The organism is Pantoea sp. PNA 14-12 (genome assembly GCF_004364735.1).
In the GTDB taxonomy this organism is placed as follows: Bacteria; Pseudomonadota; Gammaproteobacteria; order Enterobacterales; family Enterobacteriaceae; genus Pantoea; species Pantoea stewartii.
Window position 1 is genome coordinate 1 of the sequence record NZ_SOAJ01000004.1, and the last position, 115,343, is coordinate 115,343.

Here is a 115,343-nt window from a genome sequence, read left to right on the forward strand (position 1 = left end):
CCTGACCCCATGCCGAACTCAGAAGTGAAACGCCGTAGCGCCGATGGTAGTGTGGGGTCTCCCCATGCGAGAGTAGGGAACTGCCAGGCATCAATAAAGTAAAAAAGCCCCGTACGAAAGTACGGGGCTTTTTTACGTCGGTTATCCGCCTGAAACCGAAAGGGACGAGCCGATCACCTCAGCGGAAGCCGCGCTACCGCCGGCCCCACAGTCTGGAAACTCGCCTCATTGGTGGGCTGGCTGACTTCCGCAACGTCGATTTCTACCTGTCGCCAGCAGGCTCGTCCACATAAAGTACATGACGGGCCAGCTCAGGCAGACGCGTATCAGGGTTAAAGCGGAAAGATCTGTGGATCACCCTATAAGCCGTCAGCAAACCTGCCTGAATCACCCATATCCGATCAATGCACAGCGAGCACTGGCTGGGCCAGCTCACCCTCGCTGGATACAAGCACGATTCAGGCATGCACCGTCGACGACAGCGTATCCTCAGTTGCTAAAAGCGGAGTTTTATAAAGGATGACGGAGGATTTACAACGTGGTGCATCATCCGGACAGGAAAGGTCAGAACCGTACCTCTGTCAGAGACGGAGGTACGGTCAGAAACGAGAGCGTTTAGTGAATAACCTGGGACAGGAAAGCGCGGGTACGTTCTGACTTCGGATTTGCAAAAAACTCCTGCGGTGGCGCAACCTCCACGATCTCGCCGCGATCCATAAAGATCACCCGATCGGCAACGGTACGTGCAAAGCCCATCTCATGCGTGACACACAGCATCGTCATGCCATCTTCTGCAAGCCCAATCATGGTATCCAGCACCTCTTTCACCATTTCCGGATCCAGGGCAGAGGTGGGCTCATCAAACAGCATAATTTTAGGTTTCATGCACAATGAACGCGCAATCGCGACACGCTGCTGTTGGCCGCCTGAAAGCTGACCAGGAAACTTATGCGCGTGTTCAGCAATGCGTACGCGCTGCAGATAGTGCATCGCAAGCTCCTCCGCTTCTTTTTTGGCAATCTTACGCACCCACATCGGCGCTAGCGTACAGTTCTGCAAAACCGTAAGGTGAGGAAAAAGATTAAAGTGCTGAAAGACCATGCCGACTTCAGTACGAACGCGCTCTATATTCCGTACGTCATCATTCAGATGAATACCATCGACCACAATCCGCCCCTTCTGATGTTCCTCCAGATGGTTGATACAACGAATCGTCGTCGACTTTCCTGACCCTGACGGACCGCATAGCACGATACGTTCGCGCGGTTTCACCTGCAGATTAATGTCTTTCAGCACATGAAACTGGCCATACCATTTGTTCACATTTTCAAGCGAAATCATCGCATTGGTTGAATCAGTTATTATTTGTGTCATAGAAACCTCAGTGCGATTTACGCCCGGTGTGAAAACGTTTTTCCAGATACTGGCTGTAACGTGACATGCTAAAACAGAAAATCCAGTAGACCAGCGCCGCAAAGACATAGCCCTCTGTGGACATGCCCAGCCAGGCCGGATCGACCGTAGCCTGTTGAACGCTGCTAAACAGATCGAACAAACCGATGATGATAACCAGGCTGGTATCTTTGAATAACGCAATAATGGTATTCACCAGGCCCGGAATGGTGAGTTTTAACGCCTGAGGGAGGATCACCAGCATCTGGGTCTTCCAGTATCCCAGGGCAAGGGATTCAGCGGCTTCATACTGTCCTTTTGGTAATGCCTGCAGCCCACCGCGAACTACCTCGGCCACATACGCCGACTGGAACAGAATCACGCCGACTAAGGCACGTACCAGTTTGTCGATAGTGGTTCCCTCTGCCATAAACAGCGGCAGCATGACCGATGACATGAACAGCACGGTGATCAGCGGAACGCCACGCCAGAACTCAATAAAGATGACAGAAAGCGTACGGACAACAGGCATTTTAGAGCGGCGCCCTAACGCCAGCAAAATGCCTAAAGGTAAGGCGCCCGCAATGCCCACCGAGGCGATGATCAGGGTCAGCGTTAAGCCGCCCCACTGGCGCGTTTCCACGCGATCCAGTCCCAAAAATCCACCGTACAGTAAAAACCAGACGATCAGCGGATAGCATACCGCCCAGACGGCGATATAGCGTCCACGAAAGGGCAACCGTTTCAGGAACATGGGCACAATCGACACTAAGCCAATCACCAGCGCAAGATTAATGCGCCAGCGCAGCTCATGAGGATAGAGCCCATACATAAACTGACCAAAACGGGCATGAATGAAGACCCAGCATGCGCCTTCTTTTGTGCAGTCTGCGCGCGTAGTGCCAAACCAGTTGGCATCAAAGATCAGCCAGTTCAGCGCCGGGGGGATCAGGTGCCAGATCAGCCAGATACATAACAACGTCAGTAAGGTGTTAAACCATCCTGAAAACAGGTTTTTGCGGGCCCATAGCCAGCCCCGGCTCAGCGGCGAGGAGGCTACGGGCGTCGTTTCATGTGCAGTGACAGACATAGTCATCCCGTGTTCTTAACGCTCAACCAGCGCGATTTTGCGGTTATAAAGATTCATCAACAGTGAAATCAGCAGGCTGATAATCAGGTAGACGCTCATCGTAATCGCAATGGTTTCAATAGCCTGACCGGTCTGATTCAGCACCGTACCGGCAAACAGCGACACCATGTCCGGGTAACCTATCGCGGCAGCCAGAGAGGAGTTTTTGACGATATTGAGATACTGGCTGGTCAGGGGCGGAATAATCACTCGCATGGCCTGAGGAATGATGACCTGACGCAGCGTGACGGGATTCGGTAACCCCAGTGAACGCGCCGCTTCATGCTGTCCGTAAGGCACAGCCTGAATACCTGAGCGAATCACCTCGGCAATGAAAGATGACGTATAGATCGACAGGGCCAGCGTGAGCGCTGCCAGCTCAGGTATCATGACGAAGCCGCCCCGGAAGTTAAACCCACGCAACTCCGGGATATCCCAGTGCATGGCGGCACCAAAAACTGCATGCGCAACCAGCGGGAACAGGATCAGCATCGCAACAGCTGCGGGCCAGGAGCGACGTAACTGACCGGTTTTAAGCTGATGCTGTCGGTTAAAACGGTATAAACCGTAGCTCGCCACCACAGCCAGTGCTAGAGCGATAACGAAAGGCCAGGTACCAGGCGCATAGGTCGGCCAGGGAATATACAGGCCACGATTACTCACGAAGGCGAGATCAAAGGCATTCAGCGCCTGACGCGGGCCGGGCAGGTTACGCAACACCGCGAAATACCAAAAGAAAATCTGCAATAACGGCGGGATATTGCGGAAGATTTCAATGTAGATATTCGCGATTTTACGTAATAACCAGTTCTCTGAGAGACGCGCCAGACCAATAAAGAAGCCCAGTATGGAAGCAAATACAATACAAAGTGCGGAAACCAGCAGGGTATTTGTCAGGCCAACCAGAAATACCCGCGCGTAGGTATCCCCTTCGGAATAATCAATAAGATGCTGAACGATGCCGAAACCCGCATTACGTTCTAAAAAACCAAACCCGGAAGTGATACCGCGATTAGCGAGATTGATGACGGTGTTGTGGACGAGATAACCCACCACAGACAGTACGATAACGATCGCCACGATCTGGTAAAGCCAGGCGCGAACCGTGGGATTACCGAACGAAAAATCCCTTTTCACGGTTGGGCGTTGTGACATGTTGAAACCTCAATAACGAAAGCCTTGCTGGGGCACCGCAGAAAACGGTGCCCGACGGGGAGGTAGACTTAACGAACCGGTGGTGCGTACTGAATACCACCCTGGTTCCAGAGCGCATTCTGGCCACGAGCGATTTTCAGCGGGCTGTCTTTACCGACGTTGCGATCAAAACTTTCCTGATAGTTACCGACCTGCTTGATGATGTTGTACGCCCATTTGTTATCGAGCTTCAGATCTTTGCCATAGTCACCCTCGGCACCTAACAGGTGAGCCATATCGGGCGTCGCTGGCTTCGCGGCTTTCTCATCCACGTTTTTAGAGGTGATGCCCATTTCTTCGGCGTTCAGCATGGCAAACAGTGACCATTTCACGATGGTGAACCAGTCATCATCACCACGACGAACAACAGGACCCAACGGTTCTTTAGAGATGACTTCCGGCAGAACAATAAAGTCGTCTGGTTTACCTAATTTGATACGCAGTGCATAAAGTTGTGACTGATCGGAAGCCAGCGTATCGCAACGGCCGCTATCCAGTGCTTTTGCCGATTCGTCGGAGCGGTCAAATGTCACCGGGGTGTACTGCATCTTGTTCGCTTTGAAATAATCCGCAACGTTCAGTTCAGTGTCAGTACCGGCCTGAATACAGACGGTGGCACCATCCAGCTCTTTCGCACTTTTCAGGCCCGCTTTTTTGTGGGTCAGGAAACCAATGCCGTCATAGTAGTTAACACCGGTAAACATGAAGCCCATGCCGCCATCACGTGATGAGGTCCAGGTAGTGTTACGAGAAAGCACGTCTACTTCGCCAGACTGTAATGCGGTGAAGCGCTCTTTTGCGGTCAGCGGGGTATATTTTACTTTTGTTGCATCACCAAATACGGCTGCTGCCGCGGCACGACAGATATCCACATCAAGACCGGTAAATTTACCGCTGGCGTCTGCATAAGAGAAACCTGGCAGGCCATCGCTGATACCACATTGAACGAATCCTTTCTTTTTAATCGCATCCAGCGTGGCGCCTGCGTGGGCTTGCTGAGCAACGGCGAGCAGCGAAGCCGCAGCAACCAGAGTAGAGAGCATCATCTTTTTCATAAAGCATCCTGTGTGGCATGTCGTGTTGTGTTGTTATGTAGTGCGCACTTTGGTGTGCGTTTCCTGTCTGTGGCGATCAGCCATCCACGACTTTGCAAAGCCAGTGCCAGGTTTGCAGAATTCTGAATTCACCTGAAATATCGGGTAATAATCTGAATTATCCGGAAGGCTGCAATAATATGACGCACCAAAAGGATGCATTTCGAGTCGGGTAGATCACATTTAGTGCAATTTGTTTCACTATTTAGCAACAGTGTGAGCCTGTTTGCATGTGGCTCATGTAAGCAGACATGAGATTGCTTAAAAAGGTAGCCGTGCTCACAAAAGGCCGACAGGGCTGGGCTGAAGGGCATGGTGGTACAAAAGACAAAGGCCGCGAAGAAGAGAAAATGTGAAAGGTAAGTCTGTTAAAGTCACGCTGGCGACTGCAACTACAGTTACCATATGTGATGCAACTGTTTCAGCGTTTTTAAAAAAATTTGCGTAGTAACGCACAAATAAAAACGCCAGCCCGAAGGCTGGCGAGATTAACGGTGTGAACCTGAATCAGTTCATGCCGTATTTTTTCAGTTTCTTACGCAGCGTACCGCGGTTGATACCCATCATCAGGGCAGCACGGGTCTGGTTGCCACGGGTATACTGCATCACCATGTCCAACAGAGGCTGCTCGACTTCAGCCAAAACCAGCTCATACAGGTCACTCACATCCTGACCATTCAGTTGAGCAAAATAGTTCTTCAGTGCCTGTTTAACCGAATCACGCAAAGGTTTTTGAGTTACCTGATCCTGTGAGTTAACGGTAGAAACGGTCAGTACGTCAGAATTTACGCGTTGTTCGAACATAGTTCTTTCAGCTCTTTATTTCGTTACGCAAGATTTTCGAAGTATGCCTCCAACGCCTCCAGCTGTTCGCTGGCATCCTCAATGGCGTTGAATGTGCGCCGAAACTGGTCATTTGGGGCATGTTCCTGGAGATACCAGGACACGTGCTTCCGCGCTATACGGTATCCCTTGCCTGGACCGTAAAAGTCGTGCAGCTCACGTATATGCGAAACAAGCAAACGCTTGACCTCTGCCAGTGGCAGCGGGGCAAGCAGCTCCCCAGTGTCCAGATAATGCTGGATTTCCCGGAAGATCCACGGTCTTCCCTGAGCAGCACGTCCTATCATCAAAGCGTCGGCTCCGGTGTAGTCGAGCACTGCTCTGGCTTTATGCGGGTCAGTTATGTCTCCGTTCGCGATAATCGGAATAGAGACACTCTGCTTAACTGTCCGAATGCTGTCGTATTCAGCGTCTCCGTTGAACAGGCAGGCACGAGTGCGGCCATGTATCGTCAAAGCCTGAATGCCACAACGCTCAGCCAATTGGGCAATCGCGACACAGTTTCTGTTTTCTGGATCCCAACCGGTACGGATTTTCAATGTGACCGGTACATCAACCGCATTTACCACGGCAGAGAGAATAGACTCGACCACGGCAGGATATTGCAGTAAGGCCGACCCCGCCATTTTGCGGTTCACCTTTTTGGCTGGGCAACCCATATTAATATCAATCACCTGTGCACCAGCGTCGACATTAATACGTGCAGCCTGAGCCATCTCACTGGGATCACAGCCTGCAATCTGGACGGCACGAATGCCGGGTTCATCACTGTGCACCATGCGTAAACGAGATTTGTCACTGGCCCACACTTCGGGATTGGATGACAACATCTCAGAAACCGCCATTCCTGCACCCATCTCATGACAAAGCGTTCTGAAAGGCCTGTCTGTAATACCGGCCATCGGTGCCGCAATCAGTCGATTTCTCAGCTGGAGGTTTCCAATGCGCATGAAGTCGTAATGCCATACTGTGTCTGCAAGGCGGCGTATATTACGCATTTTTTTCTTAAGATGAAAGGCCAAACTTTGAACAATTCGCAAGAAAACTGCTTTTAGTCTGCTCTGACAAGGGTGTTATGGATAAATGACATTAAAAATCATGGTGTTATCCAGTTATGTTTATTTTGTGAACAAAGGTTTTTCCGACGAAGATTCGGCATTCGCCAGATAAAAAACGTCACATACCGTGATTAACGACACAACACGCCGTACAGACGGTTGACAAAAGCATAGCGATTGAGCGTGAAAGGCAGCGACGACCAGACAGGTTCGCTTTCATCTGTATGAGGAGAAGGTATACAGCCCTGCGACGTTCGCAGGGCAGAGTCTGACGCTCGCATCGTTTACGACGCTAAGCGTTTTTTACACCCGTAATCCGGCACCATTCTTCCTTAACGGCGACAGGGTCCAGCGCAAAGTGCATGGCATAAGCTTCACAGACACTCTCGGCCTGGCTTTCCAGCACGCCTGATAACCCCAGATGCCCGCCTGGTTTAGGCAGCACCCGGATAAGTGGCGCTAACTCACGCAGCGGTCCGGCAAGAATGTTTGCCACCACCACATCAGCCTGCAGGTTTTCCGGTTGCTGATGCGGCAGATAAAGAGACAGACGGTCCGCCACCCCATTGCGCTCGGCATTGTCGCGGCTGGCCTGAATCGCCTGAGGATCGATATCAATGCCAATGGCCTGCGCTGCACCCAGCTTTAAGGCGGCGATCGCCAGGATCCCAGAGCCGCAGCCAAAATCGATCACCGTTTTACCGTTCAGATCCAGACCGTCGAGCCACGTCAGACAGAGCGATGTGGTGGGATGTGTGCCGGTTCCGAAAGCCAGCCCGGGATCCAGCATGACATTGACGGCATTCGGATCGGGCACATCGCGCCAGCTCGGGCAGATCCACAAGCGTTCGCCAAAGCGCATAGGATGGAAATTCTCCATCCACTCGCGTTCCCAGTCTTTGTCTTCGATCTGCTCGATCTTGTGGCGAAAATTCTCTCCCAGCAGTGGATGCTGTGAAAGTTCGGCAATGACGCCTTCCATGTCGCTTTCGGCATCGAACAACCCGATAACATCGGTATCGCCCCATAAACGGGTTTCCCCGGGCAGAGGTTCGTAAACGGGCGTGTCATGGGTATCCTGAAAGGTCACTGACACGGCACCGGTTTCCATCAGTGCATCGCTCAGCGCCTCTGCGTTGGCGCCAGAACTGTTAATTTTGATTTGAATCCACGGCATAACATCTCTCTTAATTCAGTGTTGTGGTGCGTTAACCACGGCGGGTAAACGCCCAAACAGATTGCCGACCAGGAACGCCAGCAGACTTAACAATAAGGAAGGCACGATGGGATGAAATCCCCACAGTTGCAGGCCCAGGGTTGCCAGAATGGCATAACAGCCTCCGCCCACCACCATCCCGCTGAGCGCGCCTGCGGCATTGGCGCGTTCCCAATATAACCCCAGAACCAGCGGCCACAGGAATACTGCCTCCAGCCCACCAAACGCCAGCAGGTTAAGCCAGATAATCATGTCGGGCGGATGCCAGGCCACGAACAGCAAAACGACACCCAGGGCAAATGTCACCGTGCCCGATAACATCCGCAGTCGTGGCTCATTGTCCAGTTGCTGAGGTGCGAGGCGTAAATACAGATCTTTTACCAGCGTAGCGGAAGCCTGCAACAGCTGCGCATTGATGGTCGACATGATCGCCGCCATCGGCGCCGCTAAAAACAGCCCAGCGGCCAGCGGCGGCAGGACGGTAATCATCAGCGTCGGGATAACCCGATCCGGCACGGTCAGATCGGGCAATATGGCGCGGCCCAGCGCGCCTGCCAGATGCATTCCCAGCATCAGTACCACGACCACGATGGTGCCGAGAACAATCGCCCGGTGAACGGCTTTACTGTCCTTGTAGGAAATACAGCGGACAGCGGTATGGGGCAGACCAATAACGCCAAAACAGACCAGAACGATAAACGAGCTCAGGAACGTCGGCGTAATGATATCGCCCGGCCCCTCAGGAGACAGCAGTTTGGGATCAATCGCATGCAGTTTTTCTACAGCAGTGTGGATCCCTCCTGCATGGTGAATAATCGCAAACAGCAGCAAAAAGGTGCCAATCAGCATCACAATGCCCTGCATGGCATCGTTAAGCACGCTGGCCCGGAAGCCGCCAAATGCCGTATAAAGCGCGATAGTCCCACCGAAGATCAGTAATCCCGTGTCGTAGGGGATACCGGCTGCGGTTTCCAGCAGGCGTGCGCCACCGATAAACTGCACGGCCATCGCGCCCACAAAGGCAACGAGTAAACTCAGGCTGGCCAGGACCACCAATAGTGTGCTGCCATAGCGCGCATAGAGCATATCGTTAAGCGTGACCGCATTATGCTTACGCGCCAGAATGGCAAATTTCTTCCCCAGTACACCCAGTGAAAGCCAGACAGCAGGAACCTGAACCATGGCCAGCAGCACCCAGCCCAGACCATATTTATACGCTGCGCCTGGGCCACCGATAAAGGAGCTGGCGCTGATATAGGTGGTGGTGATGGTCATAGCCAGCACAAATCCGCCCATCGAACGGCTACCCAGAAAATACTCGGTCAGGAAATTTCCTTTGCGCTGTTTACGCATCGCAAAGACGGACAGACCGGCAATAACGACCAGATAAGCCAACAGTGGCAGGATGATTTCAGTGTTCATCTTCCTCCTCAAGAGACATCTCACGGAAGCGTGTACGGACCATTAGCCAGCACAGAAAAATGAACAGCAGAGGCGCAAAAATGCAGGAGAGCTCAAACCAGCGTGGCAAACCGGTTATGCCAACCGCATCGCCGCCCGACCAGGCGGAAATGCCCCAGACAGCCAGCCAGGCCAGCGTGAGACAGAGCGACCAGCGAGCCTCTTTGTGAGCCTGTAAAAAACGCGCGTCCATGATGTGACCTTAACGCCAGCGGGAAAAGAAAAAGGCCGGAATATCCGGCCTCAGACTAACTCAGCATTGCGATTACTTCTCGTGCAGGCCGAGTTTTTTCTCCAGATAGTGGATATTGGTGCCACCGTGCTGGAAGTTTTCATCGGACATGATTTTCATCTGCAGTTCGATGTTGGTTTTGATGCCGTCGATAATCAGCTCCGCCAGCGCGTTTTTCATACGGGCAATGGCGATATCACGGGTTTCACCGTAGGTGATGAGCTTTCCGATCATGGAATCATAATACGGCGGCACGCTGTAACCCGCATAAATATGGGATTCCCAACGCACACCAAAACCACCCGGTGCATGGAAACGGGTAATCTTACCAGGGCTTGGCAGGAAGGTGACCGGATCCTCGGCGTTGATACGGCATTCAACCGCATGACCACGAATAATCACATCTTCTTGCTTGATTGACAGCGGCTGGCCAGCAGCAATACGCAGCTGCTCTTTAATCAGGTCGACGCCGGTGATCATTTCGGTGACCGGATGTTCAACCTGAATACGGGTGTTCATTTCAATGAAATAGAACTCGCCATTCTCGTACAGGAACTCAAACGTCCCTGCGCCGCGATAGCCGATATCGATACAGGCTTTAGTACAACGCTCACCGATGAATGAACGCAGCTCTGGCGTAATGCCCGGTGCTGGCGCTTCTTCCACGACTTTCTGGTGGCGGCGCTGCATAGAACAGTCACGCTCGCCCAGATAGATGGCGTTGCCCTGGCCATCAGCCAGAACCTGGATTTCGATGTGACGTGGATTTTCCAGATACTTCTCCATGTACACCATGTCGTTGTTGAAAGCCGCTTTGGCTTCCGCTTTCGTCATGTTGATGGATTGTTCCAGATCTTTGTCACTGCGCACAACGCGCATACCACGACCGCCGCCGCCGCCGGAGGCTTTAATAATGACCGGATAGCCGATGCGCTTGGCGAAGGCACGGTTTTTTTCCATGTCATCGGTCAGTGAGCCATCGGAGCCAGGTACGGTCGGCACGCCAGCTTTCTTCATCGCCGTGATGGCCGACACTTTATCGCCCATCAGGCGGATGGTGTCAGCTTTTGGACCCACAAAGATAAAGCCAGAGCGCTCAACCTGCTCAGCAAAATCCGCGTTCTCAGACAGGAAGCCGTAGCCAGGGTGAATCGCCACCGCGCCGGTGATTTCTGCAGCAGAGATCAACGCCGGGATGTTGAGATAACTTTTGACCGACTGTGCCGGGCCGATGCAAACCGTTTCGTCTGCCAGCAGCACGTGTTTCAGGTCACGGTCCGCGCTTGAGTGAACAGCGACAGTCTTAATGCCCAGTTCTTTACAGGCACGCAGAATGCGCAGTGCAATCTCACCGCGGTTAGCAATAACAATTTTATCCAGCATGGTTCGCCCCGTTATTCGATGACAACAAGTGGCTCGTCAAATTCTACCGGTTGACCACTTTCGACCAGAATGGCTTTAACAACGCCAGATTTGTCGGCTTCGATCTGGTTCATCATTTTCATGGCTTCAACGATGCACAGCGTGTCACCGGCATTGACTTTCTGGCCCACTTCCACAAACGCTTTCGCATCCGGGCTTGGTGTGCGGTAGAAGGTACCGACCATCGGTGAACGTACGATGTGACCACTGATTTCTGCTGGTGCAGCTTCTGCGACAGCGGCAACAGGTGCCACGGCGCTCGCCAGCGCCGGTTGCTGAGCAACAGGCGCAGCATAAGCCTGCTGCATCATCGGATAACCAGTGTTTGCAGGTGCACGACTGATACGAACAGACTCTTCACCTTCGGAAATCTCCAGCTCAGAAATGCCAGATTCTTCAACCAGTTCGATCAGTTTTTTAATTTTACGAATATCCATGAATGGGGTTCCGTACTCAGTTTGATTAATTAGTATGAGACAGGCGCTTTACTGCCGTTTGTAATGCCCACGAGTAGCCATCGGCGCCAAGCCCACAAATAACGCCCGCAGAGACATCAGAAAAATAGGAATGTTGGCGGAAGGGCTCGCGGCTGTGCACATTTGACAGATGAACTTCGATAAAGGGAATGTCCACTGCTAACAGCGCATCACGAAGTGCGACGCTGGTGTGCGTAAACGCGGCAGGATTGATGATGATATAATCCACGTTGCCTTTTGCCTCATGAATGCGATCAATGAGCTGATATTCAGCATTGGACTGCAAATGGCTTAACGCTACATTCAACTGGTCTGCCTGCTGCACCAGACGAGAAACGATCTGATCCAGCGTGACGTCCCCGTATTTTTCAGGCTCGCGCGTTCCCAACAGATTAAGGTTGGGACCGTTCAAAAGCAGAATATGTAATTTATCGGCCATCTTGCTGCCATCTCCCGCAATCATTGAGGCATCGCGTAAAATACCTTGCCGCTTTCCATTTGTCACCCGTCACGGTGAAAAAGAAGCGTCAAATCGCAATAAAGCCGGCCATTATATCCGTTTCGTGGCATTTCGCAGCAAAATACTGGTCTTATCTGCGAAGTTGATCGGATGCGGTCCGGAGACCGCATTTTTGCAGACGATAGCGGGGAAAAGAGCGGTTAACGCGGCCACCACTTAATGAACTTTTTGTAGCGCCAGGCTAACAGGACCAGAGCTAAAAGCGCATAAATAATGGGTTGCGGCGAAAGGATTTTGACTGACCAGAGATAATGGACAGGTGCCAGGATCGCGACCAGATAGATCAGGTTATGCAATGTTTGCCACCGTTTGCCGAGTTTACGCTGCATGCGCTGGAAAGACGTGACGGCCAGCGCCAACAAGATAAACCAGGAGAGGATCCCCAGCGTCAGATAGGGCCGGGAAATCAGCTCACTGCCCAGCAGGCCGATGTTATTTATTCCCAGCTCCAACAGGTAGTAGCTGGTCAAATGCAAACTGGCCCAGAAAAATGTCCAGATCCCCAGCAGGCGTCGGGTCCGAATAAGCAGGGGTTGTTTTATCAGGCGCGTTAAGGGCGACACCAGCAACGTAGCCAGCAGCAGTTTCAATGCCATTCGGCCGGTAAAATGCTGGATATCCTTTGCCGGATCGGCGCTCAGTCCACCGTGCATCGCGGCCATGATCAAATAAACCAACGGCAGGAACGCAGCCAGATGCAACAGGACTTTAAGCCAGCCGATCTGCTTTATTGTCAGGCGCACTCAATAATTCTCCCGCAAATCCATGCCGCGATAGAGCGAGGCAACCTGATCGGCATAACCGTTGAAGAGTAACGTGGGCTGACGATCCACATTAAAGCTACTGCCCGGACCAATAAAACGTTCGGTCGCCTGTGACCAGCGTGGATGGTTCACATGGGGATTCACGTTGGCATAGAAACCATACTCATTGTCGGCAATCTGATTCCATGTCGTTGGCGGTTGATCGTGAGTGAGCGTAATTTTCACAATGGACTTGATGCCCTTAAAGCCATATTTCCACGGAACCGTCAGGCGAATCGGCGCACCATTCTGCGGCGGCAGCGCTTTACCGTATACGCCCGTTGTCAGAATCGTAAGCGGATGCATCGCTTCATCCAGGCGCAAACCTTCTACATAAGGGTAATTGAGCCCGCCGCCAATAAACCGGTCTTTTTGCCCTGGCATCTGATCGGGCGCGTACAGCGTCTGGAAGGCGACGAAGCGGGCTTTGCTGGTGGGTTCTGCCAGCTTCAGCAGTTTATTCAGTTCAAATCCGATCCAGGGAACGACCATCGACCAGGCTTCAACACAGCGCATGCGATAGATTCGTTGCTCCATCGCGAAGCGCTTAAAAATATCATCCATGTCCAGCGTCACGGGCTTAGCCACTTCGCCCTCAATCGTCAGTTTCCAGGGATCGGTTTTTAGGGTACCGGCGTTCGCCGCAGGATCGGCTTTATCCAGACCAAATTCGTAGAAATTGTTGTATCCGGAAACTTTATCGGCGGGCGTTAAGGGCAGGTTAGCCTGGTACTGGGCGGGTTTGGTAAAGTCAAGCGGACGGCCTGCGGGGGCAGCAGGGCGGTCGTTGCCTTTGAACCAGCTCAGGATATCAGCATTCGCCATGCCGGGAAGGCCCATGGCCGCGGCACCCAGCCCCAGCGTCTGAAGCACCCGACGACGGTTCATATTAAAGATGCTTTCTGGCGTTACATCTGCTTCGGTCAGGCTTTTAGTCGGCTTCATCGTTTTTCTCCAGGCGCGATAGTCTCAACCAGCATGATGACTATTACTTATGCTGGCGAATTTCGCTGCAAAAATGTGAAATTTCCTGGCTTCGCTCTCAAATGGGAATCCACTGAAAAATGTAGAATCAGGCGCTGTGAGATCTTCTCAGCGGTATACTTCGCCTTCACGCACAACGCCACTGTTGCCAGACGACATTTGTGTTATTTTGCTCAAATTTCTTCCGGCTGCCGTGCAGCGCCAGCGTGATCCGGCGACAACCGAAGTGAAACAGGCACAGGGATGCGATTAACGACCAAACTTTCTGCATTTATTACACTGATTAGCGTACTGGCAATGGTTTTAATGCTGGTGGGTTGTGCTTTTAGTGTTTTCTGGCTCACGCATCAGCGCGTCGAAAGTCGCGTACAGGTGCTGGCGACCGAAGTTGATAACGTCTTGCTGAGCCAGCCTCCCGATGCGCTCAAGGCCTGGCTGGCCCCGATGTTGCCTGTTATCAACGCGGAGCAACTTTCTCTCTATAATGGTCGCCAACCTGTTTTTACGCTGTCCCGCCATGAAAATCAGATGCTCGAGCACGAAAAAAACCGCTATATCCATTTTGACATTGCGCTAATGCACCAACCGGGAATGCGGCTCCAGTTGACGATTCTCGATCCTGCACAAACCTGGCTACGCTCGATTCCTGCGACTTATACCCTTGTCGCCCTCGTGCTGGTTGTACTGATTATGGCGGTGATGCTGTCCATCATCCATCGCTGGCTGGTGCGTCAATGGCGCGGGATGGAACACCTGGAAAGTCGTTCGGCATCGATTCTTGCTGGCGAGCGTACCTTCTTCCGCCAAAAGCAGCGTGATGAGTGGCCACCCAAAGCCAGTCGGGCGATCGATCAGCTTCTGTCAGATTTACAGGAAGCCGGCGAGCAGCGCGTTCGCATTGATACGTTAATTCGTACCTTTGCTGCGCAGGATGGCCGAACCGGGCTGAATAACCGGCTTTTCTTCGATAATCAGTTGGCCACCTTGCTGGAGGACCAGGAAGATGTCGGGACACACGGCGTGGTCATGATGATCCGCTTTCCTGAGCTCGACACGCACGATCACTCACTTGGACCGGTGCTGGTTGAAGAGTACCTGTTTAACGTCGTCAATATGCTGTCCACTTTTGTCATGCGTTATCCCGGCGCGCTTCTTGCGCGTTATTTTCGCAGTGATTTTGCGGTATTGCTGCCGCACCGCAGCCTGAAAGAGGCCAACAGCATCGCTGACCAGTTAATTAATGCCGTTGATGCGTTACCTCCTATGCGCATGGTGAACCGTGACGACTTTATTCACATTGGTATCAGCGCCTGGCACAGTGGCCAGACGGTGCCGCAGGTAATGGAAAATGTGGAGATGGCGACGCGACGGGCAACGCTGTCCGGTGGCAATAACTGGTCAAACGGCGCGGGCAATCCGCAGGATGCCGGGCGCGGCAGTGTTCGCTGGCGCACTTTGCTGGAAAATACACTCAGTCGCGGTGGGCCGCGGCTCTATCAAAAACCTGCCGTGGACCGTGAGGGCAAGGTTCGTCATCGTGTCATACTCAGCCGCATCTTTGATGGTGATAAAGAAGTGCTGTCGGCTGAATACATGCCACTGGTGCAGCAGCTTGGGATGGTAGAGAGCTGGGACCGGCAGATGGTGTTGCGCATTGCCGCTTTGTCAGAGCTGTGGCCTGAAGAAACACTGGTTATCCCGGTCAGTATCGACTCTCTGTTAAAGCGTCCCTTTGTCGTCTGGTTGCAGCGAATGTTGCTGGCCTGCCCAAAAAGTCAGCGAAAACGATTTTTATTTGAACTTGCGGAAGGGGATGTTTGTCAACACATCAGCCGTTTGATTCCGGTGTTGCATTCGCTCCAGGCATTTGGCTGCCGGATTGCCATCAGTCAGGCAGGACTGACGGTAGTCAGTAGCGCCTATATCAGGCAACTGCCGGTCGCGTTAATCAAGCTGGATGCCGGCCTGGTGCGCAACATTGAGCGCCGTACTGAAAATCAGCTGTTTGTGCGGAGCCTGCTGGACGTCTGCAAGCCGACCGGTACCCGGCTTTATGCGGCAGGCGTTCGCACAAAAGCGGAGTGGCAAACTCTGGTCGAATTAGGGGTTGAAGGCGGGCAGGGCGACCTGTTTTCACCTTCTCAGCCGGTCAACAGTAATGTGAAAAAGTACTCGCAACGTTACCAGATTTAATCGTTTGCCTGAATTCGCCGGTTTTACGCCAGCTTTTAGTGAATACAGGACAACAAACAGGCAGAATAGAGCGCCTGAAATGTTAGATTTTATGTCGGAGTAAAGTTAAGAAAATTCTTTAACAAGCTGCTCTGATAGCGTGATATCGCTGTTCCGCTCGTGTGCGAAACAGCTGTAAATGATTTAATGCGAATGTCGCCTAATTTTTCACCGAAGCAGAACGTTTTTGCGCCTTGTGGCAGCTTCGTGTGGTTGGTAAAGTAAGCGGATTTTATTTTCCGCCTCCAGCTTGCAGGATTATCCCTTAGTATGTTTAAAAAATTTCGTGGCATGTTTTCCAATGACTTGTCCATTGACCTGGGTACCGCGAACACCCTGATTTATGTAAAAGGACAAGGCATCGTGCTGAACGAGCCTTCCGTAGTGGCTATTCGCCAGGATCGTGCCGGCTCACCTAAAAGTGTAGCGGCCGTTGGTCATGACGCCAAACAGATGCTAGGCCGTACACCGGGCAATATTGCAGCCATTCGTCCTATGAAAGATGGCGTTATCGCCGACTTCTTCGTGACCGAGAAAATGCTGCAGCACTTCATTAAGCAGGTTCACAGCAACAGCTTTATGCGTCCAAGTCCGCGCGTGCTGGTATGTGTGCCTGTCGGTGCCACGCAGGTTGAGCGCCGCGCAATCCGCGAATCTGCCCAGGGGGCGGGTGCACGTGAAGTGTTCCTGATTGAAGAACCTATGGCGGCCGCCATTGGCGCTGGCTTACCGGTTTCTGAAGCGACCGGGTCAATGGTAGTCGATATTGGTGGCGGTACCACTGAAGTTGCCGTCATTTCTTTGAACGGCGTGGTTTACTCTTCTTCCGTGCGTATCGGTGGTGACCGCTTCGATGAAGCCATCATTAATTATGTGCGCCGTAATTACGGTTCACTGATTGGTGAAGCCACAGCGGAACGTATCAAGCATGAAATCGGTTCTGCTTACCCGGGTGACGAAGTGCGTGAGATCGAAGTGCGTGGTCGTAACCTGGCAGAAGGTGTGCCACGCGGCTTTACCCTTAACTCAAATGAAATCCTTGAAGCCCTGCAAGAGCCGCTTACCGGAATTGTGAGTGCAGTAATGGTCGCGCTGGAACAGTGTCCGCCAGAACTCGCCTCTGACATTTCCGAGCGTGGCATGGTCCTGACGGGCGGTGGTGCGCTGCTGAGAAATCTGGATCGTCTGCTGATGGAAGAAACAGGCATTCCTGTTGTCGTCGCGGAAGATCCGCTGACCTGCGTTGCGCGCGGCGGCGGTAAAGCCCTGGAAATGATCGACATGCATGGCGGCGATTTATTCAGCGAAGAATAATGGCCTCAACCGGCTGAGACCGTCGTAACAGTGCGCAGGGAGTAGCGTGTAAACCGGCGCTGCGTGCATCGGTATGATGTGTCCAGCCCAGGAAAGTGCGGTACGTCCGTACTTTCTTACCTTGTAGTCGAGGAACACGCAGATTATATGAAGCCGATTTTTAGCAGAGGCCCTTCTCTGCAATTGCGTCTCTTTCTGGCGGTGATTGTGGCGATTGCCATCATCATCGCAGATAGTCGCGTGAGTTCATTTACGCAAATACGCAACTATCTGGACACATCGGTCAGTCCGTTTTACTTCCTGGCCAACGGCCCGCGTCAACTTCTGGATGGCGTGTCAGATACGCTGGCTTCACGCCAGCAGCTTGAGCTGGAAAATAAAGCGTTACGTCGGGAGCTGTTTCTGAAAAACAGCGACCTGCTCATGCTGGGGCAATACAAGCAGGAGAATGCACGCCTGCGCGAATTGCTGGGTTCACCTCTGCGTCAGGACGAGCATAAGATGGTGACCCAGGTGATCTCCACCGGTACCGATCCCTATACCGATCAGGTCGTTATTGATAAAGGCAGCGCCAATGGCGTGTATGAAGGTCAGCCGGTCATCAGTGATAAAGGGGTTGTGGGCCAGGTCATCGCTGTCGGTCAGTTTACCAGTCGCGTTCTGCTCATTTGTGATGCATCACATGCGCTGCCCATTCAGGTGCTGCGTAATGATATTCGTGTCATTGCGGCGGGCAATGGCTGTACGGAAGATTTACAACTGGAACATCTGCCAGGCAATACCGATATTCGCGTGGGCGATGTGTTAGTCACCTCAGGCTTAGGTGGCCGCTTCCCTGAAGGCTATCCTGTCGGTGTCGTGTCCTCGGTAAAAGTGGATACGCAACGCGCTTATACCGTGATTCAGGCACATCCTACTGCGGGTCTGCAACGTCTGCGCTATCTGCTGCTGCTTTGGGGAGCCGATCATAATGGTGATATGCCTATGGCGCCTGATGAAGTGCATCGGGTCGCGAACGAGCGCCTGATGCAAATGATGCCGCAGGTGCTGCCGCCTGCCGGCGAAATGGGGCCGCCTGCGCCCACCACACAGACTACCACACCCGCTTCGGGCAGCAGCGAAAGTCGTTCGCAGGATGCCGCTTCCCGCTCACGCGGAGGCCAGAATTGAGTCGATATCGCAGCCAGGGACGATGGGTGATCTGGCTGTCCTTTCTGATGGCGTTTATTCTGCAAATCATGCCATGGCCGGAACAGATCTATATGTTCCGGCCATCGTGGCTATTGTTGATTCTGGTGTATTGGGTGCTGGCGCTGCCGCATCGCGTGAATGTGGGCAGCGGTTTTCTGCTGGGGGCGATTATGGATTTAATCGCCGGTTCGACGTTGGGCGTTCGCGCACTGGCGCTCAGCATTATCGCCTATCTGGTTGCGTTTAAATTCCAGTTATTCCGTAACTTAGCATTGTGGCAGCAGGCGTTAATGGTTATGGTGCTGTCATTAGCAATGGATGTGATCGTCTTCTGGGCAGAGTTTCTGGTGATCAACGTCTCATTCCGCCCTGAAATTTTCTGGAGCAGTGTTGTCGACGGGATTCTCTGGCCGTGGCTATTCTTATTGATGAGAAAGATCCGCCGTCAGTTCGCTGTTCAATAAGGAAATTTATGGTAACCCTGTATCTGGCCTCCGCGTCTCCCCGCCGACGTGAACTGCTGAGCCAGCTTGGCATCACCTTCGAGCGTCTTGTCACTGATGTTGAAGAGCAACGTCAGCCCGGTGAAACGGCAGAGGGCTATGTTCGACGCCTGGCGCATGACAAAGCTAAAGCGGGCGTCACGCTTGCCCGGCAAGACTTACCGGTGCTGGGTGCCGACACCATCGTGGTGCTCAATGGCGAGGTGCTGGAAAAGCCCCACGATGCCGACCATGCCAGCGCGATGCTCAGTAAACTCTCGGGAAAAACGCATCAGGTCATGACGGCTATCGCGCTGGCCGATCGTCAGCAGGTGCTGGACTGTCTGGTGGTCACCGAGGTGACGTTTCGTAACTTAACCGCACACGACATCAATGAGTACATCGCCACAGGTGAACCTATGGATAAAGCAGGCGCTTACGGTATTCAGGGAAAGGGCGGAAACTTTGTTCGTAAAATCAATGGAAGTTATCACGCAGTCGTCGGATTACCGTTGGTTGAGACCGCGGAACTGATCGACCAGTTCCAGTCACTGCGTGCCGTAAGGGGTTAACATGACGGCAGAACTACTGGTTAACGTTACGCCTGCTGAAACGCGCGTCGCCTACATTGATGGCGGTATCCTGCAGGAAATTCACATTGAGCGCGAAGCCCGGCGGGGCATCGTCGGTAATATTTACAAAGGGCGCGTCAGCCGGGTTTTGCCTGGCATGCAGGCGGCATTTGTGGATATCGGGCTTGATAAAGCGGCCTTCCTGCATGCGTCCGACATCATGCCGCATACAGAATGCGTTGCGGGCGACGAAAAGAAAAATTTCGTGGTACGTGATATCGCGGAGCTGGTGCGTCAGGGACAGGATCTCGTGGTGCAGGTGGTGAAAGATCCCCTTGGCACTAAAGGCGCGAGGCTGACCACAGATATCACGTTGCCCTCGCGCTACCTGGTGTTTATGCCCGGCGCTTCACACGTTGGCGTTTCACAACGCATTGCCAGTGAAAAAGAGCGTGAACGGCTTAAAGCCGTCGTGGCCGACTACTGTGACGACCTGGGCGGTTTCATCATCCGCACCGCAGCGGAAGGCATTGGCGAAGAAGAGCTGGCGCAGGATGCTGCGTTTCTGAAACGGCTCTGGACCAAAGTCAGCGAGCGGAAAAAGCGCAATCAAACCCGTTGTTTACTCTATGGTGAGCTGGCGCTGGCGCAGCGTATTCTGCGCGATTTTGCGGGCGCAGCGCTGGATCGCATTCGTGTCGATTCGCGCCTGACCTGCGATCTCCTCAAGGAATTCACCAGCGAATACATCCCGGAGATGTCCAGCAAGCTCGAGCTTTACAATGGCAAACAGCCCATCTTTGATCTGTTTGATGTTGAGAACGAGATTCAGCGCTCACTGGAACGTAAAGTTGAACTGAAATCTGGCGGATACCTCATCATCGACCAAACTGAAGCGATGACGACAATCGACATCAACACCGGTGCCTTTGTCGGACACCGAAACCTTGATGAAACTATTTTTAACACCAATGTGGAAGCGACACAGGCGATCGCCCGCCAACTGAGGCTACGTAACCTTGGCGGCATCATCATTATCGACTTCATTGATATGAGTAATGAAGATCATCGCCGTCGCGTGCTGCATTCGCTGGAAACCGCACTCAGTAAAGACAGAGTGAAGACGGGCATCAGCGGGTTTTCCGCCTTAGGGCTGGTGGAAATGACGCGCAAGCGTACGCGCGAAAGTATCGAACACGTGCTGTGTGAGGATTGCCCGGTGTGTAAAGGGCGCGGCACACTGAAGACCGTCGAAACGGTGTGCTACGAAATTATGCGTGAAATTGTTCGTGTTCATCATGCTTATGATTCTGACCGTTTCCTGGTCTACGTGTCGCCGACGGTGGGCGAAGCGTTGAAAACGGATGAGTCCCATGCGCTGGCGGAAGTGGAGCTGTTTGTCGGCAAGCAGGTAAAGGTGCATGTTGAAGCGCTCTATACTCAGGAACAGTTCGATGTGGTCATGATGTAGTGCTGGCCGGTCAGGCTCACGATGTCTGGCCGCACATTTTAGGGTAAAATGTGGCCCCATACCGCTTATGTCATAAGACGCCGGGTATGAGCAGCAACCATCCGTCGTTAACGGTAGACAAGGAGAGGTGTGAGTGAGGCAGTTGCCAAGAGTGATGTTACTGCTGCTCGCGACAGTCATTGTGATTGTGGCGCTGCTGGTCAGTGCGCTGCGTCTGGCGATGCCGCACCTCGATAACTATCGTAGTCAGGTCTTAGAGTTTGTTTCTGACGTCAGCGGTGCCAATGTTAACGCCAGCCAGCTGAAGGGCAAGTGGGAAAATTTTGGGCCCACGCTGCAAATCCGTGACCTGAACGTGGACATGAAACAAACGGGGACGCTCTCGATCGCGCGTATTACCGTTGCGCTGGACGTCTGGCAGTCATTGCTCCACTGGCGCTGGCAGTTCCGCGATCTGACATTCTGGCAGTTGCACTTTAACAGCACTCAGCCTCTCCTGACCAGTGACAACGAGAAGCACAGCTTCAGGCTCACCCAGATCAACGATCTGTTTTTACGCCAGTTCGATCACTTCGATCTGCGCGACAGCACGATTGGCTTTATCACGCCATCCGGTCAGCATGCTGAACTGGCTATCCCTAAACTCACCTGGCTGAACGAACATACCCGACATCGCGCAGAAGGTGAGGTCAGCCTGTCGAGTTTTACCGGACAGCACGGTGTTGTGCAGGTCCGTCTCGACCTGAACGATAACGAAGGCTTACTCAACGACGGTCGCATCTGGATGCAGGCTGATGACGTGGATATGCGCCCCTGGCTGGGCCGCTGGGTGCGGGATAACACCCGTCTGGACAGCGCCCGGTTTAGCCTGGCAGCCTGGGTCACTCTGCGTGATGGTGATATCTACGCTGGCGACCTGCTGTTAAGTCAAGGCGGCGCAAGCTGGCAGGGCGAGAGCGGCCCCCATACTCTCAACGTTGATGGTCTGACGGCGCACCTTTCGCGTTATAAAAATGGCTGGGTGGTAACGGTGCCGCAAACCAAACTCAGCACAGACGGCAATGCGTGGCCTGCTGGTCATTTTTCGCTGTTCTGGCAACCGCAGGACGAGCAGATGCTGGGCAGCAACAGCGAGGCCGAAGTCCGCGTTCGTGCGACGCAGTTAGCATTAGATCGCATCGCGCCGCTGGTGCCGCTTTTTGCGCCTCTCTCACCTGCGCTGTTTGATAACTGGCGTGCATTGCGGCCGCGGGGCACGATTGATGGGCTTGCGTTAGATATTCCCTTAGCACAACCCGAGCAGACCCGCTTTCAGGTAAAGTGGCGTGATTTTAGCTGGCAGTACTGGAAGCTGGTTCCCGGCATCAGCCATCTTAATGGTGAGGCGACAGGCAGCCTGAACGATGGGCAAGCCGCAATTGCGATGGGGCAGGCTACGGTGCCTTATGGTGATATGTTCCAGGCACCGCTGGAGATCAAACAGATCACCGGCAACCTTAACTGGACGCAGGATAAGCAGGGGCTGACGCTGGCGGGTCACGACCTTGACATTCAGGCCCGTTCCCTTTGGGCGCACGGCGATTTCCGCTATCAGCAAAACAGTGATGCGCAACCTCAACTGAATATTCTGGCCGGCATTAACGTCACGAACGCTGGTGATGCGTGGCGCTATTTTCCGACACCGATAATGGGCCACTCGCTGACACACTATTTAAGCGGTGCGATTAAAGGCGGCAAGGTCAGTAATGCCACGCTGCTGTTTAACGGTAATCCAGCGCTTTTTCCCTTCCAGCACAACGACGGGATGTTCCAGGTTTGGGTGCCGTTACGCCAGGCAACCTATGCGTTCCAGCCGGGCTGGCCCGATCTCAGCAATCTTGATATCGATCTTAACTTCCTGAATGACGGCCTGTGGATGAATGCGCCACTGGCGAAACTGGGTGAAGTCGATGCCCGCAATGTCAGCGCTGTCATCCCGGATTACCTGAAGGAAAAGCTGATTATTAATGGCGATATCAGCGGTGACGGGCAGCAAATCGGTGAGTACTTCCAGCACACGCCGCTCAAATCGTCGCTGGGAGCGGCACTGGAACAGCTCCAGGTCAAAGGCCTGACCAAAGGTCATCTCAAGCTGGATATTCCATTGAATGGCAAAGATGTTCACGCCAGCGGGGATGTGCAGATGAATAACAACAGCCTGCATATCAAACCCCTGAATACCACAATGACCCATTTGACGGGGCAGTTCCGCTATAACAACGGCAATCTCGAAAGCGATACGCTGCAGGCCAACTGGTTTGGACAGCCGATCGATGTCAGCTTCACGACGCAGGAGAATCCTGACGATTTTGGCGTGAACGTCAAATTACAGGCGGACTGGCAACTGGCAAAAATCACTGACATACCCCGACAGATTAGCAGCCAACTGGCCGGTCATCTTCCGTGGCAAGGTGAGGTAAACGTCACCTTGCCTCACAAGGGCGGTGCGCATTATGCCGTGCAACTCAAAGGAGACGGTAAGGAAGTAAGTAGTCGCTTACCTCCACCACTCGACAAAAAGGCTGGCGAGAGCCTGCCGGTTACCGTTAATGCAGACGGCGACTTAACGCATTTCGATCTGAGCGGCAGCGTTGACGAGCGGCACCGGTTTAACAGCCGCTGGCTGCTGGAGCCCACGCTGCGCGTTGAGCGAGGCATCTGGCTTAACGACACCAAAACCACACCGGCGCTGCCGGATCGTTCAGGCATGGTGCTGAATTTGCCTGCGCTCGATGGCGAAGCCTGGGCGGCACTCCTGATGGCGGGCGAAGGCGGAGCGGCCAGCCCGTCGGGTGAGCATAAGGTGGGCGGGGCAACGTTGCCAGGCAATATTATCTTACGTAGCCCCGCTGTCAGTCTGGCAGGGCAAGAGTGGCATGACGTGGATACCACCGTCACCCAGGAAATGGGCGGTAAAACCCAGGTGAAGGTTAATGCCAAAGAGTTACGTGGCCAGCTTACGACCTCGCCGTCAGCAGCGTGGCAGGTTGCTCTGGATTATCTTTATTACAATCCCGACTGGCAGGGCGCTGACGGAAAAAATACCGCGGCTTCGCCACTGGGGCAAAAAAGCGATCAGATTGACTTTAGCAAGTGGCCTGCGGTGCAGTTTCAGTGTGCAGAATGCTGGCTGATGGGACAAAAATACGGGCGCGTTTCCGCCGGGCTGCAACCTAAAGGAAGTACGTTAGCACTTACTAATGGCTTGGTGGATACAGGCAGTTCGCGTCTGAATATTCAGGGCGAATGGGTTAACCGGCCCAACGACCAGCGTACCTCGCTGAAAGGCACCTTGCAGGGCAGCAACATCAATAACGCAACCAACTGGTTCGGCGTAAATACGCCATTACGCGATGCACCTTTCAAAATTAACTATGACCTGCACTGGCGCGCTGCACCCTGGCAGCCATCAGCGGAAACGCTGAGCGGCACACTGAAAACACACTTTGGTAAAGGCCAGATAACGGATGTGGATACCGGTGCGGCGGGGCAGATTTTGCGCCTGCTCAGTTTTGATGCACTGCTACGTAAACTGCGTTTCGACTTCAGTGATACTTTTAAACAGGGTTTCTATTTCGATTCAATCAATGGTACCGCCTGGATTGAAGATGGCGTCATCCGTACTGATAACCTGTCAGTCGATGGGCTGGAGGCGGATATCGCCATGCAGGGCAATATGGATCTTGTGAAGCGACGGATTGATATGGAAGCCATAGTTACCCCGGAAATTTCCGCCTCCGTTGGTGTCGCCACCGCGTTCGCGATTAACCCGGTCGTCGGGGCCGCGGTATTCGCGGCCAGTAAGGTTCTGGGGCCGCTCTGGAGTAAAATTTCTGTGCTGCGCTATCACATCAGCGGCCCGCTCGATAAGCCCAAAATTGACGAGGTTATGCGTAAGCCACGCGAAACCTATAACAAGTGATATTTGACGGCGTAACATAATTGCCTCAGGCTATGAATATCCGAGCACATATTGAGTGAGAAACGATGACTCTGAATCTGGTAAGTGAGCAGTTGCTAACTGCTAACAACATTAATCAGCAGGACCTTTTTTCCCTGTTAGGGCAGCTTTCAGAACGTCGTCTGGACTATGCCGATCTTTATTTTCAGTCCAGCTTCCACGAATCCTGGGTTCTGGAAGATAAAATCATTAAAGATGGTTCCTACCATATCGATCAGGGCGTGGGTGTCCGCGCCGTCAGCGGCGAAAAAACCGGCTTCGCCTATGCCGATCAGATCACAATGAATGCCCTGCGTCTGTCATCAGAAGCGGCCCGCAGCATCGTACGCGAGCAGGGGAATGGCAAGGCGCACACGCTGTCAGCCGTCGTCAACCGCGCGCTCTATGCGCCTGTCGATCCGCTTGGCAGCCTCAGCCGTGAAGACAAAATCGCCCTGTTACATCGTGTTGACCAGGTTGCGCGGGCTGCTGACCCACGGGTTCAGGAAGTGAATGCCAGCCTGACCGGCGTATATGAGCAGGTCCTGGTGGCGGCAACCGATGGTACCCTGGCCGCCGATGTGCGTCCGCTGGTGCGTCTGTCCATCAGCGTTCAGGTGGAAGATCAGGGCAAACGCGAACGGGGTACCAGCGGTGGCGGTGCGCGTACTGGTTACGCGTTTTTCCTCGCTGATGAAAATGGCGATGTGCGCGCTGATGCCTGGGCACGCGAAGCGGTACGCATGGCACTGGTCAATCTTTCCGCAGTGGCTGCGCCTGCAGGCGCTTTACCGGTGGTGCTGGGGGCGGGCTGGCCAGGCGTGCTGCTGCATGAAGCGGTAGGTCATGGTCTGGAAGGCGACTTCAATCGCCGTGGAACCTCCGTTTTTAGCGGTAAGATGGGCCAACTGGTGGCGTCTGACCTCTGTACGGTGGTTGATGATGGCACGATCGAGGGATTACGCGGTTCACTGGCTATTGACGATGAAGGCGTACCCGGACAGTACAACGTACTGATTGAAAATGGCGTATTGAAAGGCTACATGCAGGACAAGCTGAATGCCCGGCTGATGGGCGTGAATCCTACCGGAAACGGTCGTCGCGAATCTTATGCGCACCTGCCAATGCCTCGTATGACCAACACCTACATGCTGGCGGGTAAATCGACGCCGCAGGACATTATTGAAAGTGTGGAATACGGGTTGTATGCGCCTAATTTTGGTGGCGGCCAGGTCGATATTACGTCGGGTAAATTTGTGTTCTCCACGTCCGAAGCCTATCTGATTGAGAAAGGCAAAGTCACCAAACCGGTAAAAGGGGCGACATTGATCGGCTCCGGTATTGAGGCAATGCAGCAAATCTCTATGGTTGGCAACGATCTGGCGCTCGATAAAGGCGTTGGCGTGTGCGGTAAAGAAGGCCAGAGTCTGCCGGTTGGCGTGGGCCAGCCTACGCTCAAGCTGGACAAGCTGACTATCGGCGGCACCGCCTGATTAGCCTGACAAACCCGCCTGCTGGCGGGTTTTTTTAGTGCGCTACTATTACATCCTGAAGGCGCCACATTCAGTAAACGCTGGCGCGATTTTCCTGTCTCTGCAGTAAATGAGGCCTGTTTAAAGTCCTGCTCCGCACCTTTGTGATGCCCTGTTCTGCACCTTGCTAAAGGCGACGCGCTATGTCTTGCGGTGCTGCTTGTACTGCTCGGCAACCTGTTCAAAGTAGTGCGTCAGGTAGTCGATACAGACCTGAACTTTCAGCGGCAGCTTGTCTTTTTCGGTGTATAACGCATAAACCGGACGCGGGTCGGATTGATAGTGTGGGAATAAAATATCGATCTCTCCGCTCTTGATCTCATCTGCCACCCACATCATCGGGACATAGGCGATGCCGTTGCCTGCCTTAAGCCAGCGAATTAACGTCTGGGAGTCATTGGTGACGAAACGCCCCTGAGGTGACAAACGAGTCACAAGGCCTTCGGGTGCAATCAATTCAAAATTGTTGTCGGGGCGAACGCTGTATTCCAGCCAGGCGAATTTTGTAATGTCTGCCGGTTTTTCGGGTGTTCCATGCTGCGCCAGGTAGGATTTAGCGGCACACACCACCATGGGCATTGCCCCCAGCCTGCGTGAAAACAGACTGGAATCTTTCAATGCGCCCACCCGAATAACCACGTCCAGGCCATCGGCGATTAAATCGGGGGCAGGAATGCCGGTGACAAGATTGACACTCAGGCCGGGGTAGTCACGCAACATATCACTGGTCATGCCGGCCAGGACGTTCTGCGCCATCGTGGAGGAACTGCCAATCCGTAACACCCCGACAGGCGTATTATTAAACGCATATAACTGCTCATGTACCTGGCTGGCTTCAGCCAGCATGCGGCGGCAACCCTGATAGTAAATTTTCCCCGCTTCGGTCAGGCCGATGCTGCGTGTGCTGCGATTGAGTAACTTAACCTGAAGGGCATCTTCCAGCCTGGCGATTATCTGGCTGATGGATGACACGCTGAGATGAAGCTGTCGTGCGGCCGCCGTGAAAGAACCTAATTCAACCACTTTGGCAAATATCGACATACCTTTAAGTCGTTCCATTGTTTACTCTGGCTAAAAAGTGATTTAGATCACATTCAGTAGAAAACGTATAGTTAAGCGCGTTACTATAAGCGTACCGGGGTATCACCTGGCGACGCTTCATTACCTGAAAACACCCGATGATACGCTATTATTAAGCCAGCCGTAGTTCAGATGTGGCTTAGGGCGCAGGCTTTTGCGTCGATCAAGGCGGTGGACTATCCCGGCCGTGTCGAACTAAGGATTTTTAATGAGTGTACTTCCGGTCTTTGTCATGTTTGGGCTCTCTTTTCCGCCCATTTTTATCGAACTCATCGTTTCACTTATGCTGTTTTGGCTGGTGAAACGCGTGCTGACGCCCAGTGGTATTTACGATCTTGTCTGGCACCCGGCACTCTTCAATACAGCTCTCTACTGCTGTGTATTTTATTTAGTATCCCGTTTATTCGTTTGAGGTTTACGTGAACACGCTTATAAGAAAAATCGCGCGTTACGCGATCACCATCCTGCTGGTCATCATCGCCGTTATCATCATATTCCGTGCCTGGGTGTTCTACACCGAATCGCCCTGGACGCGTGACGCCAGATTTGCAGCCGACGTGGTGGCCATTTCTCCTGATGTCACGGGGTTAATTACGGATGTGCCGGTTCATGACAACCAGCTCGTTAAAAAAGGCGATACGCTGTTTGTTGTCGATCGTCCCCGCTATCAAAAGGCGCTGGATGAAGCCCAGGCGGACGTAGAATATTACCAGGCGCTGGTGAATGAAAAACGCCGTGAGGCCGGACGTCGTAACCAACTCGGCACCTCTGCGATGTCGCGTGAAGCCATCGAGCAATCCAATAACGATTTGCAAACCACAGAACACCAGCTGGCGAAATCTGTTGCGACCCGCGATCTGGCGAAAATTGATCTGGAACGGACCACGATTAAGGCACCGTCAGACGGCTGGGTGACGAACCTGAATGTTTACCAGGGTGAATTCATTACGCGCGGCTCGGTTGCGGTCGCCCTGGTGCAGCAGCACTCCTTTTATGTGCTGGCCTATCTGGAAGAGACCAAACTGCACGGCGTCAGACCGGGCTTTCGGGCAGAGATCACGCCATTGGGCAGCAACATCACCTTACGTGGCACCGTGGACAGCATTGCGGCAGGCGTAACCAACAGCAGTAGCAGTGTTGACAGCAAGGGGATGGCAACCGTTCAGTCTAATCTGGAATGGGTTCGCCTGGCTCAGCGCGTACCGGTCCGCATCCGACTTGATCAGCAGCCCGGTAATCAGTTCCCTGCCGGCACGACGGCGACCGTGGTGATTACTGGCGCGGAGGATCGTCCGCACCAGGCGGTTTCACCCATGATGTCCTTCTTTAACCGCCTGCGTGAGTTTGGTTAAGAGGGCGATATGATCGAATTTCTGCGTTTCCCGATAAAGCTGACCTTTGCGCTGGTGGCAGCGTTGATGATCGGCTTTCATCTCAACCTTGAAACACCGCGCTGGGCCGTGATGACCGCCGGGATTGTTGCAGGGGGAACGGCGTTTGCGGCAGGAGGCGATCCCTACTCTGGCGCATTACGCTATCGCGGTCTTCTGCGTATTATCGGTACTTTAATTGGCTGTGTTGCCGCTCTGGTTATCATGATTGCCACTGTGCGAGCGCCAGTGGTCATGCTGTTGCTGTGCTGTATCTGGGCCGGTTTTTGCGTATGGCTTTCGTCACTGATTAAAGTCGAAAATTCCTATGCGCTCGGTCTCGCGGGCTATACCGCATTAATTATCGTGGTCACGGCAAACGCCAGCGGCGGCCTTACGCTGGTTCCGCAATATGCGGTGGAACGCTGTAGCGAAATTATCCTGGGCATCCTTTGCGCCATTCTGGCAGACATGATTTTTTCCCCGCGCTCCATTAAAAAAGTGATTGATGCCGAGGTGACGTCGCTGCTGGTGGCCCATTACCGGTTGCTGCAACTGTGTGTGGCGCATCAGGACAAAGAGGAAGTCGATAAAGCGTGGAGTGCGCTGGTACGACGCACAACCGCGCTGAGCAGTATGCGTAGCCAGTTAATGATGGAATCGTCACGCTGGCAAAATACCAGCCGCCGTCTGCAGATGCTAAACACGCTATCGCTGACGCTGATTACACAGGCGGCGGAAACGTTTTTGATTCAGAACTCACGTCCTGAGTACATTCCCACGCAGTATCGCGTGCTGACGGAAAAAGAGGCCACGACGCCAGAAGATGTGCATAAACGTCTGAAAACGATGCGGCGACTCATGGCTGCCAGCAGTAAAACCGTGCCGGAAACGTTGGGGAGTTGGATGAGTGCCGCAACGGAATACCAGCTGTTGATTCATGGTGTGAAGAGTAATAGTCGTATTACCGATCTGGAAGCGCGCATTCTCCAGCGAGAAGTCGTGATTCAGGCGCGTTCGGCAGAAACCCACCATGCGATGATAAATGGTATTCGTACGTTTGTGGCGACGGCACTGGGCTCATTATTCTGGCTCTATACCGGCTGGACTTCAGGTAGTGGCTGTATGGTCATGCTTGGCGTGATTACAGCCCTGGCGATGCGCATGCCTAATCCGCTCATGATGGCGAAAGACTTCGTTTATGGCATGACGGTCGCGATACCGCTGGGGGCGCTTTATTTTATGTACATCTTGCCCAATACGCAGCAAAGCGCTCTGCTGCTGTGCATTGCCATCGGTTTACTGGGCTTTATTTCAGGCATTCTCATTCAACGCCGCCAGATTGGTACGCTGGGCGCGATGGCCGGTACGATTAACGTCCTGGTGCTGGATAATCCGATGCAGTTCAACTTTACGGTTTTTATCGATAACGCACTGGGGCAGTGGATCGGGAGTTTTCTTGCCTTAATGGTGATTCTGCTGATCCGTGATAAATCGAAAGCGCGAACAGGACGTAAATTGCTTAACCGCTTTATGTATGCTGCGGTGTCGGCAATGACCACCAATAAGGCGCGCCGGCGTGAAAACCATTTGCCAGCATTGTACCAGCAGCTCTTCTTATTGCTTAACCTGTTTCCCGGCGACATCGACAAATACCGCATCGCCCTGACGTTAATCATTGGACATCAACGATTGCGTGCGGCAGACGTGCCGATTAATGCGGAGCTTTCCGCCTTCCACCGCCAGTTACGGCACACGGCCGATCGTATCATTGCCGTCCGTAGTGATGAGAAGCGCCGTTATTATTTCCAACGCTTGCTGCGCGAGCTGGATGTCTATCAGGAAAAGCTGGCCCTTTATGATGCACCGGACAGTGTTACCGAGCCGGTGAAACGGCTGTCTGAGATGCTTTCAAAGTATCAAAATACGCTCGTCCAAATCTGAATTTGGGCCGTCAGCCATGCTGGCGGCCCTTTCACTTTCCTTCCTTCCCCGACCTGTCATTTTTGCCATCTATACTTTCCTGAAGTAAAAACAAACTGACAGGAGTAACGCAGATGCCTTCTTCACTGCAAGACAGCGAACTGTTCCAGACCGGCTATTTAGTCAACGGGCAGTGGCTGAGGACGACGTCGACTTTTGACGTAACCAATCCTGCAACGGGGGACGTTGTTGCTCAGGTGGCGAAAGCCGGTAAAAAGGAAACCGAAGACGCGATTAAGGCTGCACAAGACGCCTTTCCCGCCTGGCGGGCGCAGACGGCTAAAGCGCGTTCAGCGCTGCTTTACCGCTGGTATACGTTAATCATTGAAAACAAACGCTGGCTTGCTGAGCTCATGACAACGGAGCAGGGCAAACCGCTTAAAGAAGCGGAAGGCGAGGTTGAGTACGCCGCCAGTTTCATCCAGTGGTTTGCCGAGCAGGCCAAACGAGCCAATGGTGAAATCATTCCGCCTGCTAAAGCGGGATCACGTATCCTGGCCACGCGGGAACCCGTTGGTGTTGTAGCGGCGATCACCCCGTGGAACTTCCCGATGGCCATGTTGACCCGTAAGTTAGGTCCGGCGTTGGCAGCTGGATGTACAGGGATCATCAAGCCTGCCAACAATACGCCGCTTTCTGCGTTTGCCTTGCTGGCTTTGGCAAAGAAAGCCGGTATCCCGGACGGCGTGCTTAACGGCGTGGCAGGGGATACGCATGCTATCAGCGATGCGATTATGGCGAGCAACGCCGTACGTAAAATCTCGTTCACCGGTTCGACGGCGGTGGGCAAAACGTTGATGCGCAATGCGGCCGAGACCATGAAAAAAGTGTCGATGGAGTTGGGGGGCAACGCGCCCTATATCGTGTTTGAGGATGCGGATATCGATGCTGCCGTTCAGGGCGCTATCGCCAATAAATTCCGTAACGCGGGCCAGGTGTGCGTCAGCGTAAACCGTTTTTTTGTTCACAATGCGATCTATGAGCGTTTCACAACCCAACTGGCAGATGAGGTCAATAAACTCAAAGTGGGTAACGGTATGGAAAGCGGCGTCATTGTCGGACCGTTAATTGAGCGTTCGGCGTTAGAAAAAGTGGAAGAACATGTTAACGATGCGGTTGCCCAGGGTGGCAAGGTGCTCGCGGGCGGTAAGCGACATGCGCTGGGCGGCAATTTCTGGCAGCCTACGGTCATCGTCGATGCGCATGAAGGCATGAAGCTGGCTCAGGAAGAAACATTTGGCCCGGTTGCGGCGTGCTTCCGGTTTGATGATGAAGACGAGGTTATTCGTCGGGCGAACCAAACCGAATACGGGCTGGCGGCGTATTTCTATACGCAGAATCTGCAACGCGTCTTCCGCGTTTCCTCGGCGCTGGAAAGTGGGATGATAGGCATCAATGAGTGTGCCGTCTCGACAGAGCTGGCCCCCTTCGGCGGAGTGAAAGCGTCGGGACTGGGCCGGGAAGGATCGGTGCTGGGAATGGAAGAGTACCTTGAGGTCAAAGCGCTGCACCTTGGCGGTTTAAGTTAAACGGCTATCTGGGCGGCACCGGGCCGCCCAGCGACGAATAACAGGAGTCACCTGTATGAGAGTCGAGCGTTTTGATTTTAATGAGATTGTCGATCAGGCCCATTTCTTCCGGCAGTTCTGTGAACGCTTTTCCCTGAAAGCGCGCTATATCTGCGATTTGGATGGATTGTGGGATGTGATTGTCTGCAGAGGGCTACCTTTGCCCATCAAAATAGAGTTTGTGAACCTGGGGCAGGGACAGAAGCGGCGCTACGGTGCCTTGATTCTGCTGTTCGACGAGGCGGAGGAGGAACTGGAAGGGCAACTGCAGTTTAACGTGCTCTCATCTTCAACACGCTAAGGTCGGCTGTGATCATCAGGCTTAATGCCTTGTCCGCGTAAGTAAACATTATTTCTCGAGCATCCTCGCAACGTTAACGCTTACTGACGCCTCGCTTTTTCTGGTCGTGATACTCTGCCCGCCAATCATCAGGACAGGTCACATGAAAAGTAAAAGAGGTACGCCCACGCCACATGATGCGACTTTCCGGCAATTTTTGTCCCAGCCTACGATTGCCCGTGATTTTATGGAACTGCACCTTCCCGCAGCGCTGCTCGCCCTGTGCGATCTGAATACATTAAAACTGGAATCGGGTGCTTTTGTGGAGGAGGATCTGCGGCAATATTTCAGCGATGTGCTGTATAGCATGAAAACTACAAGCAGAGAGGATGGCTACATCCATGTCTTAATCGAACACCAGTCATCACCGGATAAGCATATGGCGTTCAGACTGATGCGCTATGCCATTGCGGCAATGCAGCGGCATCTTGACGCAGGGAACAAACGGCTACCGTTAGTCATCCCGGTTCTGTTCTATAGCGGCAAACGTAGCCCGTATCCTTACAGTACCCGCTGGCTTGATGAGTTTGCAATGCCCGTGCTCGCCAGTGAACTGTATGGCAACGCTTTTCCGCTGGTGGACGTGACGGTTATTCCGGATGAGGACATTATCGGTCACCGCAGCATGGCGGCTTTAACATTGCTGCAAAAGCATATACATCAAAGAGAGTTGACAGAACTCATCGATAAGCTGGCCCCCGTCTTACTGGCTGGATATCTCTCTTCATCGCAAGTGATATCGTTGGTACACTATCTCTTGCAGGCAGGCGAAACAGCCGACGCCGACATTTTCGTCAGGACGCTGGCACAGCGAGTACCGCAACATGAGGATGCATTGATGACTATTGCACAGCAGCTTGAGCAGAAAGGCATTGAAAAGGGCATTCAGCTCGGTGAGCAACGTGGTCTGGAGAAAGGACGCAGCGAGGGAGAGCGTGCGGCCGCGCTGAAGATCGCACGCACGATGCTGCAAAATGGTTTGCATCCCCGTGTTGTCGCCGAGATGACAGCACTCTCCGATGACTTAGCGCAACTCTGTCATTAAATACGTCACCCATTTCGCGTCAGAGCACCTCATGCGCAAGCCAGTTCCTTTCTTTTAACGCGCCTGAGTGTTGTGCCGCTGGCGCGATCGTTAGCCGATGTCCGTTTTCCTGCGCCTTACGGCTGTCAGGTTCTGCCTCGCCGTTTCAGACAGAAAAAAGCCCCGGCGACCGGGGCTAAAGGGTTCGTCATGAACAGACGAGGAACTATTTATAAAGCTGTGCGGTGAGGTGATAGCTGTCACCGGTATTTGCTTCAATGATTTTGTACGCGCTTGCGCCTTGCTCATCAGCTTTTTGAGACAGCTGAGCCCGATAATCAATCGGAGAGCCTGCTACACCGCTGATGCTTACGGTTCCGGCAGGTTGTAAGTTCTGTGCTTGTTCGGCGGTCACCAGCTGTGCAGCGGAAGCGCCGAATGTCATAGCAGAAAGAAGACTTACTGTTGCGATGGTTGCTTTGATGTTCATGTTTATTTCCTCATAACTGTCAACAACCTACGGAGTCAAAACACAGAGCGGGTTGTCGATTAATTTCAGATGCGGCACGATTGCCGTCGATGTATTACTTATAAAGTTCAGCGGTAACGTGGAACGTATCGTCGCGATTATTTTCAATGACGCGATAGTGACCCGCACCCTGGGCATCTGCCTTTTGAGACAGAACCTGGCGAACATTCGTCTGATCGCCGTCGATGCCGCTGACGGTGATGGTTTGATTCAGGGGCTGCAGGTTCATTTCCTGCGCCTGTTGATTTGTTACCGGGCTGGCGGCATGGGCACCAAAGGACAGGAGCGAAGCCAAACTCAGGGCGGCAAAGGTTAATGTGGTTTTCATTACTCTTCTCCAGCAATGTTAATTAACCAGTGAGCATGTGGTCTCATCTGGTTACCTGTCAGTTCAAACGCTTTTATTTGTACAACTCAGCGGTGGCGTGATAGTTGCCATCGTTGTAAGCCTCGATAACACGAAAAGCTTTAGCGCCGTGTTGATCCGCTTTCTCACTCAGTTGCTGTCTGATATCTGATGGCGCACCGGCGACACCACTAACGCTCACAGTGCCGACAGAGTGCAGATTCTGAGCACCCGCAGCAGAAACATATTCAGCTGCAGATGCACCAAATGACAGGGCAGAGAGAATGCTTAAAGCAGCTATGGTAGTTTTAATTTTCATGAAAGACGTCCTCGTCGTGGCTGTTCTTCTTTTTTATTAGTGTGATTCACATCACGAAAGTAAGTATAGGACTAATAACGGCAGAAATTAATATCTGCCTAATAATGTTTTGTAGTCATACTTTAACCTTATGGGATTTTTTTATAACTAAACGTTATTAAAAGCGGTTAAAAAACGGCCTTTGGCAGGTAATTACTTATAAAAACAGTAAGATGCGCAACTTTAACTTTTGGTGCGGAAATTTATGGTCGATCAGGCTGCTTGTGAACATAACCTCAAAGGATAGCACCATCGATGCGGTGCAGAGCAGTGTAAAATAGCGTGGAAAAGTAGTCAGGATAAAGGGTATGACCAATAGTACAAGGTAAATAGCGGCAATGAGATAGGCTCAACTCGTTGATAATAGAGCGTTTAAACAGAAGAGAACACAAGGAGGGACGCGCTGCAGATCAACCGGCAGATGCGCTGCCGGTCAGAGATAAAGGCTAAAGTTCTTGTTCAAACAATACCAGAATAGCATCGTGCAGCTGCCTGACAGTAAAGGCGCGTGCTGGCGTGATAAAAATGGTGTCGTCTCCCGCAATCGTGCCCAGGATGCCTTCGGACTTACCTAATGAGTCAAGTAAACGTGCAATTAACTGTGCGGCACCCGGGCTGGTATGAATCACGACCAGAGCATCGTTATAGTCAATATCAAGCACCAGATTCTTCAGGGGACTGGTGGTGGTCGGCACGCCCAGTTCCGCAGGTAAACAGTAAACCATTTCCATTTTGGCATTGCGGGTGCGCACCGCGCCAAATTTCGTCAGCATACGAGAAACTTTTGACTGATTAATGTTCTCGAAGCCGTCTTCCTGAAGCGCCTGAACAATCTCGCCCTGAGAGCTGAATTTTTCTTCTTTTAATAATGCCTTGAAGGCTTTAATCAGATCGTCTTGTTTCGATGGGTTTCGCATAATTTACCAGTATACGTAAGACAAACCGCGAACCAGGCCGCAGCAAAGACATTATTATGCATATAAATGAATTTTTATGCAATCGGTTGTTAATTGTACTGCGAGGTCATCATCGCGGGCGGCGATAATAGCAAAGAATCTCCTCAGACCAAAACCCAGCTCACAGCCTGAAAAGGCAAAGGTTGCAAAGGTGTTATATTATTGATGAGGTAAGAAAATAAAAATGTACATTGCCGATCTCTTTCTGCGGATAATACGGTTGCCAGTTCACGGGTATAATGTTTACAGCCTGTTAGTGAGAATGATGCCTTCATCATTTGTTACTAAAGTAAGCCTGAACCGGGAATTGCCTGACTCGCGTGAGTAACCTGGCGAGTAAGGGACAGGAAGATGATGTGTCATTTTTTATCCGGCGCTTCTGTATTGAAGCAGGTAGAGCAGGCACCGGACAAACGTCATCCACTGAGCCGTTGGTTACGCTCTGATACAGATGGAATATCGGATCTTCTCTGCCCCACCTTAATAAGGAGTTATGAATGAAAGTTGCCGTTCTCGGTGCCGCGGGTGGCATAGGCCAGGCGCTCGCACTTCTACTCAAAACCCAGCTTCCAGCAGGTTCAGAACTGTCTCTTTACGATATCGCGCCTGTCACGCCGGGCGTGGCAGTAGATCTCAGCCATATTCCCACCGCAGTAAAGGTGCAGGGGTTCAGCGGTGAGGATGCGAAACCAGCCCTGAAAGGGGCCGACGTTGTGCTTATTTCCGCGGGTGTGGCACGCAAACCGGGCATGGATCGTGCGGATCTCTTTAATGTTAACGCCGGCATCGTCAGCAACCTGATCGAGCAGGTGGCGACTACCGCCCCTAAGGCGCTGATTGGTGTCATTACCAACCCTGTTAATACGACCGTGGCGATTGCGGCGGAAGTGCTCAAAAAACACGGCGTCTACGATAAGAATCGTCTGTTCGGTGTCACTACGCTGGACATCATCCGTGCAAACACCTTCGTTGCGGAGCTTAAAGGTAAACAACCTGGCGAAGTTGAAGTGCCTGTCGTCGGTGGGCATTCCGGTGTGACCATCCTGCCACTGTTGTCTCAGGTGCCGGGCGTCAGCTTCAGTGAGCAGGAAGTGGCTGACCTGACCAAACGTATCCAGAATGCGGGTACTGAGGTCGTTGAGGCCAAGGCCGGTGGCGGCTCTGCTACATTGTCTATGGGCCAGGCAGCTGCCCGTTTTGGATTATCGCTGGTGCGTGCATTGAATGGCGAAGCGAACGTAGTGGAATGTGCTTATGTTGAAGGTGAAGGAAAGTATGCCCGCTTCTTCTCTCAACCGCTGCTGCTGGGCAAGAATGGGGTTGCTGAGCGCAAGCCCATCGGCGCATTAAGTCCGTTTGAACAGCAGGCACTGGAAGGCATGCTTGAAACGCTGAAAAAAGATATCGCGCAGGGCGAAGCCTTTGTGAAGCAATAAAGCGTTTCAGACAACATAACGCCCGGTTCGACCGGGCGTTTTTTATTGCGTTCTGATAACCAACCTGAACAAGATTACGCGCTGTCTCGCTGCGCACCAATCCGCTCTTAACCGGCCCGTTACGGCAATTTTTATTCTCAGAGCCCACCTGAGCGGAACGTTCGGGTGGTCGATGCGCTATTACCTGTCGGCGTTTTTCGGCTCAGCGCTTCTACGCGCATCTGGAACGGCGGGAACGGCATTTCAATGCCATGCTCTGCAAAGCCATGTAAAATAAGCTGATGCAGTTCATGGCGAAGCGGCATTCGATGGCCCATTTCCGCCGCATGCACGCGCAGTTCAAACAACTGAATTCCCTGCTGTAAATCCACCAGGAACACTTCAGGTGGCGGTGTATCCAGCACATAGCTGCAGCGCTCTGCCGCCTGTTTAAGCAGGGTAGTGACTTCTTCACTGCTAACGGTAGCGGGGGCAGGGATGGTCAGCACCACACGCGTGACGGAATCGGAAAGCGACCAGTTAACAAACTGCTCAGTAATGAACGCCTTATTGGGCACGATAATCTCTTTGCGATCCCAGTCAGTGATCGTAGTTGCGCGGGTATTGATGCGCGTAATGCTGCCGGTAAGGTCGCGGATGGTCACGGTATCACCGATACGAATCGGTTTTTCAAACAGGATAATCAGGCCGGAAATAAAGTTCGCGAAAATCTCCTGCAGACCAAATCCCAGCCCGACGCCCAGACCGGTAACCAGCCATTGTAGTTTTGACCACTCAATGCCGATGAGTGAGAAGCCCAGCAAGCCACCGATCAGCAACAGCACATATTTTGTCAGCGTGGTGATGGCATAACCGGTGCCCGGTGACAAATCAAGATGCTGCAGTAACGCAAGCTCAAGCAGAGCCGGCATATTGCGCACCAGTTGTGTGGTAATCACGAATACCAGAATGGCAATCAGGACGGCACCCAGCGTAATAGGTTGAATGCTTTCGACGCCCTGAACGGAGGTATTCACGTCCCACAGACGAATATTTTCAAGGAAACCAAATGCAGAGTGAATTTCTGACCACAGGACGATGACCGATACCAGCGCGATAAGTGTCAAAATGGAGCGTACCAGACGCAGCGACTGGGCACTGATGGCGTCCAGGTCGATAACAGGCTCTTCAATTTCAATTACGTCAGTATTTTGTGCGGCCTGATCTTTCTCCTCTTCGTTGCGCGCACGGTTGGCGAGCATATCGGCACGGCGTTGGCGTGCGCGATCAAAGCCTAGTCTGCGTCGCTGAATCAGCATCCAGCGGCGAATGATGTGGTAAATCACCAGCAGGAAAAACCAGATCGCCACAGAGGTTTCCAGACGGGCGAGCAGCGCCTGCGCGGTTTCAAGATAGCCCGTCATTGACGCAAGGGCGGCTACCAGTGGAATAGCAATCATTAGATTCCACAGCAGGCGGTTAATCATATTCTCGCCGCTGCCCTCTTTATCGAGATAAAGCGGTATGCCCGCACGCTTCAGGCTTACCGTCACAATACTGAGCGCGCCACAGATCAAAATAAAGCACAGCCGCCCCAGGGTGGCGGAGAACAGGCGATCGTCAAGGTTATCGAAGGTAATCAGCAACATGATCAGCGGCACGATCAGGCCAATACTCAACGAGTAATAGCGCATCGCGCGTGCAACACGCACCTGAGGCCAGCGAAAATGCACGATGAACAGGCCGTTCGGGCGCGCAAACTGTGCGCTGACCATAAAGATCCACAGCAAAGGTAAGGTGGCGGTGATGCCGTCGCCTATCGCCACGGCGACAGGATAGGGCCAGGCATTTTGCAGGCCGTATCCCAGCGTAGCCCAGAGTACCGGCAGCGGCAGCGCCACCAGAATCGACCAGAACACGGTACGGATTGTGAGGCGAAAACGATCCTGCGTCACCTTACCGACTTTGCTGGCTGAGCGTTCAAGGAAAGCATTGAAGTGACGGCGGGTACTGAGACTGAAGCCGACCAGCAGCACCGCACCGAGAATAGGTAATACCGTGCTGCGGCTGGTAAACATCATGGCCAGCGCTTTACCGAGCTGCCCCAGTGTGTCCAGCGTCAGCAGGTGAGACAGGCCATTAGCCACATCGAGGGGATAACTCAACGAAATCGGGCTGACATCGGCCGTCCAGAACAGGTAGCGGTGCGTCGCGTCTTTAACTTCAGTTAGCGCATCCTGTAGCTGCGTGTTCGCCACTTTCAGCTTGGTGATTTCCAGAATCAGCGTATCGCAGCCCGAAATCAACGAGTTAAGCAGTTCGCGTTGCGTTTTAAGCTGCGCATCCAGAATCCGCTTTTGTTCGCTGGTAAAAGGCTGTCCGTCGGGCTGATGGGCCTTACGCAATACGTTTTGCTGTTCGAGCAAATCCTCATAATGCAGTCGCTGAACACGGAGCTGAGCCATCTCATTGTCGATCTGCTGAGACTTCGGCATGTCAGGTAATCGTGCGACCTGCGCGCGAAGGGCATCACCGAGAAGACTGGATGCACCCAGCCATTGAGATTGTTCCCGTAACGTGGACAGTGCCTGGCGGACCTGAATGATTTGATTGGTAGCGAGGCGTTGTTGTGAGGCCACCAGGTCCATTCGCTGCGCCTGCTGATTCAGTGCGCCAGATAACTCGCGGTTAACGTGAAATTGTTTACTGATCGCTGGCGGCAGATCACCGCTGTTTTCCGCCAGCTGTTCTGTCCGCGCCAGTGCAGTTTCTGCCTCGCGCTGACGTTGCTCATTAAGTTGATTACGCAGCGCCTGAAGATAATTATCGAGCTGGGTGACCTTACGCTGGTGGACTTCGGCGCGCATGCGCGCCAGTTCCTGACGGTTATTTGCCGACAGCTGCGCCAGCTCAAACTCATCCACCCGGGCCTTATTCGCGGCATTTTCTGCCTGACGGGCCATCAGCTGTGCCTGGCCGGCTGGCGTGGCAGGGCTGCCCGCGCTCTGCAGACGTCTCTCGCTCTCCGTCAGCGCCCGACGTGCTTCCGTTTGCTGCTGCGGCAGTTGTGACAGGGAATCGCTGATCTCGCGGGCCCGATCCTGCTCCTGTTGAGCCTGGCGTCCTTCCTCAATCAGCTGACTGCTGATTTGCAGAATCTCTTGTTCCAGCTCGGCACTGCTCATTGTGCTGCGTACCGTCTTCACACTGTCGTTGAGTGAGGCGATTTGCTGTCTCAGCTCGCGTGCCAGACGCGGAAAATCATCAATGACCTGTTGATACTGCTGCGCGCGCTCAACGGCATCATCACGTTCAGAAAGGGCCGCCAGTGCAGCTTCAAGCGACTGAATCTGATCGGTTTGCGAAGTGGCGTTTTTAGCGGACTTGACTTCTTCCAGCTGTTGTCTGAGCTGGCTGGCATCTGGCAGGCTGGCGGCAAACGTAGTACTGCTGAGCCCCAGGCTCAGCAGCAAACAGAGGAACGCGCGTACGAACACAGGGCTTACTCTTATTCGACAGCGTCAGACGGTGCGGTGGCCAGAGGCAGTGCGACCGCCATAGGTTGTCCCATCCGGACTTTGCTTTCGGCCTCAAGGCTTTCTGCCAGCCTGACACGGCCAGGCGCAAACAGGTTAATCACGGTCGAGCCCAGCTTGAAGCGGCCCATTTCCTGGCCTTTAAGCAGAACAACGGCACCGTCGTGGTCGGCGGCCGGATAGTGCCAGCGTTTGATAATGCCTTCGCGTGGTGGCGTGACCGTGCCAGCCCAAACGGTTTCAATGCTCCCGACGATAGTCGCGCCCACCAGGATCTGTACCATCGGTCCCATATCGGTCTCGAAGTAACAAATGACCCGTTCGTTACGGGCAAACAGGTTAGGGATGTTGCGTGCGGTCAGAGGATTCACTGAGTAAAGATCGCCTGGCACGTAAATCATTTCACGCAGGATGCCGTTGCACGGCATATGGACGCGGTGATAATCACGCGGTGCCAGATACGTCGTGATAAATTCACCCTCACGAAACAACGCGGCCAGTTGCTCGTTCCCTGCCAGCAGCGCGTCGATCGTATAGTAGTGGCCTTTTGCCTGGAAAATCTGGTCGCCTTCGATATGCCCAAGTTGACTGATGGCACCGTCCGCAGGCAGCGCAATCAGGCTCGCATCCGGATCCACAGGGCGCGCCTCATCCTTTAACGGGCGGACGAAGAAATCGTTGAAGGTGCGGTAACTGGCGGTATCCGGTTTACGTGCTTCAGTCATATCGACTTTATAAAACCAGACGAAGCCGTCAATCACCAGCTTAGTCAGCCAGCCGCCGCGACGGCTTGCGCCCCAGCCAGCAAGTTCAGTCAGCCATTTTTTGGGGAGAATGTGGTTCAAGCCAAGTTTAAAACGATCAAACACCCTAGCCTCCTGGCTATCTTTTATAACATTGACAAAATGGGGGCGGATTGTAGCAGCGCCCCGGTCAGATGGCGACTACGCTGTTACTGGCCTTAATCTTCACTCTCAGCAAAGTTTTTCCGGACTTTCACCTGCGCCATACTGTCCAGAATGCGGTGATAGTTGTCAAAGCGGGATGCGTCGATTTTTCCTTGCTCAACGGCTTCACGGATGGCACAGCCAGGGTCCGAGCCATGTTTGCAGTCACGGAACTTGCATTCGCCTAAAAACTCACGGAATTCGACAAATCCCCGGGTGATTTGTTCCGGCTCCAGATGCCATAAACCGAACTCACGAACGCCGGGCGAATCGATCACATCGCCGCCGTCGGGGAAATGATAAAGCCGGGATGCTGTCGTCGTATGCTGACCCAGACCCGACACGTCGGACACGTCATTGGTCAGAATGGCCGTATCTTCCTGTTGATCAAAACCGAGCAGGGCATTCAACAGGCTCGACTTGCCGACGCCGGACTGTCCCGCAAAGATACTTATCCGGTCAATCAATGCCGCCTGCAATTCACTCAGACCGGCTTTCTCATGGCTGGAGACCATTAAGACCCGATAACCAATCTTGCGATAGATCGCCATTTGCTCATCGACAAACGCGCGGGCTTTATCATCCAGCAGGTCGATTTTATTGAGCACCAGCAGCGGCTCGATATCCAGCGTTTCACTGGCGACCAGATAGCGGTCAATTATGTTCAGGGAGAGCTCGGGCAAAATGGCCGACACGATAATAATCTGATCGATGTTCGCGGCAATAGGTTTAACGCCGTCGTAAAAATCAGGACGTGTCAGTACGCTGGTGCGCTCATGCACCGCTTCAACAATGCCTTTGCCGCCGTTGAGGGCAGGGCGCCAGACCACACGATCGCCCGTCACCAGTGAACGAATCGTCCTGCGAATATTGCAGCGATGCGTAATGCCCGCACTGTCTTCGACATCGGCATGCATGCCAAATCGGCTGACCACAATGCCCTCAGCATCTTCACCAAATAAATTATCGTCCGCTTCCGGGCGCGTTTTGCGCTGATTTAAACGACGATCGTGGTTAGCGCTTACGCGGCGTTGTTGACCTTTCGACAGTTTATTTTTACTCACTCACCCTCACCGGTTTAGCTGGATTTCGCCACAGGGGCAAAACGTCTATGATACACCTTATTGATGACGAATGACGACTCAGCAACCACAGGTAATAGCATGGCCACTGGAAACGAAAATAATTTAATCTGGATTGATTTGGAAATGACCGGGCTCGATCCGGAACGCGATCGTATCATTGAGATTGCCACTCTGGTGACTGATGCCGATCTGAATATTCTGGCGGAGGGGCCGGTGATGGCGGTTCATCAGTCTGATGAACAACTGAGCCTGATGGATGACTGGAACGTCCGTACTCATACTAACAGTGGACTGGTTGCGCGCGTTAAGGCCAGCCAGACAGATGACCGTGCTGCTGAAAAGGCAACGATCGAATTTCTGAAACAGTGGGTGCCAGCCAATACCTCGCCGATCTGCGGCAACAGTATCGGTCAGGATCGCCGTTTTTTGTTTAAGTACATGCCGGAGCTGGAAGCCTACTTCCATTATCGCTATCTGGATGTCAGCACACTGAAAGAACTGGCTCGCCGCTGGAAGCCAGACATCCTGCCAGGCTTCAAAAAGACGGGTTCGCACCAGGCACTGGACGATATTCGTGAGTCTGTCGCCGAGCTTGCTTATTACCGTCAACACTTTTTGCAGCTTTAACCAGCAAAGGGTGCACAGGAAATCGCCATGTTGCTGCAATAATCAGCAAACGCGTTAAAAGCGCAAAATTTTGTTGTCAGCATCTTGCAGCAGCAGCGATTTCTCGTATAATGCGCACCCCGTACCGGTGAAGAATTTATGACGGTACAAGGCGCGGGAATAGCTCAGTTGGTAGAGCACGACCTTGCCAAGGTCGGGGTCGCGAGTTCGAGTCTCGTTTCCCGCTCCAAATGATGTTTAGCAGTATCCTACTATGCGGGAATAGCTCAGTTGGTAGAGCACGACCTTGCCAAGGTCGGGGTCGCGAGTTCGAGTCTCGTTTCCCGCTCCAAAATGTGTTTTGCAGTGCCCTTCTATGCGGGAATAGCTCAGTTGGTAGAGCACGACCTTGCCAAGGTCGGGGTCGCGAGTTCGAGTCTCGTTTCCCGCTCCAGATTTATCGTCACGTTTTTGTTAACAGCCTGTCAGGCTGGCAGCAGTATCAACGACAATTCAGTCCAGTTATCCACAGCCGTTATCGCGTTGTCTGTGCCGTTTTCGCCCTTCTGAAATTTTGTTTTAAACAGAGTTATCCACAGGTTTGTGAATTAAGCCAGACGGTAGACGCATTTGCAAAATAACACAAATTTTATTTAAATTGCTGATTTTTAATGAAATAATAATATTTCATTATGTTATTCTTTTCTGCCAGTTGTGTTATTACGATTGAATGACAACGCGTTTTTATTTTTATTCACAGGATGTGGAAATCCGCGCCTTCTGGACAGTTGCGCAATCAGGCATCACGTGGTAATCCCTTTTCAATGACTCTCACCAGCCGTTTTTGCTGCGCGGGTTGAACATCGATCGCCAGCGCTTTTCGCTTATGTAACTGTTGCGTGATAGCCCACTCAATATGTTCGTCCAGCAGATCGCTTTCGCCACGTCGTTGCTCAAGGACGCTAAGGATCTCTGTATGCCAGGGTGCATTGCCCAGCGCGACGGCAATATTACGGGACCAGCGCTGATAACCAATGCGCCGAATAGGGGACCCTTCAGTAATGCGCAGGAATTTAGCTTCATCCCACTGAAACAGCGCGGTTAACTCTGGGGCATGCAGCGCGGCGCGGGGCGAAAAATCGGCTTCGTCAGTCAACTGCCCATAGCGATTCCAGGGGCAAATCAACTGACAGTCGTCACAGCCATAAATCCGGTTTCCCATGAGCGGCCGAAACTCCTCCGGTATAGCTCCTTCGAGTTCGATCGTCAGGTAGGAAATGCAACGTCGCGCATCGACGGTATAGGGCTCAACAATCGCGCCCGTCGGGCAAATGGTCATGCAGGCAACGCAGCGCCCACACTGTTCTTCCTGCGGCGTATCGATGGGAAGGGGCAGATCGATCAGCAGTTCACCCAGAAAAAACCACGAACCGGCTTCACGATTCAGGATCAGCGAATGTTTACCGGTCCAGCCCAGTCCGGCTTTCGCCGCCAGCGGGCGTTCAAGCAGCGGCGCAGAATCCACAAACGGGCGAAACTGGCTTTCGCCACAGTGCGTCTGGATCATTTCTCCAAGCTTTTTCAGGCGATTGCGCAATACTTTGTGGTAATCGCGGCCCAGCGCGTAACGGCTGACATAACCCAACTGTGGGTTTTTCAGCGTGCTGGCAAACGCGGCTTTCGCGGGCAAGTAGTTCATGCGAACGCTGATCACCCTCAGCGTGCCGGGTAGCAGTTCATGCGGACGTGCGCGCATCATTCCATGGCGGGCCATCCATTCCATTTCGCCATGGTACTGCTTATCCAGCCAGGCTTGCAGGCGCGGTTCTTCTGCGCTGAGATCGGTATCGGTAATACCGACCTGCTGAAAGCCCAGATCGCGTCCCCACTGCTTAATGTGTTGAGCGAGTTGATCAAGATCCAGAGGGTATGACATGACTAACCAGAATCCGAAGAGAAACCGCGGCAGTTTACCACACTCTGTCTGGCCTGCGCAGGCGCTGAAACAACTTGAGCGCGAGGGGGCAGATGCGCTGGGCATTACGCTCTACGAGCTGATGTTACGTGCAGGTCAGGCGGTATATGAACATATTATGGCGCACTGGCCAGAAGCTCAGCACTGGTTGGTGTTGTGCGGTCACGGCAACAACGGAGGCGATGGCTATGTTGTCGCCCGGTTGGCTCAGGCTGCAGGTAAACAGGTGACGTTGCTGGCGTGCGATGGCAGTAAACCTTTACCCGACGAAGCGCGTACTGCGCGAGACGGATGGCTTGAATCGGGCGGCGAAATTCACGCGCCCGACGCCGCCTGGCCTGAAAACGTCGACGTGATCGTAGACGCGTTGTTAGGCACTGGCGTTTCACGGGCGCCGGTTGAGCCTTTATCCACCCTGATTGCACAGATCAATGAGCATAGCGCGCCGGTCGTGGCCATCGATATGCCATCCGGCCTGTCGGCAGAAAACGGCACGACGCCGAGTGAGGCGACAGAAGCCACGCATACGGTGAGCGTGATCGCGTTAAAACCCGGACAGCTCACCGGTAAAGCACGGGATTGTGTCGGACAACTTTATTTCGCCGGTCTGGGTTTACACGACTTTCTGGCAGCACAGCAGCCCCCCATGGCCCGATACGATGCACACAGTTTACGCCAGTGGCTTAAGCCGCGTAAGGCGACCTCCCATAAAGGCGATCAGGGCCGCCTGCTGATTATTGGTGGGGACAGTGGAACCGCGGGCGCTATTCGGATGTCTGCGGAAGCAGCGCTACGCACCGGTAGCGGCTTGGTGCGAGTACTTACTCACAAGGATAATATTGCACCCATTCTTACCGCGCGCCCGGAAGTGATGGTGGACGAGCTGACGGATACGCGCCTGGATGACGGCATCGCCTGGGCGGATGTCATTGCGATTGGACCGGGGCTGGGACAGCGTGAATGGGGCCAGAATGCACTGGAGAAGGTTAAAAGCGCTGAAAAGCCGATGCTTTGGGATGCTGATGCGCTTAACTTGCTGGCAATAAAGGCAGAGAAACGTCAGAATCGCATTATAACGCCGCATCCAGGCGAAGCGGCTCGCTTGCTGGGTGTTAAAACCAGCGAAATTGAAAGTGACCGCTTACATGCTGCACAGGAACTGGTGAAACGCTATGGTGGTGTCGTGGTCTTAAAAGGCGCCGGCACCATTATTGCCAGTGAAAGTGGTCAGATGGCTTTTGCCGATGTGGGTAATGCAGGAATGGCATCGGGTGGTATGGGTGATGTGCTCACCGGTATTATTGCCTCGTTGATGGGACAAAAATTGGCGCTGTTTGATGCTGCCTGCGCAGGTTGTGTCGCTCACGGTGCTGCCGCTGATAAGCGAGCGGCACTATGGGGCACGCGCGGTATGCTGGCATCAGACTTATTTGATCTGCTGTGGCAGTTTGTTAATCCAGAGATGAATCAAGAAGCATGAAGAGCTGTGTTATACCTTTGCCCACTGAGGCGGCAACACTCGACCTGGGTGCTCAACTGGCGCATGCCTGTGGCAAGGCGGCGGTTATCTATCTTTACGGCGACCTCGGTGCGGGAAAAACCACATTCAGCCGCGGTTTCTTACAGGCATCCGGCCACGTGGGCAATGTGAAAAGTCCGACCTATACGCTGGTTGAGCCGTATGTTCTGGACGGGCGTGCTGTCTATCATTTTGATCTTTATCGCCTTGCCGATCCGGAAGAACTCGAGTTCATGGGGATTCGTGATTACTTCACCAATGACGCGATTTGTCTGGTGGAGTGGCCGCAACAGGGTGCCGGTATTTTGCCTTCCCCGGATATCGCCTTAACGCTGCGTTATGTCAATGAGGCACGCGAGGCCGAACTGGTGGCACATTCCGAGCAGGGACAGCGCTGGGTGACGCAGATCGAACAAGGCAGGGCACCGGCATGATGTCATGGATGAAAACAGTTATCGTGGCAGGATTGCTACTGGTTGCGGGTCCGCTGTTTGCCGCTAATTTATCGGACATTCAGGTATCAAATGGCGGGAATCAGGCGACAGTAACGCTCAGTTTTTCTGGCCAGCCGGTTTATGCCTATTTTCCCCTACATAATCCCGACCGCGTTGTTCTGGATATCCGTCAAAGTGGCGTGATTAAAGGGCTACCCTTAACGTTTAGCGGCGATAACATCGTAAAGCGCATTCGTACCAGCACGCCAAAAGATAAACAAAGTATCCGGCTGGTTTTTGAGCTAACGCAGTCGGGAAAAACCCGCGCAGTGACACAGCGCAATGGCAGCAATTACAGCGTTGTCTTTACTATTCAGGGTAAGCATCCCGCCGTTACGCGCAGCGCACCTGCTGCCGTGGCAGAATCCCAGCCCACCCGAACGCGACAACGCAATGCCAGCAATCCGTTCAATGCGAATCCGGTCACTACGGTAACCAATACCAATAGCACGGCCGTACCGGGTGGCACGTCCAGCCGCAACGATACGGTGATTGTCGCCATTGATGCGGGACATGGCGGTCAGGATCCCGGCGCAATTGGGCAGCACGGCCTGAAAGAGAAAAACGTCACTATTGCGATTGCGCGTAAATTGAAAGTGCTTTTAAACAATGATCCGATGTTTAAAGGTGTATTGACGCGTGATGGCGACTACTTTATTTCAGTGATGGGCCGGTCAGACGTGGCGCGTAAAGCGAATGCCAACGTGCTGGTCTCTATCCATGCGGATGCTGCCCCCAGCCATGCGGCCACAGGTGCCTCGGTCTGGGTCTTGTCTAACCGTCGTGCAAACAGTGAGATGGCGAACTGGCTGGAGCAAAAAGAGAAACAGTCTGAACTCCTGGGCGGGGCTGGCGATTTACTGGCCAACAGCCAGGCCGATCCTTATCTGAGCCAGGCGGTGCTTGATCTCCAGTTTGGTCACTCGCAGCGCGTCGGATATGACATTGCGGTGAAAGTCATCCAACAGTTGCGCGGTGTGACGTCGTTACACAAACGTTTACCGGAGCATGCCAGCCTTGGCGTGTTGCGTTCGCCGGATATTCCGTCGCTTCTGGTGGAAACCGGATTTATCAGTAATGCCTCGGAGGAGCGACTGCTCGGCAGTAGCGCACACCAGGATAAGATTGCACAGTCAATATATAAAGGACTGCGCGCTTATTTCCTGGCGCACCCGCTACAATCGGTCCCAAAGGAGGAAAACCGGCCGCTGGGCTCGTCGCCAGCGGTCAGCGTAGCCAGTAATCCGGCTACCGGTGAGACGCAGTATACGGGCGCTGTGCAGCGGCATACCGTGACACGTGGAGAGACGCTGTCCGGTATTGCAGCAAAATATGGCGTAAGTATGGCAACGTTACGGCAGATGAATACCCTGAAGCGCGATGTCGTCTGGGTGGGACAGCGACTGAAAGTGCCTGCCAGCGCGGTAGCCAGCAGGACAACGCCAGCTGCAACGACTCCCCGTCGCCCGATCCGACATAAGGTGGTTCGTGGTGATTCACTGAGCAGCATCGCCGCCCATTACGGTGTCAGCCCGAAATCGATTCTTCAGGCGAATAACCTGAAATCAACCAACGTGATGTTGGGTCAAAACCTGAAAATCCCTGCATCCTGATTGTGGGCCCGGCCAGCAGGCCGGGCAACCAGCTACAAGGATATCCCGCATGCCAATACAAATTTTACCGCCGCAACTCGCTAACCAGATTGCCGCCGGAGAAGTGGTTGAGCGCCCCGCATCGGTTGTGAAGGAACTGGTGGAAAACAGCCTTGATGCGGGGGCAACGCGAATAGATGTGGATATCGAAAAGGGCGGTGCAAAACTCATCCGCATCCGCGATAACGGTTGTGGTATCGCAAAAGATGAACTCGCGATGGCGCTGGCTCGCCATGCAACCAGCAAAATTGCATCGCTGGACGATCTGGAAGCCATTATGAGCCTGGGGTTCCGCGGGGAAGCGCTGGCCAGTATCAGCTCGGTTTCCCGCCTGACGCTGACGTCGCGCACGGCCGAACAAAGCGAAGCCTGGCAGGCGTACGCGGAAGGTCGTGATATGCAGGTGACCCTCAAGCCTGCCGCGCATCCCTGTGGATCGACGCTGGAAGTCCTTGACCTTTTTTACAATACGCCAGCGCGCCGCAAGTTTATGCGTACTGAGAAAACCGAGTTTGGTCATATTGATGAAGTCATCCGTCGCATTGCGCTGGCGCGGTTTGACGTGGCGATTTCTCTGAACCATAACGGCAAGCTGATGCGTCAGTACCGGGCGGTTAACGATGAGCGCCAGCGTGAACGTCGCCTTGGCGCGATTTGTGGCACGACCTTCATGCAGCACGCACTGCGGATTGACTGGCAGCATGACGATTTAGCTCTGCGCGGCTGGGTTGCCGATCCCGCCGGTTCTCGTCAGATCAGCGACATCCAGTACTGTTATGTTAATGGCCGCATGATGCGTGACAAGCTCATCAACCATGCCATCCGGCAGGCGTTTCAGAGCCAGTTGCAGGACGATCAACAGCCCGCCTATGTGCTTTATCTGACGATCGATCCTCACCAGGTCGACGTCAACGTCCACCCGGCAAAACATGAGGTGCGTTTTCATCAGTCACGTCTGGTGCATGATTTTATCTACCAGGGCGTCATGAGCGTCTTGCAGGAAAGCGCGGCACCCGTTCTGCCAGCCGTACACGCGGAGGAGCCTGCACCACGCTGGCAACAGGAAAACCGCCAGGCCGCAGGCGGCAATCATTTCAGCCAGCCTGCGGCAACGCCGCGTAACAGTGGTGGCACAACCGGTGGGGCGGGTTGGCAAAGTAAAGAGCCGGGTTATCGCCCGCGTGAAGGCAAGGTTTATCAGCAGTTGCTGGATACCGCAGCCCCTCCTGCCACTGCGGCAAAAGCGCCGGTCTCGCCGCCACGTGAGGCGACGATCACGCCAGCGCCTGTGAAAGCGCATCTGCACAGTTTTGGTCGCGTACTGACGGTGCTGGCAGATCAGTATGCCGTGCTGGAGCAGGACCAGACTTTACTGTTATTAGCCCTGCCCGTGGCGGCGCGGTGGTTAAAACAGGCCCAGTTAGAGCCGCAGGAAGGTGGATTAAAAGCACAACCGCTTTTGATTCCTGTGCGGTTAAAAATCGCCTCGGCAGAGCGCAAGGCGGCACAGGACAATCTCAGTCTGCTTAACCAGATGGGCATTGATTTGCATCCGGAGGGCGACCACATTATCTTGCGCGCCGTGCCTTTACCGTTACGAACACAAAATTTACAAATCTTGATTCCTGAACTGTTAGGCTATCTCGCCCGACAGCAAGAGAACTCTGCGATGCAGCTGGCCCAGTGGCTGGCGCGACGAGAGGATGCAGAGCCTCAGAACTGGAATCACTCCCAGGCGATTACGCTGTTGACGGAGCTGGAAAGGCTTTGTCCACAGCTGCTGAAATCGCCACCTTCAGGCTTGTTGCAAGCCATCGAGATTGAGAGCGCGATAAACGCGTTGAAGCATGAGTGAATTAAACCAGGCTGGCCGGCCAAAGGCGATTTTTTTGATGGGGCCGACAGCGTCAGGCAAAACCGCATTAGCGATTGAGCTGCGTAAACAGTTGCCGGTGGAACTGATCAGCGTAGATTCTGCTCTGATTTATCGAGAGATGAACATCGGTACGGCGAAGCCTTCTGCAGAGGAACTGGCGCTGGCACCCCATCGTTTGCTGGACATTCGCGATCCTGCTGAGGCCTATTCGGCAGCGGAGTTTCGGCGAGACGCGTTAGCAGAAATGGCGGATATCGTTCAGCATGGACGAATTCCGTTGCTTGTTGGTGGAACTATGCTCTACTTCAAGGCGTTACTTGAAGGATTGTCGCCGCTGCCCTCGGCCGATCCGGATGTCCGCCAAAAAATAGAGCAAATGGCGAGTGAAAAAGGCTGGGAAGCTTTACATCGTCAACTTTGCGAAATTGATCCGGTCGCAGGCAGTCGTATTCATCCGAATGATCCGCAGAGACTTTCGCGAGCACTGGAAGTTTTTTTTATTTCGGGTAAAACTTTAACGGAACTGACTAAAATTTCCGGCGAAGCGCTCCCTTACGATGTTCACCAGTTTGCTATCGCCCCCGCGAGCCGCGAGCTGTTGCATCAACGCATCGCGTTGCGTTTTGACCAGATGTTGGCGTCAGGATTTGAAGCGGAGTCTCGGGCCCTGTTTGCACGAGGTGATTTGCATACGGATATGCCTTCCATTCGTTGTGTCGGCTATCGCCAGATGTGGTCTTATTTAGCGGGCGAGATCGACTACGACGAAATGGTTTATCGGGGAGTTTGCGCAACCCGGCAACTCGCTAAACGGCAGATGACCTGGTTACGTGGCTGGGAGAACATTCACTGGTTAGACAGTGATGAACCTCACTTAGCGCGTGATACAGTACTTCAGGTTGTTAGTGCGAAGCATGGGTGATTGTGTACAATTGGCAAGTTACGTGCGCAAATTTTTACGCAGTTTTTTTTCAGAACCACTGTGTTCTACAAGCAACAAACAACAAGCATATAAGGAAAAGATAGAATGGCTAAGGGGCAATCATTACAAGACCCGTTTCTGAACGCACTGCGTCGTGAACGTGTTCCGGTTTCGATCTATTTGGTCAACGGTATCAAGCTGCAAGGTCAGATTGAATCCTTTGATCAGTTCGTTATTTTGTTGAAAAACACGGTAAGTCAGATGGTGTATAAGCATGCCATCTCTACTGTTGTGCCTTCACGTCCGGTTTCTCACCATAGCAACAATACCGGCGGTGGCAGCAACAATAATTACCATCACGGCGGCAGCAATACGTCTGCTCAGTCGCAGCCACAACAAGACGGTGATAACGCAGAGTAAGGCGGCACCGTTTAACCAGGACTGGAAAGCCTCAGGTTTTCCGTCCTGGTCTTTTTATATAAGCGAGGTTATAGCTTGTTTGACCGTTATGATGCCGGTGAGCAGGCCGTACTGGTACACATCTGGTTCTCCCAAGACAAAGAGCTCGAAGATTTACAGGAATTCGAAACCCTGGTTTCTTCTGCTGGCGTTGAAGCACTGCAGGTTGTCACCGGCAGTCGTAAAGCGCCACATCCCAAGTATTTTGTCGGTGAAGGAAAAGCCGTTGAAATTGCCGATGCGGTAAAAACAAGTGGAGCATCGGTCGTCCTTTTCGATCATGCCTTAACGCCCGCTCAGGAACGTAATCTTGAGCGCCTGTGCGAGTGCCGTGTTATCGACCGCACTGGCCTGATTCTTGATATTTTTGCCCAACGTGCACGTACCCATGAGGGGAAATTGCAGGTTGAGCTGGCGCAGTTGCGTCACCTGGCAACACGCTTGGTAAGAGGCTGGACGCACCTTGAACGCCAGAAAGGCGGTATTGGCCTGCGTGGCCCGGGTGAAACGCAGTTAGAAACCGACCGCCGTTTATTGCGTGGCCGTATCAGCCAGATTTTGTCACGTCTGGAACGCGTTGAAAAACAGCGCGAGCAGGGACGACAGGCGCGCGCTAAAGCCGATGTGCCGACTGTCTCGCTGGTGGGTTACACCAACGCCGGCAAGTCTACCCTTTTTAACGCCATCACCTCTGCCAACGTTTATGCCGCGGATCAGCTGTTTGCTACGCTGGATCCCACGCTGCGTCGCCTGAATGTTGCCGATGTCGGTGAAGTTGTGCTGGCCGATACCGTCGGCTTCATCCGCCATCTGCCGCATGATTTAGTGGCCGCATTTAAAGCTACCTTGCAGGAAACCCGCCAGGCCACGTTGCTGATGCATGTGATCGATGCAGCCGACGTACGGGTCAATGAAAACATAGATGCTGTCAATGAGGTGCTTGAAGAAATCGAAGCCGATGAAATTCCCGCGTTACTGATCATGAATAAGATCGATATGCTGGACGGTTTTGAACCGCGCATTGACCGTGACGAAAATAACCTGCCGGTGCGAGTATGGCTCTCTGCGCAGACGGGGGCGGGGATTCCGCTGTTATGGCAGGCGCTGTCCGAGCGTCTGTCAGGCGAGATTGCCCAGTACGATTTACGTTTGCCACCGGATGCGGGGCGCTTACGCAGCCGTTTCTATCAGTTGCAGGCGATTGAAAAAGAGTGGAACGAAGAGGACGGCAGTGTGGGGTTGCATGTGCGAATGCCGATTGTTGACTGGCACCGCTTATGCAAGCAGGAGCCGTCGCTGACCAGTTATATTGTTTGAGATTGCCAAACCGAACTTACCCTGACGATTTTATGTTGTTGCGCGGCGTTAGTTGACATATTTCCCGACGGCCACTCTCTTCACCTGGTCGGCGAGTCGGGAACACAGACGCAGCCAGTGCCGCCACAACGGAAAATCACAAGGGTAAGCCGCTAAAACTATAAATGGAGTAATGACATGGCGTGGAATCAGCCCGGAAATAACGGACAGGACCGCGACCCGTGGGGAAGCAGCAATAATCAAGGCGGCAACTCTGGGGGGAATAAGGGAGGTAAGGAATCTGGGCCTCCTGATCTGGATGATATCTTCCGCAAGCTGAGTAAAAAGCTTGGCGGATTCGGCGGCGGCAATAAAGGTGACAATGGTCAGCGCAGTTCCGGCGGTAGCGGCAAACTTTTTGGCATTGTCGCTGTTGCGGCAGTAGTGATCTGGGCAGCAAGCGGATTTTATACGATCAAAGAAGCGGAACGCGGTGTTGTCACGCGCTTTGGTAAGTTCAGCCACATCGTTGAGCCAGGCCTGAACTGGAAGCCCACCTTTATCGATCAGGTCCGCGCCGTGAATGTCGAAGCCGTGCGTGAACTGGCGGCCTCGGGCGTCATGCTGACCTCTGATGAAAACGTCGTGCGCGTGGAGATGAACGTGCAGTACCGCGTAACCGATCCGGAACGCTATTTGTTCTCTGTTACCAGCCCGGACGACAGCCTGCGTCAGGCAACGGACAGTGCGCTGCGCGGCGTAATTGGTCGCTCTACCATGGATCGTATTCTGACAGAAGGTCGTACGGTCGTGCGTAGCGAAACGCAGCGCGAAATCGACGAAACCATTCGCCCGTACCATATGGGCATCACGGTGCTTGACGTTAACTTCCAGGCGGCGCGTCCTCCTGAAGAAGTGAAGTCAGCGTTTGATGATGCGATTGCCGCGCGTGAAAACCGTGAGCAGTATGTGCGTGAAGCGGAAGCCTATGCGAACGAAGTTCAACCGCGGGCTAACGGTCGTGCGCAGCGTGTGCTGGAAGAAGCACGTGCTTATAAAGAGCGCACGGTGCTGGAAGCACAGGGTGAAGTGGCGCGTTTTGCCAAGCTTTTACCGGAATACAAAGCCGCGCCGGAAATTACCAAAGAGCGTCTGTACATTGAGACCATGGAGCGTGTTCTGAGTCATACACGTAAAGTGCTGGTGAACGATCGTGGTAACAACCTGATGGTTCTGCCTCTCGATCAACTGATGCGTGGTGTTCAGTCTTCCTCTGCGAAGAACGGGCAAAAGAGCAGCGCAGCATTGCCGTCACTTTCCGATCGGAGTGCAAGCCGCACGGACACGTCGTCATACAGTCCAGACAGCATCATGGATCAGCGTCGAGCCAACGCTCTGCGCAACGATACCCAGCGCGAAGGGAGAGAGTAATCAATGCGTAAGCCAGTCATAGTTGTCATTATTATCGCGTTGGTCGCCATTTATGCGTCGCTCTTCGTGGTACAGGAAGGTGAGCGCGGTATTGTCCTGCGCTTTGGTAAAGTCCTGCGCGACAGCGAAAACAAGCCTCAGGTTTTTGCACCGGGTCTGCATTTCAAGATTCCGTTTATCGAAACGGTTAAAATGCTGGATGCGCGTATCCAGACCATGGATAACCAGGCCGATCGCTTCGTGACCAAAGAGAAGAAAGATCTGATTGTCGACTCTTACATTAAGTGGCGCATCAGCGATTTCAGTCGCTACTACCTGGCAACCGGTGGTGGGGATGTGTCTCAGGCCGAAGTGCTGCTGAAGCGTAAATTCAGTGACCGTTTACGTTCAGAAATGGGCCGTCTCGACGTGAAAGACATCGTGACCGATTCTCGTGGTCGTTTGACCACGGATGTCCGTGATGCGCTGAATACCGGTACGGCAGGCGGTGACGATGACGTGTCTACGCCAGCCGCAGATGATGCTATCGCCAGCGCAGCGGCACGGGTTGAACGGGAAACCAACAGCAGTGAACCTGCGCCAAATCCAAACAGTATGGCGGCGTTAGGGATTCAGGTTGTTGACGTGCGGATCAAGCAGATCAATCTGCCGACGGAAGTCTCAGATGCGATCTTTAACCGTATGCGCGCCGAGCGTGAAGCGGTTGCGCGTAGCCAGCGTTCACAGGGACAGGAAGAGGCGGAAAAATTGCGTGCTCAGGCTGACTATCAGGTTACCCGTACGCTGGCAGAAGCCCAGCGTGAAGCCCTGATTACCCGCGGTGATGGCGATGCAGAAGCGGCAAAACTGTTTGCGAATGCTTTCAGTCAGGATCCGGATTTCTACGCCTTTATCCGCAGCCTGCGTGCTTATGAAAACAGCTTCAACGAAAATCAGGACGTGATGGTGTTGAGCCCGGACAGTGACTTCTTCCGCTATATGAAGGCGCCGTCTAACGCCACGCGCTAAGAACTGATATAACTGACAGGCCGACAATGTTGTCGGCCTTTTTTTTGGATGCGGAATGAACGTAAATATCTGGATGGCACTGGCATTGGTTTTAGTGCTCGAGGGACTGGGGCCGATGTTTATGCCACGGCTGTGGCGGCGCGTAGTGTTGAGCATGACCCAGTTGCCCGATCGGCTTTTACACCGTTTTGGTGGGGGATTAGTGGTCGCCGGCGTGGTGATTTACTGCATGCTGCGGCTGCATGGCGAAGCCTGATAAGGTGGCGCTCGCCGTCTGTGTGGTATCTGAAGCCGCGTTTACCCCCTGGATGTAGTAGTGATCAAAACGCAGGCAAAAAAGCGCGCAATCGTGTGCTAAAAGTGCTGAAAACCATAAAATCAGATGGTAGAATCCTTTTTTAAGCAATCGGTGATTTTGAGAAATGGGTAAGAACGTCGTCGTACTGGGCACCCAATGGGGTGACGAAGGTAAAGGTAAGATTGTAGACCTTCTGACTGAGCGCGCTAACTACGTGGTGCGTTATCAAGGCGGCCACAATGCGGGCCATACACTTGTCATCAACGGTGAAAAAACCGTTCTCCACTTAATCCCTTCTGGCATCCTGCGTGATAACGTTACCAGCATCATTGGTAATGGCGTGGTTCTCTCTCCTGAAGCATTGATGAAAGAGATGAAAGGCCTGGAAGAGCGTGGGATTCCCGTACGCGAACGTCTGCTGATTTCTGAAGCCTGTCCGCTGATCCTGCAATACCATGTCGCCATGGACATGGCGCGCGAAAAAGCGCGCGGTGCAAAAGCGATCGGGACGACGGGCCGTGGCATCGGACCGGCTTACGAAGACAAAGTTGCCCGTCGTGCACTGCGCGTCAGCGACCTGTTCAACAAAGAAACCTTTGCTGCCAAGCTGAAAGAAGTGATGGATCTCTATAACTTCCAGCTGGTGAATTATTACAAAGAAGAAGCCGTCGACTACGATAAAGTGCTGAACGATGTCATGGCGGTTGCCGACATTCTGACCGGCATGGTGGTCGATGTGTCTGAACTGCTGGATACGGCGCGTAAGCGTGGCGATCTGATTATGTTTGAAGGCGCGCAGGGAACACTGCTGGATATCGATCACGGTACCTATCCTTATGTGACCTCGTCCAACACCACCGCCGGTGGTGTGGCGACAGGCTCAGGTATCGGCCCGCGTTTTGTCGATTACGTACTGGGTATTGTTAAAGCCTACTCAACGCGTGTGGGTGCGGGTCCGTTCCCTACCGAGCTGTTCGATGAAACCGGTGAGTTCCTTTGCAAGCAAGGTAACGAATTTGGTGCCACTACAGGCCGCCGCCGTCGTACGGGCTGGCTGGATGCCGTTGCGGTCCGCCGTGCGGTGCAGATCAACTCACTGTCTGGTTTCTGTATGACCAAGCTGGACGTACTGGATGGTCTGAAAGAAGTAAAAATTTGCGTGGCTTATCGCATGCCTGACGGCAGTGAAGTCACCACTACGCCGCTGGCTGCTGAGAACTGGGAAGGCATTGAGCCGATCTATGAAACCCTGCCGGGCTGGAGCGAAACCACTTTTGGCGTTAAAACGCTGGAAGGCCTGCCTCAGGCGGCGCGCAACTACATCAAACGTGTAGAAGAAGTGACCGGTGTTCCGATTGATATTATTTCAACCGGCCCTGATCGTAGCGAGACAATGATTCTGCGTGACCCATTCAGCGCGTAATCATCAGCTGGCCGGACAATGTCCGGCCTTTGTTTTTTATGTGATTTAATGCCACTAAAATTCCCTTCGCTTGTCCAACTCTACACTGGCTGAAAAAAATACACAGCCGCCAACACTCTGGTTTATCATCGTAGCGAAATACGTCAGAACCAGTTCAATATTGAAATAAACAGCAGGACGGGCGAGCATACAGGTGCCACCGAATGATTGACTGAGGTCACTGTGCAGCTAACAAGTTTTACCGACTACGGCCTGAGGGCGTTGATTTATATGGCCACGCTGCCGGAAGGCAGACTAACCAGTATTACAGAGGTCACCGATACGTATGGCGTGTCGCGTAATCATATGGTCAAAATTATCAATCAACTTAGTCGTGCTGGGTTTGTTGCGGCCATACGTGGCAAAAATGGGGGCATTCGTCTGGGAATGCCTCCGGGAAATATCATCATTGGTGATGTGGTTCGCAAAATGGAACCTTTGCAGTTGGTTGACTGCGCCCGGTGCTCTATCACGCCTGCCTGTCGCCTTAAGCAGGCCTTACATGATGCCGTGCAGTTATTTTTAAAAGAACTGGACGGCTATACGCTGGCAGATTTAGTGGAAGGTAATACGCCTTTATATGAAATTGTATTGTCTGAACCGCCGGTGGCAATGAATACTCAATGACATCGGAGGAACCGTAATGTCAAAAGATCCTTTTCTGGACAGAGAAGCTGAAAAGTACGAAAACCCTATTCCAAGCCGTGAATTTATTCTGGCTTTATTAGAAAAACGCGAAAAACCCGCCAGCCGCGAAGAGCTGGCACAAGAAATGAATTTGCAGGAAGAAGAGCACCTTGAAGCCTTACGCCGTCGTTTACGTGCAATGGAACGTGATGGCCAGTTAGTTTTCACCCGCCGCCAGTGTTATGCCCTGCCTGAACGTCTTGATCTACTGCGTGGAAAGGTCATTGGTCATCGCGATGGCTATGGCTTTTTACGCGTTGAAGGACAAAAAGACGATCTGTATCTTTCTGCCGAACAGATGAAATTTTGTATGCATGGCGATGTCATCCTGGCGCAACCGCTGGGGGCCGATCGGAAAGGTCGCCGCGAAGCGCGTGTCGTTCGGGTTCAGGAACCGCGCAATAATCAAATCGTCGGCCGTTATTTCACCGATGCCGGCGTCGGCTTTGTTGTGCCCGACGACAGTCGTCTGAGCTTCGATATTCTGATCGGGCCTGAAGAAACCATGAATGCCCGCATGGGGTCCGTCGTGGTCGTTGAGCTTTTACAACGTCCAACCCGCCGTTCGAAGGCAATCGGTAAAATCGCCGAGATTCTTGGCGATGATATGGGCACCAGCCTGGCCGTGGATATGGCGCTGCGCACCCATGAAATTCCGCACAGCTGGCCGCCAGAGGTTGAAGCTCAGGTGAGCAAGCTGAGTGAAGAGGTGCCCGAGTCGGCGAAAAAAGGCCGGGTCGATCTGCGCCAGTTGCCGTTAGTCACTATCGACGGTGAGGATGCGCGCGATTTTGATGACGCGGTTTACTGCGAGAAAAAGCGCGGAGGTGGCTGGCGTCTGTGGGTGGCCATTGCGGACGTCAGTTACTATGTTCGCCCCGGCACACCGCTGGATAACGAAGCACAGCAGCGCGGGACATCGGTATATTTCCCTTCGCAGGTAGTGCCAATGCTGCCGGAAGTGCTGTCGAACGGCTTGTGCTCGCTGAATCCTCAGGTCGATCGCCTGTGTATGGTGTGCGAAATGACCGTATCGGCAAAAGGTAAACTCACCGGCTTCAAACACTATGAAGCGGTGATGAACTCCCATGCGCGTCTGACCTACACCAAAGTGTGGAATATTCTGCAAGGCAACCCGGAGCTGTGTGAGCAGTACGCGCCGCTGGTCAAAGACCTGCAGGAACTGCACAACATGTACCAGGTGCTGGAAACCGCCCGCGAAGAACGGGGTGGTATCTCCTTTGAGACAGAAGAAGCGAAGTTTATTTTCAACGCTGAACGCCGCATCGAACGCGTTGAACGCACCTCGCGCAATGACGCCCACAAGCTGATTGAAGAGTGCATGATTCTGGCAAACATTGCTTCTGCCCGCTTCGTGGAGAAGAATCAGGAGCCTGCGCTGTTCCGCGATCACGATCGCCCCAGCGACGACAGCATCAAAAGTTTCCGCACCGTATTAAATGAACTTGGCCTGAGTTTGCCAGGAGGCAATAAACCGCAGCCTGTCGACTACGCCGCGTTGCTGGAGCAGGTTGCCGATCGTCCGGATGCGGAAATGCTGCAAACCATGCTGCTGCGCTCCATGAAACAGGCGGTGTACGACCCGGAAAACCGTGGGCACTTTGGCCTGGCGCTGGCGTCATATGCTCACTTCACTTCACCCATCCGCCGTTATCCGGATTTACTCCTGCACCGGGCCATCAAGTATTTGCTGGCTAAAGAGCAGGGCGACGTGAAGGGCCTGACGACACCAACGGGCGGTTATCACTACGATATGCAGCAGATGCTGCAACTGGGCCAGCACTGTTCCATGACCGAGCGTCGTGCCGACGAAGCCACCCGCGATGTCGCCGACTGGCTGAAATGTGACTTTATGCAGGATCAGGTCGGTAATGTCTTCAATGGTGTCATCTCCAGCGTTACCGGCTTTGGCTTCTTTGTCCGTCTCAGCGATCTGTTTATCGACGGCCTGGTGCATGTGTCGACACTGGACAATGATTACTACCGCTTTGATCCGGTGGGGCAGCGGTTGATCGGTGAATCCGGTGGGCGCACGTATCGCTTAGGTGATGCGGTTGAAGTGCGTGTTGAAGCGGTCCATATGGACGAGCGCAAGATTGACTTTGCGTTGATCTCCAGCAAGCGTCAGGTGCGCGGCGAAGGGAAAACCGAACGTGACAAGGCGAAGCGGGACGGTAAAGCACCAACCAAACGCCGTCGCCAGGCCAGCCGTAAAACCAACTTTGAACCGGATTCCGCTTTCCGCAAGAGTGGCAGCAAGCCTGCTGCGGCAAAGACTGAGAAAAAAAGTAAAAAAGTTTCGGAGAAAACCCGTAAAATCGCCGCCGCCACTAAGGCGAAGCGCGCCGCGAAGAAGGCGAAGCCTGCCTGATGCGCCCAGGCCTCTGCGTTCGCGCAGGGGCTGTTATCCATTTATTTACAACCACTGAGCAGATTGATGATCGAAATTATTTTTGGTATCCATGCCGTGCAGGCGTTGCTGGAACGTGACCCACAACGTTTCCAGGAAGTCTTTATTCTCAAAGGCCGCGACGATCGTCGCCTGCAACCGCTGGTGACCGCGCTGGAAGCTCAAGGGATCGTCATTCAGCTGGCCGACCGCAAATGGCTGGACAGCCAGGTCGAAGGCGGCGTACATCAGGGCATCGTGGCACGTGTTAAGCCGGGTCGGCAGTATCAGGAGGGCGATCTGCCGGATCTGCTGCAGAGCCTGGAGAAACCCTTCCTGCTGGTGCTGGACGGCGTCACCGATCCGCATAACCTGGGTGCCTGCCTGCGCAGTGCCGACGCGGCGGGCGTACATGCCGTTATCGTGCCGAAAGATCGCTCTGCGCCCCTGAACGCAACCGCTAAAAAAGTGGCCAGCGGTGCAGCGGAAAACACCCCGTTAATCAGGGTCACGAATCTGGCGCGTACCTTACGTCTGCTACAGGAATATCACATCTGGGTTGTGGGTACCGCTGGTGAAGCCGACCACACCGTTTATCAAAGTAAGATGACAGGCCCGATGGCGCTGGTCATGGGCGCGGAAGGCGAAGGCATGCGCCGTCTGACACGTGAGCACTGTGACGAACTGATCAGCATTCCAATGGCAGGAAGCGTTTCCTCGCTCAATGTTTCAGTCGCAACGGGCGTCTGTTTGTTTGAGGCGGTGCGTCAGCGCAACGCGTGATCGCCGCCGCAAATTAGGTTTTCTGTCCGGTCATAATGGCCACTCACCTTACATACTGAGTGAGTGATATCCGCGAGGAGCCGTTATGACCTGGACAACTCACACCGTGTTTAATCAACCTTTTCCTCTCAGTAACAGCAACCTGTTTCTGTCTGACGTGCCGTTATGTGACGCGCTGTTGCGTGAAGGCGGCGGAGGGGACAGCGACTGGCTGGCATCGGTAGGCAGTCAACTGGGCAGTGCAGAGTCGCTGGAGCTGGGGCGGCTTGCGAATACCTGTCCTCCTGAACTTCACCGCTATGATGCGCGCGGCGTAAGAGTGGATGACGTGCGCTTTCATCCTGCCTGGCATCTGCTGATGCAGGGCGTGTGCAGCAGCCGTCTGCATAACCTCAGTTGGCAGCCTGATGTACAGCCAAACGCCAGCGTGGCGCGCGCGGCCCGGTTTATTTTGCATGCCCAGGTTGAGGCCGGCACGCTTTGCCCGGTGACGATGACGCACGCCGCGATTCCCTTGCTGCAACGCTATCTGCCCACCGCGTTTCGGGGCTGGCTTGAGCCATTACTCAGCGATCGTTACGACACACATGCGATGCCGGGCGATCAGAAGCGTGGACTGTTGATCGGCATGGGTATGACTGAAAAGCAGGGCGGCAGCGATGTGCTGACGAATACCACGCGCGCAGAGCCGCTGCAGGGACGGGGAAGTGGCGAAGCGTATCGCCTCATCGGCCATAAATGGTTTTTCTCTGTACCGCAAAGCGATGCCCACGTCATCCTGGCGCAAACGCAACAGGGACTCAGCTGTTTCTTTCTGCCTCGCCTGCTGCCGGACGGGTCACATAACGCCATTTTCATTGAGCGCTTAAAAGACAAACTCGGTAACCGCGCCAATGCCAGTAGTGAAGTGGAGTTCAAAGACGCAACCGGCTGGCTGCTGGGTGAAGAGGGCGAAGGCGTGCGCCTGATCCTGAAAATGGCCGGCATGACGCGCTTTGACTGTGCGCTGGGCAGCCACGGACAAATGCGCCGGGCCTTCTCCGTCGCCCTTTACCATGCCCACCAGCGCCAGGTGATGGGGAAAAATCTGGTGGATCAGCCCCTGATGCGTCAGGTGTTAGCGCGTCAGGCGCTACAACTGGAAGGGCAAACGGCCTTACTGATGCGGCTGGCGCGTGCCTGGTCGCAGGCGGATGACGCGAATCAGGCGGCGTTTGCCCGGCTGTTAACCCCCGCGGCGAAGTTTGTGATTTGCAAAGCGGGCATGCCGTTTGTAGCAGAATCCATGGAAATGCTGGGAGGGAATGGCTACTGCGAGGAAAGCGAACTGCCCCGGCTTTACCGTGATATGCCCGTTAACAGCATCTGGGAAGGCTCAGGAAATGTGATGTGTCTGGATGTTCTGCGTGTGATAAGCAAAAAGAGCGGCATCGTGGAGGCGTTAATTCGGGAATGTGATGAGGTAAAGGGCGTTAACCGCCACTTCGACAGACGCTGGCGTCAACTGAAGCTGCGCCTGGGCAAACACGATGAAGCCCAGGCGCGGACGTTAACACAGGACATCCTGCAGTTGGCCACAGCGGTTCAGCTGTTACGCCACGCTGAACCGCGACTGGCGGATGCCTGGTGCGGCCAGTGGCTGGATACGCGGGGCGAACCCACTATCGATGCGGCACTGGCCGATCGCCTACTGGCGCGCGCCAGCGGCCGGTGAGGCACCGTAGAGGATCGCGGTGGTATACCAGATGCCAGGCGTTATCGTTTCGTCGACCATCAGAATCTGATAATAAACGGCGCCTGCCTGATTCGCGCGCGCAGCAATCGCCCGCTCCGCGTCATCTGGTGAGCCTCTCACGCTGGCGCTAATCGTACCGAGCTTCGGTAAACCATAGCTTTGCGCGCGGGTAATCGACTGCGCCTGAGCCGTTGGCGCGGGCGGGGCTTTCGGCGTCTCCTGAAACGCCGCGCAGCTACTCAACAACAGACTCAACGTCAGTAACACAACATAACGCATAGCTAATCCTTGAGAGTCACCTTAACAGGATAAGTGTAAGCCACCGCCCCACGATCATCACGACTTAATCGAGAAAACGCTGACAAGCTGCGTCAGGTGGTGGCCTTTATCACTCAGGCTCTGGGCTGTCTGTTCTGCCTGCGTAACCAGTTCACTGTTCTGATGCGTGGCCTGGCTAATCTGATTCATCGCCAGGTTAACCTGGCCAATGCCGGCCGTTTGCTGTTGTGCGGCGACGTTAATTTCACCCATTAACGCCTGAACCTGCTCAATATGCGTCACAATTTCGCTCATCGCATCGCGGGTTTGTTCCGACAATGCATGGCCTTCAGCAACGTGACGTATTGAGGTCGCAATCAACGTATCAATTTCTTTTGCTGCCTGGGCGGAACGCTGTGCCAGCGCCCGTACTTCGGCGGCAACGACGGCGAAGCCGCGCCCGTGCTCACCCGCCCGGGCGGCTTCAACCGCAGCGTTCAGCGCCAGAATATTGGTCTGGAAGGCAATGGACTCAATAACGTGCGTAATGTCAGCGATGCTCTGCGACGAAACGTTAATGGCGGACATGGTGTTGACCGAACGGGTGACCGTCTGGTTGCCGTTATCCACGATACTGCTGGCGTCGGCCACCAGCGACATGGCCTGACGCAGGCTGTCGGCGGTATGCTCAACGGTCGCACCAAACTGCTCCATGCTGGCCGATGTCTCTTCAACGCTGCTTGCCTGGCGCCCAATTTGCTCACTGATGTTGTGACTGCTGGCGGCAATGGTATCCGTGCCATCGCTGATTTCCTGCGCGGCACGGCGAACCTGCGCGACTATTTTCTCCAGCCCTTCGCCAATCCCGTTAATGGCATTAATCAGCTGACCCACTTCATCGTGGCGCGTCGTAGCCAGATGAACCAGTAAGTTACCGGCCGCGTATTGCTCAGCCAAATGGATGACCTGCTGTAACGGACGCGTAATGGCACGACGGCTGTACCAGACAAAACACGGCGCAAACAGCAAGACCAGAATCAGGCCGGTTATGAGGAACATATTGCGGCTGTGAATCACCGGTGCCAGCAGGCTGTCGCGGTTGACCTCACCGACCACAATCCAGTTCCAGCCAGGCAACTGTTGCCAGGCCAGCATTTTGGTTTCCCCATCAATATCGGCTTGCTGTACGCCCTCAGGCTGCGTCAGCATCGCGTTCAGCACGCCCTCCTGCCAGTCGGGACGTTTACCTTCAGCCTGTTTATCAAACAGGTACTGCCCCTGCATAGCACCTGGCGTGCCGTTTAACACGTAGAAATGCCCACTGTCGCCCAGACGACGTGCCAGCACTTTTTCGCGCATCAGGCCGTACTGTTTATCGATCTGTACGCCAACAAAAATAATGGCAATCACGGTACCGCTGTCGTCTTTAACGGGCTGATACTGCGTGATATAACGGTGACCAAACAGGGTGGCCAGTCCACGGTAGATCTCGCCTTGCGTCACTTTTTTCCAGGCCCCACTGGTCCGATCAAGCTGGGTGCCAATGGCCCGGCTGCCATCTTCTTTTTTCAGCGAGGTGGAAACACGAATGAAATTATCACCATCACGCACAAAGATGGTGGCGACGGCCGACGTACGATCCGTAAAATCATCTACGGCAATTTGATCGAGGTTCAGCGTTTTGAGCCCGGCGCGCAGGGTCGGTGTTGAAAACTCGCCCACCTGAATACGTGAAGTTTCATCGCGGCTGAAACGCTTAGGCAAAAAGCTGACAAACAGTTGAGTATAATTGCCCACTTCCTGCGTCAGCGTCGCGTTAAACATGGACGCCATTTCAGTAATGCCCTGCACCTGATTGACCATGTCATCCATGGCGAGACTTTCCAACTGGCGTGAAGCATTTTGACTTTGAATCAGCGTCAAAACTAACAATAAAACGCCTACACTTACTGAAGTTATGGCGCACAGCTTCACTCCAAGGCTTGTTCTGCTGAGAGAGAAACGTTTCATAAAGTACCTTTATTTTTTGTCAAATATGCACTAACAACGGCAGCGCGGCGCAAATATTTAGTTAAGAAATTATTGCCTTTATGATGTTGTGAAGCGCGGAATTACATTAAACCCCTAATATGTCGTCTCAATTTGTCGTCGGAGAGGAGAAAAAATGATTGAGCTCACCACGGAAAGGTTTGCAGGAATCGAGTGCCTGCATGCTGCGCCTGCGGGTCAGCGTCGCCAGCGTTTACCCACCCTCGTTTTCTATCACGGGTTTACCTCATCCAAAGAGGTGTACGCTTACTTTGCCGTTGCGCTGGCGCAGGCAGGCTTCCGTGCCGTTATGCCCGATGCCGACATGCATGGTGCGCGTTATAACGGTGATGCCGAGACGCGGTTGCGCCATTTCTGGGACATCCTCAAACAGAACATTGATGAATTTCCGGCTATCGAGGCCGCCTTACGTGCCGACGATCTGATTGCCGATGCGCGCTTTGCCGTTGCTGGCGCCTCAATGGGAGGCATGACGGCGCTGGGGATTATGGCGCGCTATTCACACATCCACAGCGTTGCCTGCATGATGGGGTCAGGCTACTTTATGCAGCTCAGTCATACGTTGTTTCCGCCTGTGGTGGTAACGAATGAAGAACAGAAAGCCCAGTTCACAGCACGTATGGCATCGCTGGCGGACTATGATCCTTCTGCCCGGCTGCAGAACCTGGCGAACCGGCCACTTTTGTTGTGGCACGGTGATGCCGATGAAGTGGTGCCTTTTGCTGAAACTCAGCGCCTGGATCGGGCATTACGCGAAAAGGGGCTTGATGCCCACCTGACCACGCTGTGCGAAACGCATATCGGACATAAAATTACGCCGTCAGGTCTGACCGCGCTGGTCAGCTTTTTTAAGCGTCAACTCTGATCCGTTAACAAAACCGCCCTCTTGCTTTGGCCCTTGCTTGCTTTTCACACATAAGCGCGGGAGCGGGGCGGTCTCCCGCCGATTTAAATGAAATCCCCGCTTGAGTTTGTCCGCCCACGCCAGTATGATTACGCGTCAATTTTTCAGCTGCATTCAGAGGTGTGTGTCATTTCGGTGATTCACAACCTATAACGTTCCTTGCTTCCGTGGGCCGCAGCTGACCCTGACAGGAGGCTGAATAATCCGTAAGGAGCAATTTCGATGCGTCATTACGAAATCGTATTTATGGTTCATCCTGACCAGAGCGAACAGGTTCCTGGCATGATCGAGCGTTACACTGGTGCTATCACTGGTGCAGAAGGCACGATCCACCGTCTGGAAGACTGGGGCCGCCGTCAGCTGGCTTACCCAATCAACAAACTGCACAAAGCACACTATGTTCTGATGAACGTAGAAGCGCCGCAGGAAGTGATTGACGAGCTGGAAACGAACTTCCGCTTCAACGACGCCGTTATCCGCAGCATGGTTATGCGCGTTAAAAACGCGGTAACTGAAGCATCACCGATGGTTAAAGCGAAAGACGAGCGTCGTGAGCGCCGCGAAGATTTTGCTAACGAATCCGCTGATGACTCAGATGCTGGGGATTCTGAAGAGTAATCCATCGTGACGGTTAATCGGCTGCGCCTGTCTGGCACCGTGTGTAAGACGCCAGTTCGAAAAATTAGCCCGTCAGGAATTCCGCACTGTCAGTTCGTGCTTGAGCACAACTCGGTGCAGATGGAAGCCGGATTTCACCGGCAAGCCTGGTGTCGAATGCCTGTTATTCTTAGCGGCAGCGCCCATCAGGTGATTACTCAACATATAACGGTCGGCACGCAACTCATTCTCGAAGGCTTTATTAGCTGCCATCAGGCGCGAAATGGTCAGAGTAAAATGGTGTTACATGCCGAGCAGATTGAATTGATAGATTCTGGAGACTAGCCAAATGGCACGTTATTTCCGTCGTCGCAAGTTCTGCCGTTTCACCGCGGAAGGCGTTCAAGAGATCGATTATAAAGATATCGCAACGCTGAAAAACTACATCACTGAAAGCGGCAAGATTGTACCAAGCCGTATCACTGGTACTCGCGCAAAATACCAGCGTCAGCTGGCTCGTGCTATCAAGCGCGCGCGTTACCTGTCTCTGCTGCCGTACACTGATCGTCATCAGTAATCGGCAACTGTCCATTAACGACTTTAAGAGGATAAGGTAATGCAAGTTATTCTGCTTGATAAAGTAGCAAACCTGGGCAGCCTGGGTGATCAGGTTAACGTTAAAGCGGGCTACGCTCGTAACTTCCTGGTTCCACAGGGTAAAGCTGTTCCTGCTACCAAGAAAAACGTTGAATTCTTCGAAGCACGCCGTGCAGAACTGGAAGCCAAACTGGCTGACGTTCTGGCAGCATCTAACGCGCGCGCAGAAAAAATCAACGCACTGGGCACTGTTACCATCACGTCTAAAGCAGGCGATGAAGGTAAATTGTTCGGTTCCATCGGTACCCGCGACATCGCTGACGCTGTTACTGCAGCTGGCGTTGACGTTGCTAAGAGCGAAGTTCGTTTACCGAACGGCGTTTTGCGCACCACCGGTGAGCACGAAGTGGACTTCCAGGTTCACAGCGAAGTATTCGCGAAACTGATCGTGAACGTGGTTGCAGGTTAATTTTTATTAGCCTGCCGCACCTGAACGCCGACACTTGTGTCGGCGTTTTTGTTTTCAGTCGTTAACACCCTTTCTTTTTCTGCCCGGCCCCATCCCTCTTCACCGGCACCCGCATCTTCGCCATCACATAAAGACGTACCGGACAACCCGATCCTCATGCGATCAACGCGCTGTTTGCCGATTAAAAGGTGACGATGATATGTGCGGCTAAACCCTCAGCGCATCAGGGTGACGACGCGACATCAGCGACCACGCTCCCTCATCTGTGCTGACGCGGCTATCCGCTTGCGTTGCGGTTGGTCTGCCCGGAAACCGGGCGGGCAAATAAAATGACGGCCATGAAGGGCGTAACCGGTGACGGACCGCCACCGGGGAGGACTTATTCTACACGTAAAAAGCTGCCGTCCGGCTGGCGGGTAAACAGGACAGGACCGTTAGCGCCTTCCAGCGTTAAGCCTGTAACGACGCCATTCGCATCCCGACGGATCTTCACCTGCTGCCCCTGCTTCAGCGTACTGAGCGGCTGATCGTTGCCCTCAACGCGTGCCATGGCAAACACATCATTGACCGGCAGATTATTGTCGCGGAACAGCTGTGCCAGCGTTTGCCCGGCGGCAATCTGGTAGCTGTGCCAGTCACCCTGCGTGTCCGCCTTCGGTTCGGATTGTGCAGAGGAGCGAGACGGTTTGTTATCGTAGATATCCGCCTGCATCGGCACGTCTTTTTCGGCCGAAGGTGTCACAGGCTGTTCGACCGGATACTGCGGCGTACTGGAGGGCCAGAGAAAGGCCAGCAGCAGTACGATGACGGCAATGACGATCCCCCGACGGTGGAAAGCCGGGAGCGGGTCCATCCAGCGAATATCGTCTGTAAAATGCCAGAGGCGATACAGCCAGCTGGGCAGGCGAGACGGGACGTCTGAAGTCATATCGGGTTCCTCCGCTCCGGCACCTTGCGACCGCGTTCGTTGCGGCAGTAAGTTCTGTAACCGGGTTAAAATACGCAGTGCATGCGTCCTGCGGCGACGAGGGGCTATCTGGCCCATATTCTCTCTCTTTCTTATAGTGCCACTGACAAGGGGGAACTTGTCACTTATACAGTATGGCCAATGTGGACGCGAAGTGCCTGCCAGCATTGGTAAATTTGACCTGCGTATTGTTTCTCTTTCGCCGACAAAAGTCATCTGTAGCGCTGCGGATTTTACGCCAGCGGCCTGCGCTGTTATGCTGCCCGTCTTACTATATCCGAGAGTGAAAGGAACGAAGATGACTACCCCTTCTTTCGACAGCGTCGAAGCACAAGCAAGTTACGGTATTGGTTTACAGGTTGGCCAGCAGCTGCTGGAATCTGGTCTGCAGGGGCTGCAGCCAGAAGCACTGCTCGCGGGCCTGCGCGACGCGCTGGAAGGGAACTCACCTGCGGTGCCTGTCGATGTGGTACATCGCGCCCTGCGTGAAGTACATGAGCGTGCGGAAAGCGTGCGTCGTGAGCGCGTGGAAGCCATGGCCGCAGAAGGCCAGGCTTTCCTGCAGGACCATGCTCAGCGTGAAGGCGTCAGCAGCACCGAGTCAGGTTTACAGTTCAGCGTGATTACGCAGGGCGAAGGCCCGATTCCTTCGCGCCAGGACCGCGTACGCGTGCATTACACCGGTAAACTGATCGACGGCACGGTGTTTGACAGCTCTGTTGCACGTGGCGAGCCGGCGGAATTCCCGGTCACCGGCGTGATTGCGGGCTGGATCGAAGCGCTGACGCTGATGCCGGTTGGCTCAAAGTGGGAACTGGTGATTCCCCACAACCTCGCCTACGGCGAGCGTGGAGCGGGCGCGTCCATCCCGCCATTCAGCACCCTGATTTTTGAAGTTGAGCTGCTGGAAATCCTGTAAGGATAAAGGGCGGTGCGATGCCGCCCTTACCCCTCTACTGCTGTAAGTTTACCTGCCAGAGAGCGAATCCCGTCTCGTCATTCCCTGTCGCCTTCATGGGATATTGCGCATGCTGCTGAATAAAGTGTGTGGCTTTATCGCCGGGTGCGGTTTCAAAGCGAATATCAAGAGGCTGCGCGGCAGGTATTGCAGCCAGTCGCCAGTTATTATCCGCCTGTGGGCGCACTTCACCGTGCTTTTTGGTTTCGGCACTGATATACGCCGCCAGAATCGCGCGGTTTTCATCAGGCGAGGCAAAGGCAATGTATTTGTCGCCCGTTCCGGCAAACTTGCCCGCGTAGGCCCGGTAGTTATTGGTTGCCACCAGGAAGGTCGCCTTAAGATCGATGGGTTTTCCCTGCCAGCGAAGATCTTTAATGCGTGACGCGTCCGGATGGATCAGGTTGCACTCTTCGTCGTAACGGGCGGGTTGTGTGACATCAATCTGATAGCTCACAACGTCAATCACATCGAAGTTATAGGTGCGGAAATTCCAGTTGATCAGCGGCTGTGTGCGGCGACTGGTCGGATCGATTTGGTTAAACTGACCCGCAGAGCACTCCAGCCAGTCTTTCACCTGCTCGCCGCTGACTTTCATCACCACCAGCGTATTCGGATACAGATAGAGATCGGCTGCGTTGCGGAAGGTCAGGTTGCCTTTCTCAACTTCCACATAGCTGGCAGGATCGTTTTTACGTCCCCCGGCTTTAAACGGCGCGGCGGCAGACAGTACCGGCAAGTGCGCCAGATCGGGATCGCCCTGGATAAAATGCTCGACGTAGGCGCGCTGGGCGTTATTCACAATTTGCACAGTAGGATCGTCCTGCACCAGCGACAGATAGCTGTACATCACATCCGCAGATTTTCCGATAGGCTGGGCGACAAAGGTGCGAGTGGCATCATGATCGTCTTTCAGAACCTTAACCAGTGCAGGATCTTCAGCAGCCAGCAAAGTTTTATGCGCGATATCGTAGATCGGACGCGCCTGCGCGGTACCGCTTGTCACCTGCCAGTGATCGCCTTCCTTGCTCAGCACCAGGTCCACCACACCAAGATGATCGCCCCACATGCCGGGCATGACCGCAGGCACACCGTTTAATGTTCCTTTCTCAATGTCTGCACCTTTGATCCCCGCAAACTCTTTCCCCGGGAATACGGCATGCGCATGACCAAACATAATGGCACTGATGCCCGGAACTTCGCTGAGGTAATAAACCGAGTTTTCTGCCATCGCCTGATACGGCTCGCTGCTTAACCCTGAATGGGCTAATACGACAACCACGTCCGCTCCTTTAGCGCGCATTTCGGGCACGTAGCGCCGGGCGGTTTCTGTAATATCGTCCACCCGCACTTTGCCCTGCAGGTTGCCTTTATCCCACACCATAATCTGCGGCGGGACAAAGCCGATATAGCCGATGTTCACCGTCTGCGGGTTGCCGTCGCGATCGGTCACTGTGGTGGGTTTAATCAGATAAGGCGTAAACAGTGGCTTACCGCTCTTCAGATCGATGACGTTGGCATTGACGTAAGGAAAATGCGCGCCCGCCAGGGCTTTTTGCAGATAGGGCAGACCATAATTGAATTCATGATTGCCCAGCGTGCCCGCGCTGTAATCCAGCGTATTCATCGCCTTATAGACGGGATGGACTTCACCCTGTTTGAGCCCTTTCGCAGCCATATAGTCGCCTAACGGGCTACCCTGAATCAGATCGCCATTGTCCACCAGCACGCTGTTCGTGACTTCCTGACGCGCGGCATGGATCAGGGACGCAGTGCGCACCAGACCATATTTTTCTGTGGGCGTATCTTTGTAATAGTCGAAGTCCATCATATTGCTGTGCAGATCGGTCGTTTCCAGCACGCGTAAATCCACGGTGGCTCCCTGTGCTGCAACTGAAACGCTCAGTGCCAGTAACATCATTCCCGCCTTAACCATGTTCACTCCCAACGTTAAAAGATCAAGGCTACAAAAGTAATGTAAAAGGCTGATGAAAGGGCAGATTAAAACGTGATGCAAATAACGTTTTGAGCCTGACTGGTGCCGCTTCAGTCACATCAGTGCAGAGGCCGGCGTGAAAAGAGGTCTTTGCCATTGTGGGCTATTGTGTTGATATAGCTGAAAAAGGATTCAAAATGTTTACCTGAAACCAGGGGCGAGCATGAAACTGCTAAAATGTACCCCAACAGGCATAACAGTTAACGCGTAGCATTCGCATACATGAGGTGACAAATGTTAGAGCAAATAAGCCAACTGGCGCGTGAGGCAGGCGACGCGATTATGCAGGTCTATAACGGTTCGGTTCCCGCTGATGTTTCGCATAAAGCAGACGATTCGCCCGTCACAGCAGCCGATCTGGCCGCGCATGATGTGATTGTGAAGGGCCTGAAGCAGCTGACACCGGATATTCCGGTGTTGTCAGAGGAAGATCCGCCCGGTTGGGAAGTCCGTCAGCACTGGCAGCGCTACTGGCTGGTGGATCCGCTTGACGGCACCAAAGAGTTTATCAAACGCAATGGTGAGTTTACGGTCAATATTGCGTTGATCGAGCAGGGCAAACCGATCATGGGCGTGGTGTACGCGCCCGCGCTGGGCGTGATGTACTCGGCAGCAGAAGGTAAAGCCTGGAAGGAAGAGGGCGGAGAAAAGCAGCCGATTCACGTTCTGGATGCACGTCCACCGCTGGTGGTGGTGAGTCGTTCCCACAACGATGATGATGAGATGAAAGAGTACCTGAAGCAGCTAGGGGAACATCAGACGGTGGCAACCGGCTCATCGTTAAAGTTTTGCCTGGTCGCTGAAGGTAAGGCCCAGCTTTATCCCCGCTTTGGACCCACCAATATCTGGGATACCGGCGCGGGTCATGCCGTTGCTGTCGCGGCAGGTGCCCACGTGCACGACTGGCAGGGAAGAACGCTGGATTATGCGCCGCGTGAATCTTTCCTGAATCCGGGCTTCCGTGTATCGCTGTTCTGACGTCAGACGGGAGGCACTCGCCTCCCGACTTCACCTGTCAGGATGCTTTTAACAGCGTTTTTAACAACGTAATGACTTCTTTGACTTCCTGCTGCGTCAGTGCCCCGTCTTTGACATATTTCACCTGACCGTTTTTATCCAGCACCACAATGGTCGATCCGCCTTGCTGCAACTGCCAGGCGTGCTGCACATTGCCCTTGCTGTCGACGATAAACTGCGACCACGGATACTGCTTTTTATTACTCTGAATGCTGCTGCGAACAAACAGGCTGGTGCCGGGAATGGCATCATCGGTGTTCACAATCGTCGTGGTCTGATAGCGATCGTGCGGCAGTTTCGCTGACTTGATGGCCTCAACCAACGCTGCATTCATCTCTTTAGCCGATGAGCGGCCTGCAATGTGCTGTATGACACGTACTTTTCCGTTCAGTTGCGCGCTGTTCCAGTCTTTATAACTGAATTTTTCCTGCGCCAGGATCAACTCGCCTTTGTCATTGACGCCCACGGGCGGCACGCGTTTTCCCGTCTCAAGATTGTGGGCCAACGCACTTACAGGAAGCAGCAGTGACAAGGCCAGTGCGGCCAGAGTAATACGCCTCATTATTTTCTCCAGTGATCAGACCAGTTAGTCATCCAACTGTAATAGTAAGCAGGGATGATGCGGCTGTCTCAAAAAGCTGTCAGCTTTGTTATCAACCACACAATTCTGTAACGAACGAAGGTTTATACTGAATAGTGAAAAGTAAATAACAGAGTATTCTGTAATGTTCTGTCAGCACGGTAAAAAAAGTTATTTCTGGTCGTGCGAAGTAAGCAGAGTGTTCTATAGTTTATTTCGCATTCGCGCTTCATGGACCCGTACCGAATTTGGCAACGGCGAAGCGTGCTTAAAAATTAAGGAGTTAAGAAGTATGAAAATCTTCCAGCGCTATAATCCGCTACAGATAGCAAAATATGTTAAGACGCTGTTTAAAGGAAGGTTGTACATCAAGGATGTGGGCGCGTTTGAGTTTGATAAAGGTAAAGTCCTGATCCCCCGGGTCAAAGATAAACAGCACCTGAGCGTGATGTCAGAAATTAACCGCCAGGTCGTTCGTCTCAAGCTAGAGTTTAACTAAAAAACAGGGCGCCGATGGCGCCCTGAGTGTTTCTATTCTTCGCTTTTCGTCACGTTCAGCATCGGCGGTCGTTCATCAATCCGTGTCACCAGCAGCTGATCAATGCGGTAACTGTCGATATCGACCACTTCAAACTTGTAGCCCGCAAATTTCACAAAGTCGGTACGTTTCGGGATTTTACGCAGCATATACATCATAAAGCCGCCAATCGTTTCGTAGTTACCTGACTGCGGAAAATCATCGATATCCAGCACGCGCATAACATCATCAATCGGCGTCCCGCCTTCCACCAGCCAGGAGTTTTCATCGCGCGCAACAATCTGTTCTTCCATGCCCTGACCCACCAGGTCGCCCATCAGCGTCGTCATCACATCATTCAGCGTAATGATACCGACCACCAGCGCATATTCGTTCATGATGACCGCGAAGTCGTCGCCCGCCGTTTTAAAGCTTTCCAGCGCCTCAGACAACGTCAGCGTATCCGGAACAATCAGCGCGGAACGAATCTGCACGCCGCTGTTCAGCGCCATGCTCTGATTGCCCAGTACGCGCAGCAGCAGCTCTTTCGAATCGACATAGCCAACGATGTGGTCGATGTCCCCATTACAGACCAGGAATTTCGAGTGAGGATGTTCAGCGATTTTTGTTTTCAGGCTGACTTCGTCTTCGTGCAGATCAAACCAGACGATATTTTCACGTGACGTCATGGAGGAGGGCACGGTGCGTGATTCCAGCTCAAACACGTTCTCAATCAGTTCGTGTTCCTGCTTACGCAGCACGCCAGCCAGCGCACCGGCTTCCACAACCGCGTAAATATCGTCGGACGTGATATCGTCTTTGCGTACCATCGGCAGCTTAAAGACGCGAAAAAAGACGTTGGCCAGGCCGTTAAACAGCCAGACCAGCGGCCGCATCACCAGTAAACAAAAGCGCATGGGATTGATAATCCGCAGGGCAATGGTTTCTGGCGCGATCATGCCTACCCGTTTTGGGGTTAAGTCGGCGAACAGAATAAACAGGCTGGTGACGATGGTGAATGAGCAGATAAAACTGAGCTGTTCGGCCAGTTCGTGAGACATAAAACGATTGAAGAGGGCGGAAAATGCCGGGGAAAAGGCCGCATCACCGACGATACCACCCAAAATGGCGACGGCGTTCAGGCCAATTTGCACCACGGTGAAGAACATGCCGGGCGTTTCCTGCATCTTCAATACCCGCTGAGCGTTAACGTTGCCTTCGTCAGCCAGCAGTTTCAGCTTAATCTTGCGGGCGGCAGCCAGCGAGATTTCGGAGAGAGAAAAAAAAGCACTGATTACGATCAGTAGCAGAATGACAAGTAAGCTATCAAGCATAAGTAATCCAAAGAGTTATCCACTTGTCATTTTTGGCCTGGGCAGCGTGCGGTTGATGCGCTTATTCCCTGTACGTACGACGCAGAGGAGCTATCCGTGCCAAAAATGTCTGCGCCCGTTCGACAAGGTTGTAAGGGGAAAGGGGCAGAAATGAAGACAGGCGGGATGCCTGCGGTGGGTGATTATAGCAGCAGCGAGGAGGCCGCCGCCAGAGGGCAAACAGTGGCTTATAATGAGGTTTTCAGCTCAGGATGCATGTGTAATGCAGGAGAGCGGTCTACTGGCGTGCGGCCTGTCTGGACAACAAGGTCGTTGTATCGTGCGTCCGTTTTACCGACAATAATGCGCAATTTGACTTAGAACGCGTTACAGACTGCCCTTTGGCAAAAAGTGCGGCTATGATGAGTAAGTTGCCGTTGCGATTGTGACGGCAACAAGGATTAACACGCGCCCTGCGGAATGGGGCGGGCATGAGAGACAGGAGTACAGGTGCCACGATTTTATGTTTATTGCATGGCGGGCTTATTGCTCGTCGCGCCCGCCTTTGGGGCGGCACCGGTTCGACTACAGCTTGAAGGGCTGACCGGCGAACTGCAAAAAAACGTCAGGGCACGCCTGTCGACCATCAGCAGCGACGAAGTCACCAACGATGGCCGTTTCCGCGCGCGTGTATCGGCCGCTATCAAAGAAGGGCTTCGCGCGCTCGGCTACTATGAGCCTGATATCGACTTTGAATCACGCCCTGCCCCTGCGCAAGGTGGCCGTCCGGTGCTCATCGCGCGCGTGACGCCTGGCCAGCCGGTAAAGATTGCCGGTAGTACGATCATTGTCACCGGTCAGGCGAAAAACGATGCGGACTATAAAAACTGGATCGCCCAGGGCCGCCCTAAAGTTGGCACAATCCTTAATCATGGTCAGTACGATAAATTCAAAAGTGGCTTTACCAACCTGGCGCTGCGCAACGGCTATTTCGATGGCGAATTTGAAAAAAGTCAGTTAGGCGTTTCCGTGGCGCGCCACGAAGCCTTTTGGGATATCGACTACAATAGCGGACCGCGTTACCGCTTCGGCGATGTCACCTTCCAGGGCTCACAGATCCGTGACGCCTATTTGCAAAATCTGGTGCCGTTTAAAAAGGGCGACTATTACAGTTCCCGTGATTTGGCTGAACTGAATCGCCGCCTGTCGGCGACGGGGTGGTTCCAGTCGGTGGTCGTCGCGCCGGAATTTAAAGAGGGACGCAAAACCAAAGTCCTGCCGTTAAATGCGGCCGTTTCCCCTCGGGCAAAAAATATTGTTGAAGCCGGTGTCGGGTATTCGACGGATGTCGGGCCGCGCCTGAAAGGCACCTGGAGAAAGCCCTGGGTTAACGACCGTGGCCACAGCATGATGGCCAGTGCCTATATTTCTGCGCCTGAGCAGCAGGTGGATCTCAGCTACAAAGTTCCGTTACTCAAAAGCCCGCTGGAGCAGTACTACACTTTTTCAGGCGGGCTCAAACGCACCGATCTGAACGACACCAAAGCGGATACCAGCACGCTGGCGGTATCGCGTAACTGGGACAGCAGCAGTGGCTGGCAAAGGGCCGTCAATCTGCGCTGGAGCCTTGACCACTTTACCCAGGGGAATGTCACCAATACCACGATGTTGCTTTATCCCGGCGTCAGTCTGAACCGCACGCGCTCACGCGGTGGCCTGATGCCGACCTGGGGCGACTCGCAGCGTTATTCTGTCGATGTGTCCGATACCACCTGGGGATCGGATGTCGATTTCCTGATCCTGCAGGCGCAAAACGTCTGGATTCGTACGCTGGGCGAAAAGAACCGCTTTATTGCACGCGGCACGGTGGGATGGATTGAAACCAACGACTTCGATAAGGTGCCGCCGGATCTGCGCTTCTTCGCCGGGGGGGACCGCAGTATTCGTGGCTATAAGTACAAAAACGTCTCGCCGCGTGACAGTGATGGCAAACTGACCGGAGCCTCAAAAATGGCCACCGGTTCACTGGAATACCAGTACAACGTCAGCGGAAAATGGTGGGGTGCGGTGTTTGTTGACGCCGGTGAGGCCGTCAATGATATCAGCCAAAGCGATATTAAAACCGGTGCCGGTATCGGCGTGCGCTGGGCATCGCCTGTGGGGCCCATTAAGTTTGATATTGCGCGTCCCATTGGCGACAGGGAGGAGCACGGTTTGCAATTTTACGTAGGATTGGGGCCTGAACTATGAAGCGCTGGAAAAAGGTCCTGACTGGCTTTCTGATTTTTTTGGTCTTGTTGTTGGCTGGCGTGGCATTTTTGATTGGTACGACGCCGGGCCTGCATTTAGTGTTAAACGGCGCGTCGCGCTGGGTACCGGGATTATCCATCAACAAAGTGGATGGCGGCTGGCGTAATCTTACGCTCAGCGGTCTACGTTACGACATGCCGGGCGTCAGCGTTAACGCGGGCAATATCCATCTGGCGGTAAATCTCAATTGCCTGCTGCACTCGTCGGTCTGCGTCGATGATCTGACGCTAAAAGATATCAGTGTGGTCGTCGACAGTAAAAAGATGACGCCGTCGGCGGCGGCACCCGAAGACGATAACAGCGCGACCAATCTCAGTACGCCGTACCCCATCAGCCTGCGCCACGTCGGGCTGCATAACATCAGTGTGAAAGTCGATGATACCGCGATTTCGCTGGTGGATTTTTCCACCGGATTACACTGGCAGGCGCGGGCGTTAACGCTGAATCCTACCCACATTCAAAGCCTGTTAATTGCGCTGCCTAAAGCGGCAGCGGTCGCGAAGGAGCAGGTGGTCGATCCGAAAGTACAGCAGCCGCAGCCAAACGAGAAGCCGCTGGGCGAAACGCTGCAGGCGATGTTTGCCAAACCCCTGCTACCGACACTGCCGGACTTCCAGTTACCGCTGGATATCGATGTTCAGGACATCGTGGGCGAACAACTGCGCATTACCGGCGATACGGATATCGTTGTGAATCAGCTGCGTGTGAAGGCCAAAACGCTTGACCGCCATATACAACTGCAAACGCTGGACGTGGACTCAAACCTCGGCAGGCTCAACGGCAGCGGCCAGGCCACGCTCGCAGACAACTGGCCCGTTGATTTTGCCCTGAATGGCGATGTGAATGTTGATCCGGTTAAAGGGGAAAAGCTGAGTCTGACCTTACAGGGCGCGATGCGTGACGAGCTGAAGCTGGCGCTCAACCTCTCTGGCCCGGTCAGGGCGCAGCTGGATGCCCGCGCTCAGCCTGCTGTTGCCGGTCTTCCGCTGGCATTAACCCTGACCAGTCCGCAACTGCGCTGGCCGCTCACCGGAGCGGTTCAGTACCAGGCGGACAATCTCGACTATCAGTTCAAAGGCAAGGCGACCGACTACGTGATGTCGCTGCGCACGGCGGTGAAAGGCGAAGCGGTGCCGCCTGCCACGATTACGCTGGACGGTAAAGGGAATAGTGAACAGTTCAGCCTGGACAAGCTGCGTGTGGCAGCGTTACAGGGCACTATCGATCTGACGGCGCTGGTGGACTGGAGCAAAGCCATCAGCTGGCGCAGTGAACTGACGCTGGCGGGCATCAATACCGCCCGCCAGTATCCGGACTGGCCAGCCAGACTGGAGGGTAAAATCACTACGCGCGGCAGCCTGTATGGCGGCAGCTGGCAGCTGAGTGTGCCGCAACTGATGTTGAAGGGTAACGTCAAACAGAACGCGGTCAGTGCGGACGGAACATTACGGGGCAACAGCTACAACCAGTGGGATATTCCGGGTATTAAGATTGCGCTGGGCCGCAATCATCTGGATATCAAAGGCAGTCTGGGCGAAACGCTGAACCTGGATGCCAACGTGGATGCCCCCCATCTTGATAACGCATTGCCGGGGCTGGGCGGTGTGGTCAAAGGGGATATCAAAGCCCGCGGATCGCTGAAAGCCCCTCAACTGCTGGCGGATCTGACGGCCACTGGCTTACGTTGGCAGCAACTGCTGGTCCGGCGCGTAACGCTGAAAAGCGATGTACGCTCCAGCGACCAGATCGCCGGTAAGCTGCAGTTGCGCGTTGAACAACTGAAGCAGGATGCGCTTAACATTAATCTGTTGACGCTCAATGCTGATGGCGACGAAAAGCAGCATCAGCTTAAACTTAACGTGCAGGGCGAGCCGGTATCGGGTCAGCTCGCGCTGAACGGTAGCTTTGACCGCCAGACGGAGACATGGAAAGGCAGCCTGAACAATACGCGTTTTAATACGCCCGTCGGGGAATGGCGTCTGACGCGCGCTATGGCGATCGACTATGTTAATCAGAAGCAGACTGCGTCAATCGGCCCGCACTGCTGGCAAAACCCCAACGCGCAGCTTTGTGTGCCAGAACCGGTTGAAGCCGGCCCCAGCGGTCACGCTCATGTGGTATTAAACCGCTTCGATCTGGCGATGCTAAAACCCTTCCTGACTGACCAGACCCAACTGAGCGGCGTGTTCAGCGGTGATGCCCGCGTTAACTGGACGGCGGATGGCAAACTGCCCGTCGGCACGCTGGCGCTGAAGAGTAATAATGTGAAAGTCGCGCAGGATGTGCAGGGCAATACGCTGCCCATCGCGTTTAACACAATTAATGTTAATGCGGCACTGCGGGACGGACGTGCACAGCTCGACTGGCTGATTCGCCTCGTCAATAACGGCCAACTGGATGGCAATGTGCAGATTACCGATCCGCAACAGCGCCGTGAGCTGGGTGGCAATGTGAATATCCGCAATATCTCGCTGGCGATGATCAATCCCGCCTTAATGCAGGGCGAGAGCATCAAAGGCCTGCTGAACAGCGATCTGCGCCTGGGCGGCACAGTGCAGCAGCCGCAGCTTTTTGGGCAACTGGGTCTGAAAGATGTGAATGTGAAAGGCAACTTCATGCCGGTGGATCTGACCAGTGCCAGTCTGAACATGGTGTTTAACGGCATGAGTTCGACGCTGAATGGCCTGCTACAGACCGCACAGGGCAATATCAACCTGAGCGGCGATGCGGACTGGAGCCAACTGGATAACTGGCGTGCGCGCGTAGCCGCCAAAGGCAGCCGGGTCCGTGTCACGGTGCCGCCAATGGTGCGCATGGATGTGTCGCCGGATGTGGTATTTGAAGCCACGCCAGCCGCCTTTAATCTTGACGGGCGCGTCGATATTCCCTGGGCACGTATCACGGTACAGGAGGTTCCTGAGAGCGCAGTCGGCGTATCGTCTGATGAAGTTATGCTGGATAAAAACCTTAAACCGATTGCGCCTAAAACGGCCTCAATACCGATTAACAGTAACCTGACCATTCATGTTGGAAACGACGTGCGTCTGTCGGCCTTTGGACTGAAAGCCCGTCTGAATGGCGATCTGAAAATGGTCCAGGATAAATCAGGACTGGGACTCAACGGACAGATCAATATTCCATCCGGCCGTTTCCATGCTTACGGTCAGGACTTGATCGTGCGTAAAGGCGAGCTGCAGTTTGCGGGCCCGCCAGACCAGCCTTATCTCAACCTGGAAGCGATTCGTAATCCGGATGCGACCGAGGATGGCGTAACGGCAGGATTGCGCGTTACGGGGCTGGCGGATGAACCGAAAGTGGAAGTGTTCTCCGATCCGGCGATGTCACAGCAGGAGGCCCTTTCTTACCTGTTACGCGGTCAGGGACTGAATAGCGACGGCGACAGTAACGCGTTAACGTCAGCGTTAGTCGGCTTAGGGGTTGCACAAAGTGGGCAGGTTGTGGGTAAAATCGGCGAGACATTCGGTGTCAGTAATCTTGCCCTTGATACGACCGGCGTTGGCGACAGTCAGCAGGTACAGGTCAGTGGCTATGTGTTGCCGGGTCTACAAGTAAAATACGGGGTTGGCATCTTTGATTCACTGGCAACGTTAACCTTACGTTACCGACTGATGCCCAAACTCTATTTGGAAGCCGTGTCCGGTGTGGATCAGGCTCTTGATTTGCTCTATCAGTTTGAGTTTTAGTAATGCGAATAATTGTCTATGGCAGTTTACGGCGCAAACAGGGAAACAGTCACTGGATGACACATGCGCAATGGTTGGGTGATCACCAGATTGAGGGTTATGAACTCTACAGTCTGGGTCACTATCCTGGCGTGATCACGGGCGAAGGAACGGTATATTGCGAAGTCTACCGAATTGATGCCTCCATTCTCGCCGAGTTAGATGCGCTTCGGACCAAAGGTGGTGAGTACAAACGCCATCTGATTCAGACGCCGTTTGGTAGTGCGTGGCTTTATGTCTATCAGCGTTCGGTCGCGGGTCGCCAGCGTATCCAGAGTGGAGACTGGCTGAAGCGTGATGAGGCGTCGGAAGTCTGAATAAAAACACCGTCCAGTTGGACGGTGTTTTTTAACGGTTTACCCCAGGTAAACCTGCGTTAGCCGGGCAGAATTACTTCTTCGCCGCACGCTCAAAAGACGAGACGATCTCGGCTTTGGCTGCTTCGGCGTTATCCCAGCCGTCAACCTTAACCCATTTGCCTTTTTCCAGATCTTTGTAGTGCTCAAAGAAGTGGGTGATCTGCGCACGCAGCAGTTCTGGCAGGTCGTTCACATCTTTGATGTGATCGTACTCTTTGGTGAGTTTGGTGTGCGGGACAGCAACCAGTTTGGCATCTTCGCCAGACTCGTCGGTCATTTTTAACACGCCAACCGGACGGCAGCGGATCACTGAGCCGGGCTCCAGTGGGTACGGTGTTGGAACCAGTACGTCTACCGGGTCACCATCCAGCGACAGCGTATTGTTGATGTAACCATAGTTGCATGGATAGAACATTGCCGTAGACATAAAGCGATCCACAAACAGGGCTCCAGAATCTTTATCAACTTCATATTTGATCGGATCGGCATTCGCCGGGATCTCAATAATTACGTAGATATCTTCTGGCAGGTCTTTACCTGCTGGCACCTGGTTCAAACTCATCGGGTATTCCTTCAGTCGTCGTATGTTGAGTGTCGGCTATTATAGCCAACTGACTGTGAAAGTACGCCCCCTTTTTGGCGTTTCAGAATGCTCCTCAACGCTATTTGGCTGTGACAAACAGGGATACAATGCCCGCAGCAATCAGTGGCCCTACCGGAACGCCACGGAAAAACGCCACGCCGATTACTGTTCCTATCAGCAATCCGCCAATGACTGAAGGCTGTACACTCATAAAACTCACGCCGCGCCCGCCCAGCCAGGCCACGAAAATGCCTACCAGGATTGCGACAATCGACTGCCAGTTGGCAAAGGATTTCAGCAGGGATGACGCAGGCAGCGAACCACTGGCCAGCGGGGCCATTACGGCTACGGTAAGGATAATAATGCCCACTGTAATGCCCTGTTTTTCCACATAAGGAAAGAATTGCGACAGCGGTGTCATTTTGATGATCAGCAGGATCAGAATGGACAGAGTCACGGCGGTGTTGTGGACGAAGTAACTCAGTACAGCAAGGCAGATCAAGATCAGCGTGGAGGCGTAAGCAACCATAGTTTTTCCCTGAAAATGAATGAAGACAGTTATGACTGACTTTAAAGGGTTACATTAATCAACAATCGTTGGGGTTCGCGCAACTGCCAGTGGCTAAAGATTGCAGTTGTAGGGTTTGATTGCGGACCAGCGCGGTGCTCTGGGTGGCCAGCGCAACGGGGCCGAGAGTGCCCTGCGTGTTGAGTTGGCTGCGGCTCACCGCTAACCAGGCTTCCCGGTAACGCAGCCAGGCGCGCTGGGCGATACGCAGTTTCTCTCTGGGTTCTCCGCTTAATTTTTTCATCAATGCACTGTACTGCGCGTTCATTTCCGCGTCCCATTGCTGGGTTGCCGTATCCTGACATTGCATCAAGGCCAGCGTGGTATCGGCTTGATTAAGGCATTGATTTAACGTGACATCAATCGTGGACTGCTCAGCCACTGCGAGCTTACAACTCAAGAGTGCTACCAACATTACCCTTTTTTTCATCGATTTCCCCTTTGTTTCCTTAACAAAATACCTTCAATTCCATTAACAGGTTAGCGGCAAGCACGGGATTAATCATTCACAGGCGTTAAAGTTTGCGAATCCCGATGCCGATACTTTCTCCGTTTAAGGGTTGTCGAAATTATTTCGCCTTTTACTACTCATACGGAAACGATCAAGATGAAACAGTTATCACTACGCACGGGGTTGCTGGCGTTGCTGGCATTCATGACACTGCTGTTGTTGGCGGTGAGTGTGATGGGCATTGTGGCAATCAACAAGGGCAACCGCTCGCTGGATGTGATTAACCGCATTCAGGGGATTGAGTTAAACAGTCTGTATCGCAGTAACGCCGATTTAATGCGCGCGCGTGCCAGTGCTGCGCTTGCAGTACGCAAGATTGAGATTGGTTTACTGGATGAGGGCGCGCAGGTCACCAAAACGGCGCAGGCCGATGTCGAGTCCTCTCAGCGCAACTTAAAACGTTTTGTGGATGCCGGAACCGTGACGGCGGAAGGCAAAATCATGGCTGATGCCATTGCATCAAGCTATAAGGATTACCTTGATCAGGGCATCCTGCCGATGATGAAGGCGCTCGACAAACAGTATAACGATGAATATTACCAACTGCTGGAAGGTAAACTGGAGCCTTTATCCGCGAAGTACACCAAAGCGGTAGAGACCTTTGGCGCGAAAGCCGACGAAATTACCCAGGCACAGTTAGTTGAAGCTCAGCGCAATGAAATCATGATGAAAGTGCTGATCGCCGTGGCGGTGGGGCTCTCCGTGCTGCTGCTGGTACTGGCCTGGGTGCTGCTGCGCCGCATGTTACTGACGCCGTTGAACAATGCGATTATTCACCTTGAGCAGGTGGCGGCGGGCGATCTGTCTCAACCGTTGCCGCTGGCGGGCAACAACGAACTGGGTCGTCTTAACAATGCGCTGGCGGGCATGCAGCAGGCTCTGCGTGACTCGGTGAATAAGGTGCGTGAGGCCGGGCTGAAAATCGACAGCGGCAGCCGCGAGCTGGCGGCGGGCAACGTTCACCTTTCTCAACGTACCGAAGAATCCGCCACGTCGCTGGAGCAAACGGCGGCCAGTATGGAACAGTTGACCGCAACGGTTCGTCTGAACGCCAGTAACGCGCAGCAGGCTCACCAGTTGGCGAATGCTGTTTCTGACAGTGCCGATCGCGGGGCGGAAGTGGTGAACTACGTGATGGAAAAAATGCGTGAGATCACCGAGAGCGCCAATCGCATCGGCGATATTCTGAGCGTGATCGACGGCATTGCCTTCCAGACCAACATTCTGGCGTTAAACGCCGCCGTGGAAGCGGCACGTGCCGGTGAACAGGGGCGCGGTTTTGCCGTCGTCGCGAATGAGGTGCGCACCCTGGCGCAGCGCAGTGCCAGCGCGGCGAAAGAGATTCGCACGCTGATCAGCGATTCACAAACGCGGGTGAAAGAGGGCAGTGAAATGGCCACGCGTGCAGGCGAAACCATGGATGACATCGCTGGTGAAGTCATGCGCGTGACGGCACTGATGAAAGAGATTTCGATGGCTTCAGAAGAGCAAAGTCGGGGCATCGATCAGGTCAACCATGCGGTGACGCAGATGGATGAAGCGGCGCAGCAGAACGCGGCGCTGGTGGAGCAGGCCACCGCCGCCACGCATTCACTGGAGGCGCAGTCAGAGCAGTTGCAGGCTGCTATGGCGCTGTTCCGGCTTCAGCAGGCATAAGACAAAATAAGGGCGCGACACCCGCGCCCTTTATGTTTAGCCCTGACGACACTCCGGGAACTCTGCCAGGAAGCGCTCTACGTCATCCACCATGGCGGTGTTGCCACAGTAGAACGGGCAGCGCTGATGCAGCGTTACCGGGGGGATATCCAGAATACGGTTTTGCCCGTCGCTGGCTTTACCGCCCGCCTGCTCGGCCAGGAAGGCCATGGGGTTGCACTCATACAGCAGGCGCAGTTTACCCTTCGGATGGCTGGCCGTGCTGGGGTAAAGGTAGATGCCGCCTTTCAGCAGGTTACGATGGAAATCCGCCACCAGTGAACCGATGTAGCGTGAGGTGTAAGGACGGTGCGTTGCCACATCCTCTTCCTGACAGAATTTCAGGTATTTTTTCACGCCCTGCGGGAAACGAATGTAGTTACCTTCGTTAATGGAATAGGTGTAGCCCACTTCCGGATACGTCATCCGTTCGTGACTGAGGCAGAACACGCCCAGTGACGGATCGTAGGTAAACGCGTGCACACCACAACCGGTGGTGTAAACCATCATGGTAGACGAACCGTAAACCACATAACCGGCCGCGACCTGTTTGTTGCCCGGCTGCATGAAGTCCGCTTCGACGACCGGTGTGCCGGGTTCACTGACGCGACGATAGATTGAGAAAATGGTGCCGACAGAGACGTTAACGTCGATGTTTGATGATCCATCCAGCGGATCCATCAAGACCACGTACTTGCCGTTTTCCTCGCCCTCAAAGATGACAAATTCGTCCTCTTCTTCAGAAGCGATACCGGCAACGATACCGCGCGCTTTCAGTGCGGCTTTGAGTTTTTCGTTGGCGAACAGATCCAGTTTCATCTGCTGTTCACCCTGAACATTCTCGACGCCGCTGGCCCCCAGGATATCCACTAAACCGGCTTTGTTAATATCGCGGTGGATAATTTTGGCACCCAGCTTAATCGCTGAGATAAGCGCCGTCAGTTCACCTGTAGCGTGCGGAAAGTCGTGTTGCTTCTCGACGATAAATTCGCCCAACGTTTTCATAACACATTCCCTGAATCATCGATGGAGTGGCAGCGGCATACTTCACTGCCGACGGATGCGTACGCAGTTTAGCCGATTGAACTTCAAAAACCATAGTCCTAATCCGTTTCTTCCGCTCGCAACCGAGGTTACACTGTGCGCCGAACTTTTGAGTTATGGACGTTTTTATGCGCATTCACATCCTCGGGATATGTGGCACGTTTATGGGCGGGCTGGCGATGCTGGCACGCTCCCTTGGCCATCAGGTGACAGGCTCAGATGCCAATGTTTATCCGCCGATGAGCACCCTGCTGGAACAGCAAGGTATTGAATTAACAGAGGGTTATGACGCCAGTCAGCTTGATCCTCAACCAGACCTGGTCATCATCGGCAATGCCATGACGCGCGGTAATCCCTGTGTGGAAGCGGTTCTGGAACGCAACATTCCCTACCTTTCAGGTCCCCAATGGCTGCATGATTTCGTGCTGCGTGACCGGTGGGTGCTGGCCGTGGCCGGCACGCACGGTAAAACCACGACGGCAGGCATGGCAGCGTGGATTCTGGAGGCGTGTGGTCTGGAACCGGGCTTTATTATCGGCGGTGTACCCGGCAACTTCGATGTTTCAGCAAAATTAGGAAAAAGCCCATTCTTTGTGATTGAGGCTGACGAATATGACTGCGCGTTTTTCGATAAGCGCTCTAAATTCGTTCATTACTGCCCACGTACGCTGATTCTGAATAACCTGGAATTCGATCATGCGGATATTTTTGATGATCTGCGGGCGATCCAGAAACAGTTCCATCACCTGGTGCGCATCGTGCCGGGCCAGGGGAAGATCCTGCTGCCGGAGCACGATCATAACCTGAAGCAGGTAATGGCGATGGGCTGCTGGAGCGAGCAGGAACATGTCGGCGACGGCGGTCACTGGCAGGCGAAAAAACTGACGCCTGACGCCTCACACTGGGAAGTCTGGCTGGACGGCAACAAAGTGGGTGAAGTGAACTGGGCACTGGTCGGCGAACACAACATGCACAATGGTTTAATGGCCATTGCGGCAGCCCGTCATGTTGGCGTGAAACCCGAGGATGCCAGCCAGGCACTGGACAGCTTTATCAATGCCCGTCGTCGTCTGGAACTGCGCGGCGAGGTCAACGGCATCAAGATCTATGATGATTTTGCCCATCATCCGACCGCGATTCTTGCCACGCTGAGCGCGCTGCGCAGCAAAGTGGGCGGGACGGCGCGTATCCTGGCCGTGCTCGAACCGCGTTCAAACACCATGAAAATGGGCGTGAATAAAAATGAACTCGCCCCGTCACTGGCGCGTGCCGACGAAGTGTTTCTGTTCCAGCCGAGCCATATTCCCTGGCAGGTCGCGGATGTCGCAGAAGCCTGCATGCAGCCTGCGCACTGCAGCGCGGATATTGATGCGCTGGTAGAAACGATCGCCAAAACGGCGCAGCCGGGCGATTCCATCCTGGTAATGAGCAACGGGGGCTTTGGTGGGATTCATCAGAAGCTGCTGGATCGTCTGGCTCGTTAACCGGTAGCCGATCCTTTTCTCCCCGAACGAGGGGAGAGAAAACCCTGCGGCTGGGCACTGCTCAGCCGCACATCACCGCCAGGGTCAGACGGCTTCTGCTAATTCGCGCAGGTACTGAAAAATCTGACGGGCAGATTTTGGCGGTTTGTTACCCGCTTTTTCCTTCTGTGCATTACGAATCATGCTACGCAGTTGCTGACGATCGGCCTGAGGATAAAGGGCAAGCACGTCGGTCATCGCCTCATCGCCTTCTTCAATCAGGCGATCGCGCAGCATTTCCAGCTTGTGAAACAGCGCAACCTGCTGGTTATGGCGGTTTTTAAGCTTATCCAGTGCGGTACGAATCGGTTCAACGTCGATGCTGCGCAGCAGCTTACCAATTAACTGTAACTGACGGCGGCGGCCTTCTTTCTTAATACGCTGCGCCAGTTCAATCTCGGTACGCAAACGCTCATCCAGCGGAATTTTATCCAGCGAGTTTTTCCCCAGGTCGACCAGTTCGGCCCCCAGGCGTTTCAGCTCTTCAGCATCGCGTTTGATTTCGCTCTTACTAACCCAAATAATCTCTTCATCTTCTTCTTCGTGATTATCGGGCACATCATCGAGCCACTCTTCAGGCTGCTTAGTCATATCTGGCTCCAAAAAAAAGAGGCTAATCCTACCAGTTTATCGGGTGACTGCGAAATTGTTCTCTGACTCTGATAGACTCAAATTATTCAACCATAAGATTAGACGGCAGGTCGATGAACGTATCAACTCAAGTTGCAGAACAGCGAAAAGCACTGGAACAGGCAATTGCACAGGCGCTTGAACTGGCAAAAGCAAGTACGGATGGCGCGGAAGTCGCGGTGAGCAAGACCACCGGTATTGGTGTCAGTACCCGTTACGGCGAAGTGGAAAACGTCGAATTCAACAGTGATGGCGCACTGGGCATCACTGTTTACCACCAAAACCGTAAAGGCAGTGCGTCATCGACCGATCTCAGCCCGGATGCCATTAAACGAACCGTGCAGGCGGCGATTGATATCGCACGCTATACCTCGCCGGATCCCTTTGCCGGCCCGGCGGATGCCGAACTGCTGGCTTATGACGCACCGGATCTGGATCTCTACCATCCGTGGGAGATCGATGCCGATTATGCTATCCAGCTGGCGGCACAGGCAGAGCAGGCGGCACTGCAGGCAGACAAACGCATCACCAATACTGAAGGCGGTAGTTTTAACAGCCATGTCGGTATCAAAGTCTTTGGTAACAGCCACGGCATGCTGCAAAGCTACTGTTCCAGCCGTCATTCGCTGTCCAGCTGCGTCATTGCTGAGCAGGACGGCAATATGGAGCGTGATTATGCGTACACCATTGGCCGCGCCATTGGGGACTTAAAGAGCGCGGACTGGGTTGGGGCCGAGTGCGCTCGCCGGACGCTGTCGCGCCTGGCACCGCGTAAGCTCGACACCATGAAAGCGCCGGTCATTTTTGCGCCGGAAGTCGCGACCGGCCTGTTCGGCCATCTGGTCGGCGCCATCAGCGGCAGCAGCGTCTATCGTAAATCCACATTCTTACTGGATGCGATGGGCAAACAGATTCTGCCTGAATGGCTGACCATTCAGGAGCAGCCGCATCTGTTAAAAGGCCTGGCCTCCACGCCGTTTGACAGCGAAGGCGTACGTACACAGGCCCGCGACATCATTAAAGATGGCGTGCTGCAAACCTGGCTGATGACCAGCTATTCTGCGCGCAAGCTGGGCCTGACCAGCACCGGTCACGCGGGCGGCATTCATAACTGGCGCATCGCCGGTCAGGGGCACAGCTTCAACGACATGCTGAAGCAGATGGGCACCGGGCTGGTCGTGACCGAACTGATGGGACAGGGCGTCAGCGCCATCACGGGCGATTATTCGCGTGGCGCAGCCGGTTTCTGGGTGGAGAATGGCGAGATTCAGTATCCGGTAAGTGAAATTACGATTGCAGGTAACTTAGGCGATATGTGGCGGAACATTGTTACCGTAGGCGATGACATTGAAACCCGCAGCAATATTCAGTGTGGTTCTGTTCTGTTACCCGAAATGTATATTGCCGGACAGTAAAATCTCTTTTAAGTTGTGTAGGCGATAGCAAGCGGAGGGCATCGACCCTCCGCTTTTTTATAAGCAGCGTTTTCACAATAAAAAGGAAGCTGAGCATGCGTAAAGCGTTTATGTCGTTGTTAGCTGTTGCCTTGTTATCTGTTAATGTCACCGCCGGTGCGGCTTCTCTTGAGCACGATATGAAAGAGATGGCGGGTATTTACAAGTCGCTGGATGGGGCGAAAAGCGCCGATCAGCTGCACAAAATGTTAGGTGATTTGCGCGCCAAAGCCGAAGATGCCAAAAAAGGCACCCCGGACAAACTGGAAGGCAAAGCACCGGACAGCCCGGAAATGAAAGACTTTCACAAAGGCATGGATGATTTGATTGCCCAGATTGATAAAGCCGATGCACTGGCTAAGCAGGGCAAGCTGGATGAAGCGAAAGCAGAAGCGCAAAAACTGGCTGCTATCCGTAACGAAAACCACAAGAAGTTCCGCTAAACCCACGCTAACCCCGGCACTGCCGGGGTTAATTATTCCGCCCCCTCATCGCCACCCGGCTTAGCCAGGATCACTTCAACCTGATGGGTTTTCAGCAGGTTTTGCAGCGCCGTACCCGGCAGTTTATCGGTGAACAGGGCTGTCGCCTGCGCCACGCTGCCCATCTCCACCGCGGCCGAGGCCTGGAATTTAGTATGATCGGCGGCGAGCAATATATGACGCGAATGCGCCATCATCGTTTGTGCAACGTTGGCCTCATTGACGTCAAATTCCAGCAGCGCACCGTCACTCTCAATGGCGCCCATGCTGGTGACGAGATAATCCGCCCGGAAACTGGCCACAAAAGCCGTGGTCACCGGACCAATAATGCCACCATTGTGTGGGCGCAACGTGCCGCCGGGCACCATGACTTCAAACTGGGGGCATTTATACAGAATATGTGCCACCCGCAGGCTGTTGGTGATAACCCGCAGATGCTTATGGTTCATCAGGGCGCGGGCCACATGCTCCACGGTGGTGCCAATCGTAATAAACACCGTGGAACCATCAGGAATGTAGTCAGCGATGGCGTCAGCGATAGATCGTTTTTCATCGGTTTGTGAGACTTCGCGCTGTTCAAAGGCGGTATTGACCACGCTGGATGCGCGGCCTGCGCCGCCATGATGACGGGTAATCAATCCCTGTTCGCTGAGTTTGCGAATGTCGCGGCGTACTGTTTGCGTCGACACATCCAGTAGCACCGCAAGTTCATCAATATTCATGTAGCCACGTTCGGCGATCAGGCTGAGTAAACGATCGTGGCGAGGATTACCGGTTACGTCCGTGAGGATCATGAGCTGCTCTCTGAAGACCACTTTGGCTGTCAGTTTAACCATTAACTGACATAAAAGAACAGGTTTGCTCATAATCGGGAATACCGGCCCGGCCACCCGGGCGCGTACATTTTAAGGCCGCGACAGCGCTGGCAAAGCGCACCGCTTCCGCCACGGCGGGCTTTTGGGCCAGCCTGAATGCCAGTGCGCCATGAAAAACATCGCCGGCACCGGTCGTGTCGACCACCCTGACATGAAAAGCTGGCTGATGCTGTAATCTGCCCGCATCAAGCCAGAGGCAACCCTGAACGCCTTGTGTCACATAGACATGTCCCTTTGTGAGCATTTGTGCTTTTTTCAGCGCACTGGCGTCACTTTCCATACCGGTCAGGCGCTTCAAACCGGGTGCGGAAAACGCCGCGTGGTCGCTCAGCGTTACCAGTTCAGCAATGTTTTGTGGCGTCACATCGCCATCCAGAATGGTGGGAACGCCGGACCTGCGTGCCAGCGTAAAGGCGCATTTTGCGCCCTGATGCCAGCGGACATCCGCCAGCACGGCATCCCACTGAGAAAAATCGATTTCCGCTAGCCAGTCGGCCTCGTCGGGTAAATCCGGGCTGGGATAGTTGGCGATGATACGTTCGCCTTCAGCATCCACAAGAATGGCAGATTGCGAGGAGCGGGCAGCGTTAAAAATCTTTGTATAACGTGTATTTACGCCGTAACTGTTTAACTCGGACAGCAGCCTTTTCCCGGTGTCATCGTCCCCGACCCGGCCAATAAAATCTACCTGCGCACCCAACTTTGCAGCCGCGACGGCTGCCGTGGCCGCCGGGCCACCGCCGACTTCCCGATAGTTGCTGGCGACATATTTTCCGCCCTGATGCGGTAACGTTTCCAGGTACCAGATGCGATCCAGTACGGTGATCCCTACACAAGCTATGCGCGTCATCACTCTTCCTCAGACATTTTCTCGTGCTGTCATTTTAATTTCATCAAATGTTTTAAAAGTGACACCTGTCAATTTTTTGACCATAAATTACAAATATGATCCGAAAAAGACAGTAAAAATCATATTTAGGACAAAATGTGACATCCATCGGGTTTGGGAGAGCCGTATGGCGGAAGTAGCGTTTATTGGACTGGGGCAAATGGGGGCGCCGATGGCGAGCAATCTGCTTAAGCAGGGCCATCAGCTCAGGGTGTTTGACGTCAATCCCGAGGCGGTTGCCAGGTTAGTGGAAAAAGGCGCACAGGCTGCCCGTTCTCCAGCCGAGGCCGCCGAAGGGGCTGAATTCGTTATCACCATGCTGCCCAATGGCGATTTGGTGCGCGCTGTCCTGTCTGGTGATCAGGGCGTCTGTACCACGCTGTCGCCTTCGGCACTGGTGATCGATATGTCGACGATCCATCCGCTACAGACCGACCAGATGATTAACGAGATGCGGGCGAGCGGCTTCAGCATGATGGACGTGCCGGTTGGGCGTACATCCGATCATGCTATCGCCGGCACGCTGTTGCTGCTGGCCGGCGGAACACTGCAACAGATTGAGCGGGCAAAACCGCTGCTGTTGGCCATGGGAAATGAGGTGGTGGTGGCTGGCGGACCGGGCATGGGGATTCGCGTCAAGCTGATTAATAACTACATGAGTATCGCCCTGAATGCGCTCTCTGCAGAGGCGGCGGTGCTGTGTGAAGGGCTGGGGCTGCCGCTGGAAGTTGCGCTACAGGTCATGAACGGCACGCCAGCAGGGAAGGGGCACTTCACCACGACCTGGCCAAATAAGGTGCTGAAAGGCGACCTGTCACCGGCCTTTATGATCGATCTGGCTCATAAAGACCTGGGCATCGCGCTGGATGTGGCTAACCAGCTGCATGTGCCCATGCCGCTCGGGGCCGCCTCACGTGAGGTTTACAGCCAGGCGCGCGCCGCCGGACGCGGACGTCAGGACTGGACCGCCCTTCTCGAACACGTGCGCGCCAGCGCAGGCCTCTCACCTTCGACAACCCCTTGTGACGCTTAATCAGAGGAAAGCACATGACTCATTACACCCTTAAAGACATCGCCCGGCCATCAGGTGGTTTCGCCATGCTGGCTGTGGATCAGCGTGAAGCGATGCGGCTGATGTTTGCCGCCGCGGGTGCGCCACAGCCGGTCAGCGATCGGGTTCTGACCGAATTCAAAGTGAATGCCGCCAGCGTGTTATCGCCTTATGCCTCCGCCATCCTGGTGGATCAGCAATTTTGCTTTCGGCAGATTGTGGAGCAGCGGGCTGTGTCGCCCGGTTGCGGCATCATTGTCGCGGCGGATGCGTTTATCCCTGGCAACGGCATGCCGGTTGACAGTGTGGAGATTGATCACCGCGTCGATCCTCAGGCCGTCAAGCGTGACGGGGCAAAGGCGCTCAAGCTGCTGGTGCTGTGGCGCAGCGATGAAGACGCACAGCAGCGGCTCGATATGGTGAATACCTTCACTGCGCGCTGTCACCGCCATGGTCTGCTCAGCATTATCGAACCCGTTGTCAGACCGCCGCGCCGGGGCGATCGCTTCGATCGCGAGCAGGCGATCCTCGCTGCAGCGAAGGAACTGGGTAACAGCGGAGCGGATCTTTATAAGGTGGAAATGCCGCTGCATGGCAAAGGTTCACAAGCCGACCTGCTGACGGCCGCGCAGAAACTTAACGATTTGATCACGATGCCGTGGGTCATCCTCTCCTCTGGCATTGACGAAAAATTATTCCCACGAGCCGTCAGAGTCGCCATGCAGGCGGGTGCCTCCGGATTCCTGGCGGGCCGCGCAGTCTGGTCTTCGGTTATTGGTTTGCCCGATACCGACCTGATGCTGCGGGATATCTCTGTTCCCAGACTGCAACGGCTGGGCGAGATCGTAGATGAAATGATGGCGAAACGTTAATAGGGAGAAGCAGATGAAATGGTTTAACACCTTAAGCCACAATCGCTGGCTCGAACAGGAAACCGATCGGATTTTCAGTTTTGGCAAGCATGCGGCGGTGCCAACCGGATTTGGCTGGCTGGGTAATAACGGTCAGGTCAAACCCGATAAGGGAACGCACCTGTGGATCACCGCCCGCATGTTGCACGTCTATGCGGTGGCGGCCTCAATGGGGCGGCCCGGGGCTTATCAACTGGTTGAACATGGTATCAATGCGTTAAACGGTGCGCTTCGCGATAAAAAATATGGCGGCTGGTACGCCTGCGTCAACGATGAAGGCGTTCTCGATGCCTCCAAGCAGGGCTACCAGCATTTTTTTGTATTGCTGGGCGCCGCCAGCGCCGTTACCACCGGTCATCCGGCGGCACGTCCATTGCTGGATGAGGCGATCAAGGTCATTGAACGTTACTTCTGGAGTGAAGACGAGCAGATGTGCCTGGAATCCTGGGACGAGGCATTCAGCAAGACCGAAGACTACCGGGGAGGGAACGCCAATATGCACGCCGTTGAAGCGTTCCTGATCGTGTATGACGTCACGCACGATAAGAAATGGCTGGATCGCGCGCTGCGCGTCACGTCCGTAATCATCCATGATGTCGCGCGTCAAAATAATTACCGCGTGAATGAACACTTTGACACGCACTGGACGCCACTGCGCGATTACAACAAAGACAACCCTGCCCACCGCTTCCGTGCTTATGGTGGCACGCCCGGCCACTGGATTGAGTGGGGGCGACTGATGCTGCATCTGCACGCCGCGCTTGAAGCGCGCTTTGAAACCCCACCGGCCTGGTTAGTGGAAGATGCCAAAGGGTTATTTCACGCCACCCTGCGTGATGCCTGGGCGCCCGATGGCGCAGACGGTTTCGTTTATACCGTGGACTGGGACGGCAAGCCCGTGGTGCGCGAGCGGGTACGCTGGCCTATCGTCGAAGCGATGGGAACCGCCTATGCGCTGTATACCGTCACCGGTGAGGCGCAATACGAAGCCTGGTATCAGAAGTGGTGGGACTACTGCATGACCTACCTGATGGACTTCGAAAACGGTTCCTGGTGGCAGGAACTGGATTGCGAAAACAAGGTGACGACCAAAGTCTGGGACGGCAAACAGGATATCTATCACCTGCTGCATTGCCTGGTCATCCCACGCCTTCCGCTGGCACCGGGCCTGGCTCCCGCTGTCGCCGCCGGATTACTGGACTGTAACGCAAAATAATTCCAAAACAGACGGGAGTACCAGCTATGCACAGCAGCGGAAAAACCCTTGTACTGCGGGCCGGAGACTATCAGGCCACCCTTGTCACCGTGGGCGCGGGTCTGGCTGAACTGACATACGCAGGTCAGCATCTGGTGCTCCCCCATCCCCCTGAAACCCTGCCGCTGGCGCACATGGGGAAGGTCCTGATTCCCTGGCCCAATCGCGTCGCGAAGGGCACCTGGTACCATAACGGTAAATGGCTTCATTTACCGATCAACGATCACGAAGGGGGAACCGCCATTCACGGTTTGCTGGCGTGGCGTGACTGGCAGATTACGGAATATACCGACAGCACAGCGAGGCTGACAATCTTTTTACCGCCCAGCTACGGATATCCGTTTGCCCTGGTTTCAACGGTGACGTACCGGCTGGATGCCATGCAGGGCCTGCTGGTGACGCTCGACAGTCAAAATACAGGACGTGAACCTGCTCCTTATGGCGCAGGTGCGCACCCGTATCTGACCTGCAACAGAACGCCGCTGGACGAGTGCCTGCTCACGTTGCCTGCCGCGATAGCGCAAGGCGATTTCCTTTCCCCACGTCTGCTCGGCGCAACGCAAATTGATAACAGCCTTCGCACAGGCACGGACCGCCAGCAGTGGGAAGTGCGCCTGACCAGCCGGAAGCCGTCCCTTTCTGTTTACTTACGTAGCGATCAGCCCTGGCTGCAAATTTACACCGGCGAAAAACTGGGCCGCACCGGGCTGGCAACCGAGCCCATGAGTTGCCCGCCTGATGCGTTTAACTCCGGCGTTGATCTGGTCTGGCTCGCACCGCAGGCGACGCATCGGCTGGCCTTCACCCTTGGCTGCGATCGCCCCGGATAAAGATCACCTTACCGCCTTACCCTACAACTAAGAGGCCAGTATGCACTTACAACATCTTGAAACGGCAGGGGTAAAACTCACTGCCACTGATAACGGCTTTTCACTGGTTTATCACGGCCGCGTTATTCTGAGCCACAGCCCGGAAGCGCCCTGTCTGTGGATGGGGCACGGTCGGGCCGACATTAAAATGTTTCGTGGCAACTTCAGTATCAAAGACCGGCTGAATGAAAAGCTGGCCCTGACTGAGGCCACCATGACGTCGCAGGCCGACTGTTGGCACATCCGTTTCTCGCGCGGCAACGTCATCAGCGCCACGCTGACGGTTGGGCTGGATGCCGGCGGGCGTTTACTGCTCACGCTAAATAATGACGCCGACAGTCATAACCGCATCTGGCTACGGCTGGCAGCGCAGCAGGCGGATCACATCTACGGCTGCGGCGAACAGTTTTCCTGTTTTGACCTGCGCGGGAAACCGTTCCCGCTCTGGACCAGTGAGCAGGGCGTCGGACGGAATAAAAACAGTTATGTTACCTGGCAGGCGGACTGCGCGGAGAATGCCGGCGGCGATTATTACTGGACGTTTTTCCCTCAGCCCACCTTCGTCAGCAGCCAGAAGTATTACTGCCATGTGGACAACAGCGGCTACATGAATTTTGACTTCAGCGCACCCGATTATCACGAACTGGCGTTCTGGGAAAACCGCGCGACGTTACGCTTTGAATGCGCCGACAGCTATATTGCACTGCTGGAAAAACTGAGCGCCTTGCTGGGCCGCCAGCCTGAATTGCCTGACTGGGTTTACGATGGCGTGATTCTGGGCATTCAGGGCGGCACCGACGTGTGTCAGCAGAAGTTAGACAAGATGCGTCAGGCGGGCGTGAAGGTTAACGGTATCTGGGCTCAGGACTGGTCCGGTATTCGCATGACGTCGTTTGGCAAACGTGTCATGTGGAACTGGCAGTGGGACAGCGAACTCTATCCGCAACTGGATACACGCATTCAGCAATGGAAAGCCGAAGGCGTCCAGTTTCTCTCTTATATCAATCCTTATGTCGCCAGCGATCGCCCTCTGTGCGACGAGGCCGCCCGGCACGGCTATCTCACCAAAACGGCTTCCGGTCAGGACTACCACGTTGAATTTGGTGAGTTCTATGCGGGCGTTGTCGATCTGACTCATCCTGATGCTTATAACTGGTTCAAAGAGGTTATCAAACAAAATCTGATCGGCCTGGGCTGTGGCGGCTGGATGGCGGATTTTGGCGAATATCTCCCAACCGATACGGTTCTGCATAACGGTGTCCATGCCGAGATTATGCATAATGCCTGGCCCGCGCTGTGGGCAAAATGTAACTACGACGCGCTGGCAGAAACCGGCAAGCTCGGCGAAACGCTCTATTTTATGCGTGCGGGTTATACCGGCAGTCAGAAATACGCCGTGATGATGTGGGCCGGGGATCAAAACGTTGACTGGAGTCTGGACGATGGCCTCGCGTCGGTAGTGCCTGCCGCCTTGTCGCTGGCAATGAGTGGGCACGGTTTGCATCACAGTGACATTGGTGGCTATACCACGCTCTACGGTATGAAACGGAGCAAAGAACTGCTGCTGCGTTGGTGTGATTTCAACACCTTTACGCCCATGATGCGCACCCATGAAGGTAACCGTCCCGGCGATAACTGGCAGTTTGACAGCGATGACGAAACCATGGCGCATTTTGCCCGTATGTCGACGATCTTTACTTCCTTAAAGCCTTACATCAGGCAGGCGGTGGCGCAGAATGCCCGCAGTGGTCTGCCTGTTATGCGGCCGCTTTTCCTGCACTATGAAGCGGATGCCCGCACTTATTCGCTGAAATACCAGTACCTGTTTGGTCGTGATTTGCTGGTCGCGCCAGTGTATGAAGAGGGCCGCCACGACTGGACGCTCTATCTGCCGGAGGATCGCTGGATAAACCTCTGGACCGGTGAAGCGGCCAGCGGTGGCGAGATCACGGTGGACGCACCGCTTGGTCAGCCGCCCGTCTTTTACCGGGCTGAAAGTGAATGGCAGGCGTTATTTGCCTCATTACGGCTGATCGACAGTGCCGGTTCGACGCGATAAAGGAGAAAGGGTATGGATTTCTTCACGCTTTTTACTCCCGACGGGCTTGAGCTGAGTATTGAGGTTGTCTGCATCATCATCGCCATCATGTTCCTGTATACCTTCATCGGTATCTGCGCAGGCTTTGGTGGCGCACTGGTGACGATGCCGCTGATCACCTTGTTGCTGCCGGTCAAAATGGCGGCACCTATGTCGGTCATTGTCGGGACAGCCACTGCGTTATATGCCACCTGGTTGTCACGTAACGAAACCCACTGGCGATCTGCGCTGGTGCTTATCCTGTTCTCCTTTGCCGGCATTCCCCTGGGGATTTATGCGCTCGCCAGTTTCCCGGACAACATCATGAAAACCGGGCTGGGCACTTTCCTGATCCTGTACGCGTTTTACAGCCTGTTTGTTCCTCGTCTGCCCGTCTGTGACAAAAACTGGCTAGTGGTGCCGACGGGCATCATCGCCGGCGCTCTGGGGTCGGCTTTTGCGACCAACGGCCCGCCGGTAGTGATTTATGGCATGTTGAGAAATCTGGCTCCGGCGGCGTTTCGTGGCACGCTCAATGCGTTTTTTACCGCCAGTAACATCGCCATTATTGGCGGCCTGACGACCAGCGGCATCTTAACGCTGTCAACCGTCAAGCTGGTGCTGTTCTGCGTGCCCACCATGATCCTGGGCTCGCTGGTGGGCCAGTATGTTCACCAACGCATCTCTGTCAGCACTTTCCGGCTGATGGTGCTCCTGCTGCTGATCGCATCCGGCGCCATGCTGATCAAGGGGGCGTTGGCGATTCCGGTATGGTCGGTACTGGTGCCGGTGTTTGGCCTGCTGGCGATTATGCAGTGGGTATTGGGCAAAAAAGTTGCGGCGATACGCGCGGAAACACAGCAGCAAAACGCTTCCCCTTCATCCTGAGCAAGGTTACCCGCCAGGCAGGCGGGTAAACCGGAGAACCATCATGAATCAGCAAACTGTATCTTCTGCCGGCGAGCCTGCGACGCTGCGGTTGCCGTTCCGGGAAAAAGTGGCCTATGGCATGGGCGATCTGGGTTCTAACATCCTGTTAGATATCGGGACGCTTTACTTACTGAAGTTCTATACCGATGTGCTGGAGCTGCCGGGAACGTACGGCGGAATTATCTTTCTGGTCGCCAAGTTCTTCACGGCGTTTACCGATATGGGCACGGGCATCATGCTGGATTCGCGGCGCAGGATTGGCCCGAAAGGGAAGTTCCGGCCGTTTGTCTTGTACGCCGCGTTTCCGGTCACGCTTTTGGCTGTCGCCAACTTTATCGGCACGCCGTTTGAAATCACCGGTAAAGCGGTCGTCGCCACGGTGTTGTTTATGTTGTATGGCCTGTTCTTCAGCATGATGAACTGTTCGTATGGGGCGATGGTGCCCGCCATCACCAAAAATCCTGATGAGCGCGCCTCCCTGGCCGCCTGGCGGCAGGGCGGTGCAACGCTGGGGTTACTGATTTGTACTGTGGGTTTTGTGCCGGTGATGAACCTGGCAGAAGGCAGCGCGCAGTTCCGCTATATCGCTGCAGCCACACTTTTCTCGGCATTTGGTTTGTTCTTTATGTGGTGGTGCTATGCCGGTGTAAAGGAGCGCTATGTCGAACAGCCGTCTGCCCACCCCACGCAAAACCCGGGCCTGTTAGCCTCCTTCCGCGCTATCGCGGGTAACCGTCCGCTGTTTATTCTCTGTATTGCCAACCTGTGCACACTGGGGGCGTTCAACGTCAAGCTGGCGATTCAGGTCTATTACACCCAGTACGTTCTGAACGATCCCATCCTGCTGTCATGGATGGGCTTCTTTAGCATGGGCTGCATTTTTATCGGTGTCTTTATGATGCCCGGCGCCGTCAGGCGCTTTGGTAAGAAAAAAGTGTATATCGGCGGTTTGCTGATTTGGGTCGTGGGCGATCTGCTCAACTATTGCTATGGGGGCGGTTCCGTCAGTTTCATCGTGTTTTCCTGTCTGGCTTTTTTTGGATCTGCCTTTGTGAACAGTCTTAACTGGGCTTTGGTCTCTGATACGGTCGAATACGGGGAATGGCGGACGGGCGTGCGTTCTGAAGGCACGGTTTATACCGGTTTCACCTTTTTCCGTAAGGTCTCACAGGCACTGGCGGGCTTTTTCCCCGGCTGGATGCTGACCCAGATTGGCTACGTGCCTAACGTTGTCCAGCGCGCCGGTACGGTCGAGGGCCTGAAGCAACTGATGTTTATTTATCCCGGTGCGTTAGCCGTGGTCACGATTGTGGCCATGGGGTGTTTCTACAACCTCAATGAAAAGATGTATGTCCGCATCATTGACGAGATTGACGCCCGTAAGCGTCAGCACTGATTTGGCTCTGTGATAAGGATCCGTTATGAACACAGGTTCTGATCCCTTAACGCTGAAACTGCCTCTGCGTGAGAAGTTTGCTTACGGCATCGGTGATTTCGGCTCCAACCTGATGCTGGCTATCGGGACGCTTTACTTACTTAAGTTTTACACCGATGAACTGGGGATGCCGGCCTGGTATGGCGGCGTGATTTTCCTCGTCGCCAAATTCTTTACGGCCCTTACCGATATGTTTACGGGCATCGTGCTGGATTCACGGCGGACAATTGGCACAAAAGGAAAATTCAGGCCGTTTATCCTGTATTTTTCGCTGCCGGTCGCGCTGGTGGCGGCGGCGCAGTTTGTGGCGCATGACCTCAGCCTGACATGTAAAACGGCTGTCGCCACCGCGCTGTTTATGCTGTTTGGCCTGTTTTACAGTCTGATGAACTGTTCCTACGGGGCAATGGTGCCTGCCATCACCAGAAATCCCACCGAGCGCGCTCATCTTGCCGCCTGGCGGCAGGGCGGGGCCACGTTAGGATTGCTGGTTTGTACCGTAGGCTTTATGCCCATCCAGTCGCTGTTTGTGGGCAAAAGTGCGCTGGGTTATCAGGTGGCGGCTGCCGTCTTTGTCACTGGCGGATTGCTGTGCATGGGGCTTTGCTACAGCGGCGTGAAAGAACGCTATGTCGAGGTCACGCCCGCCCATCACAAACCTGGCGTTGCAACCGCCTTTCGCGCCATCTTTCACAATCCGCCCTTGCGGACGCTGTGCCTGGCGAACCTGTGTACCCTGGCGGCATTCAACATCAAGCTGGCGATTCAGGTTTATTACACCCAGTACGTGCTGAACGATGTCAGTCTGCTCTCCTGGATGGGTTTCTTCAGCATGGGCTGTATTCTGGCCGGTGTGCTGCTGGTGCCCGCTGCGGTGAAACGTTGGGGTAAAAAGCAGGTGTATCTGGGGGGTTTAGTATTCTGGGCTGTCGGCGATCTGTGCAATTTTCTCTGGGGCAGCACATCGCTAATGTTCGTCCTGTTCTCCTGTATGGCGTTCTTCGGCACAGCGTTTGTGAACAGCCTTAACTGGGCGCTGGTGCCGGATACCGTCGAGTACGGTGAATGGAAAACCGGTATCCGCGCAGAGGGCGCCTGCTATACCGGCTACACCTTCTTCCGTAAAATCTCTGCCGCCATGGCGGGGTTTTTGCCGGGCCTGATGCTGACACAAATCGGCTATGTGCCGAATGCCCTTCAATCGGATGCCACGCTGGCGGGGCTGCGGCAGTTGATCTTTATCTGGCCCTGTACGCTGGCCATCGCGGCGGCACTGATTATGGGATGGGGTTACAGGCTCAATGAAGCGCGTTTCGCGCGCATTGTCGCGGCCATTAACCAGCGTAAACGGCACGCTCTTGCCCCTGCTGCTATCCCAACGCGCAACGAGGCCTGCGTTCAGGTGACGGGTGCGGAAAAGCCATAAGTTTCTCTGTTAAGACGTGATGGCAGGTAACTGTTTGTCGGTTTTGTGACAGCGGTACAGTACCGGCCATCGCGCATTATGTGTTCGCAGGCGCATCACTGCGCACAGGTAAGACAGCCTAACCTGTTGTTTTATATAACCTGACTCGCCATTCTCCCCCTGTTCATTCCCCACTTTGCGGCACCGATCACGCTCAGGTGCAGGATTTCCACTTCGAAACGGAAAAAGTCGTTCTCCACAGCCGCGCGGACTCTGTTTAGTTTGTGATCACGCTGAATGCGTAACGGGATGCAGACGATGAGCACGTGTAATGGAGCGGTAGCGATGAACGCGTCACAAGACGAGCAGCAAACGATTCAGGCCCTGGCGGATCGCGTAATGACCCAGATCGGCGCGCTGTTTGCCGAGCGGTCCATTAAGCCGAATGCGGTACAGCTGCAAATGCTGGCTTCGCATGTCCGCGCAATGGCATTGCGATCGGTAACCGGTGAAGGGCTGCCGGAGGTGGAGGCGGATCTGTTCGATGAGATCTCGCCAGCGTCAATGGCACTGGCGCAGCAGGTCGTGGATCTGTTTGGCAATTTACCGCCGGAAGAAGCCTGGCTGCTCTCCGTCCACTTTGAAGTGGCTAAGAACGACTGATTTTCACCATCATGAGAGGTACAGACATATGGTAACCGTAGTAATAGGCGATCGATTAGGTAAAGGACAGAAAGTGGCGGCCGGCGTTGAGAAAGCGGGCGGGCGTGCTGTTGTCGTGCCCGGCGTGGCAGCTGACATGAAGTTGGGCGATGTGATGAAGGCTGAGAATGCCGACTTTGGCATTTCTTTTTGTGGCAGCGGCGGTGCGGGGGCGATTACGGCACAAAACAAGTATGGCTACAAAGCCAAACACGGCATGCGCTCAGTGGATGAAGGTGTGACAGCCATCAACGAAGGCGCCACCGTGCTGGGCTTCGGGTTTATGGATAAAGAAGAGCTGGGTGAACGTCTGGTTCAGGCCTGGCACAAAAAACACGGTGGATAAGGAATGAAAGAGACCTTTACAACCTCGGTAGCCGTAAGCGGCAAAGGCGATACCAAAGCGAAAGCGTTCTCTGATGCGCTCAGCCGGGTGCAGCACGAAGTCCTGCGCAACGCCAACAAGATTTTGCTGCGCATCGAACCCCAGGACGTAAAGGTGGTGCGCGCGCAGGAGCGCGTCAGAACCGAAAAATTTCTTTTCTTTTTCCTGGCACGCGAGCGCAGGCACTTCAGTGTCGATCTGGAGGTCACCATCAACGTGACCTGTCTGGACGGCGATAAAGTTGCGTTCACCCGCGTGTAAGTCAGCCTCAAACAACATAAATAAGGAAAGAGGATGTTTCTCATCATTTTGCTCAAGTCGTTAATCATCGGCGGCCTTGTGGGCGTCGGTGTGGGTGCTGGCGCTGCCCGCATGTTCCACGCGCCGACGACACAAGGTATGGGCGCGTTTCGCACACTGGGTGAACTCAACTCCTGTGAAGGCGATCCCGCTTCTCACTTCTCTTTTGGGTTGGGTTTCTTTTTCAATGCCTGGGCTTCCTCCGTTGCGGCGGGTGCATTCACCCAGGATGTGGATCACCGCATCATCCCCAACTGGGGCGCGGCGGCCATCATGGTCAAAAACCGCAACGTCGCGCAAACGCTGCACGATCCAAAAAAGATGGCTATCGCCTGCGGCATCATCGGCATGGTGGTGGTCGCGTTTTTGAATTCGACGGCCTCTGCCGTTCCGGCGGCCCTGCAGGTTACGGCGGTCAAAGTGCTGGTCCCTGCGGCGAATCTGCTGGTGAACACGGTCATGCCCGTGATCTTCTGGCTGGCCGCAATCGATGCCGGTAAGAAATCGGGCTTCTGGGCCACCATTTTTGGCGGTCTGGCGCAGCTGATTATGGGCAATGCGGTACCGGGTCTGGTGCTGGGAATTTTGATTGGCAAAGGGGTTGAAGAGAGCGGCTGGCACAAAGTGACCAAAGTCATGATGACCGCCATCGTTGCCCTGTTTGTCCTCAGCGCCTTCTTCCGCGGTTTCGATATGAAGATGCTGCAATCCTTCCAGCTCGGCATTCCTGGCTGGCTCGACAGTATTCATAACAGCCTGAGCGGCAAATAACGGAGCGTCTGCAATGGAAGAATCAAACAAAGGTTTCTGGTATGCCGACTGGTCATTCCCGATTTTTGTCGGTTTGCTCTCCTCCGGCGTGTTTGCCGGGACACATATGTACTACCTGTACGGCATTGGAGCGTTTAACGAAGTCGCTTTCGTGTCCATGCTCCGGGCCGGAATCGATACCGGCGTCTATGGGGCGGTGGCTGCCTTCGGAGCCAGCTTCCTGTTCGCCCGCATCATTGAAGGATCGCTGGTCGGGATTCTGGACATCGGTGGTGCGATCCAGACCGGTGTCGGTCTGGGCGTGCCGGCGCTGCTGCTCGGGGCGGGTTTTGTTTTCCCCGTCGCCAACTTTGCGGCTTCGCTGGTCACCGGCCTGATTCTCGGTGTGGCAATCGGTTACGTCATTATCCTGGCACGTAAGTTCACCATCAATCAGAGCAACAGCACGTACGGTGCGGACGTCATGATGGGGGCGGGCAATGCATCAGGCCGTTTCCTGGGACCCTTGATCATTCTGGCCGCGATGAGTGCCTCAATTCCTATCGGCCTCGGATCCTTGCTGGGCGCGCTGGTGTTCTATCTGTGGAATAAACCGATCACGGGCGGTGCGATCCTGGGTGCCATGATCCTGGGCGCGATCTTTCCTGTGGCGATATGACCCTGTTATCCCCCGATCGGTTCAGGCCGATCGGGGCAGTTAAGGAGGTTCCTGTGTACGATCTGATTCTGCGGCGTGCGCGTTTGCCGGATGAAACCCTGATCGATATTGCGATACGTGACGGCAAGATTGCCGCCACAGGTGAAATCAGCGGCCACGCAACCGTCGAGAAAACGCTGGCAGAAGGCTGTTATCTCAGTGCGGGCTGGATTGATTCGCATGTGCACTGCTATGAAAAATCCCCTGTCTACCACGATCATCCCGATCGGGTTGGCGTGGAAAGCGGCGTCACCTGCGTGGTGGATGCAGGCAGCACTGGCGCGAATGACATTGACGATTTCTGGCAGCGCACCCGAGCGGTGAGCACGCAGGTTTACGCGCTGCTGAATATCGCGCGCACTGGCATCATTACCCAAAATGAACTGGCGGACATGACGCAGATTGATCGCCAGGCCATTGCCGACGCGGTAAAACGTCACCCCGATTTTATTGTGGGGCTTAAAGCCCGTATGAGCAGCAGCGTAGTGGGCGAAAACGGCATTAAGCCGCTGGTCCTCGCGAAAGCTATTCAGCAGGAAAACGGCCATCTGCCGCTGATGGTGCATATCGGTAACAACCCACCCAACCTTAATGAGATCGCGGAACTGCTGACCTCGGGTGACATCATCACTCACTGCTATAACGGCAAACCCAATCGCATCCTGACACCCGACGGCGAACTGCGTGCCGCCGTCAAACATGCGCTGGCACGCGACGTACGGCTTGATGTCGGCCACGGCAGCGCCAGCTTTAGTTTCGAGGTCGCGCGTACGGCCATCGCACAGGGCATTTTGCCTGACACCATCAGTTCGGATATTTACTGCCGTAACCGCCTCAATGGACCGGTTTATACCCTGGCCCATGTGATGTCGAAGTTTTTCAATGTCGGCATGACCCTGCCACAGATTATCGCCTGTGTGACTCACCAGGCAGCCAGCGGCCTGCGTTTACGCCACAAAGGCCGTATTGAGCCCGGCTACGATGCCGACTTTACGCTGTTCACCGTCGCGCAAGAGCCGGTGTCCTTTGTAGATGCGGAAGGGCTGGCGGAACAGGGCGATCGTCACCTGATTCCCCTTGCCGCCATTGTCGCCGGCGAGTGCTGGATTACTGAACAAGGAAAAAAATACCATGTCTTCTCTGTATGAAAAATATGGCCTGAAGCAGGTCATCAACGCCTCCGGTCGTATGACCATACTGGGCGTTTCAACGCCATCGGATGAGGTGATCGATACGGTTAAGTACGGTCTGGCGCACTACTTTGAAGTAAAGGATCTGGTCGATAAAACCGGCGCGTATATTGCTAACCTGCTGAAAGTGGAAAATGCGCTGGTGGTCTCCTGCGCCTCGGCAGGGATAGCCCAGAGCGTGGCCGCCGTCATTGTGAAAGATGATGACTGGCTGCTGGATAATTTACACAGTGCACCGCTGACCGTGCCGCGCGACATCGTGGTGCCAAAAGGGCATAACGTGAACTACGGTGCGCCGGTGGGCAGCATGATCGCGCTGGGTGGGGGCCGGACGGTTGAAGCGGGTTACAGTAATGAATGCTCGGCTCAGCAGCTTTCCGCCGCGGTGACCGATCAGACGGCCGCCATTCTCTACGTGAAGTCACATCACTGCGTACAAAAGAGCCACCTGAGCGTTGCACAGGCCGCAGAAGTCGCGCGTAAGCATGGTGTGCCACTGATTGTGGATGCCGCCGCCGAAGAGGACTTGCAGTGTTACTACCAGGCCGGTGCCGATCTGGTGATCTACAGCGGCGCCAAAGCGATTGAAGGCCCAACCAGCGGCCTGGTTATCGGTAAGCACCAGCTTGTTGAGTGGGTAAAGCGCCAGAGCAACGGCATTGGCCGCACCATGAAAGTGGGCAAAGAGGGGATTCTGGGGCTGACGCAGGCCATTGAGTCCTATCTGACCCAGCCGAAAGTGACTGGCGCACAGATGGTAGAAAAAATGACGCCCTTTATTAACAACCTCAATGGGCTGGACGGCGTAACTGCGCGCGTCGTCTGGGATGCGGCCGGACGCGATATTGCACGCGCCGAAATACACTTTGATGAAGCCAAAATTGCGCGTCAAACCGGCGATCTGGTTCAGGCATTGAAAAACGGTGATATCGCCATTTACTTCCGTGGCTACAAAGCGAATGAAGGCATTATCGAAGCCGACGTGCGTAGCGTCAGCGCTGAGCAGCTGCATATCATTTTTACCCGTATTCAGGCGCTGATAACCGGAGAACACTAATGACGCTTACCCCTGATTTTTATCAAGACCGGCTGTGCCTCAACGTGCTGGCCGGCTCAAAAGAAAATGCGCGCGCTATCTGGCAGGCGGCAGAAGGGCACGTTCTGGTCGGTGTGCTATCGAAGAATTACGCCAGTCATGACGCCGCAATCGCGGATATGCGCGACTATGCTGCGCTGATCAATAATGCGCTCTCGATTGGCCTGGGCGCGGGCGATCCCCGGCAGTCACGCATGGTCAGCGAGCTGGCCGCTGAGCTACAGCCTCAGCATGTTAACCAGGTCTTTACCGGCGTTGGCACCAGCCGGGCGCTGCTTGGCCAGTCGCAAACGGTGGTGAACGGCTTGATCTCGCCGACGGGGACGCCAGGAAAAGTAAAAATTTCGACCGGTCCGCTCAGCTCACAGCGCAACGACGGCATCGTGCCCATTGACACCGCCATCGCCATGCTGATCGATATGGGCGGCAGCTCGGTAAAATATTTCCCCATGGGCGGTCTGGACAGGGTGGAAGAATACCGCGCCGTGGCGGAGGCCTGTGCACAGCAGGATTTTTGGCTGGAGCCGACAGGCGGGATCGATCTGGCAAATTTTAGCGAGATCGTAAAAATTGCGCTGGATGCGGGCGTCAGCAAGGTGATCCCGCATATTTACAGTTCGATCATTGATCAGGCCAGCGGTGAAACCCGCGTGGATGACGTCAAACAGCTTCTGGCAATGAGCAAGTCCTTGCTGGCCTGACGTAGGTTGTGCGCTGGCGCAGAAAACTGTGGCCGGCGCGCCCTTTCCTGGACGTACAGCCGCGTTTCCTGCACTCTGTTAATGTTGCTCTTTTCTCCATTCAGTCAGGTAAACCGACGTGAGATTTCCTAATCAGCGCCTTGCGCAACTGTTTGACGCTTTGAAAAACGAAACCTTGCCTCAGGACGAGCTGGCCCGGCGCTTTGCCGTGTCAACGCGTACCGTACGCACGGATATCACCGCCCTGAATGCCTTACTGGAACAGCACGGCGCGCAGTTTGTGTTGAATCGCGGGGCCGGCTATCAGCTTAAAATTGCCGACGCGCAGCGTTTTACTATTCTCCAGCAGCAAACGCGTGCGCCTCTCCGGGTACCGCGTACTTCTCAGGAGCGGATCCGCTATCTGCTGGTGCGCTTCCTGACCGCCGCCTATTCGCTGAAACTGGAAGCGCTGGCAGAAGAATGGTTTGTCAGCCGCGCGACCTTGCAGAATGACATGGCCGACGTACGTGAATGGCTCGGACGCTACCAACTCAGCATTGAAAGCAAACCGCACCACGGCATGAAACTGTTTGGCAGCGAGGTGGCGATCCGCACCTGCTTAACCGATCTGTTGATCGAGATCGATCAGTCGCAGCCAGACAGCCCGCTGATCACGCCGGAATCCCTGGAAGGTGGCCTGCTGGAAAGTCTGGAACCGTGCCTGCAACGCTGTTTTGCCCAGCACCATATCCGTCTCAGTGACGAAGGTGAACGCTATTTACAGTTTTACTGTGCGGTGGCGGTCCGGCGCATCAGCGAAGGTTATCCGGTTAACGATCCCGCGGACACGGAACAGATGGACGATGCGATACGCGACGCGGCACAAACCCTGATTCATTCGCTGCTGCCGCTTATCGGCAAGCCCGTTTCGCCGGCGGAGGAGAGCTGGCTACAGGTTAATATCGCTGCCCGGCGCATTCAGGACAGCGCACCCAGCACGATCAATGCGGATGACGCGGATGCGCTGGTCGACTATCTGCTCAGCTTTATTAACACACACTACTATTACGATCTGCAGAACGATCCTCAGTTGCGTGCCGATCTGCTCACCCATATTAAAACCATGATCACGCGGGTGCGTTATCAGATCCATATTCCCAATCCCCTGTTAAGTAATATCAAGCAGCACTATCCGATGGCCTATGACGTAACGCTGGCGGCGGTTTCCAGTTGGGGCAAATATTCGCCTTACGTCATCAGTGAGAATGAAATTGGCTTCCTGGTGCTGCATATTGGCGTCGGGCTGGAGCGCCATTACAACGTGGGCTATCAACGTCGCCCTCAGGTGCTGCTGGTGTGCGACAGCGGGAATTCCACGCTGCGCATGATTGAAGCGATGCTGCTGCGAAACTATCCCCAGTTGCAGGTAACCCAGTGCCTGTCTCAGCGCGAATACGAAGCGCGTCAACGTATTGAAGAAGACTTTGTCATCTCTACCGCGCGGGTCAGCGAAAAAGAAAAACCGGTGGTGGTGGTGGCGCCGTTCCCGACCGAATTCCAGCTGGAGCAGATTGGTAAGCTGGTGCTGGTGGATCGTACCCGCCCCTATATGTTGGAGAAATTTTTTGATGCCCGGCATTTTCGGATTGTTGATGCGCCCATGAGCCAGTCGGATCTGTTCCGGTTATTGTGCGATCAGCTTGAGGATGAAGGTGTGGTGGATGAGGCTTTCTTTGCATCCGTGGAGGAACGCGAAGCCATTGTCAGTACTATGCTGGGCGAGGGCATTGCGCTACCGCACTCGCTGGGGCTCATGGCCCGGGAAACGGTCGTCTACACCGTGCTGGCTCCACAGGGTATTCCGTGGGGCGACGATACGGCTTACGTGATTTTTCTGCTGGCAATCAGTAAAAGCGAGTATGAAGAAGCCATGGCAATTTATGACCTTTTCGTCACGTTTATGCGTGAGCGGGCGATGACGCGCCTGCGCGACAGCACTGACTTCAGCAGTTTTAAAACCGTGGCGCTGGACTGCCTGAGTCGGCTGTAAGTAGGGGCAAGGTGGGCTGGATAGCGTCCAGCCCGTTATCAGTGTTTCTTTGCTAACAGGCGGGGGATTTCGCGCAGGCACCAGGCTTTCGCTTCGCCCATACTGTCACGACGCCAGGCCATGATGATGTCCACCTCGCGAGAATATTCCGGGCTGACGACCCGTAACCGCCCCTCCGCGATATCCTGCTCTACCATGTTATAGGGCATGGTCGCCACGCCTAAACCGGCCAGAAGCGCACGCCGCTTATCGTCCATCGTACTGACGGTCAGACGTTGCTGTTTATCCAGCAGCTGTACGGTCAACACCGGCCTTTCGCGTGCGGTATCGGCCACGGCAATCCCCCGATATTTTACCCGGGTGACCTCTGAAAGCGGCTCGGGTTCGTTATGAATAGGATGGTCAGGGCTGGCGACATAAACGCTGACGATGCTGTAGAGTTTGCGGGTATTGATCTCAGTTGAAGCGCGAAAGTGCATATCCGGTGCGATAACGATATCTGCCCGCCCCTGTTCCAGCCTTTCCCAGGCACCTGCCAGCACTTCTGTCATAATGGATATCTGGGTGTTAGCCTTGTCAGCCAGCTTTGTAACCAGCGGGAACAGCGCATCGGTAGGGACAAGGGCTTCGGTCACGATGGTTAACTGCGTTTCCCAACCGCGCGCCAGCGCTTCGGCATCGGTCGTGAGTTTGTCAGCGGCTTCCAGCAACACCCGACCGCGCTCAAGCAGCATGCGTCCGACATTCGTAAACTTTGTGCGATGGCCAGAGCGGTCAAACAGCACCACATCCAGCTCCTCTTCCAGTTTCTGCATGGTGTAACTGAGTGCCGAGGGCACGCGCCCTAACTCATCGGCGGCGGCCGCAAAACTGCCCCGGCGATCGATAGCATCCATCACACGTAAAGCTTCAAGGGTTAACGCACGGTCTTTTGCCATCCTGGTTCTCTGTCAGGAAATTTGAATATGCCCGGCAGATTAACTGGCTAACAATCCGGCGTCCAGACTTTTACCATAAGGGAATCATACCCGTCGTCGATTCTTGCCGACGGATGCAGGAGGTAAACAATGATAACCACACGCAGTGCATCCGATTGTGGTCAGGCTGATTATGGCTGGCTACAGGCACGCTATAGCTTCTCTTTTGGCCACTATTTCGATCCCAAATTAATGGGTTATGCCGCTTTACGTGTTTTGAACCAGGAAGTGCTGGCCCCCGGCGCGGCGTTTCAGCCACGCACCTATCCTCAGGTGGATGTGCTGAATATTGTCCTGCAGGGTGAAGCGGAGTACCGCGACAGCGAAGGCAATCACATTACCGTCGGTGAAGGTGAGGCACTGCTGCTCTCTGCCCAGCCTGGCGTGAGCTACAGTGAACTGAATCCCAGTAAAGAGCGCTCACTGACCCGCATGCAGCTCTGGCTGGCGGCCTGCCCGGAACGGGAAAACGCACGTATGCAGAAAATCAGCCTGACCGCAGGAACGTGTTCGCAACTGGTGGCTTCGCCGGATGGCCGCGACAACAGCTTGCAACTGCGTCAGCAGGTCTGGATCCACCAGCTTGAGCTGGCGGCTGGCGAGCAGCATCTGGTGCCGCTGCATGGCGCGCGCGCCTATCTGCAGTCGATCCATGGTTCGCTTGAAGCCTCTGCAGGTGCATCGCATCAGGAAACGCTCGGCTGTGGTGATGGCGCGTTTTTGCAGGAAGAGCAGCAACTGTGGCTGGCTGCCCTCACACCGACGCGGGCGCTGGTAATCGATATCCCTGTCTGACGCGCTTCTGCTGGCGTGGCGTTGTGGCGGTATCACAACAGTGGATATCCGCGCAGAGACGGATAGCCGACAGCGAAGGGCGAAGTGGTGTGCATCAGCCTGGTCATGGGATCAGACGCCAGAAACGAGAAAAGCCGTCCCTGAAAGGGGACGGCTTTTTTATTCACGCGATTCAGGCAGGCAAGACCACCCTGACCTCCGCGTTATTTCACCATGGTAAAGGCCGTGGTGACGTGTTTCACCCCGCTTACCCGGCTGGCAATATCCGCAGCGGCTTTCGCTTCTTCCGGCGTGACCAGACCCAACAGGAACACCTCACCGTTTTCAGTGGTCACCTTCACGCTTGATGATTTCACCTGATCGCTGCCCAGCAGCTGCGAGCGGATCTTCGTGGTGATCCAGGTGTCAGCGGAGGACGTACCCAGGCTGACTTTCGGCCCAATCCGAATCTCGTTGTAGACTTCGGTGGCACCGTCAACGCCCATGGCGATCTGTTTCGCGCGGTTAGCGACTTCCTGATTCGGTGCCTGGCCGGTCAACAGAACCTTACCCTGGTAGGCGGTGGCAATGACGCGGGCATCGGTTTTGATTTGCTGATCTTTAGCCAGCGCATTGCTGACGCGTAACTCCAGCGTGCCATCATCAACCTGCGTGCCCACAGAGCGGGGATCGGTGGCGGTTTTGGTCGCGACAGCGGCACTACCGGCCACCACCGCGACGCAGCCTTGCAGCAGCATGGCGGTTAAAACAATGGCTACAGCGTTCAATGCTTTCATGGGTGCTCCTTCCGTCATTCCTGGTGGGGAAACAAGGTGTTATCAATCAGATCGCACAAACAGTTGAGTGTTAACATATGCATCTCCTGAATGCGAGCACTGCGATGTGAAGGAATACGAATTTCCACATCCTGCGGTCCCAGCAATCCGGCTAATTCTCCCCCATCATAACCGGTAAGCGCAACGATCGTCATATCGCGCGTGACGGCGGCCTCGACAGCCTTGACGATGTCACGCGTATTGCCGCGGGTCGAGATGGCGAGCAGCACATCACCGTTTTGCCCGAGGGCGCGCACCTGCTTGGCATAAATCTCATCATGCAGGCGGTCATTACTGATCGCAGTCAGCATGACGTTATCCGCACTTAAAGCCAGCGCAGGCAGGCTGGGGCGTTCGGTTTCAAAACGATTGATCATGCTGGCGGCAAAATGCTGTGCGTTGGCGGATGATGCGCCGTTACCGCAACTCAGTATCTTGTTACCGTTGAGAAGGGACTGCACCATGGTCATTGCTGCACGTGAGATGGCATCAGGTAATGCCTCAGCCGCAGCGATTTGAGTTTGGATACTTTCAGTAAAACACGCTTTAATTCTTTCCTGCACACGACCACCTGGTTCTAAACGTCTGCATTAAAGGCATTGGGCAACCATTCGAGCGCCGGGCCTGTAATGGCGATGATGTCGAAACGGCAATTCACTGTTTCAAAACTGCCGCCGCGTTGCGCCAGCCAGAGAGAGGCAGCACGCAGCAGCTTGTGTTGTTTCTGTCGGGTAATGCTGGCCAGACTGCCGCCGAATCGTGCGTTACGGCGGTAACGCACTTCGACAAACACCCAGCATTGGTTGTCTCGCATTATCAGGTCAAGTTCACCTGCGCGATAGTACACATTGCTGGCGACCCATGTTAACCCCGCCCGCTCAAGATAGCGGCGGGCGCGTTGTTCATATTCGGCACCTGTACGGCGGCGGTTTAGCTGGCCGGTACGATATTGCCCTGACGATACTGGTTCCATGTCAACTTCCTGTTGATCACGCAATCAGGCGTCGCGCTGAGCTTGCCGGTATTGCCATCAAGAGAGAAGCCAGGCACCTGACGCATCTGATTGAAGTGGTTAGCCAGCGTCCAGGCATCCATCCCCATGGCATACAGGCGCACCAGTGAGTAATCGTTGTTAAACGACCGGGCGGCCTGCTGCATCAGGCCTGGATTGGCGCCGGACAGCAGAGGGATGTCGCTGTACTGCAGGCCTTCCATTTCCAGACGGAAATCCGGGCCTGCGCCAGCCTGAGCACTACGGGAACTGGCGTAGAGCGCGACGTTACTGCGGCTGCCGGTGCGCATGCTGATCATCGGTTTAATCAGCTGCAGTTCATCCTGCGTCGACACGATATAGGCCGCATCTACCGCACCCGACTCGCTGGCTGCCGGTGCGCTGGTTTGAGGGGCCGGTATAGTCAGCCCTGCAACGGACACGTTCTGCGGTTGGGACGCAGAAGGGATAACCACCGGCGTCCCGCTCATGCTGATTCCTGCACCGCTGTTGATGCCCTGCTTAAGCTCTGAAACCGAACCGAAACGCTGCTGGAGCACGGTGCCACCGCCCAGTGACTGCCACTCTTTCGCAAAGGCCGTTGCGACGCGATCGCCCAGGCCATTACGCGGGAGCAACAGCAGCGGCTGGCGCTTACCCTGATCCCAGATATGGTGAGCCGCATCGCGCGCTTCATCTTCTGGCGACAGCGCAAAGTAGCAGATATTGGGATGGTTCTGGATGTGTTCCGGCTCATTCAGGGCCAGAACGTTCAACGGTATCTGGCTGTTGGCGACGGTTTCGACGTTGTTTTTCAACAGCGGGCCGACGACCAGTGTCGCGCCATCCTGTTGCGCCTGCTGCATCACCTGGGCGATGGGCTGGCTGCTGGTGTCATAGACTTTAACCTGCGCATTACTGGCCGGTTGCGCCGACGGCTGTTGCTGCTGTTGAGGCTGCTGGGCGGTCGTGGCAGGTTGCTGCGCCGTGCCCGTCTGCGTTGTTGCCGTAGGCGCGGCTGAGGGGCTGACAACCGTGTTGGCATCAGCAGGCTGCTGCTGATTCATCGCGATGGGATCCTGTGCGCTGCCCGGCGTTGCCTGAGGTGCCGCCGGGATAACACCGTTCTTCGCGTCGTTGAAGCCTTTCTGGATGGCGCTGGCAAACATCTGAGCCTGACCGTTGAGTGGCAGCAGCAGCGCGATGGTGCTGGTGGACGCTTTGGTGAAGTTCTGCACCTGGCTCAGCTGCGTCGGCAAGGTTTTGGACGCGGGATTGTCGGGATAGCGCGTCTGCCAGTCTTTAATGGCCGACTTAAGCATG

Annotated in this window: 105 protein-coding genes, 3 tRNA genes and 1 rRNA gene (1 of these 109 running past the window's edge); 68 read left to right on the forward strand and 41 right to left on the reverse strand. The window is 54.3% G+C overall.

Annotation, left to right across the window (positions count from 1 at the left end; translation table 11 throughout):
• Positions 1-89 (forward strand): 5S ribosomal RNA (gene rrf, locus C7434_RS13865); the annotation flags it as partial.
• Positions 90-615: 526 nt separating this feature from the next.
• Here the strand turns inward: rrf and C7434_RS13870 are convergent.
• The 14 genes from C7434_RS13870 to msrP form a co-directional block, all read right to left on the reverse strand.
• Complete coding sequence (locus C7434_RS13870) at positions 616-1,374, reverse strand: amino acid ABC transporter ATP-binding protein (protein ID WP_033740081.1); 759 nt, start codon at positions 1,372-1,374, stop codon at positions 616-618.
• A gap of 7 nt (positions 1,375-1,381) precedes the next feature.
• Positions 1,382-2,488 carry an amino acid ABC transporter permease gene (locus C7434_RS13875; protein WP_033740079.1) on the reverse strand — a complete coding sequence of 369 codons (1,107 nt, stop codon included), beginning with the start codon at positions 2,486-2,488 and terminating at the stop codon, positions 1,382-1,384.
• A gap of 9 nt (positions 2,489-2,497) precedes the next feature.
• Entirely contained in the window at positions 2,498-3,676 is a 1,179-nt protein-coding gene (locus C7434_RS13880; protein WP_033740078.1) for an amino acid ABC transporter permease, read from the reverse strand.
• A 68-nt stretch (positions 3,677-3,744) separates the two neighbouring features.
• Positions 3,745-4,770: an amino acid ABC transporter substrate-binding protein gene (locus C7434_RS13885; protein ID WP_033740076.1), complete on the reverse strand. Its 1,026-nt coding sequence runs from the start codon at positions 4,768-4,770 to the stop codon at positions 3,745-3,747.
• 546 nt (positions 4,771-5,316) lie between these two features.
• The gene (gene fis, locus C7434_RS13890) at positions 5,317-5,613 is read right to left on the reverse strand and encodes a DNA-binding transcriptional regulator Fis (RefSeq protein WP_003855228.1); all 297 of its coding nucleotides are present in this window, start codon (positions 5,611-5,613) and stop codon (positions 5,317-5,319) included.
• 23 nt (positions 5,614-5,636) lie between these two features.
• Positions 5,637-6,602: a tRNA dihydrouridine synthase DusB gene (gene dusB / locus C7434_RS13895; RefSeq protein WP_033740115.1), complete on the reverse strand. Its 966-nt coding sequence runs from the start codon at positions 6,600-6,602 to the stop codon at positions 5,637-5,639.
• Positions 6,603-7,002: 400 nt separating this feature from the next.
• Positions 7,003-7,887 carry a 50S ribosomal protein L11 methyltransferase gene (gene prmA, locus C7434_RS13900; RefSeq protein ID WP_033740074.1) on the reverse strand — a complete coding sequence of 295 codons (885 nt, stop codon included), beginning with the start codon at positions 7,885-7,887 and terminating at the stop codon, positions 7,003-7,005.
• A 15-nt stretch (positions 7,888-7,902) separates the two neighbouring features.
• The gene (panF, locus tag C7434_RS13905; protein WP_033740073.1) at positions 7,903-9,348 is read right to left on the reverse strand and encodes a sodium/pantothenate symporter; all 1,446 of its coding nucleotides are present in this window, start codon (positions 9,346-9,348) and stop codon (positions 7,903-7,905) included.
• Complete coding sequence (locus C7434_RS13910; protein WP_033740072.1) at positions 9,338-9,580, reverse strand: YhdT family protein; 243 nt, start codon at positions 9,578-9,580, stop codon at positions 9,338-9,340. The genes panF and C7434_RS13910 overlap by 11 nt, the downstream gene beginning before the upstream one ends.
• Before the next feature lie 72 nt (positions 9,581-9,652).
• On the reverse strand, positions 9,653-11,002 hold the full coding sequence (gene accC / locus C7434_RS13915) for an acetyl-CoA carboxylase biotin carboxylase subunit (protein WP_039341728.1): 1,350 nt from the start codon (positions 11,000-11,002) through the stop codon (positions 9,653-9,655).
• Between the two features lie 11 nt (positions 11,003-11,013).
• Positions 11,014-11,478 carry an acetyl-CoA carboxylase biotin carboxyl carrier protein gene (accB, locus tag C7434_RS13920; protein WP_033740068.1) on the reverse strand — a complete coding sequence of 155 codons (465 nt, stop codon included), beginning with the start codon at positions 11,476-11,478 and terminating at the stop codon, positions 11,014-11,016.
• Positions 11,479-11,503: 25 nt separating this feature from the next.
• Positions 11,504-11,956 carry a type II 3-dehydroquinate dehydratase gene (aroQ, locus tag C7434_RS13925; RefSeq protein WP_033740114.1) on the reverse strand — a complete coding sequence of 151 codons (453 nt, stop codon included), beginning with the start codon at positions 11,954-11,956 and terminating at the stop codon, positions 11,504-11,506.
• A gap of 221 nt (positions 11,957-12,177) precedes the next feature.
• Positions 12,178-12,780, reverse strand: a complete 603-nt coding sequence (gene msrQ, locus C7434_RS13930) for a protein-methionine-sulfoxide reductase heme-binding subunit MsrQ (protein WP_006120980.1) — start codon at positions 12,778-12,780, stop codon at positions 12,178-12,180.
• The gene (msrP, locus tag C7434_RS13935) at positions 12,781-13,785 is read right to left on the reverse strand and encodes a protein-methionine-sulfoxide reductase catalytic subunit MsrP (protein ID WP_006120979.1); all 1,005 of its coding nucleotides are present in this window, start codon (positions 13,783-13,785) and stop codon (positions 12,781-12,783) included.
• 282 nt (positions 13,786-14,067) lie between these two features.
• Between msrP and csrD the strand changes: the two genes are divergently transcribed.
• The 8 genes from csrD to tldD all read left to right on the forward strand — a co-directional run bounded on the left by csrD (position 14,068) and on the right by tldD (position 26,558).
• On the forward strand, positions 14,068-16,017 hold the full coding sequence (csrD, locus tag C7434_RS13940; RefSeq protein WP_110268752.1) for an RNase E specificity factor CsrD: 1,950 nt from the start codon (positions 14,068-14,070) through the stop codon (positions 16,015-16,017).
• Between the two features lie 309 nt (positions 16,018-16,326).
• Positions 16,327-17,370: a rod shape-determining protein MreB gene (mreB, locus tag C7434_RS13945; protein ID WP_003855260.1), complete on the forward strand. Its 1,044-nt coding sequence runs from the start codon at positions 16,327-16,329 to the stop codon at positions 17,368-17,370.
• Between the two features lie 147 nt (positions 17,371-17,517).
• Positions 17,518-18,540, forward strand: coding sequence for a rod shape-determining protein MreC (mreC, locus tag C7434_RS13950; RefSeq protein ID WP_006120977.1), 1,023 nt, complete (start codon positions 17,518-17,520; stop codon positions 18,538-18,540).
• Positions 18,537-19,025, forward strand: a complete 489-nt coding sequence (gene mreD / locus C7434_RS13955; RefSeq protein WP_006120976.1) for a rod shape-determining protein MreD — start codon at positions 18,537-18,539, stop codon at positions 19,023-19,025. The genes mreC and mreD overlap by 4 nt, the downstream gene beginning before the upstream one ends.
• Positions 19,026-19,033: 8 nt before the next feature.
• Positions 19,034-19,615, forward strand: a complete 582-nt coding sequence (locus C7434_RS13960; RefSeq protein ID WP_058702694.1) for a Maf family protein — start codon at positions 19,034-19,036, stop codon at positions 19,613-19,615.
• A 1-nt stretch (position 19,616) separates the two neighbouring features.
• Positions 19,617-21,086, forward strand: a complete 1,470-nt coding sequence (rng, locus tag C7434_RS13965; protein ID WP_033740062.1) for a ribonuclease G — start codon at positions 19,617-19,619, stop codon at positions 21,084-21,086.
• Positions 21,087-21,219: 133 nt separating this feature from the next.
• A complete protein-coding gene (yhdP, locus tag C7434_RS13970; protein WP_033740060.1) occupies positions 21,220-25,047 on the forward strand; it encodes an AsmA2 domain-containing protein YhdP in 3,828 nt (1,275 codons plus the stop codon).
• Positions 25,048-25,112: 65 nt separating this feature from the next.
• On the forward strand, positions 25,113-26,558 hold the full coding sequence (gene tldD / locus C7434_RS13975; RefSeq protein WP_006120972.1) for a metalloprotease TldD: 1,446 nt from the start codon (positions 25,113-25,115) through the stop codon (positions 26,556-26,558).
• Between the two features lie 180 nt (positions 26,559-26,738).
• Here the strand turns inward: tldD and aaeR are convergent, their stop codons facing one another.
• Positions 26,739-27,656 carry an HTH-type transcriptional activator AaeR gene (aaeR, locus tag C7434_RS13980; RefSeq protein WP_006120971.1) on the reverse strand — a complete coding sequence of 306 codons (918 nt, stop codon included), beginning with the start codon at positions 27,654-27,656 and terminating at the stop codon, positions 26,739-26,741.
• Positions 27,657-27,885: 229 nt separating this feature from the next.
• Here aaeR and aaeX point away from each other — a divergent pair, with 229 nt between their 5' ends.
• The 6 genes from aaeX (at position 27,886) to C7434_RS14010 (ending at position 33,983) form a co-directional block, all read left to right on the forward strand.
• A complete protein-coding gene (aaeX, locus tag C7434_RS13985; RefSeq protein WP_006120970.1) occupies positions 27,886-28,089 on the forward strand; it encodes a p-hydroxybenzoic acid efflux pump operon protein AaeX in 204 nt (67 codons plus the stop codon).
• 7 nt (positions 28,090-28,096) lie between these two features.
• A complete protein-coding gene (gene aaeA, locus C7434_RS13990; RefSeq protein ID WP_033740058.1) occupies positions 28,097-29,029 on the forward strand; it encodes a p-hydroxybenzoic acid efflux pump subunit AaeA in 933 nt (310 codons plus the stop codon).
• A gap of 9 nt (positions 29,030-29,038) precedes the next feature.
• Entirely contained in the window at positions 29,039-30,991 is a 1,953-nt protein-coding gene (gene aaeB / locus C7434_RS13995; RefSeq protein WP_039341742.1) for a p-hydroxybenzoic acid efflux pump subunit AaeB, read from the forward strand.
• A gap of 113 nt (positions 30,992-31,104) precedes the next feature.
• Positions 31,105-32,559 (forward strand): NAD-dependent succinate-semialdehyde dehydrogenase, encoded by a 1,455-nt coding sequence (locus C7434_RS14000; RefSeq protein WP_033740056.1) that lies wholly within the window; start codon positions 31,105-31,107, stop codon positions 32,557-32,559.
• 55 nt (positions 32,560-32,614) lie between these two features.
• Positions 32,615-32,899 (forward strand): hypothetical protein, encoded by a 285-nt coding sequence (locus tag C7434_RS14005; RefSeq protein ID WP_033740055.1) that lies wholly within the window; start codon positions 32,615-32,617, stop codon positions 32,897-32,899.
• 142 nt (positions 32,900-33,041) lie between these two features.
• On the forward strand, positions 33,042-33,983 hold the full coding sequence (locus C7434_RS14010; RefSeq protein WP_133745559.1) for an Rpn family recombination-promoting nuclease/putative transposase: 942 nt from the start codon (positions 33,042-33,044) through the stop codon (positions 33,981-33,983).
• A gap of 205 nt (positions 33,984-34,188) precedes the next feature.
• Here the strand turns inward: C7434_RS14010 and yhcN (C7434_RS14015) are convergent, their stop codons facing one another.
• From yhcN (C7434_RS14015) to argR, 4 genes are all read right to left on the reverse strand, one after another.
• A complete protein-coding gene (gene yhcN, locus C7434_RS14015) occupies positions 34,189-34,452 on the reverse strand; it encodes a peroxide/acid stress response protein YhcN (RefSeq protein ID WP_006120965.1) in 264 nt (87 codons plus the stop codon).
• A 94-nt stretch (positions 34,453-34,546) separates the two neighbouring features.
• A complete protein-coding gene (locus tag C7434_RS14020; protein WP_006120964.1) occupies positions 34,547-34,819 on the reverse strand; it encodes a YdgH/BhsA/McbA-like domain containing protein in 273 nt (90 codons plus the stop codon).
• 73 nt (positions 34,820-34,892) lie between these two features.
• A complete protein-coding gene (gene yhcN / locus C7434_RS14025; protein WP_033740052.1) occupies positions 34,893-35,156 on the reverse strand; it encodes a peroxide/acid stress response protein YhcN in 264 nt (87 codons plus the stop codon).
• Between the two features lie 485 nt (positions 35,157-35,641).
• A complete protein-coding gene (gene argR, locus C7434_RS14030; protein WP_006120962.1) occupies positions 35,642-36,112 on the reverse strand; it encodes a transcriptional regulator ArgR in 471 nt (156 codons plus the stop codon).
• A gap of 536 nt (positions 36,113-36,648) precedes the next feature.
• On the opposite strand from argR, the gene mdh reads away from it, so the two are divergent.
• On the forward strand, positions 36,649-37,587 hold the full coding sequence (gene mdh, locus C7434_RS14035; protein ID WP_006120961.1) for a malate dehydrogenase: 939 nt from the start codon (positions 36,649-36,651) through the stop codon (positions 37,585-37,587).
• Between the two features lie 137 nt (positions 37,588-37,724).
• Here the strand turns inward: mdh and mscM are convergent, their stop codons facing one another.
• The 3 genes from mscM to rsgA form a co-directional block, all read right to left on the reverse strand.
• Complete coding sequence (gene mscM, locus C7434_RS14040) at positions 37,725-41,063, reverse strand: miniconductance mechanosensitive channel MscM (RefSeq protein ID WP_006120960.1); 3,339 nt, start codon at positions 41,061-41,063, stop codon at positions 37,725-37,727.
• Between the two features lie 11 nt (positions 41,064-41,074).
• Positions 41,075-41,971, reverse strand: coding sequence for an archaetidylserine decarboxylase (asd, locus tag C7434_RS14045; RefSeq protein ID WP_033740050.1), 897 nt, complete (start codon positions 41,969-41,971; stop codon positions 41,075-41,077).
• A 92-nt stretch (positions 41,972-42,063) separates the two neighbouring features.
• Positions 42,064-43,113, reverse strand: coding sequence for a small ribosomal subunit biogenesis GTPase RsgA (gene rsgA / locus C7434_RS14050; RefSeq protein WP_033740048.1), 1,050 nt, complete (start codon positions 43,111-43,113; stop codon positions 42,064-42,066).
• A gap of 99 nt (positions 43,114-43,212) precedes the next feature.
• Between rsgA and orn the strand changes: the two genes are divergently transcribed.
• The 4 genes from orn to C7434_RS14070 all read left to right on the forward strand — a co-directional run bounded on the left by orn (position 43,213) and on the right by C7434_RS14070 (position 44,194).
• On the forward strand, positions 43,213-43,761 hold the full coding sequence (gene orn / locus C7434_RS14055) for an oligoribonuclease (protein WP_006120954.1): 549 nt from the start codon (positions 43,213-43,215) through the stop codon (positions 43,759-43,761).
• Positions 43,762-43,914: 153 nt separating this feature from the next.
• Positions 43,915-43,990: transfer RNA gene (locus C7434_RS14060), tRNA-Gly, on the forward strand.
• Positions 43,991-44,016: 26 nt separating this feature from the next.
• Positions 44,017-44,092: transfer RNA gene (locus tag C7434_RS14065), tRNA-Gly, on the forward strand.
• 26 nt (positions 44,093-44,118) lie between these two features.
• Positions 44,119-44,194: transfer RNA gene (locus C7434_RS14070), tRNA-Gly, on the forward strand.
• A 342-nt stretch (positions 44,195-44,536) separates the two neighbouring features.
• Here C7434_RS14070 and queG read toward each other — a convergent pair.
• Entirely contained in the window at positions 44,537-45,676 is a 1,140-nt protein-coding gene (gene queG, locus C7434_RS14075; protein WP_033740044.1) for a tRNA epoxyqueuosine(34) reductase QueG, read from the reverse strand.
• On the opposite strand from queG, the gene nnr reads away from it, so the two are divergent.
• The 15 genes from nnr to C7434_RS14150 all read left to right on the forward strand — a co-directional run bounded on the left by nnr (position 45,675) and on the right by C7434_RS14150 (position 63,726).
• Positions 45,675-47,195 (forward strand): bifunctional ADP-dependent NAD(P)H-hydrate dehydratase/NAD(P)H-hydrate epimerase, encoded by a 1,521-nt coding sequence (nnr, locus tag C7434_RS14080; protein ID WP_133745560.1) that lies wholly within the window; start codon positions 45,675-45,677, stop codon positions 47,193-47,195. The two genes, queG and nnr, sit on opposite strands and share 2 nt — an antisense overlap.
• Complete coding sequence (gene tsaE, locus C7434_RS14085) at positions 47,192-47,668, forward strand: tRNA (adenosine(37)-N6)-threonylcarbamoyltransferase complex ATPase subunit type 1 TsaE (RefSeq protein ID WP_033740042.1); 477 nt, start codon at positions 47,192-47,194, stop codon at positions 47,666-47,668. The genes nnr and tsaE overlap by 4 nt, the downstream gene beginning before the upstream one ends.
• Positions 47,665-49,341, forward strand: coding sequence for an N-acetylmuramoyl-L-alanine amidase AmiB (amiB, locus tag C7434_RS14090; RefSeq protein WP_006120946.1), 1,677 nt, complete (start codon positions 47,665-47,667; stop codon positions 49,339-49,341). The genes tsaE and amiB overlap by 4 nt, the downstream gene beginning before the upstream one ends.
• Before the next feature lie 49 nt (positions 49,342-49,390).
• A complete protein-coding gene (gene mutL, locus C7434_RS14095) occupies positions 49,391-51,235 on the forward strand; it encodes a DNA mismatch repair endonuclease MutL (protein WP_058708619.1) in 1,845 nt (614 codons plus the stop codon).
• Complete coding sequence (gene miaA / locus C7434_RS14100; RefSeq protein ID WP_006120944.1) at positions 51,228-52,178, forward strand: tRNA (adenosine(37)-N6)-dimethylallyltransferase MiaA; 951 nt, start codon at positions 51,228-51,230, stop codon at positions 52,176-52,178. The genes mutL and miaA overlap by 8 nt, the downstream gene beginning before the upstream one ends.
• Before the next feature lie 105 nt (positions 52,179-52,283).
• Positions 52,284-52,598, forward strand: a complete 315-nt coding sequence (gene hfq / locus C7434_RS14105) for an RNA chaperone Hfq (RefSeq protein WP_033740039.1) — start codon at positions 52,284-52,286, stop codon at positions 52,596-52,598.
• Between the two features lie 75 nt (positions 52,599-52,673).
• Positions 52,674-53,954 (forward strand): ribosome rescue GTPase HflX, encoded by a 1,281-nt coding sequence (hflX, locus tag C7434_RS14110; RefSeq protein WP_006120942.1) that lies wholly within the window; start codon positions 52,674-52,676, stop codon positions 53,952-53,954.
• 177 nt (positions 53,955-54,131) lie between these two features.
• Positions 54,132-55,364, forward strand: coding sequence for an FtsH protease activity modulator HflK (gene hflK / locus C7434_RS14115; protein WP_033740037.1), 1,233 nt, complete (start codon positions 54,132-54,134; stop codon positions 55,362-55,364).
• A 3-nt stretch (positions 55,365-55,367) separates the two neighbouring features.
• Complete coding sequence (hflC, locus tag C7434_RS14120; protein WP_006120940.1) at positions 55,368-56,372, forward strand: protease modulator HflC; 1,005 nt, start codon at positions 55,368-55,370, stop codon at positions 56,370-56,372.
• 55 nt (positions 56,373-56,427) lie between these two features.
• On the forward strand, positions 56,428-56,628 hold the full coding sequence (locus C7434_RS14125; protein ID WP_006120939.1) for a DUF2065 family protein: 201 nt from the start codon (positions 56,428-56,430) through the stop codon (positions 56,626-56,628).
• A gap of 166 nt (positions 56,629-56,794) precedes the next feature.
• The gene (locus C7434_RS14130) at positions 56,795-58,093 is read left to right on the forward strand and encodes an adenylosuccinate synthase (RefSeq protein WP_033740036.1); all 1,299 of its coding nucleotides are present in this window, start codon (positions 56,795-56,797) and stop codon (positions 58,091-58,093) included.
• Positions 58,094-58,315: 222 nt separating this feature from the next.
• Positions 58,316-58,759: a nitric oxide-sensing transcriptional repressor NsrR gene (nsrR, locus tag C7434_RS14135; RefSeq protein WP_006120936.1), complete on the forward strand. Its 444-nt coding sequence runs from the start codon at positions 58,316-58,318 to the stop codon at positions 58,757-58,759.
• A 16-nt stretch (positions 58,760-58,775) separates the two neighbouring features.
• The gene (gene rnr, locus C7434_RS14140) at positions 58,776-61,211 is read left to right on the forward strand and encodes a ribonuclease R (protein ID WP_006120935.1); all 2,436 of its coding nucleotides are present in this window, start codon (positions 58,776-58,778) and stop codon (positions 61,209-61,211) included.
• 66 nt (positions 61,212-61,277) lie between these two features.
• Entirely contained in the window at positions 61,278-62,012 is a 735-nt protein-coding gene (gene rlmB / locus C7434_RS14145) for a 23S rRNA (guanosine(2251)-2'-O)-methyltransferase RlmB (RefSeq protein ID WP_133745561.1), read from the forward strand.
• An 85-nt stretch (positions 62,013-62,097) separates the two neighbouring features.
• Positions 62,098-63,726 (forward strand): isovaleryl-CoA dehydrogenase, encoded by a 1,629-nt coding sequence (locus tag C7434_RS14150; protein ID WP_110268758.1) that lies wholly within the window; start codon positions 62,098-62,100, stop codon positions 63,724-63,726.
• On the opposite strand, the gene bsmA is transcribed toward C7434_RS14150, so the two are convergent.
• Positions 63,700-64,026, reverse strand: coding sequence for a biofilm peroxide resistance protein BsmA (gene bsmA / locus C7434_RS14155; RefSeq protein ID WP_033740034.1), 327 nt, complete (start codon positions 64,024-64,026; stop codon positions 63,700-63,702). The genes C7434_RS14150 and bsmA overlap by 27 nt on opposite strands.
• A gap of 57 nt (positions 64,027-64,083) precedes the next feature.
• Positions 64,084-66,015, reverse strand: a complete 1,932-nt coding sequence (locus C7434_RS14160) for a methyl-accepting chemotaxis protein (RefSeq protein ID WP_033740032.1) — start codon at positions 66,013-66,015, stop codon at positions 64,084-64,086.
• Between the two features lie 154 nt (positions 66,016-66,169).
• On the opposite strand from C7434_RS14160, the gene yjfP reads away from it, so the two are divergent.
• The 5 genes from yjfP to rplI all read left to right on the forward strand — a co-directional run bounded on the left by yjfP (position 66,170) and on the right by rplI (position 68,621).
• Entirely contained in the window at positions 66,170-66,919 is a 750-nt protein-coding gene (yjfP, locus tag C7434_RS14165) for an esterase (protein WP_033740030.1), read from the forward strand.
• A 261-nt stretch (positions 66,920-67,180) separates the two neighbouring features.
• Positions 67,181-67,576: a 30S ribosomal protein S6 gene (gene rpsF, locus C7434_RS14170; RefSeq protein WP_006120928.1), complete on the forward strand. Its 396-nt coding sequence runs from the start codon at positions 67,181-67,183 to the stop codon at positions 67,574-67,576.
• A 6-nt stretch (positions 67,577-67,582) separates the two neighbouring features.
• Positions 67,583-67,900 (forward strand): primosomal replication protein N, encoded by a 318-nt coding sequence (priB, locus tag C7434_RS14175; RefSeq protein ID WP_006120927.1) that lies wholly within the window; start codon positions 67,583-67,585, stop codon positions 67,898-67,900.
• 4 nt (positions 67,901-67,904) lie between these two features.
• A complete protein-coding gene (gene rpsR / locus C7434_RS14180; RefSeq protein WP_000135199.1) occupies positions 67,905-68,132 on the forward strand; it encodes a 30S ribosomal protein S18 in 228 nt (75 codons plus the stop codon).
• Between the two features lie 39 nt (positions 68,133-68,171).
• Complete coding sequence (rplI, locus tag C7434_RS14185; protein ID WP_006120926.1) at positions 68,172-68,621, forward strand: 50S ribosomal protein L9; 450 nt, start codon at positions 68,172-68,174, stop codon at positions 68,619-68,621.
• A gap of 379 nt (positions 68,622-69,000) precedes the next feature.
• Here the strand turns inward: rplI and C7434_RS14190 are convergent, their stop codons facing one another.
• A complete protein-coding gene (locus tag C7434_RS14190) occupies positions 69,001-69,666 on the reverse strand; it encodes a LysM-like peptidoglycan-binding domain-containing protein (protein ID WP_166649058.1) in 666 nt (221 codons plus the stop codon).
• Between the two features lie 220 nt (positions 69,667-69,886).
• On the opposite strand from C7434_RS14190, the gene fklB reads away from it, so the two are divergent.
• Positions 69,887-70,507, forward strand: coding sequence for an FKBP-type peptidyl-prolyl cis-trans isomerase (gene fklB / locus C7434_RS14195; protein ID WP_006118358.1), 621 nt, complete (start codon positions 69,887-69,889; stop codon positions 70,505-70,507).
• A gap of 34 nt (positions 70,508-70,541) precedes the next feature.
• Here fklB and C7434_RS14200 read toward each other — a convergent pair whose 3' ends face one another.
• Positions 70,542-72,482, reverse strand: coding sequence for a bifunctional 2',3'-cyclic-nucleotide 2'-phosphodiesterase/3'-nucleotidase (locus C7434_RS14200; protein WP_133745563.1), 1,941 nt, complete (start codon positions 72,480-72,482; stop codon positions 70,542-70,544).
• A 294-nt stretch (positions 72,483-72,776) separates the two neighbouring features.
• Between C7434_RS14200 and cysQ the strand changes: the two genes are divergently transcribed.
• The gene (gene cysQ, locus C7434_RS14205; RefSeq protein WP_033740024.1) at positions 72,777-73,520 is read left to right on the forward strand and encodes a 3'(2'),5'-bisphosphate nucleotidase CysQ; all 744 of its coding nucleotides are present in this window, start codon (positions 72,777-72,779) and stop codon (positions 73,518-73,520) included.
• 37 nt (positions 73,521-73,557) lie between these two features.
• Here the strand turns inward: cysQ and C7434_RS14210 are convergent, their stop codons facing one another.
• Positions 73,558-74,121 (reverse strand): YtfJ family protein, encoded by a 564-nt coding sequence (locus tag C7434_RS14210; RefSeq protein ID WP_110268759.1) that lies wholly within the window; start codon positions 74,119-74,121, stop codon positions 73,558-73,560.
• A 310-nt stretch (positions 74,122-74,431) separates the two neighbouring features.
• Between C7434_RS14210 and C7434_RS14215 the strand changes: the two genes are divergently transcribed.
• Entirely contained in the window at positions 74,432-74,638 is a 207-nt protein-coding gene (locus C7434_RS14215; protein ID WP_003855513.1) for a DUF1107 domain-containing protein, read from the forward strand.
• 32 nt (positions 74,639-74,670) lie between these two features.
• Here C7434_RS14215 and C7434_RS14220 read toward each other — a convergent pair whose 3' ends face one another.
• Positions 74,671-75,990: a hemolysin family protein gene (locus C7434_RS14220; RefSeq protein ID WP_033740022.1), complete on the reverse strand. Its 1,320-nt coding sequence runs from the start codon at positions 75,988-75,990 to the stop codon at positions 74,671-74,673.
• A gap of 513 nt (positions 75,991-76,503) precedes the next feature.
• Between C7434_RS14220 and C7434_RS14225 the strand changes: the two genes are divergently transcribed.
• From C7434_RS14225 to C7434_RS14235, 3 genes are read left to right on the forward strand one after another with little or no spacing between them, the layout of a single operon-like run.
• Positions 76,504-78,219: an autotransporter assembly complex family protein gene (locus C7434_RS14225; protein ID WP_172677636.1), complete on the forward strand. Its 1,716-nt coding sequence runs from the start codon at positions 76,504-76,506 to the stop codon at positions 78,217-78,219.
• Positions 78,216-81,983 (forward strand): translocation/assembly module TamB domain-containing protein, encoded by a 3,768-nt coding sequence (locus C7434_RS14230; protein WP_133745564.1) that lies wholly within the window; start codon positions 78,216-78,218, stop codon positions 81,981-81,983. The genes C7434_RS14225 and C7434_RS14230 overlap by 4 nt, the downstream gene beginning before the upstream one ends.
• Positions 81,984-81,985: 2 nt before the next feature.
• A complete protein-coding gene (locus tag C7434_RS14235; RefSeq protein WP_006118351.1) occupies positions 81,986-82,339 on the forward strand; it encodes a gamma-glutamylcyclotransferase in 354 nt (117 codons plus the stop codon).
• Between the two features lie 73 nt (positions 82,340-82,412).
• Here C7434_RS14235 and ppa read toward each other — a convergent pair whose 3' ends face one another.
• The 3 genes from ppa to C7434_RS14250 all read right to left on the reverse strand — a co-directional run bounded on the left by ppa (position 82,413) and on the right by C7434_RS14250 (position 83,962).
• Positions 82,413-82,943: an inorganic diphosphatase gene (gene ppa, locus C7434_RS14240; RefSeq protein ID WP_006118350.1), complete on the reverse strand. Its 531-nt coding sequence runs from the start codon at positions 82,941-82,943 to the stop codon at positions 82,413-82,415.
• A 100-nt stretch (positions 82,944-83,043) separates the two neighbouring features.
• Positions 83,044-83,493, reverse strand: a complete 450-nt coding sequence (locus tag C7434_RS14245; protein ID WP_039341815.1) for a DUF441 domain-containing protein — start codon at positions 83,491-83,493, stop codon at positions 83,044-83,046.
• Positions 83,494-83,551: 58 nt separating this feature from the next.
• The gene (locus C7434_RS14250) at positions 83,552-83,962 is read right to left on the reverse strand and encodes a lysozyme inhibitor LprI family protein (protein ID WP_133745565.1); all 411 of its coding nucleotides are present in this window, start codon (positions 83,960-83,962) and stop codon (positions 83,552-83,554) included.
• 177 nt (positions 83,963-84,139) lie between these two features.
• On the opposite strand from C7434_RS14250, the gene C7434_RS14255 reads away from it, so the two are divergent.
• The gene (locus C7434_RS14255) at positions 84,140-85,699 is read left to right on the forward strand and encodes a methyl-accepting chemotaxis protein (RefSeq protein ID WP_133745566.1); all 1,560 of its coding nucleotides are present in this window, start codon (positions 84,140-84,142) and stop codon (positions 85,697-85,699) included.
• 36 nt (positions 85,700-85,735) lie between these two features.
• Here C7434_RS14255 and fbp read toward each other — a convergent pair whose 3' ends face one another.
• Positions 85,736-86,743 carry a class 1 fructose-bisphosphatase gene (fbp, locus tag C7434_RS14260; RefSeq protein WP_006118345.1) on the reverse strand — a complete coding sequence of 336 codons (1,008 nt, stop codon included), beginning with the start codon at positions 86,741-86,743 and terminating at the stop codon, positions 85,736-85,738.
• A gap of 167 nt (positions 86,744-86,910) precedes the next feature.
• On the opposite strand from fbp, the gene mpl reads away from it, so the two are divergent.
• Entirely contained in the window at positions 86,911-88,266 is a 1,356-nt protein-coding gene (gene mpl / locus C7434_RS14265; protein WP_033740016.1) for a UDP-N-acetylmuramate:L-alanyl-gamma-D-glutamyl-meso-diaminopimelate ligase, read from the forward strand.
• 84 nt (positions 88,267-88,350) lie between these two features.
• Here the strand turns inward: mpl and yjgA are convergent, their stop codons facing one another.
• Entirely contained in the window at positions 88,351-88,896 is a 546-nt protein-coding gene (gene yjgA, locus C7434_RS14270) for a ribosome biogenesis factor YjgA (RefSeq protein WP_033740015.1), read from the reverse strand.
• Between the two features lie 113 nt (positions 88,897-89,009).
• On the opposite strand from yjgA, the gene pmbA reads away from it, so the two are divergent.
• Both pmbA and cybC read left to right on the forward strand, forming a co-directional pair.
• Positions 89,010-90,350: a metalloprotease PmbA gene (pmbA, locus tag C7434_RS14275; protein ID WP_033740014.1), complete on the forward strand. Its 1,341-nt coding sequence runs from the start codon at positions 89,010-89,012 to the stop codon at positions 90,348-90,350.
• A 95-nt stretch (positions 90,351-90,445) separates the two neighbouring features.
• Positions 90,446-90,832, forward strand: a complete 387-nt coding sequence (gene cybC / locus C7434_RS14280; protein ID WP_006118342.1) for a cytochrome b562 — start codon at positions 90,446-90,448, stop codon at positions 90,830-90,832.
• A gap of 32 nt (positions 90,833-90,864) precedes the next feature.
• Here the strand turns inward: cybC and C7434_RS14285 are convergent, their stop codons facing one another.
• Together C7434_RS14285 and C7434_RS14290 are read right to left on the reverse strand one after the other, a co-directional pair.
• The gene (locus tag C7434_RS14285) at positions 90,865-91,665 is read right to left on the reverse strand and encodes a DeoR/GlpR family DNA-binding transcription regulator (RefSeq protein WP_133745666.1); all 801 of its coding nucleotides are present in this window, start codon (positions 91,663-91,665) and stop codon (positions 90,865-90,867) included.
• Positions 91,666-91,699: 34 nt separating this feature from the next.
• Positions 91,700-92,596, reverse strand: coding sequence for a sugar kinase (locus tag C7434_RS14290; protein WP_033740013.1), 897 nt, complete (start codon positions 92,594-92,596; stop codon positions 91,700-91,702).
• Between the two features lie 166 nt (positions 92,597-92,762).
• Here C7434_RS14290 and yihU point away from each other — a divergent pair, with 166 nt between their 5' ends.
• The 17 genes from yihU (at position 92,763) to C7434_RS14375 (ending at position 110,442) form a co-directional block, all read left to right on the forward strand.
• Positions 92,763-93,668 (forward strand): sulfolactaldehyde 3-reductase, encoded by a 906-nt coding sequence (gene yihU, locus C7434_RS14295; RefSeq protein WP_039342326.1) that lies wholly within the window; start codon positions 92,763-92,765, stop codon positions 93,666-93,668.
• A gap of 14 nt (positions 93,669-93,682) precedes the next feature.
• Positions 93,683-94,558 carry a sulfofructosephosphate aldolase gene (yihT, locus tag C7434_RS14300; RefSeq protein ID WP_033740012.1) on the forward strand — a complete coding sequence of 292 codons (876 nt, stop codon included), beginning with the start codon at positions 93,683-93,685 and terminating at the stop codon, positions 94,556-94,558.
• A 13-nt stretch (positions 94,559-94,571) separates the two neighbouring features.
• Positions 94,572-95,813, forward strand: coding sequence for a sulfoquinovose isomerase (gene yihS, locus C7434_RS14305; RefSeq protein ID WP_033740011.1), 1,242 nt, complete (start codon positions 94,572-94,574; stop codon positions 95,811-95,813).
• Positions 95,814-95,839: 26 nt separating this feature from the next.
• Positions 95,840-96,682: an aldose-1-epimerase gene (locus C7434_RS14310; RefSeq protein WP_033740010.1), complete on the forward strand. Its 843-nt coding sequence runs from the start codon at positions 95,840-95,842 to the stop codon at positions 96,680-96,682.
• Between the two features lie 40 nt (positions 96,683-96,722).
• The gene (locus tag C7434_RS14315; protein ID WP_039341833.1) at positions 96,723-98,780 is read left to right on the forward strand and encodes an alpha-glucosidase; all 2,058 of its coding nucleotides are present in this window, start codon (positions 96,723-96,725) and stop codon (positions 98,778-98,780) included.
• 12 nt (positions 98,781-98,792) lie between these two features.
• Complete coding sequence (locus C7434_RS14320) at positions 98,793-99,686, forward strand: sulfite exporter TauE/SafE family protein (RefSeq protein ID WP_133745567.1); 894 nt, start codon at positions 98,793-98,795, stop codon at positions 99,684-99,686.
• Positions 99,687-99,729: 43 nt separating this feature from the next.
• A complete protein-coding gene (locus C7434_RS14325) occupies positions 99,730-101,124 on the forward strand; it encodes an MFS transporter (protein WP_033740007.1) in 1,395 nt (464 codons plus the stop codon).
• 25 nt (positions 101,125-101,149) lie between these two features.
• Entirely contained in the window at positions 101,150-102,589 is a 1,440-nt protein-coding gene (locus C7434_RS14330) for an MFS transporter (protein WP_133745568.1), read from the forward strand.
• A gap of 297 nt (positions 102,590-102,886) precedes the next feature.
• Positions 102,887-103,231: a glycine dehydrogenase gene (locus C7434_RS14335; protein ID WP_044241509.1), complete on the forward strand. Its 345-nt coding sequence runs from the start codon at positions 102,887-102,889 to the stop codon at positions 103,229-103,231.
• Between the two features lie 28 nt (positions 103,232-103,259).
• Positions 103,260-103,616: an SFCGS family glycine-rich protein gene (locus C7434_RS14340; protein WP_006118330.1), complete on the forward strand. Its 357-nt coding sequence runs from the start codon at positions 103,260-103,262 to the stop codon at positions 103,614-103,616.
• Between the two features lie 3 nt (positions 103,617-103,619).
• Positions 103,620-103,916: a DUF4312 family protein gene (locus C7434_RS14345; RefSeq protein WP_033740005.1), complete on the forward strand. Its 297-nt coding sequence runs from the start codon at positions 103,620-103,622 to the stop codon at positions 103,914-103,916.
• Positions 103,917-103,949: 33 nt separating this feature from the next.
• Positions 103,950-104,726: a DUF4311 domain-containing protein gene (locus C7434_RS14350; protein ID WP_006118328.1), complete on the forward strand. Its 777-nt coding sequence runs from the start codon at positions 103,950-103,952 to the stop codon at positions 104,724-104,726.
• 13 nt (positions 104,727-104,739) lie between these two features.
• Positions 104,740-105,384, forward strand: coding sequence for a DUF4310 family protein (locus tag C7434_RS14355; RefSeq protein ID WP_033740004.1), 645 nt, complete (start codon positions 104,740-104,742; stop codon positions 105,382-105,384).
• Between the two features lie 53 nt (positions 105,385-105,437).
• Entirely contained in the window at positions 105,438-106,571 is a 1,134-nt protein-coding gene (locus C7434_RS14360; protein WP_033740003.1) for an amidohydrolase/deacetylase family metallohydrolase, read from the forward strand.
• The gene (locus C7434_RS14365; protein WP_033740001.1) at positions 106,555-107,670 is read left to right on the forward strand and encodes a DgaE family pyridoxal phosphate-dependent ammonia lyase; all 1,116 of its coding nucleotides are present in this window, start codon (positions 106,555-106,557) and stop codon (positions 107,668-107,670) included. Before C7434_RS14360 ends, C7434_RS14365 begins: the two co-directional genes overlap by 17 nt.
• On the forward strand, positions 107,670-108,410 hold the full coding sequence (locus C7434_RS14370; RefSeq protein ID WP_033740000.1) for a KDGP aldolase family protein: 741 nt from the start codon (positions 107,670-107,672) through the stop codon (positions 108,408-108,410). Before C7434_RS14365 ends, C7434_RS14370 begins: the two co-directional genes overlap by 1 nt.
• Before the next feature lie 118 nt (positions 108,411-108,528).
• Positions 108,529-110,442 carry a PRD domain-containing protein gene (locus tag C7434_RS14375; RefSeq protein ID WP_033739999.1) on the forward strand — a complete coding sequence of 638 codons (1,914 nt, stop codon included), beginning with the start codon at positions 108,529-108,531 and terminating at the stop codon, positions 110,440-110,442.
• A gap of 38 nt (positions 110,443-110,480) precedes the next feature.
• Here the strand turns inward: C7434_RS14375 and C7434_RS14380 are convergent, their stop codons facing one another.
• Positions 110,481-111,380, reverse strand: a complete 900-nt coding sequence (locus C7434_RS14380) for a LysR family transcriptional regulator (RefSeq protein ID WP_033739998.1) — start codon at positions 111,378-111,380, stop codon at positions 110,481-110,483.
• Positions 111,381-111,509: 129 nt separating this feature from the next.
• On the opposite strand from C7434_RS14380, the gene C7434_RS14385 reads away from it, so the two are divergent.
• On the forward strand, positions 111,510-112,214 hold the full coding sequence (locus C7434_RS14385; RefSeq protein WP_033739997.1) for a pirin family protein: 705 nt from the start codon (positions 111,510-111,512) through the stop codon (positions 112,212-112,214).
• A 203-nt stretch (positions 112,215-112,417) separates the two neighbouring features.
• On the opposite strand, the gene dolP is transcribed toward C7434_RS14385, so the two are convergent.
• The 4 genes in view from dolP to C7434_RS14405 are tightly spaced (at most 14 nt apart) and all read right to left on the reverse strand, a layout consistent with a single transcriptional unit that may run on beyond the window.
• A complete protein-coding gene (dolP, locus tag C7434_RS14390) occupies positions 112,418-112,990 on the reverse strand; it encodes a division/outer membrane stress-associated lipid-binding lipoprotein (protein ID WP_006118323.1) in 573 nt (190 codons plus the stop codon).
• Between the two features lie 14 nt (positions 112,991-113,004).
• Complete coding sequence (gene diaA / locus C7434_RS14395) at positions 113,005-113,592, reverse strand: DnaA initiator-associating protein DiaA (RefSeq protein ID WP_006118322.1); 588 nt, start codon at positions 113,590-113,592, stop codon at positions 113,005-113,007.
• Between the two features lie 14 nt (positions 113,593-113,606).
• A complete protein-coding gene (locus C7434_RS14400; protein WP_006118321.1) occupies positions 113,607-114,002 on the reverse strand; it encodes a YraN family protein in 396 nt (131 codons plus the stop codon).
• On the reverse strand, positions 113,960-115,343 hold the 3' portion of the coding sequence (locus tag C7434_RS14405) for a penicillin-binding protein activator (protein ID WP_133745569.1). 656 nt of this gene lie beyond the right edge of the window; 1,384 of the gene's 2,040 nt are visible here — the last part of the coding sequence; the start codon falls outside the window, past its right edge; it ends in the stop codon at positions 113,960-113,962. The genes C7434_RS14400 and C7434_RS14405 overlap by 43 nt, the downstream gene beginning before the upstream one ends.

Coding starts and splice junctions, on each gene's coding strand:
- C7434_RS14220 (WP_033740022.1), bottom strand. CDS start 75,990: ATGCTTGATAGCTTACTTGTCATTCTGCTACTGATCGTAATCAGTGCT.
- aroQ (WP_033740114.1), bottom strand. CDS start 11,956: ATGGCCGATAAATTACATATTCTGCTTTTGAACGGTCCCAACCTTAAT.
- bsmA (WP_033740034.1), bottom strand. CDS start 64,026: ATGCGTTATGTTGTGTTACTGACGTTGAGTCTGTTGTTGAGTAGCTGC.
- fbp (WP_006118345.1), bottom strand. CDS start 86,743: ATGAAAACGTTGGGCGAATTTATCGTCGAGAAGCAACACGACTTTCCG.
- C7434_RS14365 (WP_033740001.1), top strand. CDS start 106,555: ATGTCTTCTCTGTATGAAAAATATGGCCTGAAGCAGGTCATCAACGCC.
- C7434_RS14330 (WP_133745568.1), top strand. CDS start 101,150: ATGAACACAGGTTCTGATCCCTTAACGCTGAAACTGCCTCTGCGTGAG.
- C7434_RS14255 (WP_133745566.1), top strand. CDS start 84,140: ATGAAACAGTTATCACTACGCACGGGGTTGCTGGCGTTGCTGGCATTC.
- aaeB (WP_039341742.1), top strand. CDS start 29,039: ATGATCGAATTTCTGCGTTTCCCGATAAAGCTGACCTTTGCGCTGGTG.
- aaeX (WP_006120970.1), top strand. CDS start 27,886: ATGAGTGTACTTCCGGTCTTTGTCATGTTTGGGCTCTCTTTTCCGCCC.
- C7434_RS14335 (WP_044241509.1), top strand. CDS start 102,887: ATGAGCACGTGTAATGGAGCGGTAGCGATGAACGCGTCACAAGACGAG.
- C7434_RS14150 (WP_110268758.1), top strand. CDS start 62,098: ATGACCTGGACAACTCACACCGTGTTTAATCAACCTTTTCCTCTCAGT.
- C7434_RS14370 (WP_033740000.1), top strand. CDS start 107,670: ATGACGCTTACCCCTGATTTTTATCAAGACCGGCTGTGCCTCAACGTG.
- C7434_RS14285 (WP_133745666.1), bottom strand. CDS start 91,665: ATGATCCTCACGGACGTAACCGGTAATCCTCGCCACGATCGTTTACTC.
- argR (WP_006120962.1), bottom strand. CDS start 36,112: ATGCGAAACCCATCGAAACAAGACGATCTGATTAAAGCCTTCAAGGCA.
- queG (WP_033740044.1), bottom strand. CDS start 45,676: ATGTCATACCCTCTGGATCTTGATCAACTCGCTCAACACATTAAGCAG.
- nnr (WP_133745560.1), top strand. CDS start 45,675: ATGACTAACCAGAATCCGAAGAGAAACCGCGGCAGTTTACCACACTCT.
- ppa (WP_006118350.1), bottom strand. CDS start 82,943: ATGAGTTTGAACCAGGTGCCAGCAGGTAAAGACCTGCCAGAAGATATC.
- C7434_RS13910 (WP_033740072.1), bottom strand. CDS start 9,580: ATGGACGCGCGTTTTTTACAGGCTCACAAAGAGGCTCGCTGGTCGCTC.
- C7434_RS14235 (WP_006118351.1), top strand. CDS start 81,986: ATGCGAATAATTGTCTATGGCAGTTTACGGCGCAAACAGGGAAACAGT.
- C7434_RS14320 (WP_133745567.1), top strand. CDS start 98,793: ATGGATTTCTTCACGCTTTTTACTCCCGACGGGCTTGAGCTGAGTATT.
- yjfP (WP_033740030.1), top strand. CDS start 66,170: ATGATTGAGCTCACCACGGAAAGGTTTGCAGGAATCGAGTGCCTGCAT.
- C7434_RS13880 (WP_033740078.1), bottom strand. CDS start 3,676: ATGTCACAACGCCCAACCGTGAAAAGGGATTTTTCGTTCGGTAATCCC.
- rlmB (WP_133745561.1), top strand. CDS start 61,278: ATGATCGAAATTATTTTTGGTATCCATGCCGTGCAGGCGTTGCTGGAA.
- C7434_RS14345 (WP_033740005.1), top strand. CDS start 103,620: ATGAAAGAGACCTTTACAACCTCGGTAGCCGTAAGCGGCAAAGGCGAT.
- C7434_RS13960 (WP_058702694.1), top strand. CDS start 19,034: ATGGTAACCCTGTATCTGGCCTCCGCGTCTCCCCGCCGACGTGAACTG.
- C7434_RS14400 (WP_006118321.1), bottom strand. CDS start 114,002: ATGGAACCAGTATCGTCAGGGCAATATCGTACCGGCCAGCTAAACCGC.
- rnr (WP_006120935.1), top strand. CDS start 58,776: ATGTCAAAAGATCCTTTTCTGGACAGAGAAGCTGAAAAGTACGAAAAC.
- hflK (WP_033740037.1), top strand. CDS start 54,132: ATGGCGTGGAATCAGCCCGGAAATAACGGACAGGACCGCGACCCGTGG.
- yihS (WP_033740011.1), top strand. CDS start 94,572: ATGAAATGGTTTAACACCTTAAGCCACAATCGCTGGCTCGAACAGGAA.
- yihT (WP_033740012.1), top strand. CDS start 93,683: ATGACTCATTACACCCTTAAAGACATCGCCCGGCCATCAGGTGGTTTC.
- accB (WP_033740068.1), bottom strand. CDS start 11,478: ATGGATATTCGTAAAATTAAAAAACTGATCGAACTGGTTGAAGAATCT.
- C7434_RS14200 (WP_133745563.1), bottom strand. CDS start 72,482: ATGGTTAAGGCGGGAATGATGTTACTGGCACTGAGCGTTTCAGTTGCA.
- C7434_RS13870 (WP_033740081.1), bottom strand. CDS start 1,374: ATGACACAAATAATAACTGATTCAACCAATGCGATGATTTCGCTTGAA.
- hflC (WP_006120940.1), top strand. CDS start 55,368: ATGCGTAAGCCAGTCATAGTTGTCATTATTATCGCGTTGGTCGCCATT.
- C7434_RS14355 (WP_033740004.1), top strand. CDS start 104,740: ATGGAAGAATCAAACAAAGGTTTCTGGTATGCCGACTGGTCATTCCCG.
- cybC (WP_006118342.1), top strand. CDS start 90,446: ATGCGTAAAGCGTTTATGTCGTTGTTAGCTGTTGCCTTGTTATCTGTT.
- yhcN (WP_033740052.1), bottom strand. CDS start 35,156: ATGAAAATTAAAACTACCATAGCTGCTTTAAGCATTCTCTCTGCCCTG.
- hfq (WP_033740039.1), top strand. CDS start 52,284: ATGGCTAAGGGGCAATCATTACAAGACCCGTTTCTGAACGCACTGCGT.
- aaeR (WP_006120971.1), bottom strand. CDS start 27,656: ATGGAACGACTTAAAGGTATGTCGATATTTGCCAAAGTGGTTGAATTA.
- C7434_RS14000 (WP_033740056.1), top strand. CDS start 31,105: ATGCCTTCTTCACTGCAAGACAGCGAACTGTTCCAGACCGGCTATTTA.
- C7434_RS14290 (WP_033740013.1), bottom strand. CDS start 92,596: ATGACGCGCATAGCTTGTGTAGGGATCACCGTACTGGATCGCATCTGG.
- yihU (WP_039342326.1), top strand. CDS start 92,763: ATGGCGGAAGTAGCGTTTATTGGACTGGGGCAAATGGGGGCGCCGATG.
- C7434_RS14215 (WP_003855513.1), top strand. CDS start 74,432: ATGAAAATCTTCCAGCGCTATAATCCGCTACAGATAGCAAAATATGTT.
- panF (WP_033740073.1), bottom strand. CDS start 9,348: ATGAACACTGAAATCATCCTGCCACTGTTGGCTTATCTGGTCGTTATT.
- C7434_RS14250 (WP_133745565.1), bottom strand. CDS start 83,962: ATGAAAAAAAGGGTAATGTTGGTAGCACTCTTGAGTTGTAAGCTCGCA.
- pmbA (WP_033740014.1), top strand. CDS start 89,010: ATGAACGTATCAACTCAAGTTGCAGAACAGCGAAAAGCACTGGAACAG.
- tsaE (WP_033740042.1), top strand. CDS start 47,192: ATGAAGAGCTGTGTTATACCTTTGCCCACTGAGGCGGCAACACTCGAC.
- C7434_RS14210 (WP_110268759.1), bottom strand. CDS start 74,121: ATGAGGCGTATTACTCTGGCCGCACTGGCCTTGTCACTGCTGCTTCCT.
- msrP (WP_006120979.1), bottom strand. CDS start 13,785: ATGAAGCCGACTAAAAGCCTGACCGAAGCAGATGTAACGCCAGAAAGC.
- fis (WP_003855228.1), bottom strand. CDS start 5,613: ATGTTCGAACAACGCGTAAATTCTGACGTACTGACCGTTTCTACCGTT.
- C7434_RS14325 (WP_033740007.1), top strand. CDS start 99,730: ATGAATCAGCAAACTGTATCTTCTGCCGGCGAGCCTGCGACGCTGCGG.
- C7434_RS14225 (WP_172677636.1), top strand. CDS start 76,504: ATGGCGGGCTTATTGCTCGTCGCGCCCGCCTTTGGGGCGGCACCGGTT.
- C7434_RS14315 (WP_039341833.1), top strand. CDS start 96,723: ATGCACTTACAACATCTTGAAACGGCAGGGGTAAAACTCACTGCCACT.
- C7434_RS13875 (WP_033740079.1), bottom strand. CDS start 2,488: ATGACTATGTCTGTCACTGCACATGAAACGACGCCCGTAGCCTCCTCG.
- C7434_RS14230 (WP_133745564.1), top strand. CDS start 78,216: ATGAAGCGCTGGAAAAAGGTCCTGACTGGCTTTCTGATTTTTTTGGTC.
- rpsF (WP_006120928.1), top strand. CDS start 67,181: ATGCGTCATTACGAAATCGTATTTATGGTTCATCCTGACCAGAGCGAA.
- C7434_RS14010 (WP_133745559.1), top strand. CDS start 33,042: ATGAAAAGTAAAAGAGGTACGCCCACGCCACATGATGCGACTTTCCGG.
- mreB (WP_003855260.1), top strand. CDS start 16,327: ATGTTTAAAAAATTTCGTGGCATGTTTTCCAATGACTTGTCCATTGAC.
- orn (WP_006120954.1), top strand. CDS start 43,213: ATGGCCACTGGAAACGAAAATAATTTAATCTGGATTGATTTGGAAATG.
- prmA (WP_033740074.1), bottom strand. CDS start 7,887: ATGCCGTGGATTCAAATCAAAATTAACAGTTCTGGCGCCAACGCAGAG.
- cysQ (WP_033740024.1), top strand. CDS start 72,777: ATGTTAGAGCAAATAAGCCAACTGGCGCGTGAGGCAGGCGACGCGATT.
- miaA (WP_006120944.1), top strand. CDS start 51,228: ATGAGTGAATTAAACCAGGCTGGCCGGCCAAAGGCGATTTTTTTGATG.
- dusB (WP_033740115.1), bottom strand. CDS start 6,602: ATGCGCATTGGAAACCTCCAGCTGAGAAATCGACTGATTGCGGCACCG.
- C7434_RS14130 (WP_033740036.1), top strand. CDS start 56,795: ATGGGTAAGAACGTCGTCGTACTGGGCACCCAATGGGGTGACGAAGGT.
- csrD (WP_110268752.1), top strand. CDS start 14,068: ATGCGATTAACGACCAAACTTTCTGCATTTATTACACTGATTAGCGTA.
- rplI (WP_006120926.1), top strand. CDS start 68,172: ATGCAAGTTATTCTGCTTGATAAAGTAGCAAACCTGGGCAGCCTGGGT.
- mreC (WP_006120977.1), top strand. CDS start 17,518: ATGAAGCCGATTTTTAGCAGAGGCCCTTCTCTGCAATTGCGTCTCTTT.
- accC (WP_039341728.1), bottom strand. CDS start 11,002: ATGCTGGATAAAATTGTTATTGCTAACCGCGGTGAGATTGCACTGCGC.
- C7434_RS14380 (WP_033739998.1), bottom strand. CDS start 111,380: ATGGCAAAAGACCGTGCGTTAACCCTTGAAGCTTTACGTGTGATGGAT.
- rpsR (WP_000135199.1), top strand. CDS start 67,905: ATGGCACGTTATTTCCGTCGTCGCAAGTTCTGCCGTTTCACCGCGGAA.
- C7434_RS13885 (WP_033740076.1), bottom strand. CDS start 4,770: ATGAAAAAGATGATGCTCTCTACTCTGGTTGCTGCGGCTTCGCTGCTC.
- mdh (WP_006120961.1), top strand. CDS start 36,649: ATGAAAGTTGCCGTTCTCGGTGCCGCGGGTGGCATAGGCCAGGCGCTC.
- C7434_RS14350 (WP_006118328.1), top strand. CDS start 103,950: ATGTTTCTCATCATTTTGCTCAAGTCGTTAATCATCGGCGGCCTTGTG.
- tldD (WP_006120972.1), top strand. CDS start 25,113: ATGACTCTGAATCTGGTAAGTGAGCAGTTGCTAACTGCTAACAACATT.
- C7434_RS14020 (WP_006120964.1), bottom strand. CDS start 34,819: ATGAAAACCACATTAACCTTTGCCGCCCTGAGTTTGGCTTCGCTCCTG.
- fklB (WP_006118358.1), top strand. CDS start 69,887: ATGACTACCCCTTCTTTCGACAGCGTCGAAGCACAAGCAAGTTACGGT.
- rng (WP_033740062.1), top strand. CDS start 19,617: ATGACGGCAGAACTACTGGTTAACGTTACGCCTGCTGAAACGCGCGTC.
- C7434_RS14245 (WP_039341815.1), bottom strand. CDS start 83,493: ATGGTTGCTTACGCCTCCACGCTGATCTTGATCTGCCTTGCTGTACTG.
- amiB (WP_006120946.1), top strand. CDS start 47,665: ATGATGTCATGGATGAAAACAGTTATCGTGGCAGGATTGCTACTGGTT.
- yhcN (WP_006120965.1), bottom strand. CDS start 34,452: ATGAACATCAAAGCAACCATCGCAACAGTAAGTCTTCTTTCTGCTATG.
- mpl (WP_033740016.1), top strand. CDS start 86,911: ATGCGCATTCACATCCTCGGGATATGTGGCACGTTTATGGGCGGGCTG.
- C7434_RS14125 (WP_006120939.1), top strand. CDS start 56,428: ATGAACGTAAATATCTGGATGGCACTGGCATTGGTTTTAGTGCTCGAG.
- yjgA (WP_033740015.1), bottom strand. CDS start 88,896: ATGACTAAGCAGCCTGAAGAGTGGCTCGATGATGTGCCCGATAATCAC.
- C7434_RS14160 (WP_033740032.1), bottom strand. CDS start 66,015: ATGAAACGTTTCTCTCTCAGCAGAACAAGCCTTGGAGTGAAGCTGTGC.
- C7434_RS14310 (WP_033740010.1), top strand. CDS start 95,840: ATGCACAGCAGCGGAAAAACCCTTGTACTGCGGGCCGGAGACTATCAG.
- C7434_RS14005 (WP_033740055.1), top strand. CDS start 32,615: ATGAGAGTCGAGCGTTTTGATTTTAATGAGATTGTCGATCAGGCCCAT.
- C7434_RS14190 (WP_166649058.1), bottom strand. CDS start 69,666: ATGGGCCAGATAGCCCCTCGTCGCCGCAGGACGCATGCACTGCGTATT.
- mutL (WP_058708619.1), top strand. CDS start 49,391: ATGCCAATACAAATTTTACCGCCGCAACTCGCTAACCAGATTGCCGCC.
- C7434_RS14340 (WP_006118330.1), top strand. CDS start 103,260: ATGGTAACCGTAGTAATAGGCGATCGATTAGGTAAAGGACAGAAAGTG.
- C7434_RS14385 (WP_033739997.1), top strand. CDS start 111,510: ATGATAACCACACGCAGTGCATCCGATTGTGGTCAGGCTGATTATGGC.
- dolP (WP_006118323.1), bottom strand. CDS start 112,990: ATGAAAGCATTGAACGCTGTAGCCATTGTTTTAACCGCCATGCTGCTG.